Below are 115,343 nucleotides of genomic sequence, written 5' to 3' on the forward strand. Positions count from 1 at the left end.
CCTGCACACCGATCGGTTCGTTGCCGTTCCCGTGAATCAACACAATGCTTCCCGGTTCGGAACGTTGTCCTTTTGCAAGCCAGGCATCACTGCCGATCGGAATCAAACCGTAATTTGTGATTTTATCTACGATACTGTTGTCCGAAACCAATCCCGGGAACCGGAAAAAAACAGAAGGCATGAGTCCGTTTTGCAGCATGTCGATTTCCGTCTGAAGAATTTCGTAATTCAAATCCGTTCCCGGTTTCAGCAGAAAATTCTCCGGAAGCGGCGTTTTCGGATCGTAATAGTGCGTGTAGGTGTGATTGATCCAGGTAATGCGGATCTGCCCGTCGGATTCCAGTTTTTTGAGCCATTGGATATCGGCTGTATGCGTATTCAGAAATTTCCCGGAAATAGACAGCCCGATCGGAACCGGTTGTTCAATCTTTCTAAATTCCGTAATCAGTGAAGTAAAAATACTGCGATCAAGCGGTTTGGCAGAAGGACAGAGATCCACCGTCAGCGTAATTCCCTTCTCAGCCGGGTAGCCGTGTGTGATTCCCGCATCCTGTAAGCTTTGCGCCTGGGTAACAGCATAACTCAAGGCTTTGAAATACGGTAATTCAGCAAACGTTTTCTGCAAATCACCCCATTTCATAGCTTGAAAAACAACACTTTTAGCCGGAATAACCTGCGTTTCGAGCGTTTGGGCATCAACAGCGAAATACATCGGAGTTCCCTTGTTTTCAAAACTTCTCAGGACAATGAGTTGTTTGGATGCCTGTTTTCCAATCCCGGTTGTTACCTGGTAATGGGTAATGCTGGTTTGAGATACTGCCGTTTGGAGAAACAAACAAAGAATAAACAAGCTGAGAAAAAATAGTTTGTTCATAACCGAAATAATAGAATGGCACTTTTGAAATTAGTGAAAAGATGGAACAGATGAAAAAAAACGATGAGACTTTCTACTCAAACACCACTTCGCAGCCCTTCGGAACGAGTTTCAAAATACGTTCGCGTTCTTTTGCCGAAATGGGATTTCCCCTCAGGTCGAGAAACGATAAATTCTCCAGCATTGAAATGGAATCGGGAAGGGTAGTGAGTTGATTATCCATCAGGAAAAGCAATCCCAGGTTTTTGAGCCGACCGATTTCCGCCGGGATTTCCTTCAGTTTGTTCAGCTGCAAAGACAAACTCATGAGTTCCTCGATTCCTGTGATACAGATCGGAAATTCTTCAAACTGGTTTTGATCCAGTGCCAGTTGACTGATTTTCTTCAGCGAACAGAATGAAGCCGGTAAGCGGCTGATTTGATTGTTTGTGATGTCCAGCAAGCCGAGGTTTTGCAGGTTCCCGATATTTTCCGGCAGAGTCGTCAGTTCGTTACTGGTCAGCGACAGGATCATCAGGTTATTCAAGCTACAGAACGATGCAGGAAGCTCTTTCAGGTTGCAATCGCTGACTTCAAACCACGTCATGCCTGTAAAGCGGTCGATCGAATCCGGAAGGACAAGATGAGGATGGCTGTTAATGGAAATTTCCACGACATCCAGCGGATGTTTGAACGCGTTTTCCAAACTGTGTTCAACACCTTCTTCGGGATCGGTCTGAGCAGTAATTCCGGAAGTCAGGAAGCACAGAAGAAGTGCGAAGATATATGTGTGTTTCATAGGTCAAAAAATTGGTGATTCAGAATGGTAAATATAATCCGAAAACCTCGAAAAGGGATCGTTTATGAAGTAAAGTTGAAAGATTTGGTTTACCTTACCCGGAAATGAACACTAACCGAAAACATGATGAACCAACTCACTCAAATCCTATGTGCGGGAACGACTGTTCTCTTTCTTGCGGCGTTCAGTTCCTGTAGCAACTCCTCTCAAAAGAACGGGGGGAAGAAACAGCTTGAGAAGACAGTGAAAATTGCTGAGAAAAGCACAGTCCATTCCGGTTCTGGAGCACCTGCTCAGAATCAAACGGCATCAAAACCCTTCCCCCGGTCGCGTGCTTCTTCCGGAACAAGAGCGCTACGGGATAATAAAACGGCACTGGCGGAATTAAAATCAGCTTTCCGGCCGGCAAAACAGATTTTTATCGTGAAAACCTCATCCGATACGGTGATTGTAGGAAAAGCCGGGACACGTATTCATATTCCGGCGGCTTCGTTTGTGAATGAAACGGGCGGAACAGTCAACGGCGAAATGGTGTTTTCACTCATCGAATGCTACACGCCCCTGGAAATGTTTGCCTGTAATTTAAGTACCCAAACAGTGAACGGGAAACTCCTCGAAACGGGCGGATCGGTTTATATGGATGCCAAACAAGCAGATGAGCCATTGAAGCTAAAACGGGGGCGTTCTCTGAAAATTGATTTTCCGAAAGGAGAAGAAGACTTACCCGGAATGAAAGAATTTACAGGGGTGAAAAACGCGGATGATATCATAGAATGGAATGATTTTGCTGCGCAGAACAAGGCCGGGAGGAAGGAGGATGTTTTCGCTCAAACCAGGAATATGGTCGAATCAAGAGGCGCTCCACAGGTATACCTGATCGAGCTGAAAGCCCCGGACAAAGAAGGACAGCTGGATTTGTCTGCCGTTAAATTGAATAACGGGGAAGGAACCCTGGCAGCATGGTTTGAAAAGCAACCCTTGAAAGAAGGACTACTCAGAGAACGCTTTTCAAACGGCTATCAGGTCGAAGTACAGTTGAAAATGGATCAAAAAGGCAAAGTGTCCGAAGTCAAATCAACCCTTCTGGTAGAACGGGCTTTATTGGACGAACTGCGCCGCTTCCTGCTAAAAGCTCCTGCTGTGAATAGGACAAATATCCGGGCAGGAGAATCCTATCCGGCAATATTAAAGGCCAAAACGCTCACAAAGCAAAAAGACATCAAGGAATACTACACGAAAAATAACCTGGAATGGAGTCCGGATTATGATTTCAATTTTGAAAGCAAGGACGATTACTACACGCTGAGCGTTCCGGATCTGGGTTGGGTAAATTGCGACCGTTTTTCAAAAGATCCGCGTCCGAAAACAGATATGTTTGTTGCAGCATCCAAAGAAACAACAGTCTACATGGTTTTCACCGAAATCTCGTCACAAATCTTTGCCTTTCGCTTGGGGGGCAGTTATAAATTTTCGAACATTCCGGTGAATGCACCGATCCGCCTGATTGCTATCCGCCTGGACAATGGGGAGGTTTTCCTGGAAAGCAAAGACACCCAAGTGATGAATGGAAACCTGAGTTTGTACCCGAAAACCAAAGCCGTAAAAGAAGATATCCGCCGGGCATTTGAATTTTAGCCTGTCCGGAACGGAATTGAGCCGTCCAAGAATCCGTGTTTTTTGCACTTGTAGATCAGGTAAATGAATACTACTTTCGGCGAATGAAAAAACAGTTTTGGAGCTTGTTAGCCGGAATGATGATCAGCCTGTGCGGATTGGCGCAGCCTTATAAACCATTGCTGGACAACTTCGATGAATGGCATTTCACGACCTGTTATTTCGGGTGTAATACTTCGGTCTATTATACCGATGGCGATACGGTCGTGGATGGGATTACACACAAAATCCTGGACGGTTATCACTATATTTCACGCTCCTTCCTGCTTCATGAAGATACTGCGGAGAGAAAGGTATACATGACCAAGATCAATCCCACCAAGATTGATCATTTTCTGCTCTACGATTTTTCGGTAAACGAAGGAGATACGCTCGAATTGTTTAACCCGAACAGTCCTTTCATGGCAGAGCCGGGAACCTTTATCGTGGATTCCATTCGCTTGAGACCTTTGGAAGACGGAAATTCCTATCGGCATTTTTACTGGTCTCCCGCAGTGGGAAATACCACTTCTACTGCCCATCCTGTGTGGGTAGAGGGTGTGGGCTCCCTTTCGCTGATCAATGCTCCGGGCGGACAGCCGGATTTCAACGGAGCAGGACAATTGAGTTGTTTCTTTAAAAACAGTGCTTCCTTTTATCTGAACCTGGATTCGATCACTTCCTGCCAGCCGGTGCATGTGTTGGGGATCACAGAAATAACTGCTCCGGATTCTGACTGGAATATCTACCCGGTTCCGGTCTTCGATGCTTTGCAGTTGAGTACTTCCTTTCCCGGACAAAACTACGTGGTTCTGAATCTGAACGGATCGGAAGTCGGAAAAGGAATCGTAGATCACAGCGGAATGATCCGGGTAGAAACGCTGGCGCCCGGAAGCTACTTGCTGAAGATAGGAAATCAGCGGCTCCGGAAATTCACGAAAGAATAATTCAGCATCCGGCTTCCCAGGGACCTTCACGGGTAACGGGAGTAAATATTCCACCGTTCGACACGTATAAGCCGCTTCCGCCTCCGAACCAAAGTCTTCCTTCGCGATCCTGGTAAATAGCTTGAACGGCTTTCATGTTGAATCCCTGGTTTTTACTGAAATTGGTGAGTTTCCCGTTATGGTAGCAATACACTCCGAATCCTTCGGATGAAAACCAGATTGCACCATTTTTGTCTTCATAAATCGTCCAGACCTCGTTGTTTCCGATTTCCTTTTCAGCAGTGAGGTTGGTAAAAACCGACCCGTTGTATTGGCTCAATCCACCATCCATTGATCCGAACCAGAGAATTCCTTTCGTATCAGCCAAAATACAGGTAATGTCATCGGAACACAGGCCGTCTTTTTGGGAAAATTGCCGGAACGTTGTTCCATCGAACTTAAAAGCTCCCTTGTCAGCAGTTCCGAACCACAGATTTCCCTGCCGGTCTTCTGCAATGCAACGAATCCAGCTTCCTTTCGCACCTGGAATCGCAACGTGCTCGAAGCGGTTTCCGTTCAGGCGGCACAGGCCGGAAAAGGTTCCTGCCCAAATGGTACCCTTGCTATCTTCAAAAATACTCCAGGTGCTGGAATGGCTTAATCCTTCACTTTCTCCGAAATGCAGGTAGTTTTTCTCATCAGAATCCGTTTTTCCGGGCTGCGTGTAGCGGGTAATTCCGTCATTGGTTGCAAACCAGGTATTTCCTTTTCGGTCTTCGATGATCCCGGTAATCTGTGAACCCCTTAATCCGTTGGAACCCCCCATGTATGAAAGCTGTTTTCCATCGTAGAGGGCAACGCCGTCCGAATTGGTTCCAAACCACAGATTCCCCTTACTGTCCTGGAAAACACGTCTCACATATTCGCTGATGGAACGGTTGTAATAGCAGGGAAGTTGCGGCCCGATAAATACACTGTCGTCGGGAGTGTTTGCCAGTATAATAGGAACCGCTTGCTTGTTGATTGGCAGGTTTTCTGCCTGGTAGATAAAAAGACCGATAAAGGCCGCGATCAGAATTGTTTTCATTTTTCGTGTTTTTCCTAAAAGTAGAGCAGCTTGATTTTTAGTTGTTTAAAGAAGTGTAAATTAGTGTAAACGCGATTGAAAAAATACGCGCATGCGGCGTGAATCAAATACATTTGCAGGATGATGTGGAAAAGGATACTTGTCTTTGGATGCCTGATGGCAATGATTGCCGGGAATCATGCGTCTTTCGCACAGCAAGACACCGGCGAGCGGATGCTGAAAACAGTCTGGCGAAAAATCGGGCATGAACTCCTGCTTCGTTCGGGCGACAATACTTCCCGTGTTTTACCGATTGAACTGAAACAAGGCCGGCTGGCAGTAACTTTTGAATCCGGATTGCAAATTGATCCGCAGGATTTGACACATCTTGTGACGACTCATATGCGGGAATTACCCGGTATTCAAAGCTGTTTGGTCGAAGTGGAAACCTGTGATTCAAACCTGGTCGCCTACAGTTATCGTTTCGTTGCTTCAGACCATCCGGACGCGCCGGCCTGTATGGGAAGAGTGCTTCCCAAAGCGTGTTACGGAATTTTTGTGACCATTCTGAAGTCACAACCGGTTGAGGTGTATACTGATTTGGCTCCTGCCAGCTCCTGGAAGCTGTTTCTCGCCGTTTTAGTGCTTGTTGTTTCAGCAGGAATTGCCTGGTTTTTCCGGAGATGGAAAAAGAAGAAAAGAAGTGCTTCCGTGCTTCCCGGGGTCATAGCGATCGGTAGTTTTCAGTTCAACCCGCAACAGATGAAACTCACCCGTGCCGATGAAGTGCATGAATTGACAGGAAAGGAAACCGAATTATTGAGTCAATTGTATGTATTTGTCAACGAGGTAGTTGACCGCGAAGTGCTTTTGCAACACGTATGGGGCGATGAGGGGGATTACATCGGTCGTACACTGGATGTGTTCATTTCCAGGCTGCGCAAAAAGCTCGAAGCTGATCCTTCCGTAAGAATTCTGAATATCCGGGGAGTGGGTTACAAGTTGGTAATCGGGTAAATACGAACCGGCTGTTTCAAGTTACCAGGATTAGTTTACATTTGATTATTAAAGCATAAGACTATGAAAAAGCTGATAGCATGTTTCGTTTTTAGTTCACTCGGATGTGTTGCACAGGTCGAATCAGGTAGTTTTTCAAGTATAATCCCCATTCAAAAAAGCCCGGTCTTTGATTTGAAAACGATGCTTCTGCCCCGCAATGTTGTTATTGTAAATACGGATTACGGAGCTCTTCGCACGGAAGTTTCTATTTATGAGTATTATCTGTTCCTGTCTTTTCTGCACAGTGAGCCAGGTGTATTTCAGCAAAGAAGCAATTCACCGGAGGCTTATTTCCCGGATTTGAACCAGGTTGAACCGAAGGTTCTGGGGCTGTGGAAAAGTTTGATCGATGGTCTCTCAAAGCCGTTATCCGCCGATGGGCCAACCGAAGCACTATCCGATTTGGCGCTGAAAGTGAAAATAAAAGTGCCTGTTAAGCTGGATGCCAAACAACGTGTACTTGCAGCCTTTCCCCTTACCGGAATCAGTTACGAAGCTGCCGTGAACTATGCGGAATGGATGAGTTTCATCTATCAAAAGTATTTATCTGAGGGAGACGATTATTCCTGGAAATTTCAACTTCCAACAGAAGAACAATGGGAAGAAATGGCACTTGGAGGTTTAGGAGAAAAAATGAAACCGAACCAGGTATTGGATAGCGTAAATGCGGAAGGATGCTTTTTATTCAATTATGCAAATCTTCCGGATTGTAAAAGCCTGCCCGGGTATTTGAAAAGTTCTCTTGGAGGAGGAACTGCTCCGGTAAAAAGCTTTAATCCGGATTTTCTGGGGCTGCACAATGTGTTTGGAAATGTGGCAGAAATGACCCTCACGAAAGGAATTTGTAAAGGAGGAAGTTATTTCCACAAAACCGACGAGGCGAAAGTTCCGAATCAAATCCCGTATGCGGGCCCTCAACCCTGGTTGGGAATACGTCTGGTCATAATCCCTGTTCCAATTCCGTAAAACTTTTATTTGTTCGATTGAATGGAAGACATTGTAAGTGAAATATGCCTAAATTTGGGACACAATTAATGAAGCAATTTTTATGATTCAATTATCAAATCGCGTATTGGAAATGGAAGAGTCGGCAACGCTGGCTATGTCCCGAAAAAGCCGGGAATTACGTGCTCAGGGGAAAGACATCATTTCGTTAAGTTTGGGAGAACCGGATTTTCATACACCGGATTTTATCAAGCAGGCCGCAACGGAAGCTATGGAGCAAAATTTCACAACCTATACTCCTGTGCCCGGATACGATGATTTGAGAGATGCCATTGCGAACAAATTCAACCGCGATAACGGAATCCCATACAAGCGTGAAAATATCGTTGTTTCAACCGGTGCAAAGCAATCCATTGCAAACCTGGTGATGGCAACCATCAACCCGGGAGATGAGGTCATTATTCCTGCGCCGTACTGGGTTTCTTATGCAGAAATTGTGAAAGTAGCAGGTGGTGTGCCGGTCGTTGTTCCGACAACCATCGAAAGCGATTTTAAATTCACCCCGGAGCAGTTCAAACAGGCAATTACTCCAAAGACCAAAATGATGATGTTCTCATCACCGTGTAACCCTACAGGAACGGTTTATACCAAAGAAGAATTGCGTGCACTGGCAGATGTCGTGAAAGCAAATCCGAATCTTATTGTAATGTCGGATGAAATTTACGAACACATCAACTTTGTAGGACACAACTATTCCATGGCACAATTTGACGATGTCAGAGAGCAGATCGTGACCGTAAACGGAGTTTCCAAAGCCTGGGCAATGACCGGATGGCGTGTCGGATATATCGGTGCACCGAAAGACATTGCAGAAGCCTGTAACAAAATCCAGGGGCAATTTACCTCCGGAACCTGTTCCATTGCACAGCGTGCAACAATTGCAGCAGTGAATGCAGATCCTGCTGTGTTGAAAGACATGGTCAAAGCGTTTGAAAACAGACGTGCTTTGGTACTGGATGCATTGAACAACATGCCGGGAGTGAAATCCAACAAACCGGGAGGAGCGTTTTACGTGTTCCCGGATATTTCCAGTTTCTTCGGAAAAAAATACGGAGAAACGACCATTCATTCTGCAGAAGATTTGTGCATGTACCTGTTGGACAAAGGAGTGGCACTGGTTTCCGGCGAAGCTTTCGGAGATGCAAACTGCATGCGTATTTCTTATGCGGCATCTGAAGAAACACTGACTGAAGCGATGAAACGCGTTGCAAACGCATTAGCAGAATTGAACTAAATGACAATACACGAAATACTGGCATCCTTCAAAACCAAGCGCATTTTAGTGGTTGGAGACGTGATGATTGATGCATACATGCTGGGGAAAGTTCACCGGGTGAGTCCGGAAGCACCCGTTCCGATCGTGAGCCTGGAAAACCAGGAACAGCGTTTGGGAGGAGCTGCAAACGTGGCACTGAACCTGCAGTCTTTAGGAGCCGTTCCGGTTTTATGTGCCGTTGTTGGTGCAGACAAACAAGGAAAGATACTGCAGGAACTGTTGAGTGAACAATCGATGTCCTGTGCGGGAATTGTGGAAAGCAGCAACCGCGTAACGACCATTAAAACACGTGTAATCGGGAATAACCAGCAATTGCTGCGTATTGATGCCGAAGACACGCATCCGCTGAACCAGGAAGAAGAAAAACTGTTTCTGGATTCTGTGAAAAAAGTCCTGGAAACAGAACAAATCGATGCGGTTATTTTTGAAGATTATAACAAAGGATTACTGACGCCGCATGTGATTGAAGGAATCATCGCATTGTCGAAAGAATACGGGATTCCGACTACGGTTGATCCCAAAAAAGACAATTTCCTGGCATATAAAGGCGTGACCCTGTTCAAACCGAATTTGAAAGAACTGAGAGAAGGTGTCGGAATTCCGTGCACATTTCAGAAACGGGAACTATTCGACCAGGCCGTGAACCTGCTGGAAGAAAAGCTCGGAAATGCGATTACGTTTGTAACGCTCTCAGAACACGGCGTTTATATTCAGGATCAAAAAACGAAATACCATACGCCGGCGCATATCCGCAACATTGCAGATGTGAGTGGGGCAGGAGATACGGTGATTTCCGTTGCGACCTTGTGTCTGACAAGTGATTTGTCAATCGAGAGCATTGCCGAATTATCCAATCTTGCAGGAGGTTTGGTCTGCGAGAAAAGCGGAGTAGTGAGCATTGAGCCGGATCAGTTGATCCAGGAGTGTGAAGGAAAACAATTTGATTAATTCAAGATTGAAAATTCAAAATTGAAAAGTGAGATTCGGTTATTAGAAATTAGTTTTGGTAAACCTGTCAAAAACCTTTTGAATTCTGAATTTTCCAGTATCAATTATAAGGAAGGATGGAGAAAAAAGTAGTAAAACCATACGGCAACCAGGATAAATCGAAAAAAGAAGAAGTAGCAGAGATGTTTAACAAAATCTCCAAACGCTATGATTTTTTGAATCACTTTTTATCTGTTGGGATCGACCGGATCTGGAGACGGAAGGCGGTAAACATGCTGAAGGAAATCCAGCCGAAGCGCATCCTTGATCTGGCAACGGGAACCGGAGATTTTGCAATCGGTTTGCTGCGCCTGAATCCGACTGAAATTATCGGGATGGATATTTCGGAAGGAATGCTCGAAGTGGGGCGCGAAAAAATGAAGAAAAAAGGATTTGATCATGTTATCTCCATGAAATTGGGAGACTCCGAAAATCTTCCTTTTGAAGATAATTACTTCGATGCACTGACCGTAGGTTTCGGGGTGCGTAACTACGAAAACCTGGAAAAAGGACTTTCGGAAATGCTGCGCGTGGTGCGTCCGGGTGGAAAACTGATCATTCTGGAATTCTCCAAACCGAAGAAATTCCCGGTGAAACAGTACTATGCATTTCATTCCAAATATGTCATACCGTTTTTCGGGAAGCGTATTTCGAAAGACGATAAAGCGTATGCTTACCTGCCGGAGTCGGTAGCGGCTTTTCCGGAAGGGAAGGACTTTACGGATATTCTGTCAAAGTTGGGCTATCAGCGTGTCGCTGCACGTTTGGTTTCCGGTGGAATTGCGACCATTTATTCGGGAGTGAAATAACCGGGGAAGAGCAAAAGATGAACAAGTTCAATGGGTAAAAGTGTCAGCTTTTTAAACATTTAACCCCTTGAACTGATTTTTTTAAAATAAAAAAAATCAAACACCGTTTGAAAGGTATGAGTAAAATATGGGGCATTACAGTTGTAGGGATCTTATTCTCCACAACGCTTTTTGCGCAGCCGGAAAAAACGAAAAATTACCGTCGTTTCGATGACCGCTGGATTCACTTCGGGTTTATGCTCGGGGCGAATATGGCGAATTTTAAAGCCATTCCGGCTACGGATGCCTATTCCAGTTACGGAGTAAAATCACTGGAAACGAAACGCCAGCCGGGAGGCCAGGTAGGAATTGTTACCACGTTGAAACTGGGGCACCCGATTGTGCGTCTGCGTTTCATCCCGACCTTATCTTTCCAGGAACGCGCAATCCAGTATTACTATGCCAATCCCAATCCGGCACAAACCAACGACATCATGCAGGAAGAGCGCGTGAACTCCACAAACCTGGATTTCCCGCTGATGCTCCAGTTCCGTACGCTGAGAATCAATAATTTTGCAGCTTATGTTTTGGTCGGCGGGCAATACTCCTATGATTTACAGTCGCAGGAAGATGCTTCCCAAAACTTCATCGACCCGTTTGTGAAAATCAAAGCCCACGATTTCCAGGGACAAGTTGGGGGAGGTTTGGAGTGGTTTGCTCCGTACTTCAAATTTGGTTTTGAGGTCAAGTTTTCCCAAAGCTTCAGAAGCTCTTTTATCCAGGATAACACACCGGTATCATTACCAATCGATCGTTTATACAACAAAGTACTTTGGTTTTCGCTTATCTTTGAAGGCTAGGAATTGATGTTACAATAAAAATGAATAGTTACCTATTCGTTGGTTCCTTACGCTGTTAGCGTAGAAAATGAGCGGGATGAAGCGTTTTCCGCCCCCTGTCAGAGTTCAGCTCTCTGATTTTTAGTACAAAAATCAACTAAGAGCGTTTGCGAGTTGGGGTGCAGAAAGTGGAATGACACGTAATTTTCAAGTTAACAAGTACAGAACGAGACTTTTGGCTCCACCTTTTTGGCAATGAAAAAGGTGGGATAAGCGCTTGTAACTCCATGTGGGTATTCCGATGATGTAGAAAGACTGAGATAAGATTTTAAATGCAGGTACAATTCCAATTTTCTCCCGAAGAAGCCAGAGATGAAGTGTTCATCCGTGCGGCTATTTCCAACGAATTAAAGCTGAAAAAAGATGCTCCTTTTGCCTATAAATGGTATAAGCGTTCGATTGACGCACGTAAGCGGGAAATCAAAATCAACGCAACTTTTGACGTGTTTCCGGATGGAATTATTCCTGAATTTGACGCGGAATTTCACCCGCAGCAAGTAACTGCAGATTCGAAGATCGTTCACATTGTAGGAGCAGGTCCGGCCGGATTGTATGCCGGTTTGCGTGCTTTGGAACTGGGATTGAAACCAGTCATTTTTGAACGTGGAAAAGATGTGCGTTCCAGACGAAGAGATTTGGCCCGGCTGAATAAAGAACACATCGTTCATTCTGAATCGAATTACTGTTTCGGAGAAGGCGGTGCGGGAACCTATTCCGATGGAAAATTGTATACGCGCTCCAAAAAACGCGGAGACGTGATGAAAGCATTGAAATGGTTTGTTCATTTCGGGGCAGACGAAGACATTATCGTTGACGCACATCCGCATATCGGGACGAATAAACTTCCGAAGATCATCGTTGCCATGCGCAATTTCATCCTGGAATACGGAGGAGAAGTGCATTTCGATTCCAAACTGACCGATCTGGAAATCCGGAACGGTGCAGTGGCTGCTATTGAGATCAATCAAACGGAGAAAATTCCCTGTGAAGCATTGATCCTGGCAACGGGGCATTCGGCGCGGGATATTTTTTACCTCTTGCATGACAAACAAGTGACGATCCGGGCAAAAGCTTTTGCTCTGGGCGTTCGTGTCGAGCATACACAGGCGCTGATTGATGAAATTCAATATCACGGAAGATTGAACGATTCTTTCCTTCCTCCGGCATCGTATGCATTGGTGACGCAGGTAGAGGAGAAGGGAGTCTACTCGTTTTGTATGTGTCCGGGAGGAATTATTGCTCCCTGCGCTACAGAACCTGGAGAAGTAGTTACCAACGGCTGGTCTCCTTCCAAACGCAATAACGCCACGTCCAATTCCGGAATCGTGGTGAGTGTGGAACCAACAGAATTACCGAATTATTCACCCAATAACCCGTTTGTGAGCCTGGAATTTCAACAGCAGGTAGAACAAACATGCTGGAAAGCGGCAGGAAGCACACAAGCCGTACCGGCTCAGCGCCTCAAAGATTTTGTGGAAGGAAAGCAATCGAAAGACTTTCCGCGATCCTCTTACCAGCCGGGAGTTGTTTCCGTTGATTTGAATACCGTTTTACCCGATTTCGTTGCAAAAAGACTGCGAAAAGCATTTGTGGATTTCGACCGTAAGATGCGGGGGTTTCTGACCAATGATGCCGTATTGCACGCTCCGGAATCCAGGACTTCAAGCCCCGTTTCAGTTCCGAGAGATCCGGAAACTTGTATGAGTGTCAATACCAAAGGCTTGTTCCCATGTGGAGAAGGTGCAGGATATGCAGGAGGAATCATTTCAGCTGCGATAGATGGGATGAAATGCGCGGACGCTGTGAAAACGTACTACGATTTGAATTGAAAATGGATAATTGACAATTGAAAAGAGACTTCGACTCCGCTCAGCCTTCTTTTCAATTTGTAATTCGGCATTAGGAATTCGTAATTCGGCATTCGTAATTACAAATTATTTCCTCAGTTCCTCCGCAAATTTCAAATCTTCTTCCATGTGTTTAAAATCACCGAGTTCCTTGTAGATTTTGGCGCGCATTTCCAGAACGTCGGGAGTCGGTTCAACGAGTTGCAATAAGAGGTTGACGTCTCCCAGCGCATCATTGTACTTTTTTTGCTCGATGAAGACCATGGCACGGTTGTTCAGAGAAGTTGTTAAGAACGGGTTGTACATGAGTGCTTTGTTCAAATCTTCCAGGGCACTGGTATAGTCGGAGGTCGAAATTTTAATCTGAGCACGTTTGTCGTAAGCTTCCGGGTATCTCGGATCCAATTGAATCGCTTTGTTGATTGCCTGCAGCGCCTTCACATTGTCTCCCATGCGGTAGTAGCAGTAACCGATGTTGTTATAAGCTTCTTTGTAAAGCGAATCCTTGGAAAGAATGGTCCGGAAATGAGTAATGGCTTTCGGGAAATTTTCCTGTTTTGTTTCACAATAACCCAAATACAGGATCAGAGCCAGGTTGTCCGGAGTTTTCTTCAGAAGAAACAACAGGTCCGATTTACAGGCGTCGAAATCCCCGGATTTGTAATAAAGCGTGGAGCGTTCCTGGCGGGCTTCATCAAATTGCGGATCGAGTTCCAGAGCTTTTGAAATATCAATAACAGCCTGTTTGAGATCCCCCTTTTCATAATTGACTTTTGCCCGCGATTTATAAATCATCGCATTGGCAGGTCTTAGCGACAGGTATTTATCAATATCGCGCAGCGCCCCGTCAAAATCCTGCAACAGGTCGAGGTAATACCCGCGCTGGATGTATGCTTCTGCATTCGTACTGTCTGTTTGAATGCGGTTGTTTGCAATTCGCACGGAAAGCCGGTATGAAGCATATTTGCTGGTGTCAGCCGGCGGCCCGAATTGCGAAAATGCGGAAGAAGCAGAACAGATGAGGAAAATCAGGACAAACAGTTTCATGATGGATTGTATGAATGACCAAAAGTATCTTTTTTTGACTTAAAACGGAAAAACCGGAATGTAATCTCATTCCGGTTCCCTTTTTCCTTGGGTTGCTGATTGGTAATAGTAAGTTCGGATGATGGTGCAGATCAATCCGGGACAGTGTTCTGACGGATCAGTTATCTAATGGTTATATCGAAAAAAACCGCAGGCTGTTGTTTATCAGTTCTACTGGAAGGAGACCTGAACGTTTATTTGAGAGTTACAACGGAATCACAGCCTGCGGAATAAATGAGTTTTCGAATATGCTTTTGGTGTTATGCTAATTTCTGTGAACGCCTTTAGAATCTGGCCGATGCGTACGGTAATTCAGATAGCGAACGGTGAATGGACAATTATTCCTGCCCTTTCAATACAAAAATAAACTTGTTTTCAGTGCGGATTTTGCCCGATTGATATCTGCTTCCGCTGAATTGATAAGTGTGTCAGGTTACCGGATATGTGTATCTGCAGCCGGGGCTTGTTTTAGATGAAATGGTCTTTGAGAAGAGAATCAGCTTACGATTTCCGCCAGGAGAATAGCCGTTGCAGTAGCCACATTCAGGGACTCGGCCTCCCCGAAACGCGGAATAGTCACCGGAACGTCAAACAAGGCTTCAATCTCCGGTCTGACCCCCTTTCCTTCATTTCCCATGATCAGGATGGCATCTTTTGGATATGCCACTTCCTTGTAAGGCTTTCCATTCAGCATCGCGCCGAATTTCTGCCGGGATGCCTGTCGCAAATAAGCTGCCAGGTCCACATAGTGAACCGGAATGCGGTAAATAGCCCCCATGGAAGATTGGATAACCTTGGAATTGTAACAATCCACTGTGTCTTTGGAACAGACGATTTGTTTGGCTCCGAACCAATCGGCCAGGCGCAGAATCGTTCCCATATTTCCCGGATCCTGGATCCCGTCCAGGGCGATGGTTAAGCCGGTTTCATCCGCTACAACTTCCGGACGTCTGAATACAGCAATGCATTTGTTCGGGGTTTTCAGCTCGGAGATTTGTTCCAGTTCTTTGGTGGAAACGGTGAATGTACGCGTGTGAAACTGGCCCGGAATTTGCGAAGCAAACGCGTCAAGTGCAACAATGAATTCCAAATGCGAAGCAAAAGCCTGGATTCCCTCCAGGACGGATTTTTCGCCTTCTGCAACGAAAAGAGCTTCCAGATCCCGGTTCTTTTTCTGATGCAGAGACCTGATCCATTTTTGTTTTGCTTTAGAAAGAGGTTCCACTCATTTTTTTGTCAAACTTACCAAATTCACTTCGTTTAAAATGAATTTTTGTTTTGGTTTCTTATTTTTGTCCTATGGAGAGGCCTTTTGAGCAACTTAAATTCATGCGCGTATTCGTAATGCTTACGGTCGTTTTTGCTTTTGAAGGCTGTTCGTCAACCAGGCTCATTCCGGAGGATAAGCACCTGCTTGTCAAAAATCAAATCGTTGTTCAGGGAGATAAGATTAGTGTTTCAGAAGTGGAAGAGGTTTTGAAACAAAAGCCCAACCTGAAAGTGATCGGAATTCCGTTGCGCCTCTACATGTACAATTCAATCGACAGTGTAAAGACTGAGCGGGGGAGAATCCGGAAGCTGGACAGGCTGAACGCCAAAAATATCAAAAAAGCAGACCGTGAAATCCGGATCAATAAACGAAGAAGAGATCGTGCCATCCGGAAGGGTGAGCCGGATTACATCTACAAAAGAGTCCGCCTGCGCGATACGCTTGATCCGAACTTAACACTCCGTCAGCTGATCAAATACAAATTCGGGGAAGCGCCGGTCATTGCCGATACAGGGGCCAGGCTTCGCTCCCAGGAGCAGATTCAGGCATACATGCACTCCAAGGGATATTTTTATTCGGAAGTGAGCAGCCGTTTTGACACCATCCGCCGCAAGTTTAATACCAGTGTCAAGAAGCGGAAAGTAATCGCAACATACAACATCACAACCGGAGCGCGTTATTACATCGATACCGTAAAACTGATCTGCAACAACGCATCCGTTGCCCATGATTTTGAAGAATTTATCAAGAAACATGGCGACAAACAGGGATTAAACCCGGATTTCAAAGCGGCAATCATTGACAAAAAAGTCGTTAACCTTCCGTTTGATGCGGATAAATTCAGTGCTTACAGGGGAGAAGTGGCCAGTTATATGCGCGATCAAACCTATTTCGGGTTTGTGGAATCCAATGTTTCCTACAAGGCAGATACCAGTCGGGTTTCCAACGCTTCCGGAGCAGGACTGCGCATGACTTTCACCATTATTTTGGGAGACCGCGCTATCCAGGATAAGAATAACCCGAAAAACGTGACCTATATTCCCCATGTTTCCACACGGGTAAAAGGGGTGAGCTTCCATTTTGCTGATACCAGCTCATATAAAGGGAATTTTAAAGCAGATGTTGCTGCAAAAGGGCTGGATATGAAGCAAAACGGTTTTCTGATTACCCTGAAAGACACGGTATTCAAGAAAATCCGGAAGCCGGTCGAAGACTATATCGCATCAGACACCGTAGGACATAAAGTCATTATTAAAAGCCAGGTAAACCGAAATCTGCTGGGGAAATACAAAGACAGTATCGATTTTGATCCGCACCGGGTGGCAACCTTTTACTACAACGGAAAGCTCTTCGTGAGTCCTTCGTTGATTGAAGCCCAGAACTACCTGGAAAACAACAACTATTACAAAGAATACTACCTGGAGCGTTCCTTTGAACGTTTGGTGCAACTGAATTTATTTTCCGTGATCAAACCGGAAATCACGGAGACTTACCCGGGAAGCGGCATTGTAAAGGTGGATTATCAGCTGGTTCCGGCTACCAAACAGAGTTTCAGTTTCGAGCCGAAAGCCAAGAACTCCAACGGTTTCCTCGGATTGAGTGCGTCTCTAAACTACAATAACAAGAATATTTTCCGGACCGGAACCAACTTCGTTTTCTCCATTTCCGGAGGTTTTGAGTCCAACCCGAGTGTCTTCTCCAAGGATGCAAACGGAAATAAAATCAAAACACAGGATCGAAGCTTAAATACGAAAGAAATCGGGCCGTCCGCGAAACTCGATATCCCGGGACTCTTTCCGTTCGGAGTCACCATCCTGGGAAAAAGACAGCGTCCGCGAACGGAACTTTCCAGCGCATACAACTACCAGAAGCGAACAGACTTCTCCCGAAGTGTACTTCAGTTCAACTACATCTATAAATTTTTGGTCGGAGACGGGAAAACACAGTCAGTTTCTTTTGGTTTGCCGGGGGCCTCGGTCATCAAATACGTTTCTCTGAAACCACAACCGGAATTCACGGCGAAACTGAACGCGCTGAACGATTTATTCCTGAAAAATGCTTACCGGGATCAGTTTATCTGGGAAGATTTCAGAGTGACGTACGACTTTGATAACGACAAAAAAACAATCCGTAAAACACCGAAACTGCGTTTTACCTATTCAGGAAGTTTCTCCATTGCAGGGAATGTCCTGAATGCGATCACGTCCATTGATCCGAAGTATGATACCGCAGGTCACAAATTGTTCCTCGGAATTTCATACGCTCAATTTTCCGTTGTCGACAATAAGATCATTGCCTATTACAAGACAGGGAAACACAGCGTACTTGCTTTCAGAACGATGGCAGGAGTTGGTTTCCCGATGAAAAACTCCCCGATTTCCCTGCCGTATGATTATTCCTTCTTTGCGGGGGGATCGAATGACAACCGCGGATGGGTTGCGCGAACACTCGGGCCGGGTGCATACCAGGGATTGCTGGATCCAAACTTTGTGATTACCCAAATTGGGGATATTCGCTTCAATATGTCGTTGGAATACCGTTTCGGAATGGGAACAGGAATTCTGAACCATGCATTTTTTACCGATGCCGGGAATATCTGGACGCGGAAAGAAGATCCAAATCGCCCTGGCGGGCAGATTTCTGCCAATTTTTATAAGGAACTGGGAGTCTCGGTAGGGTATGGATTGCGATTCGATTTCACCTATTTCCTCTTCCGTCTGGATTTGGGATTCCCGATTCACATTCCGTCGCTTCCTGCCGGAGAACGCTGGATCTTCACCGACAAGTCTGAGTTTTATACAAAAGCAGAAGCGGTCTATGGTACAGAGTACCGGAAATTCATTCCGAAGAACCTGTACCGCCCGTACCTTCATTTCGGAATCGGTTTACCATTCTGATATTCCAAGCTGATTTTTATACTTTCTTGGTCATTGTTTGGTGCTTTTCATTACTTTTACACCCCAAATATTGACTAAAATGGCTTATTCTATTAAACCTGGAGTTGCTTCCGGAGATGAAGTTCAGGAAATTTTCCGCTTTGCAAAAGAAAAAGGGTTTGCGCTTCCTGCAGTGAATGTTACGAGTACTTCTACCGTGAATGCAGTGATGGAAACTGCTGCGAAATTGAATTCACCGGTGATTATCCAGTTCTCAAACGGAGGAGCACACTTCTTTGCCGGAAAAGGTCTTTCAAACAAAGATGAAAAAGCGGCTATTTTAGGAGGGATTTCCGGTGCGAAACACGTACATGCTTTGGCGGAAGCTTATGGTGTGACGGTGATTCTGCATACGGACCACTGTGCGAAAAACCTGCTTCCATGGGTAGACGGGTTATTGGATGCCGGCGAACAGTTCTTCAAAGAAACCGGGAAACCGTTGTATTCTTCCCACATGCTGGATTTATCCGAAGAACCGATTGAAGAGAATATTGAGATTTGCAAGGAATACCTGGCGCGCATGAGCAAGATCGGGATGACATTGGAAATCGAGCTTGGAATTACAGGTGGTGAAGAAGACGGAGTGGACAACAGCGACGTGGATTCATCCAAATTGTATACACAACCTGAAGAAGTAGCATACGCATACGAAGAATTGATGAAAGTGAGCCCACGTTTTACAATCGCAGCTGCTTTCGGAAACGTACACGGAGTATACAAGCCGGGTAATGTGAAGCTGACACCGAAAATTTTGTTGAATTCCCAGAATTTCGTTCAGGAAAAATTCAATACAGGCCACAATCCGGTTGATTTCGTATTCCACGGAGGTTCCGGTTCTACCGTAGAAGAAATCCGCGAAGCAATTGGTTACGGGGTGATCAAAATGAATATTGATACGGATCTTCAGTTCGCCTTCACAGAAGGTGTGCGCGATTACATCGATTCAAAAATCGACTACCTGAGAACCCAGATCGGTAACCCGGAAGGGGAAGATTCACCGAACAAGAAATACTACGACCCGAGAAAATGGCTTCGTGAAGGTGAATTGACATTCGTGAAGCGTTTGGAGCAATCCTTTTCGGATCTGAATAACGTAAATACATTGACTAAATAAAGAAGTGTGATATGAGTTGGTTTAAACGTTCCAAAGAAGGTATTACTACCTCTACAAAAGATAAAAAAGAAACTCCGGAAGGACTTTGGAGTAAGTGTTCCAGATGTAAAACCGTTTTCACGGCTCAGGACCTGGAGAAAAATGCATGGGTTTGTGACCGTTGTTCCAACCATGAGCGCATTGGTTCCGAGCAATATTTCCACTTGTTGTTTGACGACGGAAAATACACGGAACTGAACGAGAAAGTAACTTCAGGCGACCCGCTTGATTTCGTAGATACCAAGAAATACACCGACCGAATCAAGGCTACTCAGAAAGCTACCGGGTTAAAAGATGCAATCCGCACAGCATACGGAGACCTGGATGGGTTCCCGTTTGTAGTTGCAGCAATGGACTTCGCATTCGTAGGAGGTTCTATGGGATCGGTAATGGGAGAGAAAATTGCCCGTGCAATTGATAAAGCAATCGAATTGAAAGCCCCTTTCATGATCATTTCCAAATCCGGAGGTGCGCGGATGATGGAAGCAGGATTTTCCCTGATGCAGATGGCAAAAGTTTCCGGAAAACTGAGCTTGCTGTCGAAAAATAAACTGCCGTACATTTCTTACCTGACAGATCCGACAACCGGAGGTGTAACCGCTTCCTTTGCGATGCTGGGAGATATCAATATCGCCGAGCCGGAAGCATTGATCGGTTTTGCAGGACCTCGTGTTGTGAAAGAAACAATCGGTAGAGACCTGCCGGATGGTTTCCAGACTTCCGAGTTCGTTTTGGAACACGGATTCCTGGATTACATTGTAAACAGAACAGAATTGAAAGAAACACTGGGGCATTCACTGAAATTGTTCAGATCATAAATTCATTAAATACAGATTTCCCCTTGGCTCAGTCAAGGGGATTTTTTTGCCATGAAGATTGTAACAGCAAACCACTTCCTGATTTCCTCCTGGTCGGGAGGAACCACGACGCAATTGATTATTTTCCCGGAAGGAGCAAGTCTTTCCGAACGCAATTTTGATTGGAGGATCAGTTCTGCGGTCGTGGAGACCGAAGAATCCGATTTCACGGTATTCGACGGGTATGAACGTATCCTGATCCCGCTCGAAGGAAGCCTGGAAATGGAACACCAGACAGAAAAAGGAATTCTAAATCAATCGGTGAACACCTTTGAACTGGCTCGTTTCAAAGGAAGCTGGAAAACACACGGCAAAGGAAAACTGATGGATTTTAATCTCATATTCAAACCCGTTTACGCTCCTGTTGTTTCGGTTCAGATATGGGAAGCCGGAAAACAGGTTCAATGGGAACCGGATGTGACTGCGGTGTATCTTCACCAGGGAATTTTGGAGTCTGAAGGCCAGCGAATCGATGCCTCTGCCGTATTGCTTCCAAACGGACAGAGTGATTCCGTTTGTTTGACTTTGGAAAGGGCAAGGGTGATCATTATCAGGATGCTGCGGTCCGAATAGAACCTTTTCAGGTCATTTTTCACCTTGTTTACGGGGGATTTACTGCCATAAATTGTACTGAAACGGATTATTCGTTGAAATAGTATGAATATTCATTTGTTAGGAAAATATTTTCATCAGGCACGGGGGAGTATAGGCTAAAATATTATATTCGTTCAACTGAAAACTATTGCGAAACTAATACATACAGTACCTTGAATAAAATAATAAGCATACTTCCTTTCTTACTGTTATTATCCAATTCCGGATGGGGTGCAAAAGAGCATGATTCAGATACTTTGAATCGCTTGGATACACATGGAAAAAGAACCGGGTACTGGGTGGTTAATGAAGATAATGATGCTACTTCGCTGGATAGTCGTTCCAAAAGAAAAGAAGGGCGTTACATCAAAGGCCGCAAATATGGAGCGTGGATTTGCTATTATCCGGATGGAAAAACACCGCGTTTGATCGGGGAATACCTGGATAACAGACCCGGAGGAGCTTATTTCCGTTTCGATCAGAAAGGCGAATTGACACAGGCAAGTACGGTTCCAAGAAATATTGTTCCATCACAAATACTCGAAGCACACAATGCCTTGTTTGATTGCAGAATGTTCTTCCATAACCGCGAAATGGTTGCAGGACAGGTGTTTTTTGCAAAACGTGCGTTCAGCACACCGTTTGCTTACCAGTTTTGGGTGGAAGAATCGATGCATCAAAACCAGTCGCGGAATGCAGAAGTAAATTTTGCCTGGTTGTCTCAAAATTACCCGCAACTGTATTCAACTTATCTGAGTGTGAGAACGCCACGTAATGTGAGCACTGAAAACCCGGAAATCCAAAGCGTCGTCAATAAAATTGAACGTATCCAGGATTCAAGCCCGGTAAATCATCCCCGGAATGCTGCTATGAGCGCACCATATGTACATGCACCGCGTGTGGCAAAAGGAACCGTGTTCCAGCCGAATGGATTCAATAAACTTTACACGGAGTCTGACGAAATCTGGATCGACGGATTATTCCGGAACGGCCAGTTAAAAGACGGAAAAGTCTTTGTGTATGACCGGGACGGCGTTTTGCTCAAAGTGCGCATCTTCAAAGACAGCCAGTACGTTTCAGACGGAGGACTATAACTAATTGCGAATGAGTAATTCCCAATTCCGAATTATTCATTTCGTTCTTCCGTTCATTTTCCTTTGCAATTTTGTTTCACATTCTCAGGATCATTACTGGTATGGTCGGAAACGAGCCCTATATGTTGCTGCTGGGTATTCAGGTGGTAAACGTATTATTTCAGGAATTGAGATTTACCCGCAAGATTCTGCCAATCAGCAAATTCATGTGAAATTGGATATACTTGAAGATTGGGTGAAAGTGGATTCCGCGACATTCGATCTGTTTCTGGATACCACCAAACATGAACTCATCACCTTAGATGACAGGAAATACGAAGCCATTCAGTACCGCACCAAAGATTCTGGAGTATGGATCAATTTCGAAAAATCTCAAAAATACGAGCATACGGCATCAAATGGCATGGAGTTTATTTATTGGAGTTGTACTTTCGCAACAGTGAACTATTCTTTTAAAAATAGGTTTAAAAAATACCAAAAGATGCTGAAAGTGTATGATGAAAAGTAAACTTTTTAACGACCAATTCAGAATAATTCGGCATTTGTAATTCGCAATTCGGAATTATCTGTTATCTTTGCGCTGTAATTCCAAAAGTTGGGATTCTACATAATAATTATTCAAGTAATATTGGCATGTATTTAGATTCAGCTAAAAAGAAAGAAATCTTCGCAAAACACGGAGGTTCAGAAACAAACACAGGTTCTACAGAAGCACAAGTTGCTTTGTTCACATTTCGTATCGCTCACTTAACGGAGCATTTGAAAAAGAACCGTAAAGATTACGGAACACAAAGATCTTTGCAGTTGTTGGTTGGTAAACGTCGTAGTATGTTAGATTACCTTAAGAAAAAGGATATCGAGAAGTACCGTGCGTTGGTAAAAGAATTAGGATTACGTCGTTAAGATGTATTCTCAATGGGGTGATCCCATTGGCATAGTATTAAAGAGGGGGCTTGACGGATTATTCCGCTGTCCCCTTTTTTGTTGGTACGGGATGCATCGCGTACCAACAAAAAAATAAACATGTAAAAAACAGATATGAATATAGGAATCAAAAAATCCATTATGACCGGCGGGAAAGAAATTTCCATCGAGACCGGAAAACTGGCTAAACAAGCCGATGGATCAGTGGTGTTGCGCATGGGAGATACAATGCTCCTAGCGACAGTAGTTGCCGCACCAGAAGCAAAAGAAGGAGTAGATTTCCTTCCGTTAACAGTAGACTATAAAGAAAAATTCGCCGCAGCAGGCCGTATCCCGGGTGGATTCTTCCGTCGCGAGGCTCGTCCTTCCGAAGGTGAAATTTTGATCATGCGTTTGGTGGACCGTGCTTTGCGTCCATTGTTCCCGGATGACTACCATGCTGAAGTTCAGTTGATGATTCAGTTGTTGTCTTACGATGGAGTGAACAACCCGGATGCATTGTGTGGTTTGGCTGCATCTGCTGCAATTGCAGTGTCAGATATTCCGTTCAACGGACCGATGTCAGAAGTACGTGTAGGACGTGTAGATGGTCAATACATCATTAACCCGACAGTGGCTGAAATGAAAGTTTCAGATATCGATATCATGATTGCAGGTACTGTAAAAGACATCGTGATGCTGGAAGGTGAAATGAAAGAGATTTCAGAATTGGAAATGGTTGAAGTGATCAAATTGGCTCACGAATCCATCAAAGAACAATGTGCATTCCAGTTGGAGTTGGCAGCTGAAGTTCCAACTTCTTCACCGAAACGTGAGTATTCTCATGAGACTCACAACGAAGAAGTGAAAGCGAAAGTATACGAGTTCGCAATGGAGAAATGTAAGGATGTTGCGCGTCAGGGATTGGCAAACAAAGCGAAACGCTCTGAATTGTTCGATGCGATCAAAGCTGAATTGAAAGCAACCTATACAGAAGAAGAATTGGCAGAAGTAGGAGGGTTTATCTCTACTTATTTCTCCGAAGTGAAGAAAAAAGCAGTTCGTTGGGTGATGCTGCACGAACAAAAACGTTTGGACGGTCGTAAGTTCGACGAGATTCGTCCGATCTGGGCAGAGGTAGATTACTTACCGATGGTTCATGGTTCAGCAGTATTTACGCGCGGGGAAACTCAGTCGTTGACTACTCTGACTTTGGGTGGTAAACTGGATGAGCAGATGATTGACGGTGCAACATTCCGTGGAACTGAGCCTTTCATGTTGCATTACAACTTCCCTCCGTTCTCTACAGGTGAAGCGAAACCTATTCGTGGAACTTCCCGTCGTGAGATCGGTCACGGAAACCTGGCATTGCGCGCATTGAAACCGGTTCTTCCTGAGGACAACGCATACACGATCCGTTTGGTATCTGATATCCTTGAATCCAATGGTTCATCTTCTATGGCTACGGTTTGTGCCGGAACGCTTGCATTGATGGATGGTGGTGTTCAGATCAAAGCTCCGGTTTCCGGAATTGCGATGGGATTGGTTGCTGACGACGGTAAATTTGCCGTATTGTCTGATATCTTGGGTGACGAAGATCACCTGGGAGATATGGACTTCAAGGTAACCGGAACTTCCAAAGGAATCACTGCATGTCAGATGGATATCAAAGTAGACGGATTGCCATACGAAGTATTGATCCAGGCATTGGAGCAGGCGAAAGCAGGTCGTTTACACATCCTGAACAAGATTGTTGAGACGATTGCGAAACCAAATCCGGATTTCAAACCTCAAACTCCTCGTATCGAAGCGTTCAACGTTCCGAACGATATGATCGGTGCAATTATCGGACCTGGAGGGAAAATCATCCAGGGAATCCAGAAAGATACCAATACAACGATTACAATCGAAGAATTGGAGAACGGAGAAGGGCGTGTTCAGATCATGTCCAACAACGGAGATGATATGGCTGCAGCGAAGTCTCGCGTACGTATGATTGCTTTCCCTCCGACTGTGGAAGAAGGTGAAACATACGAAGGAAAAGTAAAAGCGATCAAAGATTTCGGATGTTTCGTGGAAATCCTTCCTGGAACTGACGGTTTGATCCATATTTCCGAGTTCTCCTGGGAGAAAGTAGCGAAAATGGAAGACGTGGTAAAAGAAGGCGACGTATTGAAGTTTAAAGTAGTCGGTAAAGATCCGAAAACGAAAAAATGGAAATTGTCACGTAAAGTGTTGTTGCCAAGACCAGAGAAGCCGGCTGCAGAAGCTGCTCCAAAAGCAGAATAAGTTGCAGATAGCATAAAATCAAAACCCCGGGCATTGAGCGAAGTCGAAATGCCCGGGGTTTTTGTTTGAATTCATTGACCTGAACCTCATTTTAGTTCTTCAAAGTCCGGATTAAACGTTCATTTTAAGGGTGTAATCAACCGAATGTTTCCCGGAACCAATAATTAGGAAGAATGTCGCGACAACCAATGCTATGATGGCTTGAGTCAGCGCCAGCGCGTCCATTGCTCCGGTAAAATTAATGATCACGGCCCCGATCAAAATCGGGTATTGAAATGCGAGAGAAAGCCGGGTGAGTAAACCCGCCGCGACCAGGATACCGCCAGCAAAATGAGACATGGCGATGTAGTGTGCTAAAATCAGCGTGGTTGCATCCGGATTATCCGGTGCAATTAAATGAGTCAGTTCTTTTGTTTGTCCGGCAAACAGAATTCCCTTCCAGAACAAAAAGATTCCTAAACCAATCCGAAGCACATCCAAACCAATTGACGTATGAGCGTTTGCCCATTTGTTCATTCTAACAATTGTTTTCATGACGCAACTATTTATAACTCTGGATAAGTTAATGAATATCAGCTTGAAAATCAAATTTTTGACACTTTTTAGATTTGCGGACTTAAAGGGACGGTGAGACAATTGTTTGAGTTGAATGACACGACTGATTTAAAATTTGCGCTCGCCAGGGCGAGTCTGCGTAATCGTTCGACTGAGCTCACGTCGAAGTCAGCGGGACAAAAAGGGAATCTGTCTGGAAACAAGGAAGATAAAACCGGAAAAGAAACGAATTAAAAGAGTTTTCATCGAATTGTTTTTGGTGTGAGTGTTTAAAACGTAATTTGGCAAACAGAAACAATGTAGAATATGCAAAAAGGAACAAGAATCACGTTTTTGCAGAGGGCCAGCCTGAAATTAACGATAGGAACAGTGATCATTTTTTCTTTTGGATTCACGAATTTCAGTAAGAAATCAATCCGAAAGGAAATCATTGGTTTTTGGCACATGGAAATGGAATCCGAAGCACGAGAAGACGAAACAATATATGGACACTTTGTTTTTGCAAAATGTAAAAAGGTAATAGAGAACGAAAATTATTATCATTTCGCGAAGAATGGCAAGTTTATACACAGAAAGCAAACTAGTTTTTGTGGAACCGGGTCAATTGAATTTACAACGATTCATGGAACCTGGAATCAGAGTAGTGATTCGACGGTAAGGATCAATTTTGATGATGAGGAAAAAAGTGAATCAAATTGTATTGTTTCCAGATCCGAATCAGGAAGAGTTTTACTGAAACATATCTAAAATAGCAATGACTAAATACTATGATCTAACGGATAGTCTTCCCAATCTCATCTGGTTTTTCATCTTCGGATTTGCGGCTCTGACCGGATGCGTGATTATCTGGGTTCGCTTCATGATTCAAAAAGCCCCTTTCTCAGATAAGAAAGTCATCGGGTTCTTTATCCTCGGAACGTTTATCTGGACGGCAATTATCGGTGGGCCGTTTGCGAATTACCTGGGAGCAAGAACTGCTTTGAAAAATGGAACATACCAGGTGGTGGAAGGAGCAGTGGAGCATTTTAGTCCGATGCCTATGGGGGGACACGGACACGAATCTTTTTCCGTCAAGGGCGTTTCGTTCAAATACGGTGAATCCAGCATTGATTTTGGGTTCGATAAGAGCCGGATCAACGGCGGACCGGTTTACCAGGGAAAACAAGTGAAAATCCATTATTACAAAGGCCGGATTCTGAGATTGTGGGTGTGCGATACGTGCGCATTCAACCCGGGAGGAGTAGAGTGGAAGGAATAAGATTTTCCTTTGGCTTCATCGCAAGAATAAAAATGAAAAACCATGACAATTTACATCTGCGAAATTCGCGTTATCAGCGGGAAATTTCAAAAACGTCAGGATGTTACAGTGATAAATACGAGTAAATGAAACCCTCCAAACGATTTTCCGTCAAAGACCGGATCAAAAGCTTTACATATGCCATTCAAGGGCTGAAAACGCTGTTCAGAGAAGAACACAATGCCCGGATTCACCTGTTGGCGGCTTTGCTGGTAGTTGCGTCGGGATTCCTGCTGAACATTTCCGGGAACGAATGGATCGCGCTTATAATCGTGATGGGGTTGGTCTTTATCTGCGAAGCGTTCAATACTGCTTTGGAAGCGTTGTGTGACTATGTACAGCCGGAAAAACATCCACAGATCAAAAAAGTGAAAGATTTAGCGGCTGCCGGTGTACTAATCAGTGCCATTTCAGCGTTAATAACCGGAATCATCATCTTCGGACCTAAATTCATGGTATTATGTACAAGCAATTAGTCAAAACCAACCAGCTTCAGATCTCCATTTTCATGGGAATTCTGTCTGTTTTCTGCTTCGCACTTTCGGTATTCAGAACAGAACTTTCCGGAACGCGTCATTTCCTGTTTTTGAACTGGAATTTGTTCCTGGCATTCGTGCCGTGGTTTTTAACACTCATCCTGAGCGTCAATCAAAACGGGCAAAAGAATCCGCTGGTTGTTTTTGGAATGTTGGGAATCTGGTTGTTGTTTTTCCCGAATGCTTCCTACATCTTAACGGATTTGTTTCATCTGAGCCACCATTCCTCCATGCCAATTTGGTTCGACCTGGTACTGATCCTGTCTTTCGCCTGGACGGGACTGCTCTACGGTTTTTTGAGTCTTTGGAACCTGGAAGAACTGATGAAACGCTTCCTGTCGCCAAAAACAATTACCGCTCTTTCCGTTTTCCTGCTGTTTGTGAGTAGTTTCGGAGTGTACATCGGAAGATACCTGCGTTGGAACAGTTGGGACATTCTGTCTCATCCGGGAAGACTCATGCAGGATGTCGGAGACCGGTTCATCAACCCGGCAGATCACCCGAGAACCTGGGGAGTGACCATTTTTATGGGTTTATTCCTCACCATGCTTTATTTCACATTCCGTTTCATGAGAAGGAAGCAAGTCTGACTCAGGCATTCTGAGCCTTAATCCGTTTCAAATCTTCGATTCCCCAGTTTTGGAGGATTTCAATCAGTGGAAGCAGTGATTTTCCGCGTGCTGTGAGTGCGTATTCCACTCTCGGCGGAATTTCTGCGTAGATGGTGCGCGTGATAAATCCGTCTTCTTCCAGTTCGCGCAGCTGATTCACCAGCATTTGTTTGCTGATGGTCGGGATGGCTTTTTGAAGGATGCTGAACCGGTTCACGCCCTTATCAATCCCGAAGAGGATGAGTACTTTCCATTTGCCGCCAACCTTGTTCAGAAAATGAGTAACCGGACAATTATTCGGATTAAAATCCCTGTTTTTTCGTGATTTTTCCATTGGTCTATAAAAATGTACTAGAGCTATAATAGTTGACTATTATGCACTGGTAGACAAAGGTATTACTTTTGATTTCAAAAAACAGGCAATGGATTTAGAAGCGATTAAACAACAAATGTCCGGACAATGGAAAAGTATTTCGGTAGAGGTACGTCCGAGCGGAACAAAAGATGCCGCGGGAAACATCAAGCCGTTCTTTCTGACACGTTTATTTTCCTATTCCCCGGATGATGTCTTTGAATTACAGGTAACGAGTTTTGCTGATTCGTTCGGAAAAATTCCGCTGGCAAAAATGGACATTCAGGGAACGATGGTCTGGACAGAAGAACACCCGGTAGCGCCAGGAGCCTGGAAAGTGAACTTTCTGGCAGACAAAGGATATTCGGTTACTCCTCTGAATCCTGGGTTTTCGGATCTTCTGAACCAGGTAGCAGTTGCAGGTTATGATCAATGGGAAGTGGGAAATGCACAGTCGATTTTTAAAAAGGCTTTTCTCCCGTTCGGGCTTTCTGAAGGACAGGTTTTTGCGGAATTTGATTTGGTGTATCTCCTCAACGATTGTTTGTTCTGGGGCGCACGGCATGTAGACGGAAGAGGTTTTGACACCGAAGAAAACCGTCCGACTAACTTGCAGATTCCCCTGGTTCGCGTGTAAAAAACAATCGGTAATCATCGTTCCTGCGAAGCGGATGTAAAAAACACGTAAATTCGCTTCAATGAGACATTTGCTAATGATCCTGTTGATCACCCCGTTCGGTGCTGTATTTGCACAGAATGAGGTTTACTACAATCACGTTTTTGATTCCGTATCGAAATCCGACAAGCAAAAGGAGGGCATCGCCTACTTTGAGTCGGAGCTGAAAAAGTACCCGAAAAATGAACTGCTTTTACGTTCGGTGGGAGCGTTAAACATGCAGTTAGGGAATTTGAAGGAAACCACAACGTATTACAACAAAGCACTTGCTGTAAATCCCGGATGTGCGACCTGTTATTTCTTTCTGGCGCAGGCTGCGGCCAACGGGAATGACTTTTCCGGAGCTTATGCTTTCCTGGAAAAAGGGATTGCCCTTGACCCGAAAGATGCTTCGTTCTACCTGATGCGCGGAAAAATAAAACTGTTCCAGGGGAATGAAATCAGTGGTTTGAATGACTTGTCGAAAGCCATCCTGCTGGAACCGGAAAATGCCGGATACTATTTGGAAAGAGCCGATTATTACCTCCGGAAACAAAATTACTTTTCGGCGAAAGCTGATTTGCTGAAAGCTCAGAAAGCCGATCCGAAGAGACTGATCACATATAACAAACTGGCTGAAGTCTATACCTACGAACACGACTTTGAAACAGCACTGGCTTTTATTAACAAAGCACTGACAATGGATTCTGTCAATGTGGAGTCATTGATGACAAGAGGTGCGGTGTATTCTTCCCGCGAAGACGAAAATAGCGCGTTGAAAGATTTTGAACGGGCAACGCGCCTGGAACCGCTCAACTACATGGCGCATTACTACCTGGCTCAATCATACTACGGACTGGAAAAGATGGATGATTTTTGCCGGGAAGTTTCGGAATCGATCCGGCTGATTGAAGAACAAAAGATCAATGATCCCGACTTTTACCGGTATGCGCTCGCGCATCGAAACGATGTCTGTAATGATACGGTATCGAGTTATTACTACCAGCGCGGAATTGCGGCTTTCAATACGCAAGATTACCAGAAAGCAATTGAGTGGTATGATCAGGCAATCGAAAAATTCCCGACAGAATACATGACCTATTCGTTCAAGGGAAATGCGGAGTTGTTTTTGGGAGAAAGTCGGAAAGCCATCACAGATTACCAAAAAAGTTTGAATAAACTGGAAGAAGTCGGGAGCGAAATGCTGAAGAATCCCAAGTATACGAACGGCGTGTCGAAAGATTCATTGGAAGTCTTGAAAAAGGCTTTTGGTTCTTCGACGAACATTTCATTGGCGTTTTGCTACTTCAACCTGGGGAATACCGATTCGGCGTTGACTTGTGTGGATCTCTCCATTCAGAATGATCCGGGAATAGCGGACTTTGCAGCCGGGGATTCCTATTTTATGAAAGGAATTTTGTTGCTGGATAAAGGCCGGTTTGCCGAAGCGGAAAAAGTATTCCGCATGGCGGCAGAACGTTCACCCGATTGGTCCGGATGCGAAGATTACATGGCTTTGTCTTTGATTGCCCAAACACAGAAAAATCCACTGACGAGAAATGAATTGCAGATTCGCGAATTGAAAGATTTGGGAGAACTGCACTGGAATCTTCCTTTGAAAACCGGCAAAGGGACTGTTTATTTAGAAGAAGCGCTGAAACACCTCGAAATCGCTTTGCGGGTGAATCCGCAGGATGCATTGGCGTTGTATTTACGTGCATATGTGAACCGGCAAACGGGGAAAGATGCCTGCGGTGATTTTGTAAAGGCGAATCAGCTGGGCTACCCGGTAGAGTTGATCTACCTCAAAGCATGCAGTAAATAATCCAGGTAAAAGACTGCTCAATAATGTGCCTTGAAAGCTGCGGCAGCTTTGGTTAATAGTGAATCGTCATTTCGCCGTCCGTTACTTCAGGATATTGGTCAATCTCGTCGTTGAAAAGCGTTATCTCGAAGGTACAGTGCAACACACCGGTTAGGGAATCGTTGGATAAAACCGTCAATGAACCGTGCGACCAGCCGAATACCGTATTGGAATCCTGGATATGGTAAATTGCGAACAAATCCGATTCGCCGTCTTCGAGCGCATACGTTCCCGGGGCAATTGATTTGCGGATTATGACAGCATACGTATTGTTGTCAACCTGCTGATAAACCTTGTAGGCTTCCACTCCCAACAGGTCTTCATCTATCAGTGACACAGAAACAACGGTAGCATGATAGGGAACTCCGTCTTTTTTGAGTTTAAAACTATTGGTCGAAGTGGAATTTGTGTTGGTCTTCGGTGTATTTTCCTTCTTCTTGCATGCGCTGAGAGGAAGCAGTAACAGGATTAAAATATAGAGGATGTTCGTTTTCATAAGATGGAAAAATGATCAATAGTGGATTTTAAAATGACCGTCTTTGATGTAAAACGGAGTCAAGTGATCAACCGCATCCATGTAGAATAGATCAAACTGGAAGCGGGCTTCTATCAGGTGGTTTACCGAATCATTTTGAATGACTTCGAATCTGGATTCCGCAACATAATAAACCAAATTCGGTTCGATATACATAAATGTGATGAGTTGGGGATCTGAAGAAGTCGTGTTGTAGGAATACACTCCCGGCTGCAGATTTTTGGGAATCTGTAAGAAACATTTCGCTTTTTTACTCTGAAATCCTGTTTCTGGTACTATCAGGTTCAAATGGGTACTATCAGGAAGTTGAGTCTGTACCAGGCTGCTGAAAAAAGGGTCTCCATTTCTCGTAAAGGAAAATAGAGCTGTAGAATTGGCAGTTCCCGATTCAGGGGAATGAACCTCCTTCTTGCATGAAAAAGCAAAAATACCGGCGAATAGTATGATTAAGATGTTGATTTTCATGGTCTAATTTTGAGAAAGATACGCAAATTTCAGCAACCGGACGGAAGATTTAACATTTATGTTTCGGACCTGCTGTTACCAGGGGCTGATCAGTACTTCTCCAAAATTGCCAACTATTTTTGTGGTTTTCCGTAATTCGGATTCCGTATTTTCCGTAATTGTCACCCGTTTGATAAAAAGTATATTCGTCTTGACAAATAAAGTTATTTTACAGTACGGCTTAAGCCATTAAGTATTGTTTATAACAGGGGACTTAATGCTTGAACACTCCTGAAATCAAAGTAGAGCGCTTAAACACTATTTACAAATGAAGAAAATGATCTGTCTTGGGATTTTGGTATTTACCACATCTCTTATTATTCAATCGTGTACTAAAAGTCAACAGGAAAGAACTCCTGAACCTGCTGAAAAATTCACTTCTACTATTACAGTGAAAGATGTGAAAAAAATAATTTCAGCATTGAATTCACAGGAGAAAATTCCTACATGGGTAGAAAAAGCGAAGAAATGGCTGAAAAATCACACAGGAACTCATCTGCAAAATAATTGCAATGGAAATAATCCTTGCGGGCCGTGTCCTGGTATTTGTATTTCGGTAGCCCTGATTGACAGCCCGGAAAATGGAACAGATGTGGCTAGTGCATCCGACTATGCAAGTGGATTAAGAGTTTATGGCTTAATGCTTGTTGAGCATGAATTGACGGGAGAAGAAGCGTTTTTATTTTTGTTTAAAAATGATGTTAATGATTATACGATAGATGGGTTCTTTTACCTGGAATCTGATGTAGAAACGAGTGCTGCAATCACTACGTCTTTCGGGAAGAACCAAATACAGTTTAAGGAAGGGAAATATCCGGTTGTTTATGATAGTACGACTGGGTATCATTATGCTTTAGTAGAGTCGACCATAAACTAAGAAATACAAATGCAATCGCATTGATGATAAATTGTCAATGTGATTGCATGCTGACAACCTGAATAGAATCATCGAACAGTTCCAAATTTCCGGAATTGAAGGAGCGGCAACCAATTTTAACTTTTCAAGTTCTCTTTTCTCAATTAACTCTTGTATCTTTACCAACAACTTTAGGGGTGGCGGTAACCTGTACTGTCTGAGAAATACCCTTTGAACCTGATGCGGTTAATACCGGCGTAGGGAAAAGTAAAATGAATACAGTCTTTGTAGTCATTCCTAAAGTGCGTATATTACAGATGGGATGACAATATCATTTAACAATCAGATCATTGAAGTGGAAGACCAAATGGTGCTTTCCGATTTTGTTTTTCACCAGCTTGGAGAAAAGCAAAACGGTGTTGCTGTTGCCATTAACGGTGAAGTAAAACCCAAAGCTAGCTGGGGAGAAACACAGCTGTGTGCAAATGATGAGGTGCTGCTTATCAAAGCGACTCAGGGAGGATAGGCTCCTTTTGTAAAGTCAGTGCTCCACGGTATGAACCGGGTACAAATGGATAAAATATAAATCGATGAGACACATGAAGATGATGGTTTTGACTACTTTTTTGACGTTTCAGTCAGTTGCGCAAACCAGCGACCCCTATCTTTGGTTAGAAGATGTAGAAGGCAAGCAGTCGATGGATTGGGTATTGGCTCAAAACAGGATCACTGCTGATAAGCTGACACGGGTGCAGGGATTTGACCAGCTCAAGCAGCGGTTCCTGGAAACCTTTAACGACAAGGATAAAATCATTTATCCGTCCATGGTCGGCAATTACATCTACCATTTGTTGCAGGATGAAGAACATGTACGGGGTGTTTGGCGTCGTTGCACCAAAGACGATTACCTGAAAAACACCCCGAAATGGGAAATCGTCCTGGATTTAGACGTATTGTCTGCAAAAGACGGGAAAAAATGGGTGTTTCACGGAGCACAGTTTTTAGAGCCTGCAAACACCATCTGCCTGGTGAGTTTATCAGATGGGGGAACAGATGAAGATGAAATCCGTGAGTTTGATGCAGTCAAAAAGGAATTCATAGCAAATGGTTTTTTCCTGCCTTCCAGTAAAGGAAGTGCTTCCTGGATCAATGAAAATGAATTGTTGATTTCCCGGAATTTCGGAGAAGGAACTACGACCACTTCAGGCTACCCGCGTTTTGTGAAACGTTTGAAGCGTGGGATGCCGCTTGAAAAAGCAACCACCCTGATGGAAGCCCCTGAAAATTTTATGGGCATTTGGGGTTCAACGGATTACGAAAAGGACAAATACGAAATCTATATCAACAAGTGGGAGAATTTCTACAACCACTCGATGTACTACGTCAACAACGATAAACCCGTATTGCTCAAATTCCCGGGTGATGCTCAGGTAAACGGTTTATATAAAGACCAGGATTTAGTGAGTTTGAACTCCGATTGGACGGTGGGGAAAGAAACTTTTAAAGCGGGTTCATTGGTGAGTATAAATCACAAGCAACTGTTGAACGGCGAATTGAATGTGAAATTGATCTACGCACCCGATGCAAAATCGAGTATTGACGGGGTTGCCATCACGAAAAACGGATTGATTATTACCCTGTTGCGAAACGTTCAGAATGAATTATTGACAGCGACTTTCGACAACTCAAAATGGACGATTAATCCGGTTAAAACAAATGCATTCGGTAGAATAGCGGTTGTGGACGCAGACAAAAATCAATCGGGGTATTTCTACTCCTTCAGCAGCTACGTCCAGGCACCGACGCTTTACTACGTAGATGGAAAGGATACGAAGGTGGTGCAGGCGCAGAAGCCTTTGTTTAAATCCGATAATTTAGTGGTAGAGCAATTCGAATCCACTTCCAAAGACGGAACCAAAATCCCGTATTACATTGTGCACCGGAAAGACATCCCATACGATGGCTCCAATCCCACATTGGTCTACGCATACGGAGGGTTCAATATTTCTCAAAAACCCAATTACAACGTAACAACCGGGATTGGATGGTTAGAGAAAGGCGGCGTGTATGTTGTTGCAAGCATTCGCGGAGGCGGAGAATTCGGGCCGGCATGGCACCAGGCGGCGATCAAAGAAAAACGCCAGAATGCATACGATGACTTTTATTCTGTTTGTGAAGACTTAATTGCCCGTAAAATCACTACACCGGCTCACATGGGAGCTTTCGGATGGAGCAACGGAGGATTGATGGCCGGAGTGGTTGCAACACAGCGCCCGGATTTGTTCAATGCGGTAATTATCGGAGCTCCTTTGCTGGATATGCAGCGCTACAATAAAATGCTTGCAGGAGCTAGTTGGATGGGAGAATACGGAAACCCGGATGTACCGGAAGAATGGGAATATATCAGCAAATATTCACCATACCACAACGTGGAAAAAGGGAAGAAATACCCGGAAGTGTTCTTTGTTACTTCAACCAAAGACGACCGTGTTCACCCGGCACATGCCCGTAAAATGGCAGCGAAGATGATGGAACAAGGTCACCCGATTTATTACTACGAAACAGTAGAGGGCGGCCACGGGGCTTCTTCTACGAATGATCAATCGGCATTTAATGCGGCGTTGATGTATAGTTATTTGGCAAAGCAATTGAAAACAACCGAATAAAGCCATTCGAATCCGAAAAAATAATTGAAACAACGATACACATGGGTATTCAGGCCATGAAAACAAGCGAAATATGAAAAAAGCAGATAAAACCCCCGAAGCGGGAAGTATTACAACCGGAGCCATTTCCGGATCGAAAAAGATTTATGTTCCGGGGAAAATCCACGATATCCGCGTAGCAATGCGCGAGATTACGCTGACGCCGACAAAATTGGCAAACGGTAAATTGGAAGAAAATGCTCCCGTAACTGTTTACGATACGGGAGGTGCCTACACCGATGAAAATGTTGTGATTGATGTCCGAAAAGGATTGCCACGCTTGCGTGAGCAGTGGATTTTGGATCGCGGAGATGTAGAAGAATTATCCGATGTAAGTTCCGAATACGGGAAAGAGCGCAAAAACGATGTGAAACTGGATGAACTGCGTTTCGAACACATCCGCAAACCGTTAAAAGCAAAGGCGGGAGCGAACGTGTCTCAATTGCACTACGCGAAACAGGGAATCATCACCCCGGAAATGGAATACATTGCTATTCGTGAAAACCAGCGTGTAGACGAGTTGAAAAACCAGCTGAACGGACAATACGAGACGCTGACAGCCCAGCACCAGGGAGAAAGCTTCGGGGCGAATACACCGAAAGGATACATTACCCCGGAATTTGTGCGCGATGAGATTGCTGCAGGACGTGCAATCATCCCGAACAACATCAACCACCCGGAGTCCGAACCGATGATTATCGGGCGTAACTTTTTGGTGAAGATCAACGCCAACATCGGGAACTCAGCTGTGACCTCTTCCATTGAAGAAGAAGTCGAAAAAGCAGTGTGGGCATGCCGTTGGGGAGCAGATACGATCATGGATCTTTCCACAGGTAAAAATATTCACGAAACCCGCGAATGGATCATCCGCAACTCACCGGTTCCGATCGGTACGGTTCCGATTTACCAGGCTTTGGAAAAAGTGAATGGTGTTGCGGAAGACCTGACCTGGGAAATTTTCCGCGATACGTTGATCGAGCAGGCGGAGCAAGGAGTTTCCTACTTCACGATTCACGCCGGAGTATTGCTGCGCTACATTCCATTGACCGCAAAACGCGTAACAGGAATTGTATCACGCGGTGGTTCGATTATGGCAAAATGGTGTTTGTCGCATCACAAAGAAAACTTCCTGTACACACATTTCGAAGAGATTTGTGAGATCATGAAAGCTTATGATGTGGCTTTCTCTTTGGGAGACGGACTGCGTCCGGGATCACTGGCAGACGCAAACGATGCCGCTCAATTCGGAGAATTGGAAACACTTGGAGAACTGACCAAAATTGCCTGGAAACACGATGTACAGGTCATGATTGAAGGTCCCGGACACGTTCCGATGCACATGATCAAAGAAAATATGGACAAGCAGTTGAAAGAATGCCACGAAGCACCTTTCTACACGCTCGGGCCTTTGACAACAGATATCGCACCGGGTTACGACCACATTACATCCGCAATCGGAGCAGCTATGATCGGTTGGTTCGGTACAGCCATGTTGTGCTATGTAACGCCAAAAGAACACTTGGGGCTTCCGAACCGCAAAGACGTAAAAGACGGTGTAATTACGTATAAACTGGCAGCTCATGCTGCGGATTTGGCAAAAGGTCACCCGGGAGCGCAATACCGCGACAATGCATTGAGCAAGGCGCGTTTTGAATTCCGTTGGGAAGATCAGTTCAACCTGTCTTTGGATCCGGATACGGCACGTGAGTTCCACGACGAAACATTACCGGCAGAAGGAGCAAAAATTGCCCATTTCTGTTCCATGTGCGGCCCGAAATTCTGTTCGATGAAAATCACACAGGATATCCGCGACGCTGCAGAATCTGGAATGTTTGAGAAATCAGAAGAATTTAAAACACAGGGAGGTCAGATTTATTCCTAATGATACTAGTCATTTCCGATAGTGAATTTCTACCCGGCGAAGCAGCCAGTATCAATGAGCTGTTTCGCGCAGGGCTGGATTTGTTCCACATCCGGAAATACCATGCATCGGAAGAAGAACTAAGCCATTTTATCCGTTCCATTGATGCCATGTTTCATCCGCAGTTAGTCCTGAATCATCATCACGATTTGGGGGTAAAACTCGGACTGAAGCGCTTTCATTTCTCTGAAAGAGACCGGGATCATTGGGAAGAATCCGGCTGGGCCGGGAAGAACCCGGAATGGAGTTATTCGACGTCGGTGCATACCATGGAAGAATACAATGCGTTGCCGGATCATTTTTCCTACGCCTTCCTGAGTCCGGTTTTTGACAGTATTTCAAAACCCGATTACCAGGCAGTCCGCTTTGATTTCGATCAAAAGAAGGAAAGTCCCGTAAAGCTGATCGGTTTGGGAGGAATCCAGGCAGAGAATGTGTCAGAAACCATTCAAATGGGATTTGACGGAGCCGCTCTTTTGGGCGCAATCTGGAATTCGGAACAACCGGTGGATTCATTTAAGGATATAGCATCAGAATTAAGAAAGAAAGTACTCAAACAATGAATTACAATCGTCCCATCGTATTAAGTATCGCTGGTTTCGATCCCACAGGCGGAGCAGGAGTGCTTGCCGATGTGAAAACATTTGAGCAACATAACTGCCTTGGTATGGCTGTCTTGACCGGTAATACCAACCAGACCGAAACGGATTTCATTTCGGTAGACTGGATGGAACGGGAGAAAATTATTTCTCAACTGACGCCGATACTGGAAAATTACCAGGTTTCGGCAGTAAAGATCGGAATAGTGGAAAATTTGGAGACCTTATCCGGAGTTCTCGATGTTGTAAGAGCTTCGGCTGTTTCCGTTCCGATTGTATGGGATCCTGTTCTGGCAGCTTCTTCCGGCTTCGAATTACACGAAGTATTTGACCGTACCCTGCAGGAAAAAATCCTGGGATCGGTAGACCTGGTTACTCCAAATGTGAACGAAGCCCGGAAACTGATCGGAGAAGAGGATGAAATTGAAGCTGCTTTTCAACTGGGAAATTATACTTCCGTTTTGCTGAAAGGTGGACACAGTACGGTCAGACAGGGAATCGACCTGCTGATCGAGAATCAAATTCCGAAGGAGATCGCAGGAGCAATCAGTAAAAAGCTGCGTCCGAAACATGGATCCGGCTGTATTCTTTCGGCTGCAATAGCATCCAATCTGGCATTGGGGGCCAATCTGCCTGATGCCTGCCGGAATGCAAAAAATTACATTGAGAGACGATTGGCAAGTAACACAAATTTGTTGGCATATCATGCTGGATAAAATACATTACATATCGCAGGGAACAACCTTTGACGAACAGGAAAAAGACATTCTGGAAGCATTGGAAGCCGGTTGCAGACTGATCCAGCTGCGTTTTAAGAAGGGAACGAAAGCAGAGATCACAGAACTGGCGAAAATCGCCAAAGTGCGCTGTGAGTTCCACGAAGCAAAACTGATCATCAATGACTGGGTTGAAATAGCCCATGAAATCGATGCAGACGGTGTGCATTTGGGTTTGACAGACACCACTATCCGGGAAGCACGTCAGTTGCTGGGGCCCGAAAAAATAATCGGAGGAACCGCGAATACGCTCGAAGATGTGTTGCAGCGGGTAAATGAACGGTGCGACTACGTGGGACTCGGCCCTTTCCGGTTTACAACCACGAAGGAGAAGCTGAGTCCGATCCTGGGATTGGAAGGATACCGCAAAACGCTGCAGGAATTGGCGGATAGAGGCCTGTCTATTCCCGTCTATGCAATCGGCGGAATCGAACTGGGAGATCTGGAAGCGTTGAAAGATACCGGTGTGTACGGAGTGGCGGTTTCCGGAATTATATCCAAATCGCCCGAAAAAGCACATACCGTGCAGGAAATGAGGCGAAAATTGAACTAGTTCTCGCAGAGTAGCGCTGAGAATTAAAATAAATGAGATGACAGAAAATGATATTTGGAATCTGTCTACGAAACAGCATTGACTTACGAACTCAGAAAAGAAGGTTTTGATGTCAAAGTTCAGTTTGGAGTACCTATGATGTATGAAGAAATTAAAATGGATGTTGGATTTGTTGGTGAATGAGAAAGTGATCGTAGAGATAAAATCGGTAGAGACGTTGTTGGATGTACGTCACAAACAATTACTGACATATCGCAAACTAACAGGACATAAACTGGGATTATTGATCAATTTCAATTCTTACCCGTTGAAAGATTCAATTGTAAGAATCGTAAATAAGTTATAAAACTATGCGTGGCTCTGCGTTTTACTCAGTGGTCTCTGCGAGAAATAAAAAATACTATGCTCAAAATAGCAGATAAAGAATTTAAATCACGTTTGTTTCTGGGAACCGGAAAATTTGGTTCTTCAAAGCAAATGGAAGAAGCGGTTTTAGCATCGGAAAGCGAGTTGGTGACCGTTGCTTTAAAACGCGTAGACCTGGAAACAGAAACAGATGACCTGCTGGCGCATTTGAATCATCCGCATATCGGATTGCTTCCGAATACTTCCGGTGCAAGAAATGCCAAAGAAGCCGTTTTTGCGGCCCAGCTTGCGCGGGATGCGATGGAAACAAACTGGCTGAAACTGGAGATTCACCCGGATCCGAAATACTTGCTGCCAGACCCGATTGAAACATTGAAGGCGGTAGAAGAGCTGGCAAAGATGGGATTTGTGATCTTGCCGTATATCCACGCAGATCCGGTATTGTGTAAACGCCTGGAAGATGCAGGAACTGCCGCAGTCATGCCTTTGGGAGCGCCGATTGGAACGAATAAAGGATTGAAAACACTGGATTTCCTGGAAATCATCATCGAACAGAGCAAAGTTCCGGTGATTGTAGACGCAGGAATCGGAGCACCGTCTCATGCCGCTCATGCCATGGAATTGGGAGCGGATGCTGTTTTGGTCAATACGGCTATTGCAGTAGCACGAAATCCGAAGGAAATGGCCCTGGCCTTTAAAATGGCCGTGGAATCCGGAAGAATGGCTTATGAATCCGGATTGGGAGCGGTGTCTAAATCAGCCAGTGCTTCAAGCCCGCTGACAGGATTTTTGAATTTATAACGGATTGTAAGAACTCTTGAAACAACTAGATATGGAGCCGGATAAATCGAATTATTCTGAATTGATTCATGAGATCGGTACTTTGCTTGTAAAAGGAAGGGAGCAGGCTGTACAATCGATCAATACCATTTTGGTAAAAACTTATTGGTTGATCGGCCGGCATATCGTAGAATTTGAACAGGGAGGAAAAGAAAAGTCAGTTTACGGAAGCAATCTGTTGGATCAGTTGTCGAGAGACCTAACGACTCTTTATGGTAAAGGATTTAGCAGGTCCAACTTGATATATATGCGAAAGTTGTATATGTTTTTTCCAAATGGTGAGACGCTGTCTCACAAATTAAGTTGGTCTCATTATTTTGAGGTTTTGAAATCCGAAAATGAGTTGGAAATAAGCTTTTAAGATCATGTTCTGGTAGAGTATGCAACAGAAAATATCGGTAATCAGTTATTTGTGAGTAAATATCAGCTTTATCTCCCTGAAAAAGAACAGCTCGAGCGGGAATTGGTGCGTTTACTGGACAAGGAAGATTAAACGTTAAAAACAAGACAAGTTCAAAGTGGTTTTGATCCGGGGATGAAGACCACTGATAGAAAAATAGATGAAAATGAATTTTACAGCACTTTTTCAAAACACCAGCTGGGACGAAGTAAAAGCTTCCATCTACGCGAAAACGGCGAAAGATGTAGAGCGGGCTTTGGCGAAGGAAAAACGGGATCTGGAGGATTTTAAAGCGCTGATCTCGCCGGCTGCCGAACCATACCTGGAGCAGATGGCACAGATCAGCCATCAGTTGACGCAAAAACGCTTTGGGAAAACCATCCAGCTTTACACGCCGATGTATCTGAGTAACGAATGCAACAACATTTGTACGTATTGCGGATTCAGCTTCGACAATAAAATCCGTCGGAAAACATTGAATGATGATGAAATTCGCCAGGAAGTTGACTTCTTGAAGGAACGTGGTTTTAATCATATTCTCCTGGTAACGGGAGAGGCCAATCATACCGTTCATATGCCGTATTTCAAACACGCATTGGAATTGATGCGCAATGATTTTGCCAATATTTCGATGGAAGTACAGCCTTTGGATTTGGAAGAGTACAAAGAATTGCATGAAGCGGGAGTGTATTCGGTGCTGGTGTACCAGGAAACGTATCACCAGGATGTATACAAAGCCTATCATCCGAAGGGGAAAAAATCGAATTTTACCTACCGGTTGGATACCCCGGATCGTTGTGGAGAAGCCGGAATTCATAAAATTGGTCTGGGAGTTCTCTTAGGGCTGGAAGACTGGCGCACGGATTCGTTCTTTTGCGCCATGCACCTGGATTACCTGCAAAAAACATACTGGAAGTCGAAATACTCGATCTCTTTTCCGCGCATGCGTCCGGCAGAAGGAATCATTGAGCCGAATGTGATTGTCGGAGACAAAGAATTGGTACAGCTGCTCTGTGCTTACCGCTTGTTGAACGAAGACGTGGAATTATCCATGTCTACACGTGAATCGGAGCATTTCAGAAACAACGTCATTCCTTTGGGGGTTACAACGATGAGTGCCGGTTCGAAAACCAATCCGGGAGGATATGTCGTGGAACCGGAATCACTGGAACAGTTTGAAATCTCAGACGAGCGATCTGTAGAAGAAATTGCGGCATTGATCCGGAATCACGGTTACGAAGCGGTCTGGAAAGACTGGGATCGTAGTTTCGTGAGGGGGAAGAATGACGAATCTCTGAGCGAAACCACTTCCTTCTAATTCATTAAAAAGCGATCATGTTTAGCGAAAACGAAGCAAAGCGTTATTCCAAACAAACCATCCTGGATGAGGTGGGCTTGCTGGGACAGGTGAAACTGAAAAATGCCCGTGTAGCAGTTATCGGAGCCGGAGGTTTGGGCTGTCCGCTGATTCAATACCTGGCAGCCAGTGGAGTTGGAACAATCGGAATTGTGGATTTTGATGTCATTGAACACTCCAATCTGCACCGGCAGATTTTGTACGGTCCGGCAGATGTAGGTCGAAAAAAAGCTGTTGTGGCAAAGGAAAAAGCATTGTTCCAGAATCCGGATGCGGGAATCGAACTGTTTGATTGTGCCTTGACGGATGAAAATGCAGAAGAAATCCTTTCACAGTTTGATTTGGTGATCGATGGCTGTGATAACTTCTTAACGCGTTATGCTGTAAACGATGCTTGCGTAAAACTTGGATTGCCGTTGGTGTACGGAAGTATTCTCGGTTTCCAGGGACAGCTTGCGGTTTTTAATTACGCAGGAAGCAAAAATCTGAGGGATATTTTCCCTGAACCGCCGAATGCAGAAGATGTGCCGAATTGTTCGGATAACGGCGTTTTGGGAGTTGTTCCGGGAATCATTGGTACGCTCATGGCAAATGAAGCGTTGAAATGCTTGCTGGACTTGACCGTTTTAACAAATACGTATCTGGTGATTGATCTGCTTTCCATGAAGCAGACGGCTTTGAAGTACTAAGCCAATCCCTCAATTCCTTCTCAAGGAAGAAGACGCATTCTCCAGCTGCAACCCTCTCAGAAAATTCCGGAGGAATTGATCCCCGCAAACACGGTAGTGCTGGTGTTTCGGATCGCGGAAAAAGGCATTTAATTCTGCTTTCCCGATCCGGATATCTGCTTTTTTCAGCGTTTCGATAATGTCATCGTCTTTAAATGACAGCGCGATTTTTAATTTGCGCAGGATTATGTTGTTGTTCAAGGTTGATTCCGGAACAGGAATGATTCCGTCTTTCAGCCCCCGTTTTTCAGCAATCAAACCGTTCAGCAGAGCTGCCAGGGCTTCATCCGGCATCACTTTAAATCCTTCATACTGCTCCTGTTTCATCCAGGCAAAAATATCAAGAGGCGATACAATGTATTCAACGGATTTGAAAAGCTGCCCGATTTTTTCTTCGTCCCATTGGAAGATTTTGCGGAGTTTATAAAAGACGTAATTGTTATCCATAAAGCAAAATTACCAATATTTGGCTTACTTTGTCGTTTGTCACTTGATTCACCACCACATGAAAGCAAAACTCATTCTGATCCTATGCCTCAATACACTTTGGGGATTGGCACAACCGCAACCTGATTCGATCCGTGTGCTCCCGGCATTGAACCGGCAGGTACTCGATACGGCAATTCGTTACGGGAGAATGATTTCCCCGACATATGAAGGCGCAGTTTGTACCGAATTTGTAATGGGAATATTGGGACATTTCATGTCGCTGACGACTGAAGATACAGTCAATATCCGGATCGACCAGCCGCGGGAAAGCATCAAAGAAGTGTACCGGCAGATCGAAAACGGTTCACCTTATCCGAAAGGAGTGGTTTATGCTTTGGAATTCAATGGAAAAGGAATTGAAATCACGAATAAAGCAGAAGTGTTACCCGGAGATTTTGTGCAATTCTGGTATCCGAATTCCTGGGGACATTGTGGAATTGTAGAGCGCATCGACCTGGAAAATAAAGTGCTGTGGCTGCATTCTTCTTACCCGAGTACTTCCGGATATGGTATTCAACCGTTTCACATGCCGGAATATTGTCACTTTGTACGTTTGAAACTGTGAAATAAATCCGTTTTTAATTTTGGTCCTCATCGTATTCATGGAATGTTGATGTCGAAGCGCAAAAATATTGGAATTGAAGTAGTAAGAATCATTTTTGCACCTATTTTTGCAGAAAATTAAGTCTCAGTGAAGAAACTTTTAAGAAATAAGTGGTTTAAAATACCTTATTACACGCTGTTGTACGCTTTTGCGATCGCAGGATTCTTTTTGATCGGAAGTTATGTTGCTATTCAACTCGGACTCACCAAAGAATCCGGGAGTGTGGATGCAAACAACCGCTATTTCCAGGAAATGCAGGACAAATACAACCAGGATTTCAAGGTCGACAGTGCTACGATGATTCAAAAACGTTACGAAGCCATGGAGCGAATCATTGTTTTGAATGAGTATTACCCGCAAAATGCACAGCATATTCTTTCTGTTCTTCAAACAGGTGCCGATGGCTATGAAGTATTGCGCATGCTGGATGCTGTGGATTTACAATTGAAAGAAAACAAACCCTATCAGAAGGCCCTGTCCAAAATTAAGTTCAATGCGAAACGGTCGAAAGAAGTGAGCATGCTGAGCGCTTTTGACTGGATGAATATTGCCGAATGGAAAACCTTTAAAGAAGCCGTTGCAAAAGACAAAAAACTGATTGATTCGGTTGCGAGTCAGACCGGGGTGGAAGGCCGTTTGATTGTTGCCTGCCTGGTCGGGGAGCAAATCCGCTTGTTTAATTCTTCCCGCGAAGCTTATAAAAAATGGATCGGGCCGTTGAAAGTACTTTCCGTCGAATCGCAATTTTCATTCGGTGTAACCGGAATCAAAGAACATACGGCAAAAAACATCGAACAGCACCTGAGAAATCCGAACAGCGTCTATTACCTGGGACCTCAATACGAGCAATTGTTGAGCTTCAAAGGTCAGGACACGGCTGCTGTAAACAAAGAACGCATCGACCGTTTGACGGATTTTCACAATCATTATTACTCCTACATGTATGCCGCGATTTTCCTGAAACAAGTGAAAATGCAGTGGGAGAGAGCCGGTTTCCCGATTGATAAACGCCCTGAAATCCTGGCAACGCTGTTCAATGTCGGATATCCGCAGTCGAAACCGAAATCGAACCCGCGCGTGGGAGGCTCCACCATTAAAATTGACGAAAAACCCTATTCTTTCGGAGCAATTGCTTACCAGTTCTACTATTCCGGCGAGCTGTTTGATCTGTTCCCGTTTGAAAAGAAGAAGTTTGACTGGAATGAGGAAGTCTAAAATAATCGTATGCGCACTGGTGTTTGCAGGAAATTTCACTGCATTTGGCCAGGACGGAACCGATACACTTTACAAACGACCGAAAGATACGATGGATCTGGTGGTCAGTTGGCAGCAGGTAGGGAAAGGAGTTTCCTTTTGCGAAACCGATGCTCCGCTGAGATCACCGATCGGAGATTCGAAACTCACGATGTTAAAGATCGACCCGAAACAGGCACAGTTTGATCTATTCACCGCTTCCGGAATGGACAGTATTTCCAGATCAGTCAAAACGTGGGCAGATACGATGAACCTGAATATCGTATTTAATGCCGGAATGTATGACCTGGCGAAGCCGCTCATCAGCAGAGGTTTGTTGAAAAACGGACCGCACGACAACCAATGGGCTTACAAAGAAGGCTGGAATGTGATGTTTGCCATGAATCCGGTTGATTCGCTGAACAACATGGATGCGGTGGTATACGATATGGAATGTACACCGTATGACCAGATCAAAGATAAATACACGAGTTTTGCTCAGGGACTTCGAATGCTCGATTGTTCCGGAAACCCGATGAACTGGAAAAAGCGCGTGCAGGCTTGCAGTATGTTGGTTTGCGCTCACGATAACGAAGACAACCTGATTATTCTTTTTTGCCGGTCGCCTTATACACATAATCAAATGATCGGTTTCATGCAGCAGTTCCCTGTTGCTCTCCACAATGCTATTTACATGGAAGGAGGCCCCGAAACGAGTCTGTATGTGCATATCGGGGATTTCTGCCTTCAGAAAGTCGGAAGCTACGTATCTGATACGTATGCGAAAGACACCAACGAATCTTATTGGAGACTTCCGAATGTGATTGGAATTCGGGTAAAAAAATAACACCTTTAGTGCGGTCTCAAAGCCTCTTATTCAGATGAAGGAAAAGATGTTTTTTGGATAATCCATTCTTTTTCAGTAGTTTTATGTAGCTATTCACGAATAAGTATATAAACATTGGACGATAAGCATAAAATTGATGAAGATTTTAAGTTTTTATTGGATCAGTTTATAAAGAGTGAAATTCATGAATAGAAAACGCTTCAAAAAAGGAGTGTGCTATTTTATCGTCGAAAGAATATATAATCGGGGAAAGAAAGGACATGGCCCTATATTTGGAGCAGTAAAAATTGATATTGACGAACGATTGATCGTAATCACCGGTATATAGCATATCAATTGGCAGGGTTTGACTTTGAAATTCAAGCCTATTGCAAGAACTTTTCCGATAAACCTCCGTATAGAAATATCCGGGATATTGTGATTGATGTAGACAGTGACTGGGATAGAAATAACCCTGAAAAAGTTAAATATTGTAATGATGGTTTCTTAGACCATTTATAGAAAAGATGAAGGTGTTTTTAGATATTGATGGAGTAATGGTTCATGCCAATCCGTATCGAAAGGTAGATATGGAGGATGACGGTTTCTACAGATTTAAATCTGAAGCAGTATCTGCTATTAATACCATCGAAAACGCTGAAATTATTTTGTCAACCTCGCATAGACGTCGTTATTCTCTCATGCAGTGGAAAAGATTGTTTAAACGGAGAGGAGTCAATTTTAGCAAAATTTCGATCATTGATTCGGATTTCTCCACGCATGTGTCCAGGAAAGAAGAAATCGAAGCCTGGATTGAGACCCATCATTTGGATTACAATGATTTGATCATTATTGATGATGATAAATCACTCTATAATCTCAAATCTCCGTTAAAGGAACGGGTTGTTCTAACAGAACCCTATGTAGGATTAAATGATGCCGCCGGGATTTATAAAGTTTTACAAACAACAAAATATGAGTGATTTTTATCTGACAACCGTCACAAATCCGTTGTATTTCGTTTTTGTACCTACTGAGTTACTGACAACAAGCACGTAGGTATAAACACCATCCGGAACCATGAATCCTTCTTTGGTTTTTCCATCCCAGGTTAGTTCATCGTGGTAGAATTCTTTGATGAGATTTCCCCAGCGGTTAACGATAAATCCTTCTTCGAGGAAACCACCTGTAATGCTGATCGCAAAGAAATCATTGATATTGTCGTTGTTTGGAGTGAAAATGTTCGGAATATATACTGCATAGTCTTCCACGCTGCAGTCTTCAAACACGATGTGAGTTGTATGAGTCGTCGGACATCCGTTTTGATCAACAATATTCACGACCACATTATCCGATACATAATACCATGTTCCCTGAACGTTTACAGAATCACCTTCACAGCGTGTAATGTCCTGAGAAGTCGGGGTAACGGGATAAAAAGACAGATTCAGGATATGTGTACTGTCACACCCGTTTTGTCCTGTGAACTGGAACGGATATGAACCAGCAGTTGTAAATGTCTGGCCATTGAACGTATAGCTTGATCCCGGGCAGATGGAGTGAGACTCATTGGTTGTTTGTGGAGTACATCCCGTTACAACGATTGTTTGACAGTCCTGTGAAGCACAAGCTCCCGCGCCAACAGAGTAACAAATCTGGTATGTTCCTGCTCCTGCAGTCTGCGGATTGAATACTCCCGCTGAAGTGATACAAGCTCCGCAATCAGCGGCCCATGTTCCGCCGTTACTTGCTGCAATAAATTGAACCGGAGCATCAGAAGTGGAGAATGGACCTGTTGTTTGGATCGTCGGGTCTTGCATGGTTGTTCCTGCTGAAACAGTTCCGGAAGCAGTCCCGGTACACCCGTTTTGATCTGTTACCGTTACGGAATATGTTCCCGGACATTGATTGGTAATCGTTGCTGTTGTTGCAGGAACCGACCAGGAATAGCTGTAAGGAGCAGAACCTCCGGAAACTGTTGAAGAAACAGATCCGTCACAAGCCCCCTGGCATGTTTCGTTTACCGCACTTGCTGTTACGGAAATCCCGGTGCCGCTTGAGATAGTAGCCTGAGCAGTTCCGGTACACCCGTTTTGATCTGTTACCGTTACGGAGTACGTTCCCGGGCATCGGTTGGTAATGTTTGCTGTTGTTGCAGGAACCGACCAGGAATAGCTGTAAGGAGCAGAACCTCCGGAAACCGTTGTTGAAACAGAACCGTCACAAACACCCTGGCATGTTTCATTTACCGCCGTAGCTGTTACGGAAACTCCCGGATTACTTCCAACTACAGCCTGTGCTGTTGCCGAACATCCGTTTTGATCCGTTACGGTTACCACATATGTGTTCGGGCACACGTTTGAAACAGTCGCTGTTGTTGCAGTTGTGTTTGTCCATGAATAAGTATAAGGAGTTGTCCCGCCGGTAGCCGTGGCAGTTACCGATCCGTTACAGGCATTCTGACACGTTTCATTGGTTGCCGATACTGTAACTGCGATAGTACTTGAGCTGTTTGTAACAGTTGTCTGTGCAGTGATCGAACATCCTCCGGCATCTGTAACGGTTACTGTGTAGGTTCCGGCACACAAACCTGTAAGTGTTGCTGTGGTTGCAGAACTTCCAGACCAGGAATACGTATACGGGGCAGTTCCTCCTGAAGCAGTTACAGTTGCCGTTCCGGTACAGGTAGAACCACATCCCGTAGGAGTTGAGGTAGCTGTTGCCTGAAGTACGTTAGCGATCCCACATTGCGGGTTCATTGAAGCGATCCACGCGCTGTTTGCAGAATTGTTTGCTGCTCCCGGAGTTTCATCCGTACCAACATTCCCCGATGTCCAGTTAGCCTGTAATGATGGGTTGTTATTCGTATTGTTCGTCATGGAGAAAACTTTTCCGCTTGCTCCACCTGAAAAATAAATGATCGTATTGTTTGAATTGTTTCCGTAGCTCACTGCATGAGAAGGTGTGCTGGCAGTAATGCTGGATAAAATCAGGAAAGAATCTCCTGAATTGGCCATTGCAACCTGGTTCCAGGATCCCGCACCGGCAAACCAGCTGGCATTTGCAGGGTAAGAACTGTTGCTGGAAGTAGGGCTGGTACTTTGTCCTTCGAATAGCGTGGAACTTACCGGAATAATCAGGCGGCAGTTTCCGTCAGTCATGCTTAAATCATCCGGTGGAATAGCTGAGTTTCGGTCTGATTCGTTGTAGATAACGATCATTGTTCCTTGTGGAATACAGCTCCAAAAAGTATTGTTGGCAAAGCGAATAGCTCCCTGTGCAATTCCGGTACCGCTTCCGGCCGCGAAATAACCATTGTTGTCATCCAAAACAATCCCTCTCAAATCCATACAAGGAGTCGGAGTTTGACAACTTGGGGTTCCGATCACCAATAATTCTACATATTCGGCAGAACCGGTTCCCTGGGAAACCTCATTGATGATGAGTTGTTGTGAATAGGATCGCGATGAAAAAACGATGAAAAAACTAACAAGTACGCCAAACAAACGCATTTTGTGAATGAAAAAAAACTCTAATTGAATCTGGTTTCAGCAACATCTTTGTGCATCAAGGAGGACAAATTCAATTTTCCGGCGCAAAGATAGGGCGAAATAGTCAAAATTTTAAATGTGCGATGTTATGAAATGGTTATTATGTTGTAATGAAATGACAAGATTTAGTGAACTCCTCTCTAAATGGTTAATTTTCAATAAATGAATGTGTTATAAAAAACATTCGGTTTAAATCTTTTCTTTGCAATTAAACTTTCCCGGAAACATCCGTTCTAAGAGTTACTTGAACTGAACGAATGACGCTGGAACGATTGTATGAAAAATATGCTCCGCAGGTATTTAACCTCGCTTTACAATACGTTCAGAACGTGCATGACGCGGAGGAAATTACACAGGATGTTTTCGTTGCGGTACATCATTCATTGGCATCTTTCCGGCAGGATTCCGGTCATGGAACCTGGATTTACCGGATCACCATCAACAAATCACTGGATTTTATCAAAGCAAAAAAACGCAAGAAACGGTTTTCGTGGTTTACATCACCCCTGAATGATTACGATTCCGTGGAATTTGCGCATCCCGGGGTGCTGATGGAGAACAGGGAAGAAACCGAATTCATTTTTACCTGCATTCATGCACTGCCTGACAATCAGAAAACCGCTTTGATCCTCAATAAAATCGAGCAGTTGTCTGTGCCTCAGATTGCCGAAATCATGAACCTGAATGCCAAGGCGGTTGAATCGTTGATTCACCGTGGAAAGGGAAATCTGGAAAAATTATTGAATGAACGAAGGAGTTGAATAGAAATGTCGTCTAATATGGAAAACGGAACAAATATGAACACCACGGATGAAATGCTTCGTCAGATAAAAAGGGTGGAACCGACGCCTTTTTTGTTTACGCGGATCCAGGCCAAACTGGAAGAGCAGTTCTCATTGCGTGTGTCCAAAAAAATGGCCTGGGGCTGCGCCATGGGAATGGTGGTGCTGATCGGGCTGAATATCTGGATCTTTAATCACCATCAGCACGAGCGGCAGGATGATTTGGTACAGCAGTTGAATTTGGTCGAATCACAACAAATTTACCAATGAGCAGAATCCGATTTTATCAGGTGATCTCGGGCGTTTTGCTGTTATTGAACGGTGTTCTGCTATTTACCTTGTTCCAGGGAGTTCGACCTGCACGACCACGTTTTGAAGGTCCGCGCAACGAGATCATTGAACGTCTGCATTTTACACCGGAGCAAGAAGTGAAATACGATGCCCTGATCCGGAAGCACCAGCAGGGAATCCGGGAGCAGGAAGCCTTATTGATTCAAAAGAAGAATGAATTGTATGCTGACCTGAACCGCAAAGACAATGATTCAATAATCGAAGATTTGGCTCAGATTCAGAGAAATATCGAACAGATTCACTTGCAGCATTTTCGAGAGATCGAACAGGTGTGTACGCCGGAACAGAAAGTTTATTTCAAAGCGCTTCAAAAAGAGATTGCTCAATTATTCACCCGCCGGATGAAACCGAAACGACCATGAGAAACGGACTGTTTTTGGTGCTGTTGTTCCTGGCTATTAGATTGAATGCACAGGTCGGGGTTAAGTTTCAAGTGACGTATCAGGACCGGGCATTGGCATTGAACGATACCCTTACAGACTCTGTGACACAGGAAAAAATAGTCTTTAAAACCGTGAAATTCTATATTTCAAACCCGGAACTGGTCAATGGAAACCAAGTGATCTGCTCCGATCCGAAGCCTTTTCACTTGCTTGACCTGGAGTTTCCGGAGAGCCTGAGTTGGAATCTGCCTTGTGCCAAAACCGGTTTTTCGGCTTTCCGCTTTGGTTTTGGAATTGATAGTTTAACCAACGTTTCCGGTGCATTCGGAGATGATCTGGATCCGGTGAACGGCATGTACTGGGCCTGGCAAAGCGGTTATATCAATTGCAAGCTGGAAGGCTATGCATCTTTTTCAACTGCCCGGGATCATGCGTTTGAATACCATTTAGGAGGCTATTCCGGGATACAGAAAGCGTATCAAACCGTGGTTTTTCCGGTTGGTAAAACAAATCAGTTGACTGTTCTGCTGGATTTGGAAGCATTTATCCGCCAGGTTGATATGCAGCATCTGAGTCATTTGATGTCACCGTCAGAAACCGCGGCCAAACTGGCTTTGGTATTAAGTCAAAGTTTTGAGTAAAGAAGATGAAGCGGATCGATACATATTGCTTTTTGCTACTCCTGTTTTGCGCCTGCTCTTTTTTGCTGCATAGAGAAGAAGCACTGTTTCCGCAGTCGTGGCCCGAACCGGTATACAATTTCCGTAAAAATCCACTGGATTCAGCAACGATCCAACTGGGAAGAACCTTGTTTTATGACCCGGTTTTATCTGTAGACAGCATGATTTCCTGTGCTTCCTGTCATTCGCCGTATAATGCATTTACACACATTGATCATGCACTGAGTCATGGGGTCAAAGACCGGATCGGGACGCGTAACTCTCCGGTACTGATTAATCTGGCCTGGGGCAAAAGTTTTATGTGGGACGGGGCGGTTAATCACCTGGATATGCAGGCGCTTGCCCCTTTGGAAAATCATCTGGAAATGGATGAGAAATTGCCGCATGTCATCCAAAAGATTTCCCGTCAGGAGAAATACCGGCGTTTGTTCCGCGCTGCTTTTCACAGCGAAGACATTACCGGAGAACGTTTTCTGAAAGCCATTTCCCAGTTTATGCTCACACTGGTTAGTTCCGATTCGAAATACGACCGGGTGATGCGGGGAGACAACATGGCAGCCTTCACCGAACGGGAACAAAAGGGATATGAACTCTTCAAACAGCATTGTGCTTCCTGTCATTCGGAACCCTTGTTTACCAATCAGACTTTCCAGAATAACGGCCTGGCTCCGGATTCTGTTCTCATGGACATCGGCAGGATGAAAGTGACCCGGAAAAAAGCAGATTCCCTGAAGTTCAAAGTTCCCACACTGCGGAATATCGAACGCTCAGCACCGTATATGCACGACGGAAGGTATCGTAGTTTGCAGATGGTTTTGTTCCATTATTCCTCGGATATACATTCTTCTCCCACACTGGCACCGCAGCTCCGGAACGGGATTCGGCTATCGGAAGAAGAGAAAACTCAGGTGATTGCCTTTTTGAAAACATTGACTGACAACACCTTTTTGACCAATAAACAATTTCAATATCCGAGAGTTTTATAGACTTTGTCCTGAATGGATAGCATATAATTAGCCTATCAATTTTGCGTAAGATGGGTTCGATCCGTTTGTCAGTAATGATGAGCGGATCGTTTTTTTTCATCTGTACGAAGGAATGAACCAAAAACGTCGTCTAACTTTCTAAACTGTACTTGTTATGAAAAATATCTCAGCGATCCTGTTGGCTTTTTCGACCGGGATCTCCTTTTCCCAGGGGCCGGCAGTCACGTCCTGGCTTCAGAATACTTCGCTTACAGGGAGTCATTATGTGAGCGGAAATTCAACACCGATTCAGGATAATATTCCTGTCAACACACAATTGGTTCAATACTCCGCTTCGTGGGTGTATGTCACGACGCACGGAATTCCTTCTTATCCAACAGGACCTTTCCCCGGAAATCCCAGTCAGGCGAGTGACCAGAATGCTATTTTTAAAATTCCACTGAATCCTTCTCAGAATATGGGAACTCCTACTTCAACAAATATGGGAAACATTGGGATTTTTATCAATGGAGTCGCCCTGTTTGATTACGCTGATGGCGTTTCCTGGAAAAACTCCACGAATTCACCGGCAGGCGGCCCTTTGGGAGGAAGTGGAGACGGAGTGTGGAACAGAGATGCGGTAGTCGCAGAGCTTGGAGGTTTCGATTGTGCGAAAGGTCACCCGGCAATGGGAAATTACCATCACCACCAGAATCCGAGTGCTTTTGATCTGGATCTGCAGGTGATTTCGACTGTCTGCAACCTCTATGATTCCGATGGTTTATATGCGATTGACAGCACGGTACATTCTCCGTTGATCGGTTTTGCTTATGATGGTTTCCCGATTTACGGTGCATACGGTTACAAAAATGCGGACGGTACGGGAGGAATTGTACGGATTAAATCCTCTTTTTCATTACGAAATATCACGGTTCGAAATACCTATTATGACGGAAGTTCGGTAACTGCAGGTCCGAATGTCAGCTCGACTTATCCGTTGGGATATTTCCGTGAAGATTATGAATTCACAGCACCGGTAAGTGCAGATTACCTCGATATTCACAACGGACGTTTTTGTGTTACGCCGGAGTATCCTGCCGGAACTTACTGTTATTTCGCTACGGTAGATGAAAACTGGAATTCGGCTTATCCGTATGTGGTGGGCCCGACATTTTATGGAAACAAAACGGCTTCGAGAGTTACTTCAGTAGGAGAGACCACCACGACTTACACTCCTGCAACCAGTGGTTTGTCGCAGTCGGAGCTGGAAAATCTGAATATCGAACTCTTCCCGAATCCGGCAACTGATTTGGTCACCATCCAGGTAAATGGTTTGGTGAAAGAAAACCTGACGGTTGAATTGACAGATTTTTCGGGGCGAAAAGTAATGGACAAACTCATTCCTGCCGGAAGTACGATTACCTTTTTTAATACTGAAACGCTGTACGCCGGGGATTACATTGTTCGCATAAAAACTTCAGGTAGTTCCATTACCCGGAAGTTGCTCATTGTAAAATGAGTGATTGAAGATTATATCAAAACGCAGGCTCGCGTAGTCTGCGTTTTTTTGTCTGTAATTGATTGATTTCCAATTCACTTTTGTGAAGGGTGGTTTCCCGAAATTGGGAAAACCCGAATTCCCAATATTGGGACGGATCTGAAAATCAGTAAATTACCCCAGATTCACCTGAATCTTGACCAAATCGGAATAAACACCGCTGGTAGCCATCAAATCAGAGTGATTTCCGCTTTCCACGATTTTCCCTTGCTGCAATACCAGAATTTTATCTGCGTTTCGGATGGTGCTCAAACGGTGGGCAATCACGATACACGTGCGTCCCTGCATCAGTTTTTCCAATGCATCCTGAACCACTCTTTCGGATTCCGAATCCAAAGCAGAAGTTGCTTCATCGAGGATGAGGATGGTGGGGTTTTTCAGAATGGCTCTTGCAATGGCAATACGTTGTTTTTGTCCGCCTGAAAGCTGGATTCCACGGTCTCCGACCTGTGTTTTAAATCCGTCAGGGAAGCTGGTGATGAAATCGTATGCATTGGCTTGTTTTGCGGCACTGATAATCGCTTCTTCGCTGGCGTCCGGATTTCCGAATGCAATGTTTTCGAAGATCGTTCCTGCAAAAAGGAGTACATCCTGCGGTACAATCGCAATGTGTTTTCTCAGGTACTTGATGTCAATCGTATCGGCATTGGTATCTCCGAAGTAAATAGCACCCTTGTTTACTTTGTAATAATTCAGAACCAGGGAGGAAATAGTCGTTTTACCACCACCGGAAGTTCCGACCAAAGCCAGGGTTTCATTCCTGTTCAGCTCAAAGGAGATGCCTTTCAATACTTCTACCTCGGCACGCTGCGGATAAGAGAAATGAACATTCTCGAAACGGATTGAACCGTCGATTTCAGGTTTGTCTGTCCCATGGAACAATTCACCTTCGCTGATTTCGTTGATGATATCCATCAGTTTTTCCGTTCCACCGATTGTTTTTTGAATTCCGGTGTAGAATTCAGGAAGCGAACCGATACTTGCTGCCATTAATAAGGTTACCATCAGGAATGAGTACAAATCTCCCTGTGACAGTTCCGGGTGTCTTCCCTGAGTCATCAATAATCCCTGCCATACGATGAATACAATGGAACCGAACATGCAGAAGACCATGAAAGAAATAAATAATCCTCTCCAGATTCCACTTTTAATATTCAAACGTCTGATTTCTTCAATAGAAGACTTGAAACGCTTGATGAGGTAATTTTCGTTTGTAAACGCCTTGATGTTCCCGATTCCGGTCAACGATTCTTCTGCAATGGCATTGGCAGCCGCTGTTTGGTCCTGCGCATCTTTAGATAAACGTTTGATGAACCTTCCGAATAAAACAGCTACGATCATAATGACCGGAACCGTAGAAAGCATGATCAACGAAAGTTTCCAGGAAACAAAAGTCAGGTAGGCAATTCCTCCTACAACCATTACAATTTGTCTGAAAAATTCCGCTACAGTTGTCCGCAGGGTTTCCTGGATTTGAGTAATATCGGACGAAATACGGCTGGTTAGTTCCCCGACTGTATTGCGGTTGAAGAAATCCATTGGTAGGTGCAACATGCGCTGGAACACGTCATAACGCAAATCACGCAGGGCTTTTTCAGTAACATTTGTAAATAATACGACACGGAAATAGCTGAAAATAGCTTGTCCGCCAAACAAAGTGAAAAGAGTCACTGCAACCGTTGAAATGTTCGATAAATCGATCGCTTTGATGGCTTCAGCCATACTGGTCTGAGAACCACTGCTTAATCCGAGGAGCTGTCCGAGCAAAATAGGGAAGACCAGACCTGCCGAAGTAGATAAGACCAGGAAGATCCAGCCGATCGCATATTCAAAACGATAAGGCTTTAAATAGTGAAAGAGTTTGCGCGCTTTTTTATAGCTGTCACGAGTGAGATGAATCCGTTCTTTCTTAGCTTGTTTTGGTCGCAACATCTTTATTCCTATTTTTGTGCTACAAAAGTAATAGGAGAGAACCTTTAACAAACTTTTTTTTCGAATATTTTCGATTAAAACTTGAAAAATTGGAAAATCTACCTATCTTTGCACCCCATTCTGACAAATGCCTGACATTTCCAGGATTTGGGAATAGCAATAAAGAACATTCGAATAAAGAGATAGATCATGAAAAGAACGTTTCAACCGTCTGTAAGAAAGAGAAGAAACAAGCACGGATTCCGTAGCCGTATGGCGACTAAGAACGGACGTAAAGTATTGGCAGCACGTCGCCGTAAAGGACGTAAGAAACTGACAGTTTCTGACGAGCCTTTCCACAAGCGTTAATCGCCGGGAAACGTTTCTTGCAAAAGATATTACACCATCTTTCAGTAGTTACTGGAAGATGGTTTTTTTATGCCCGGTGGTTTGCCGTATACAATCATTTTTCCTGAAAGGGATGATTTTCGGTATTTTTTTATTTTTGCAGACCAATTCAAATCAATCAAATAAATAACCGATGAAAAGTCTATTACTCCTGTTAACACTCAGTATTTCTTCCCTGGTGTTTTCCCAGAAACAAAAAGTGACAATTGATAAAGATACGATTCGTGTAGACGAAGCACCATATGCAATCATTGAAAAGAAAGGTGGCGGTGCTCCGGTTTATACGATCAAATCCATGAACGGAACCGTGTTGATGAACTGGCAGTTTCTCGATTTCAACAATCCGAATAGAGTGAATAAGTCCAACCCGAACGGGCGTGTGACTTACTATCAGGTGACTTTTTTCAACGACAAACAACAGTGCGAGATTAGTCCGAGAATGCCGACCGAAAAAGGAGTGGCCAAATGCATCGTGGAAAACCAGTTGATTAAAGACGGAGCGATCGACCAGGAAGCAGAAAACAACTTTGTACTGATCTACGGGATGAAATTTTCGGAGGAGAAAAAAACAACCGGAGGATACCGCAGGTAGTAAGCGGTTCATCCTACTGCGTTTAAATCATTCTTTTCAACCATTCATATGGGGGAAATGGAAAAAAAGCACAATTGCGATCAATTATAGAAGTAATTGACATAAGTTTGCTTCAAAAAAAAGAATGAATCCTGATTTTGTCGATTTTCGCTCCGATACGGTTACCAAACCTTCCAAAGCAATGCTTGAAGCTATGTTTGGAGCTTCTGTAGGAGATGATGTGTATGGAGAAGACCCGGCAGTGAATGAATTACAAGACTTTGCCGCACAGCTTTTCGGAAAAGAGGCGGCCTTGTTTTGTGCAAGCGGGACTCAGACGAATCAAATTGCAATCAACATTCATGTGAAACCCGGAGGAGAAGTGATCTGTCACGAAGACAGCCACGTCTACAAATACGAAGGAGGAGGAATTGCTAAAAATTCCGGTGCATCCGTTCGTTTGCTCCAGGGAAACAGAGGAAGGCTGACTGCCAGCGAGATCGAAAAATGGATTATGCCGGACGACGTGCATTTTCCGGTGACACAACTGATTTCATTAGAAGATACAGCTAATCGCGGAGGTGGTGCTGTTTACGACTTTGCCGAAATTCAAAAGATCTCCCGACTGGCAAAAGAAAAACATATTCCGCTGCATCTCGACGGAGCACGCTTGTTCAATGCGCTTGCATTGAATGGAGTGGACCTGAAAACATACGCTGCCCAGTTTGATTCGATTTCTATCTGTCTTTCCAAAGGATTGGGAGCTCCGGTTGGGTCCTTGCTGCTCGGAACCACGGAATTTATCCATCAGGCCAGAAGAGTACGAAAAGTGATGGGAGGCGGAATGCGCCAGGCTGGATTTTTAGCCGCTGCAGGACTCTTTGCCTTAAAGAATAATGTCGTACGCCTGGAAGAAGATCACAAACATGCCCGCTTGCTGGAAGAAGCCTTTTTGACTTGCGATTGGGTTGAGAACAGTTTGCCGGTCGAAACCAATATTGTGGTACTGATTCTGAAAGAAGAATCTAAGCGCGATTTCTATATCGGAAAATTGGCTGATTCAGGGATCAAAGTCTCCTCATTTGGCCCGGGAATGATCCGTTTGGTGACACACCTGGATATTTCTGCAGATCAGGTTGCACGTACCATTGAGAAATTGAAAGAGCTATGACATCACTTGCCCCGATTGTTTGTTTTGTCCTGGTCTTGTCGTTCGTATCGTGCACGGATTCTAAAAAAGAGACGCTCACGCTGGATGAAATTTCCCATACGACCGATAAGTTCAAGGATGTAGACAAACCGCAAGAAATCTCAAAAATACAGGACGAAAAACCGCAGAGTGCGTATTTCCTCACAGCTTTTGATTCCTTATACAAAGATGCTTCCTGGTTCAAGCTGGATAGCTTGCTTTTCCCGGATCGCTTTGGTCCTTCCAAACTGGAGAAATGGTATCTCTTGAACCAAAAAGACAGCCTGGTGGCACTTCATTATGCGTTCAAAGACAGTTTGCGGACAAAAAATGCCTTTTTCAACTGGATTGACTGTTATGGGCCGAAATGTATTTCCTACCGTGTGGGGTCACAGTTTAAAAAACAAAGCAGAAACTCGCTTTTCCTGGTTGGGGTGAACGATTTGGTGTACATGGAATCAAAATCGGTTATTCCGGCAGATCGGGTGATTGAATTACTGAATGAGAAGAAAAAAGATCAGAATTGGCTCTACGTGGTCGAAATTCCGGCGCGAAGCAAAACACGCTGGTCGGTGATGAAAGAAGGAGAATTAGAAGAATTAAAAAAGAGTCAGGACTAAACGAGTTAGGAGTCAAGAGACCAGATTTTCAGAGTCACGATAAGGTCTTGCCTCCTGCCTCCCGAAGTCCTGAAATCTAAAAAGAAGAATATGAGAGTAGTAAACAGAGGGTACATTTACGTAGAACCGAAACAGGCTTTTTGCGATTGGGCGAAACAACACGATCCGGAATTTGATTTTGACGAATCAGATGAACTGGAAGGGAACCTGTATTTGATTGAAGAAGATTTTTTTGAATACGAACCGTTGATCGAAGCACATTTCAAGAAGATCATGAAAAATGAATGTCTGGCAGTGGTTGATTCCGAAGAAGAATACCCGAAACCAACACTGGAACTGTTCCTGGAGTGGTTCACGATTCGGATCGGGTCGAGTGTTTTTGATACACAGAAAACCGATTTGGAAAGCGATAAGTTGTAGGCCTTTCGGAATGCATCTTTGACCGATTGAGAGGGGCAATTCACCGATTTGCGTACCGGAGTAACTGCTTTTTGACCTAATTTCGCCACTGTATTGAATGATTATGAAGTATTTACTATTACTTATCGGGCTGATGCCACTATTCCTGAATGCTCAAACTACGGTTGAGGGAACGGTGCTGAACCAAAGTGGAAAGCCGGTTTTTATGGCGACTGTCTTCGTGAAAGGAACAACAGATGGCGCCCAAACAGACGAAAAAGGGTATTACAAGCTGACGACCAAGGCCAGCGGTGCACAAACCTTGTTGATTCGCGGTGATGAAATCGAAGAACAACAGGTTGCCATCACATTGAACGGAACTCCTGTGATTCAGCATGTCAAAGTGCGCCAGGCGAGGGCCATCGAGGAAGTGGTGATCTCAGCCGGAACGATGTCGGCTTCAAACGACCGGGCAGTTGCAATCCTCGACCCGCTTGATATTGTGACAACAGCCGGAGGACAGGGAGATATTGCCGGAGCCATCCAAACACTGCCCGGTGTACAGCGAAACGGTGGTGATCAAACCGGTTTGATGGTGCGTGGGGGAGATGTCAGCGAAACCTCATTTATCATCGACGGACTGGTTGCTCAAAACGCCTTCGGAAGTTCTGTTCCTGGCGTGGCACAGCGAACCCGTTTCAATCCGTTTCAATTCAAAGGAACAGCCTTTAGTACAGGAGGTTACACGGCGCGTTACGGACAAGCACTTTCTTCGGTGCTGGATTTGAGTACGCTGGATCTTCCGGAACAAACCAATATCAATATCGGAGGGAATTTCGCCGGACTTTTTCTCGGAGGTTCGAAATTAATGGAAAACAGCGCGGTGGAATTTACCGGATTTTACCAAAACCTGTCTCCGTTTTTAGCTCTGGCAAAAGCCAATGTGAAATTTTACGAAGCTCCCCAGGGATTTGGTTTTTCGGGGCGTTATGTGGCGAAAACGTCTACGCGTGGTATGTTCAAAACGACATTTAACCAAAGCTATAACAGTTCCGGACTGGAAATCCCGAATCCGGGAGCAGCAGGACAAACCATGCGTTTCGGGTTGAAGAACCAGAATACCTATGTCAATACGACCTTTAAGAACGCAATCAACGACAAGTGGACTTATTACACGGGGTTTTCCCTGAGTAATAACGACGACAATATTACCTGGGACACCTTGGTTTCTACCCGCGACGACAAGCGCGTTCAGGGACGGGCAGAATTGGTTTACACTCCCGGAAATCGCTTCAAATTGTTGATCGGGTCGGAATTACAGCATTTTGAGTACCAGCAGACTTTTGATACCTTGCGCGGACAGTTTGAAGAAATGCTGAGCGCCGGATATGTGGAAGCAGACATTATCCCGTTCCGGAATTTTGCAATCAAACCGGGCGTTCGCGTGGAATACTCCAAATTGTTGGCAAAAGGAAATGTGTCTCCGCGTCTGGCAATGGCACTGAAAACGGGTAAAACAAGCCAGATTTCATTTGCTTCGGGATATTTTTACCAGCTGGCGTCTCAAAATTACCTGATGCAGGGCTACCGCCCGGATTTCCAGGAAGCACTTCACCTGATGGCAAATTATCAGATCATTGCCAAAAACCGGATTTTCCGCCTTGAAGGATATTACAAATCGTATGATCAGCTGGTGCGCGAACAGGGAGTTCCTTACACGCCGAATGCCTTCCGCTTCAATTATGGAATGGTCGACAACAGCGGTTCTGGTTATGCCCAGGGAATCGATGTGTTCTGGAGGGATAAAAAATCGATCAAGAACTTTGACTACTGGATTTCATACAGTTATATCGACACCAAACGCCTGTACCAGAATTACATCGCAAAAGTGACCCCGGATTATGTTTCGGATCACAACCTGAATGTGGTGATGAAGTATTTCTCGATGAAATTGCAGACGAGTTTCTCCCTGACATACAGCTATGCAAGCGGTCGTCCGTATTACAACCCGGCAAACCCACGTTTTTTGGGAGATCGTTCGCCTGACTACCACAACCTGGCATTTACGGCAGCATATTTGACAACGATTAAGAAGATGTTTACCGTCTTTTACATTAGTTTAGATAACATTACAAACCAGCACAATGTATTGGGGTACAGATACAGTTATGACGGAAGCCAGCGGTATGAAGTAAAACCTCCGTTCTATTTCAACCTGTTCTTCGGATTCAACATGTCGCTGAAGGAATTTAACAAAGATGAACTTTAATTTGAGCTTATGAAGCAGATACTTTTATCAGTGGTTTTGGCATTTACACTGCAAGCAAATGCCCAGGATGATGCAGTAATCAAAGATTTGGCTCCCGTTTGTGCCGATTTTGATTCATTACACACGGCGGAAGCGTGGAAAGCAAAAACAGACCAGTTGGCGGTTTTGAAAGAGAAATACCCGGAAAGCTGGATGACAGTCTATTATTACGCCTATTCGTGTATCCAGATGTCCTATTTTGAGCCGTCACTGGCGATCAAAGATGCTTTTGTTGACCAGGCGGAAGAACAATTGGCAAAACTGGAAGAGAAATGCCCGCTGAAAGACGAGGTATTCATCATGAAAGCGATGGTTGCAAATGCCCGCATCGGGGCAGATCCGGAAAACCGCTGGCAGAAATACGGGAAGATTTTCGAGGATAACCTGAAAGCTGCGAAAGCCGTGAATGAAAACGATCCGCATATCTACCTGCTGAAAGGAATAGCAACATTTTACACACCTAAAATGTTTGGCGGAGGAGCAAAGAATGCCAAAACGTATTTCGAAAAAGCGCAGGCCAAGTATGACCTGATTACCAACACCGATGTGGACAAGCCGTATTGGTGGGGAAGAAGCACGTGCAACTACTTCTTCGGGGAAATTGCAAAAGAATTGGGCAAATAAGCAAAGGCCTGTCAGTATTGAGCGGGGGCACCGAGCGGAGTCGAAGTGCCCTTTTTACGCTTTCTGAATCAGGTTGGAATTGTAATACTGTGGATCGTTGCTGACTTCTTCCTGAATCCAGGAGGGAAGGTCGAATGCTTCATCTTCTGATTCCAGCTCCAGTTCGGCAATGATCAAACCTTCCAGTTTTCCGTGAAACAGGTCGATTTCCCACTTTTTTTCGCCTATAATCAATTCAAAACGCTCTTTTTCGAGAAATTTCGGACAAAAATCAGTGAGTAATTGACTGGCATCTTCAAACGGGATTTCGTATTCGAATTCATCCCTCGAAATTCCGCTACTTTTTCCCTTAATGGTCAAATATCCCTTTTCTCCCTTCGTACGCACACGAACCGTTTTTCCATCCGAATCGGAGATATATCCCTGCTTGATCTTTTTGGATTGAAGGTATTTAACGACGTCAAGCAATTCGTCTTTGACCAGGAATTTGCGTTCGATTTCTTTCATTTTTTGGATATTAGGATCTCGTTTTTTAGACTTTAAGAGTCCGGATAAACAGAGAAAAGACGTTGATCCAACGAAATCTGATCGGTCTTGACTTGTGACTCTTCAATGTGCTAAAATTCGGCGTCCGGGTTTTGCTAATGTACGATAGATTTTGAAAATGGCGTGAGAAAATACGGATCCCGCACGTGCGGGATTTGACCAGTGGTAGCAGGTATCTACAGATTTTTTAATGCTCTTCCAGACTTATACGGAAGTAGTCGGACAAAGGAATACTGGGTGACTCGGGGTTTTGGAATATTATCTGGAAAATACGGATAGACATGCATCTATTAGCCCAGTGACAGCAAGGGCTGGACGCAATATTGCGAACATGAAACCACCAAGCCAATTTTTCAATTCACAGAACCCCTTGTCTATTGTCAATTTGGACTATCTTCGCATCATGCAGGTAATTCTGACATTCGACTATGAATTGTTCTTCGGAACAGCAACCGGAAGCGTTCAAAAATGTATGATTGAGCCGACCAACCGTCTGTTGGAACTATCCCGCAAATTTCAGATTCCAATGGTCTTCTTTGTAGACGTCGGATTCCTGATCAAACTCTATGAATTCAAAGATCAGTTTCCGTCACTGGAGACCGATTTCAATCAAATTGCAGCACAGCTCCTGGAAATGAAAGCACTTGATTGCGAAGTGCAGCTCCACATTCACCCGCATTGGGAAAAATCCAGCTACGACGGTGAAAAATGGGTAGTGGTGACAGACGGAGCCTACAAACTGGCCGATTTTCCGGATTTGGAAGCAGAACGCATCGTACGGAAATACCACGGTTTTCTGACCGGACTGACCGGAACTAAAATAACGACTTACCGTGCGGGAGGTTGGTGCATCCAGCCATTTTCGCAGATTGAAGAAGTATTCCGGGAATTGGAGATCGTGTGCGATTCGACAGTCTTTCCGGGAGGAAAATTCGAATCGGAGCATTACCAGTTCGATTTCACGAAGATCCGGCCATTTACGAATCCCTACCGCTTTCAGTCAGATGTAGTGAAAGAAGACCCGGCCGGTTATTTTCTGGAGGTTCCGATTGCTTCCTGGGAATTTCATCCGCTTTTTTACTGGCGTTTGTACATACTGGGAAGGCTGAATCCGAAAGCACATAAAATGATCGGAGACGGATCGTTCCTGGCCCAGCCGGGAAGAAAAAAAACCGTCCTTCTGAATAAAACCTGGAATCACGTCAGTTCGGATGGTTATTATGCCTCCATGCTGCACAAACAGGCAACATATTACCGTTCACTCAATGCGAAAACCTTTGTGGTGATCGGCCATCCGAAAGGAATGACACAGTATTCGCTCCGAAGACTGGAATCATTCATCGCAGATACGAAACGACAGGTTGAATTCGTTAATTACTCCGCATGCATTTCGTAACAGCAGATTCGAAGGAAATAAAAGAACAGTGGGATTTACTGGTTCTGCAAAACAATGCATCGGTGTTTTCAGAATCTGTTTACCTGGATGCAACATCCGAAAATTGGCTGATTTTGTATGCAGACGGTGAAATGTCCGGAATGGCTTGCCCGTACGTAGTAAAAGCCGGTGTAACGATCCTGGTGACTCCTTTTTTCAATCGTTTCATGGAATGGATCGGTGAGCCGGTGCCGGAAGCAGATATAATAAAGACATTAAAAACGCGTTTCCAGGTAGCCGATCTGCAGGTCGGAAAAGGATTCAAACCGGGACAGCGCGTGTATCAGCGGCTCAATCCCGGAATGTTGAAACTGAACCAGCAGGCAAAACGTTCCGTCAGCAAAGCAAAAGAATTCCAGGTGGTGCAGGAAATTACTATTCCGGCAATGATGAACCTGTTGCAAACGGAACTTGCCGACCGCATTCATGGAATCAATGCACAGACGCTTGGAATTTTGGAGAAACTCGTAAAGCGTTACGAAGATTTGCGCCTGGAACAATTCTCGTTGTATCATGAATCAACCTGGCTGGGAGGAATTTGGATGCTCGAAACCGATTCCACGGTGCTTTATCTGAAAGGAACAACAACGGAAGAAGCAAAAAAGCAGGGCGGGATGTATAAATTGATGATTACAGCAATCGATTATACGCATGCGAACGGGAAAACCTTCGATTTCGGAGGGTCGAATGCAGAATCGGTCAGACGGTTCAATTTGAATTTCGGGGCGGAAGATGTCGTATATTCGCATTTGAGCTGGAACCATGCGCCTTTTTGGTGGCGCACTTTAAAAATGCTGAGAGATAAATGGACAAAAAAGTAATATTCATCACCGGGGCAACCGGAGGACTGGGATCTGCAATGGTCAAACATTTTGAAAAGCAGGATGTCAGACTGGCATTGCATACGTTTCAGCAGGAACCCTTTGATGTGGAATGTGAACATGCCTGGTTCAAAGCCGACTTGAGAGACGAAAACCAGGTAGCTGGCTTGATTTCGACTGTTCTTGCGAATTTCGGACGGGTAGATGTGCTGATCAATAACGCCGGGATTTCCCGTAATGGAATGAGTTGGAAACTGTCTCCTTTAGCCTTCAATGAAGTGATCGCCGTGAACCTGACAGCGCCTTTTCTCCTTTCCCACGGATTGATTCCTTCCATGCGCACCCACAATTATGGCCGGATCATCAATATTTCGTCAGTAGTAGCACAAACGGGAGTGCCCGGAACGGTTGCATACGCAGCAAGCAAAGCCGGTGTTTTGGGAATGACCAAAACCATTGCAAAAGAGCTGGCAAGTCAGCCAATCACCTGTAATGCGCTGGCTCTTGGCTATTTCGACCAGGGAATGATTTCAGAAGTGTCCGAAGAACTGCAACAACAAATTATTGCACAAATCCCGAAGAGTAAACTGGGAGGTGTAGAAACCATCTTATCAACGATCGACTGGCTGCTGCAGGATTCCTGTGACTATGTTACCGGTCAGACCATTTCATTGAACGGCGGCTTGTTTACCTGATATTTTCGGTTAAATTTGTAATGCTCAAAAATGAATTCTGAATCGTGATATTTCCAAAGAAAAATATGCCCAGATGGGTAATCGTGTGCATTGATTTGGTGATTTCTGCAGTTTCGTTATTGATTGCGTACCTGATTCGTTTCGATATCAAAGCAGACGCCGAAATGTGGTATAGCGAGTTGACCATTGTGCGCTATTCGGTCATCGTTTTCTTTCTCGTTCGATTGATTGTATTCCTTTCATTCGGAATTCAGAAGGGAATTGTACGACATACGTCAACCTCCGATTTTAAACGCCTGTTCCTGGCAATTACGACCACATCGGTCATTTTTGTCTTGATCGGTGCTGTGCGTTATTACTGGATCGATAATTATTACCTCTTTCCGATTTCAATTATCATCATCGAATACGTTTTCTGCTTCTTCCTGATGGCAGTTTCGCGCTTTGTGGTCAAATTGCTGTACCTGGAATCAGTGAAATCCGATCGTGAGCAGAAGAACGTATTGATTTACGGAGCTGGAGTTTCCGGACTGATTGCCAAGCGGATTATTGAGAAAGATGCACGAATCCACTTCAAAGTATTTGGTTTCCTGGACGACAATACACGGATTTCCGGAACACGGATTGAAGGCGCGGAAGTGTTTCATACTTCGCGTTTGGAAGATATTCTGTCAAAAAACACCATTTCTCAGGTGATCATTGCCATTCAGAACCTGGCTCCGGAGAAACGCACATTTATCGTTGAAAAATGTATCGGTGCGGGCGTGGAAGTGAAGAAAGTACCGAGCCCGAAAAGCTGGATCAACGGAGCATTTACTTCCCAGCAGATTGCACAGGTGAATATCGAGGATTTATTGAGTCGTACCCCGATCGTATTGAACCAGGAACAGCTATCAATCTCACTGAAAGATCAGGTAGTACTCATTACCGGTGCGGCAGGATCGATCGGTTCTGGAATTGTACGCCAGGTACTCGAATACCATCCGAAGCTTGTGGTATTATTGGATCAGGCAGAATCTGCACTTTACGACCTCGAATTTGAGCTGAAGCAGCTGAAAGATATTCCGGAATTTGAAATTGTGATCGGAGATATTTGTGATCAGGAACGCATGCGCCTGTTATTTGAACGCTTCAAACCGTCCTGGGTATTCCATGCGGCAGCATACAAACACGTGCCGATGATGGAATTGAACCCTTCGGAAGCTGTGCGGAACAATGTATTGGGAACGAAAATCCTCGTAGACCTTTCCAATGAAACGGGAGTTTACAAATTTGTTATGATTTCCACCGATAAAGCAGTCAACCCGACCAATGTGATGGGGGCCAGCAAACGGATTGCGGAGATCATTGCACAGGAAGCAAACAAAGGAAAGACACAGTTCATTACCACGCGTTTCGGGAACGTACTCGGTTCAAACGGATCTGTTATCCCGTTGTTCAGACGACAAATTGAGCAGGGTGGACCTGTGACGGTAACTGACGAGCGCATTACGCGTTATTTCATGACCATTCCGGAAGCGTGCCAGTTGGTAATGGAAGCCGGAGTGATGGGGAACGGAGGTGAAATCTACGTCTTTGACATGGGAGAATCGGTGAAAATCGTTGATCTTGCTAAAAAAATGATTCAGCTTTCGGGACTGGAACTGGGGAAAGACATTGAAATTACTTTTTCAGGACTGAGACCCGGTGAGAAGTTGTACGAAGAGCTGCTTAATGATGCGGAGAACGTGCAGGAAACCCATCACCCGAAAATCCTCATCGCTGCGAAGAGGGATTTGGAAGAAGAAGTCATGCAGACGATCGAAGCGCTGGTGGGTGCTGTCGGAAAAATAGATAACTTGTCTTTGGTAAAGCAAATGAAGGAGATCGTGCCGGAATTTCTTTCCAATAATTCGGAATATAGTGTACTGGATAAAAAACAGGAATGAGGCTTTGGTCTGCTCAAAAGTTGAAAAGTTCAAACATGATGATGAACGGACGGAACCGTTGAATCTTTTTCTTCCCCTTGAACGAATTCAATTCATAAATGGATCAAAACACATGACTTGAAACGACAACGACTAAAATAAATAAAAGATGTTGGATTCATACAAACTACAAGTTCGCTTTTCAGACTGCGACATGATGCAGCACGTAAACAATGCCGTTTATCTGAATTATTTTGAAGAAGCGAGAATCCATTACTTCCGCCAGGTGCTGGGAGTAGATTGGGATTGGAACAAAACCGGAGTCATTCTTCGCAAGAACGAGCTGGAATACCTGAAGCCTGTTTTTCTGCATGAGCCGGTCGAAATCTATGTGTATCTGAAACATATCGGGGAAAAAAGCTTTACCTTGTCTTACGATGTGAAAGTATTGCAGGAAGTGAGAACAACCGGAACATCGGTGCTGGTTTGCTACGATAGTGTGAACAAAAGCTCCATTCTGATTCCGCACCGGATGAAAGAAGCACTCGGAAAGCTTTCACTGAAGTTGGAACAATAATTGATTATTTAAGAGACGGTAAAGAGTCAAGAATCAAGAGTCAAGACTGAAAGATAAGTCCTGACTCTTGACTCTAAAAATTGTCTTTAAGTCTAAAAAGTCTATACGATATGAGGATCCTCGTTGCTATTTTTTGTTTGTTTTCGCTGGCAGTTTCTGCCCAGCCGAAATTCGGTGTTGCAAGACGCGATTCAGTACCTTGCTACCAGAAAGCTGCCGACCGTTCAAAACAGCGCTATACCGAATGGGAATGCGGTAAAATTGCCGGTGTGGTAGACTGTAACGAAAAACTGGAAATGTCGCAGGATGGAAAACGTGTTGTGACCAGTTCTCAGAAAATGCCTTTTTCAGGAATGTGCGAAACCTGTCACATGAACGGAATCCTCGAACGCAGGGTAACGTTTGTGGATGGCTACGCGAACGGAATTGATACGACCTACTATAAATCGGGATGTATTATGGTGATCCGTTCCCATATCCAGGGAGTAGAATCCGGGCGCTGGACCTATTTCAACGACTCTACCCAAATTCCTGCCTGGGAGAAGAATTATGCCATGGGACAATTGCAGGGGCCTCAGGTCACTTATAACGCAAAAGGAGATACCGTCAAACTGGAGAACTATGTTCAGGGAGTCTTGAACGGGCGCAAAATCACATACGATTCGAAAGGAAAGCGGACAAAATCTGTAAACTACGTTAAAGGCTTACTGGAAGGCCCGTTTTTGGTCTATAACCGTGACGGGAAGGTTATCGAAGAACTGAATTTCAAGCAAGGAAAGAAAAACGGTGTTTTCCGCTATTATTACGACGATGGTGTGCTCCTGAGAACCGAAAACTGGGACATGGACGTACGTAACGGCGAATTCAAAACCTTGTATTACAATCAGAAATTACAGACCCTGGAAGTGTACAAAAAAGGCTTGAAAGAAGGCTGGTTTGAAGAGCGCTTCCCGGATGAAAAAGTAAAGAGTCGTGCCTTGTACAAGAAAGATGTTTTAGTGGAAGAACACGTTTTCGACGAGCAGGGAAGAGAAATCCGCACGTTTGGAGGAACTGCAGCTTCCGGAAAAGAAGACGATGCGATGCCGACTGCTAAAGGCAAAAAGGACAAGAAGAAAAAAACGAAAGAAGAACCGAAGCCGAAAGAGTAATTATTAATTGAAAATTGAAAAGGTAAAAGTTTAGAGACAAGACATTTTTCAGAGTCCGGAGTTCGGAAAAAGACCTTACTTAACGGAATATAATTTATCATGACTCATGAAGTCTTGACTCGAGGTCTTGCCTCTTAGTATCCCGACTGCTTTTCAATTCTCCATTTTACCTTTTAAAGGTTCCACTCCAGGAGTTTCGTTTCAACGCCATCAAAAACGGCGTAGGTATTGTAATGGATCCACTCGCCGAGATTGATGTAGGTGGCATGGTCATTGATCCGGATGGTCATCGGGAGGTGGCGGTGTCCGAAAATGTAGTAATCCTGCGGATGAATCTGTTCTTGTTCCTTACAGTACTGCACCAGCCATTCCTGGTCTTCACCTAAGAATTTACTGTCGGTATCTCCGGTTGCGATGCGGCTTTTACGTGAAAAGTAGTTAGCCAATCCGATTCCGAAATTGGGATGCATGCGTGCAAACAGCCATTGCGACCAGTTGGCAGCGAATACTTTCTTGATAAACTTATAACCGCGGTCTCCCGGGCCTAAACCGTCACCGTGACCGATGAGAAATTTTTGGTTGTTGAAAACCCGGAAAACAGGTTCACGGAAGATTTTCACGCCAAGTTCTTGCTCGAAGTAATCAAACATCCACATATCGTGGTTTCCGGTAAAGAAATAAACGGGAATGCCCTGATCTGTCAATTCCGCTATTTTTCCCTGCAAACGCACAAATCCTTTGGGGATAGCGTGCCGGTATTCGAACCAGAAGTCAAAGATATCTCCAACGAGGTAAATTTCGCAGGCATCCTCCTGGATGTGGTTCAACCAGCTGATAATGTGTTTTTCACGTTTCAGGCTTTCTTCCGCAGTGGGAACACCTAAATGGAAGTCTGAAGCAAAATAGATTTTTTTACCCGTTGGAATCTCCATAATTAGAATCCGAAGATGGTTTTAAGTGCCTGTTCGAGTTCAACACCACGCAGTTTCGTATCCACGATGGTTCCGTTTTTGTCAACCAAAACCGTAAAGGGAATGGAAGAAACCTGGTACAGTTTCGCCACTTCGTTCGACCAGTATTTTAAGTCCGAGACGTGGTTCGGCCAGATCAATTTGTCTTTTTCAATTGCGGCAAGCCACGGAGCTTTTTCCTTGTCCAGAGAAACGCTCATGACCGTGAATCCTGCATCTTTATACTTGTTGTAGAGGGCAACCACATTCGGGTTTTCTTTGCGGCAAGGTCCGCACCAGGAAGCCCAGAAATCGATCAGGACTACTTTTCCTTTCAAGTCCGAAAGCGAGATTGGTTTTCCGTTCACATCGTTCTGCGTGAAATCAGGAGCTTGTTTTCCTGAAGCCAGGAAATTCTGCTTGTCTTTCTGAGCTTTCAGCTGGTCGTAATTCGTTTTGGCATTTTGAACACTCGGGGAAGATGGAAAACAGCTCAGCAGCTGGTTGACAACCGCTTCGTAAATGCTCAGTTCCTTGTCAGTGTCGAGTGTACTCAATACCGGAAGAAGTGCCGGGGAATTGTTGTTTTCAGCGATAAACTTCTGACGGTAAGCCGAAAACTTGAAATATTCATTCTGGTAATACTGATTAATCGCATTCTGGTTCTCAGGAGTATTTTTCATAGCTGTGATCGCAGAATCTTTCTTTTGATTGAAATACTGCATCTGGCCCACGAATTCATTCAGAGCAACACTTTCATCGGAACCTGAAATGGTATGAAATGCATTGATGTTGTTTCCATCCGCATTCACCCGAATAGCGGATTTGTCTTTCAGAATGAGGTTGAGGTGCTGATTCCCGACGCGGATCACGTAGTAATCAGCAACCGGAACTTGTCCTTTCAAGGTATAATTTCCTTTCTTATCCAGCTTTCCCTTGATGAAATCAACGTAGTGTGAACCATAATACTGGGAAATTTTCACGCTGTCTCCATGGGTGTTGAAGATGTTTCCGCTGATCTCTACCTGTGCAGGTGTTTGACCAAATGCAAGACCGGATAAAAGCGTGATACCTAGAATGAACTGTTTCATGTGTTTAGTTTTTTGCGAGTTGTTCTATCAATTTCTGTTCCAATTGTGCACCGCGCAATCCGACTCCGACAATATTTCCTTCCCGGTTCAGCAGAACGGTATGCGGAATACTTTGGAATCCGTATGTCTGTGTAAGCGGAGTTTGCCAGCCCATCAGATCGGAAACGTGGTTCGGCCAAACCAATCCATCTTTCGCAATGGCAGCTTTCCAGGCACTTTCATCCTGGTCCAGTGACACGGAAAAGACTTCAAATCCCTGGCCTTTGTATTTTTGATACATGCGCACCACATTCGGGTTTTCTTTGCGGCACGGCATACACCAGGAAGCCCAGAAATCAATCAAAACCACTTTTCCTTTGAGACTTGATAAACGCAATTCTTTTCCTGCCGGACTTTTCAGCGCAATTTCAGGAGCTGCCATGGTTCCCGAAGCAAATTGCTGATAGCTTTGGTATTGTATAGAAATAGCAGAAATTTGCTGAGACAGAAGTCCTGTAATCGGTGAGCCCAGGTATTTACGCTGGTAAGCCGATTCCACTTTTTTCAAATCTTCCAGATTCTTGGGATCCCAATCGGCAAAACCGGTTTCTTGTGAAGGCATAATCAGGTTCACCAAAATCATGTTTACAGGATTTTCCGGATCTTTCCGGATCTGTTTCTGCGCAAACGTTACCATCGGTTGTTTCAATTTCACAAACAAAGCCAGCTGCTGATCCGAGTCTTCGATTTTTGGCAGTTTTTCCATTTGCTGCTGGGTGAAATCACTGAACAACACCATGTATTTGGTGAGTGGTTCTGCCCATTTGGTTCCTGAAAAAACAGGAGTTACGGCAAAGTTTTCCTTCGTAGCGTTCACCACAAGCTGGTCGTTGATATCCATCGGGATCACTACCGCATTTTTACCGTTGTCTCCGACAGTAAGCGAGTAGATTCCCATTCCCGGGATGTTTCCGTCCAACTGAAATTTTCCTTCCGCATCTGTAACGGTTTCTGCGACTTTGATCACTCCCTGTTCGGATTGTGCTTCAATCTTGAATTTTTGATTGGCAGCGCCTTTGATTTGTCCTTCGATGTGGAAGTTATTCTCCAGTCCGTTTTCTTCGCTGGCAGAGTTACCGCCACAAGAAGTCAAAATAAGTGATCCCAGTAGGAATGCAATGAAAAAGTTGAAACGGGTCATGAAACAGTTTGTATTAGTTCGCGCAATAATGCATTGGTTGTTTTCGGATCGGCCTTTCCTCCGGAAGCTTTCATGATTTGTCCCATGAAGAATCCGGTAAGCTGGTTTTCCCCGGCTTTAAAACGTGAAACTTCATCCGGGTGTTGCCCGAAAACGGCCAAAATAACTTCTTTTAACGAGTCAGCATTGGATTCCTGAATGATATTCAGGGAAACTGCCAGTTCTTCGATGTTTGACTCGGGTTTTTCAACCAGGGCAGGGAAGAGTTTCTGAGCTGCAGCTGAGTTTGATACCTTTCCGTTTTCGATCAGGTTAATGACCGCCGCAATTTGTTTTGCGGAAACCGGGAATTCGTCCATCTCCAATCCGTTCTGGTTCAGGTAGGATTTTACTTCTCCCATTGTCCAGTTGGCAGCTGCCTTATAGTTTTTGGTATTGGCAATGACTTCTTCGAAGAACAGGGCGATGGATTTGGAATCGGTCAGAATTCCGGCATCGTAGTCCGACAATTTCAGATCCTGCGTGTATTTTGCATACAACTCACGCGGAAGAGCAGGCATTTTTGCTTTCACCTGGTTCACGTAGGTTGCATCTACTACAATCGGCTGTAAATCCGGCTCCGGGAAATAACGGTAATCGTTTGCGGCTTCTTTGCTTCGCATGGAAATGGTAATTCCTTTCAAGGCATCGAAGCTGCGGGTTTCCTGGGAAATCTTTTCCCCGTTTTCAACCGCGGCAATCTGGCGTTCGATTTCGAATTCGATGGCACGCTGTACGTTTCGGATGGAGTTCATGTTTTTGACCTCTACCTTGGTTCCGAATTCGGAAGCACCTTTCAGGCGCACTGAAATGTTGGCATCACAACGCAGTGATCCTTCTTCCATGTTTCCGTCACAGATGTCGAGGTAGCGTACCAAACGGCGCACTTCCGTCAGGTAGTTATAAGCTTCCTGGCTGGAGCGGATTTCCGGTTCCGAAACGATTTCCAGTAAAGGAGTTCCAGCGCGGTTCAAATCGACCAGCGTATCGTATAAATCTACGTCGTGAATCGATTTTCCGGCATCTTCTTCCATGTGGATGCGTGTGAGTCCGATGGTTTTGTCGGCACCTTCTTCGTTTTTGATCACGATTGATCCGCCGGTACAAATCGGAGTGGTATCCTGAGTAATCTGGTATCCTTTCGGAAGATCCGGGTAGAAATAGTTCTTGCGCGCAAAATGCTGGTGTTCTGCAATGGTACAACCACAAGCCAATCCCAGTTTCACCGCAAACTCAATGGTCTTTTTGTTCATCACAGGCAAAGTTCCCGGATGCCCCAAAGTCACCACGCTCACGTTGGTATTCGGATGTGCTCCATACTCGTTGATGTCGGAAGAATAGGCTTTTGTTTTCGTCAACAACTGCGCGTGTACTTCCAACCCGATAACCGCTTCGTATTTGTCTTTTGTATTCATTTTCTTTTAGACGTAAGACTGAGGACCAAAGACCGCTACGCTGAAAGACATGGAAAAGGTTCCTGCCTTTTGTCTTCGGTCTTTTCGTCTGCTGTCTTTTTTAAATTTTGGAAATCAATTCACGCATAATCAATGTCATTTTTGGCTCCTGACGGCTTGCCACATCGATTACATCCTGTAAACTCACTTTCTGGATTTTTCCCGGTACTCCCAAATCTGTAATGATGGAGATGGCAAAGCACGGAATTTCCATGTGGCGCGCCACGATGACTTCCGGAATAGTTGACATACCAACTGCATCCGCTCCGATTGCACGTACGTAACCGTATTCAGCAGGAGTTTCCAATGTTGGACCTGTTAAAGCTGCGTAAGTTCCTACAGAAACTTTGATGTTGTTTTCAGCCGCGATGTTTTTCGCCAAAGCAATCATCTCATGGTCATAAGGCTCGCTCATATCCGGGAAACGCGGTCCTAATTCGTCGATGTTTTTCCCGATCAGCGGGTGTGCAGGGAAGAGGTTGATATGATCATCCAAAATCATGATTTCACCTACTTCAAAATCCGGGTTCACACCACCGGATGCATTGCTCACGAACAAACGCTCGATTCCCAGTAATTTCATCACGCGAACCGGGAATGTAACTTGCTGCATGTTGTAACCTTCGTAGAAGTGAAAACGGCCTTGCATAGCAACCACTTTTTTCCCGCCAAGGTTTCCGAAAATCAATTTTCCGGAGTGGCTTTCTACTGTAGAAACCGGGAAGTGAGGAATTTGTTCGTAGGGAATCTCATCGATTACTTCGATTTCCTTTACCAATCCGCCCAATCCTGTTCCAAGAATGATACCGATTCCCGGCTTAACCTGCGTTCTGCTGCTGATGTACTCAGCTGCCTCTTTCATTTGCTCTAACAACATAATTTTTAAGTAAGTCTTTAAAATCGTTTTCTCTATCTATCTGAAGCGATATACATTGCACAAAAAAGGGAATTCCGGACTGAATAATCTCGTCTTTCCATTCTGCGAAACGTACCGCATCTTTTTCGGTTGTAACTACTACACAACGTTGGTTTGCAAAAGTAGCAACTTTTTGCAGAATTTGCTGAATATCTGAAGCAGTAAAACGATGGTGATCCGGAAACTGAATCGCTTCTACCGGATGCTTCTCAGCTAAAAAACGATATAGCGGTTCCGGCTGTGCAATTCCGGTTACTAAAATCACCCGGTCTGCAGGTTCCCAAACTGCTCCGAACAGGCCTTTCAATTCACCGTAAATGATTTCGCTGAAAAATAAATGTGTTTTGGGAACCGGAATTTTTCTCGCAAAATGTGCTTTTCCTGCTTCGTCTAGGTTCTTTGGACATTTGGTAATGACCACGACGTCTGCACGTTTCATCCCTGCCCGCGTTTCCCGCAGATTTCCGGCCGGAAACACGAAGTCTTTGAAGACCGGTCGTTGATAAGTCATTAATAAGAGATTCAACCCGGCTTGTACGGCGCGGTGCTGGTAGGCATCGTCCAGCAAGATCAGTGAATCCGGTTTGTTTGCACGAATCCAGTCTACGCCGATTTGTCTTTTTTCAGAAACGACCACCGGAATTTCCTGTTGGAAAGTTGTCCAGTACATCATCGGCTCGTCTCCGATTTCGGCTGCCGTGCTCGTGTTGTTCGCAATGTGAAGTCCCTGTGTTTTTCGGCCATATCCCCGGGAAAGAATAACCGGATTGTTTGGGCGGAATAGTTCTGCCAGGTATGCGGTGAGTGGTGATTTTCCCGTTCCGCCGACTGTAATATTGCCGATGCAGATGGATGCTCCCGGGATTTTAGTTGATTTGAAAATTCCAGCTGAATAAAACCAGTTTCGGAAACCGACAATGAAGCCGTAAAGCCAGGAAAAAGGAAGTAAAACAATCCGCCATGAATACATGCCGGTAAAGATAACAGAAATCCTGCTACCTGATGGGATGGAAAATTAGAGAAAGGGAAGCCGTCCTGGAGGATGATTCCCTTTCTTCAAAAGTAGTGTAAGCAGGCGGGACTTGTTAAAGCCATTTGGATACAAACCGGTTAAACTCTTCGCGGAATTCACGGAATACACGCTCAAAGATGAGGATTTCTTCTTTTTCGTTTTGGTGGTATGGTACTTTTCTGTGATCACTTGCAACCGGATTTTTCTTGATTTCACGCTGTAACTCATCCTCTGCAAGGTGGATTTTATGCTGTATTTCATCCACGGTGTTCCGGTAAATGATCAGCTGATTTTGGAAATGCTCTACCAGGATGAGTACTTCTTTTTGGGTGTTTTTACGCGCAATTTCTTCCAGCCTTCCCTGGAGGATGGTTATTTCGTCTTTGAAGAAATCCAACTTGCCTGACCATTCAATGTTTTCTTCATGTTGTTTGAAAATATATTCGTTCTGACTCATGATTTTTAATGTCTAAGTGATGAAATTCATTTATCCTCAAAGCTAATGACTTGTAAATCTCTAAAAGATGATCTAAGTCAATAGAATTTATGATTTTTGTCGCAGCAAAGCCTAATTTAGCTTCATGGCACTGATTTCCATTCTTACACCTTACCGCAATGCGGAAAAATACATCCGGGAAACGGCTTTGTCAATTTTTGGGCAAACGCATACGAATTGGGAGTGGATTTTGGTGAATGATCACAGCGAGGAGAATGAACTGGCTGAAATCGCTGATTTATTGAATGATCCGAGAATTAAATGGCTTGAAAATAAGGGGAGAGGAATCGTGGATGCGCTTTGTATGGCATTTGAACATGCAAGCGGAGAATACATTACGCGCATGGATGCGGATGATGTGATGCCGGCGTTCAAGTTAATGGAATTCCTGCGCGTTCTTGAAAATGAGAAAGCGCAGATTGTTACGGGAAAAGTGAAATACTTCTCGCAAACCGGATTGATTTCTTCGGGGTATTTAGCGTATGAAAACTGGCTGAACGAGCGGGTAGAGCAGCAGGATTTTTACGGTCAGATTTACAGGGAGTGCACCCTTGCTTCCGGAAACTGGCTGATGCGGCGGTCGGATTTGGAAACATGCGGCGGTTTTACGCGACTAAACTATCCGGAAGACTATGATTTACTGTTTCGTTGGTATCAGTCGGGATATGTCATAACAGGTTTGGACCGGGTAACGCATTGGTGGCGGGATCACGATACGAGAACGTCGAAAACCAGTGCGGATTATGCTCAAAAAGCATTTTTCTCATTAAAGATTGATCGTTTTGTGAGTTTGGATTGGGATGAGAAACAGCAGTTGATTGTAAACGGGACAGGACAAAAAGGGCGGTTGGTTGCCAAACAATTGATTCAAAAACATGTTTCGTTTACCTGGATTTCCCACGAACCGGAAAAATTTCCGAAAGGTATTTATGGTCATGCAGTTTTGGGGATCGACACAATACCTGTGTGTGAGTGTGCTCAAATCTTAAATACCACGTTGATTGATGAATGCGAGTTGAAGGAATATTATCAATCGGTTATTTCTGAAGTTCGGTTTTTCAATTTGTAAGTGATGAAATGAAGACGAATCTGGGAAGAGGAAATGAATATGGAATTGATTCTGAATCTTCCTATCTTTGTGATACTAATTCGTTACAAAATGCTGGTCAAGGAACTCGTATCTTATTTAAATCAATTGGCACCGTTTACCTACCAGGAATCGTATGATAATTCGGGATTGCTGGTCGGAAATCCTGCCGCGGAGATCACCGGAGTGGTGGTTGCATTGGATTGCATTGAATCGGTGGTGGATGAAGCGATTTTGCACGGTGCGAATGTGGTGTTGACCCATCATCCGATTGTGTTCAAAGGGTTGAAACGCATTACAGGTGCAAATTATGTGGAACGTACGGTTTTAAAAGCAATCAAAAACGATATCAATCTCATTGCGATCCATACAAACCTGGACAATGTCCATTTCGGAGTGAACTACATCATCGCCGAAAAGCTGGGACTGACGGATCTGAAAATTCTAAGCCCGAAGGCTGCAACCATGTATAAGTTAGCCGTTTTTGTGCCTCAAACCCACGCGGATCTGATCCGGGAGGCTATGGCAAAAGCAGGAGCCGGGCACATCGGGGCATATAATTCCTGTAGCTTCAGTTCGAAAGGAGAAGGCAGATTCCGTCCGGATGAAGATGCAACGCCGTTTATCGGGAAAGCGGGCGAACTGGAAGTGGTGAAAGAAACGAAAGTAGAGGTTGTGGTAACTGAACATGCTGTTTCGGCAGTACTTCACGCGATGAAGGCAACCCATCCGTATGAAGAAGTTGCGTATGACCTGATTGCACTGACCAATACCAACGAATACATTGGTAGCGGGATGATCGGAACGCTGGCAGAAGGGATGGAAGCAATGGAATTTCTGCAGTATGTGAAACGGACATTCCACTGCGGAGCAATCCGGTATACCAATCCGACCAAATCGACCGTGAAACGGATCGCAGTTTGCGGAGGTTCAGGAAGTTTTTTACTGAAAGATGCCATTCGCGCCCATGCAGATGTTTTCATCACGGGAGACTTTAAATACCACGAATTTTTTGATGCGGAAGACCACCTGATGATTGCGGATATCGGTCATTTTGAATCTGAACAATATACTTCTGAATGGTTGGTAGCACAACTGAAGAAAAAAATTACTAAATTTGCGGTTCGTTTAACGAACGTAAATACGAATCCGATAAATTATCTCTAAAGTATGGCTGCAAAAGCAAGTACAAAAGAAACAACAGTTGCTGAAAAGTTGGACGCATTGTATGCGTTGCAAAAGATTGATTCTCAAATCGATAAAATTAGAACCGTTCGTGGCGAGTTGCCATTGGAGGTACAGGATCTGGAGGATGAGATCGAAGGGTTGGAGACCAGAATCAAAAACCTGCAGGATGAAGTGAAGGAATTGGACACAGAGATAGCGGATCGCAAACAGGCAACAAAAGATGCTGAAGCGGCTATCGTGAAGTTCAAGGAACAGCAAAATAATGTACGTAACAACCGTGAATTCGAGTCTTTGTCAAAAGAGATCGAATACCAGGAGTTGGAGATTAAATTGCACGACAAGCGTTCAAAAGAAGCAAAAGCAAAAATTGCTTCCAAGAAAGAAGTGCTTGAAGAAGCAAAGGAGCGTTTGGATTTGCGTAAAGGAGATCTGAAAGTAAAACAGGATGAGTTGAACGAAATCGTTGGTGAAACTCAGAAAGAAGAAGAAGAATTGATCGCGCAATCTGAAAAAGCGAAATCTTTGATCGATGCTCGTCTGATTGCTGCTTATGACCGTTTGCGTATGAATGCGAAAAATGGTTTGGCTGTAGTAGGAGTAGACCGTGATTCTTGTGGTGGATGTTTCAACAAAATCCCGCCTCAGCGTCAATTGGATATCGACACACGTAGAAAAGTAATCGTTTGTGAACACTGCGGAAGAATTTTGGTTCCGGCAGATGTCGTTGCAGAATAAACGAAACAAGAGATAGGAAAAGGGATTCGAAGTAACGCGAATCCCTTTTCTGGTTTTATACCGGATTAGTGCATGCAATGATTACTCCACAATCAGTTTTTCTACACGCGCGTTTCCGCCATTGATGACACGAACGAAATACAGTCCTTTCGGAAATGTTGAAACATCAAACTCTTCCGTTGCAGAGGCATTTTCTTTGACGTGCATGATTTGTCCCTGGGAATTGATCAGGTAAATTGAAAGTTGTTCCGCATTTTCCGTGATAACGGTTACCTGCCGGGATGCCGGATTCGGGTAAAGAGAAAAGACCGTTTCTTTTTCCGGTTGTTCATTTGCCGGCATGATTCTCGGAAGTGCCGCAGGGCGGTAACACACTTTCAGCGCAGGGTGAAGGGCACTGTTGGTATTGTCGCTGGAACCAAAAATCATCCGCCGGTAATAACTCTCGTTGGATAAGCGAAGCATGAAGCCGTAATTTCCGTAGGTTATCATATCCTGTACCATCCCCGTTACATTGATATTGGGATAATCGGTCAGAACAGAAGCTGGCCCGATTGAAACCTGGTTAATGGAAGAGGTAGAAGGCTGTGTTGCCCAGGTAACGGTATTTTCAGCCCAGGAAGTGGTTACCCGCTGGATGAGGGATTCGTTGGATCCGCTGAGGGTAGAATGAGAACCGTTCCCGGGAGAGTTATAAGCATAGAGGGAAAGTCTTGCTGAATCAATAATGGATCCGGAAGGAATACCTGACAGGTTAAATTCCAGTAAGCTGCGAACCGTAACAGGTGTGCCGTTGACTGTCCAGGCAATAGAAGATACTTCCGCAGCGTTTCCATAATTGGTTGTGTTATTGATACTATGCAGGTATGCATCTTTTCCGTCGTTGCTTCCAGGACGCTGGGTGATGCAGGTGACGTAACTGATCACCAATTTCGGATGCAGTGCACTGTTGCTATTATCACTGGAACCGAAAATCATGCGCCGGTAATAACTTTCAGTGGCCAGTCGGATCATAAACCCGTTGTTTCCTGAAACCAGCATGTCTGATACCATGGCTGTTACATCAATGTCAGTAAAATCAGTAATGCTGCTTGCAGGCCCGATGGTTACCTGGTTCGATGTGGTTGTGCTGGGTTGTGTAGCCCAGGTAACCATGTTTTCCGCCCAGGATGAGGTAACCCGTTGTATAAGCGAAGCATTGGACCCGCTGAGGGTAGAATGAGAGCCGTTTCCGGGAGAATTGAAACCGTAGAGGGACAGCTTGGCCGAAGTAATTGTGGCTCCCGCAGGAATAACAGAAAGGTCGAATTCAACAAGGCTTCTTACCGTTACCGGAGTTCCATTTACAGTCCATGCAATGGCTGAAACCTCCGTTGCACTTCCATAATTGGTGGTGCTGTTAATGCTGTGCAAATACGCATCTTTTCCATTTGTAGCCGAAGGTTGTAAAGTGATCGTTTGAGCAACGGATGTTGCACTGAATGCTGTTGCCAATAAAGCAAGTGTAACCATTCTTTTCATATTGATTGGATTTAAAATGACAATAGAAGGAGAGGAAACACCAGCAGACGGATGAGCATACTTTTTCCGGGAGATTGGTGAATAGTTGAGCTTTCATTTCAGTGAAGTGTGTTAGTATTTTCTGAACATAATATACTGTCTTCAAGAGTAAGAACCAAATAAAATGAAGTTTTTTAGTGTGTCATTGGATGTTTTATGCCATCCGATGGTGTTTTCTGTAAACGGATTCTTCTTGTTTTTCCTTTCGGATTTCTGATTGAAAACCCAAACGAATCCTTATTTTTGCACTTGAAATTTATCAATCCGTTTTTACATGGAAAAAATAGCAAAAGCGCTTTTCTCTATGCGCGCGATGGCAATGGGATTATTCATCTTCCTGTCAGCAATTGCCATAGCTACGTTCATCGAATCGTCAGAAGATACCCAGGCTGCCAAATTGTGGATCTACAACGCCAAATGGTTTGAATTGCTTCTGGCATTTCTTTCCGTGAACCTGGTCGCAAATATTTTCCGCTATCAAATGTGGAAACGGGAGAAAATTGCGTTGTTGCTTTTCCACGTATCGTTTATCGTGGTGATTATCGGTGCATGGGTGACACGCTATGTGAGTTATGAAGGAATTATGCCGATCCGTGAAGGACAGGCTTCCAATACCGTTTATACGTCTGATCCGTATCTATGGGTGAATGTGAACGACGGAAAAATGCAGTACACCAACGATGTGAAGGCATTTATGGCAGAATCTTACCCGTTCAACAGTGCTTCGATGGATATTGATTTTCCGAACCACAAAACACCGGTTTCGATCGAATACGTGGATTTCAAATCCAAACAAATCGATACCATTGAAATCAACCCGAAATACAAAACCAGCGCGCTGGATATTGTAACGGACGGAATGAAATCCAACTATGTAATCGATAACGAGATTTTCTCACTCAACGGTGTAAACATCGCTTTCACGGAGAAATTGGTGAGTGGTGTGAACATTTACCGGAAGCATGATACCCTGCGTTTGAAACCGACGATGCCTTTGCAGTACATCCCGATGAAGGAAATGCAGAAAGCACGTCAGAGCGGGATTGCTCCGCCGGATTCGGTGTTTGTGAAAGTGGCTCCGGGACAGGAAGTAGTGTTTGCTACCACGACGCTTTACCAAATCGGAGGACAGCAGTTTGTATTCAAGCAGGAAATTCCGAATGTAGGTAAAAAGCTGATTTCATCCGGTCGAAAAGATACCGGGTCTGATTACCTGACAATTAAATTGACGGACGGAAATGAGAGCAAGATCGTGCGTTTGAAAGGCGGATTGAAAACAGTTGGTGATCCGGCATTTTTCGAGTTCAATGGTTTGAATTACCATATCGAGTACGGAATGAAGCGTATCAAAATTCCATTCTATATGAAATGTAATGATTTCATTCTGGATCGTTACCCTGGATCAGATATGCCTTCTTCTTATGCGAGTGATCTGCAGGTATTGGATACGGCACATGGCGAATTCGGAACCAAGCGGGTATTTATGAACCACGTATTGGATTACGGTGGCTACCGTTTCTTCCAGTCTTCCTATGACCCGGATGAAATGGGAACCATTTTGAGTGTGAACCACGATTTTTGGGGAACCAATATCACCTATTTCGGATATTTAATGATGTTTATCGGTATGATTTTTAGTTCGTTTGCGCCATCTTCGAGATTCAGAGAGTTATTGAAAAGTCTGAAGAATTCGAATGCGAAAAAAGCAATGAGTGTCTTGTTTGCGTTGAGTTCTTTATCTGCATTTGCACAGGATTCGGCGGAACATGTACACGATCACGACCATGAACATACTCACACGCATCAGCAAATGCCTGCTGCTCCGGCAAACCCGGTCGTATATTTCATTTCGGAAGATCAAAGTGAAGAATTGTCTACCTTACTGGTTCAGAGCGGGGGGCGTATCATCCCGATACAAACCATGTGTGACCAGGTTCTGCGTAAGTTATACCGTTCGAACAAATACGAAGGAAGAAACGCTGTTCAAACGGTCATCAGCATGCACATGTACCCGGATTACTGGCTAAATCAGCCGATCATTTGGGTTCCCAGCGCACTGCTTGAAAAATACAACCTGCCTCAATACATTTCTTTCCGTGAATTGACGGATGAAACGGGGAATTTTAAATTCATCAATGATTACAATACTGCTTTGCAAAAATCGGAAGCCCAGCAGTCTGAAGCTCAAAAGAAACTGATTAAGCTGGGGGAGAAATACCAGGTTTTCCTGGAGGTTGTGAACTGGGATTTCATGAAAATCATCCCATTGAAGGGAGATAAAACAAACCGTTGGTTCATGCCGTTCAACCAGGAGCTGATGGCAAAAGACAGTGTGACAAGCAGGTTGGCGTTGAGCTATATCAGTTCCCTGAACGATGCGGCGAAATCCAATGGAAATTATACCAAGTCAACTCAGTTGCTGAATGACTTGAAAAAACAACAGCGTGCTTTGGCTCCTGCTTCGATTCTCCCTTCCGAAACACACGTGAAAGCAGAAGTCTCCTACAACAAGATGGGAATTTTCAAGAATTCAATGAATGGCTACCTGCTGGGAGGCGTTTTACTGCTTATTATTTTCCTGATCAAGTTGTTTTTTAATCCTTCTGTACGTTCCGAAAAAAGATATTCGGTACTATCCAAAGTGATCGTGGTACTACTGGCGGTTGTTTTCGTTTATCACGGAGTAGGCCTGGGGATGAGAAGTTACGTTTCTGGTCGCGCTCCCTGGAGTGACGGATATGAGGCGATGGTTTTCATTGCATGGGTTGTGGCTCTTTTAGGTTTGGTTTTATCGCGCGTGAGTGTGGTGATTTTAGGTGCAGCTTGTTTGCTGGCAGCATTCTTTATCATTGTTTCCGAAATGAACCTGCTTGATCCGGAGATTACCCCTTTGCAGCCGGTACTGAAAAGTTATTGGTTAATGATCCACGTAGCGATTATTACCAGCAGTTATGCCTTTTTAGGACTGGCATTCATCCTGGGGATGATTAACATTGTTTTGTATGCTGCCCGCAATAAGAGAAATGGAGCAGATGTAACGAAGATTATTCATATCCTGACTGCAGTCTCCGAAATGACGATGATCGTCGGGTTGTTCATGCTGACGATCGGGACATTCCTTGGCGGAATCTGGGCCAATGAGTCGTGGGGAAGATACTGGGGGTGGGATCCGAAAGAGACCTGGGCTTTGGTTTCGGTGCTCGTTTATGCCATCATTCTGCATTTTAGATATATTCCGGGATTGAAGGGCAAATTTGCGTTCAATGTGGCAAGTATGTGGGGATATGCATCTATTTTGTTTACGTTCTTCGGAGTGAACTTCATCCTGGTAGGATTACACTCTTATGCAAACGGTGACGGATCGGTGAACTTGCCCGGATATGTTTGGGCTACCATTGCAGCTTTCCTGGGACTGACGATTTTTGCAGGAATCCGGAATAAGAAGTACATTCAATCTCAAAGAGAATTGTTATGACATTGTATGATTTTTCATTGAATTACCTGAACGGAAAACCGATCGACTGGAAAGATTTTCAGGGTAAAAAAGTGCTTTTGGTGAATGTGGCTTCGCAATGCGGGCTGACTCCTCAGTATACACAGCTCCAGGAACTGATGGACACCTTTGGTGGAGATCGGTTCACTGTTTTGGGCGTTCCATGTAATGATTTTGCAGGACAAGAACCGGGAACGGCAGAAGAGATCGCTACTTTTTGTTCCACAACCTACGGAGTGAGTTTTCCGTTGTCTGAGAAGATTCATACTGTTGGTGCTGAGATTCACCCGCTGTATCAGTGGTTGTTTGAGCAAACAGGATCGGAAGTGTCCTGGAACTTTCAAAAGTATTTGATGAACGAAAAAGGAGAAGTGTCGGGAGTATATACTCCGCAGACAGAACCTGCCGATGAGCAGATTTTAGATTGGATTAAGCAATAAATCATGAGTCAGATTGACATATTAGCGATCGGTGCGCACCCGGACGATGTGGAACTTTCCGCAGCCGGAACCTTACTGAAACACCGTGCCCTTGGGTTTTCTACCGGAATCATTGATTTGACACAGGGAGAACTGGGGTCTCGAGGAACGAAGGAAACACGAAAGGAAGAGGCTGCAGATGCTGCTGAAATCCTGGGGCTTTCGGCACGTGTCAATCTGAAAATGGCGGATGGCTTTTTCACGCATTCGGAAGAAAACCTGTTGCTGCTTGTTGAGCAGATTCGCCGCTTCAAACCATCCATTGTGTTGGTCAATGCGGTTTCAGACCGTCACCCGGATCACGGAAAGGGGAGTAAACTGGCTTCTGAGGCTTGTTTTCTGGCCGGATTGCGCCGCATTGAAACGAACTGGGACGGAAAAGCTCAGGAAGCTCACCGGCCGAAAGCGGTGTATCATTACATCCAGGATCGCTACCTGAAACCCGATTTCGCAATTGATGTAACCGATTTCGTGGAACAAAAATTCGATTCCATCAAAGCATACAAAACCCAGTTTTGGGATCCGGATTCCACAGAGCCGAAAACGCCCATTTCAGGCGAAGAATTTTTCGAGTTTCTACGCGGAAGAATGGCCGAGTTCGGACGAAGTATCGGCGTACGGTATGCGGAAGGATATACTGTTGAAAGACTTCCAGGAGTGGATTCCTTATTTGATCTTCGCTAAGGTTTCCTTTACGTTTTCAATCAAATCGTCAAACTCTTTTTTCAACTCTTCGTTGATGATTCCGTCTTTGAAGTTTTCTCCGAAGCTCGGAAGGCTGAAATGTCCTAAAATATTTGCCGTATGACGCGGGAAACGGCTCAGAGCGGCTTCGAGTACAAACTTTGCCCCGAGTTTACCCGGCGAGGTAGAAATGAGCAGCATCGGCTTTTCGTGGAAGACACTGTTGTTGAGTCGTGAACACCAATCCAGTGTATTTTTAAAAGCTGCGGAATAACTTCCGTTGTGTTCAGTCATGGAAACAACCAGGAAATCCGCGTTCTCGATGATTTCATGAAATTCATAGGCTTCATCCGGGTAACCATCTTCTTTTTCTTTGTCTACAGAGAATACCGGCATTTCAAAGTCGTTCAAATCAATCATGTTGATTTCCCCCTCGAACTGGTGCGCGGCATAATGCGCGAATTGCTGGTTGATGGAAGATTTGCTGGTGCTGGCTCCGAATGCTAATATTTTCATCTGACGTTTGTTTTTGCGAAGGTAATGATATTCCCAATTTAAAGGAATTCTTTTAGTTACTGATTTTACAGAAGAGTTGCTATTGAATGCCTCGATGGAATTTTCGTTATGCGCTCATCCTTTGGGGTAAAAAAGGAATCATGGACTGAACCTTTCGGTTGATTTTTCGTGCAAACTCTAGGTTAAATAACTGGAAATTTGTTATATTTCATATCATATTGTTTGTTTCAGCTACAAGGACAAACAAGCCACTATTTATTAACCCTTTCATTGAAAAACCATGAAAAAAACATGTTTATCAATTGGCCTTTTGGCCTTTGCTGTATGTTGTACACAGCTCGCATACACGCAGGTAGTTATTGTCCCGACAGACGAAATTACCCCACCTAACGACCCGTATTACCCGCTTCAATGGTCGCACAATAACACCGGTACCGTTCCCACATTCCCGGGAACAGGAGTTTGTGGTCTCCCGGGATTCGATATGAATATTCCCGAAGCCTGGGCATACTTGAATAACAGAAAAGTCATCTACCCGGTACGTGTTGGAATTCTTGATTCGGGGCTGGATCCGGTGCATCCAGACCTTAATACTGCGCGCCTTTTGCCGGGCAAGAACTTTTCGGTAACTCCATACAATTTCAATACAATGGATACATACGGGCATGGTACTCACGTATTGGGAGCTATTGCGGCAACGGTAAACAATGGTATTGGAATAGCCGGTGTTGACAGAAATTGCCTGGTGATGCCTCTAAAAATAGATCCATCTGTAACAATAAGTCAGAGAGTACATATTGCCGATGCCATTCGCTATGCTGTAAATAATAATATCAAAGTGATCAACATGAGCTTTGGATGGAATGAACGAACAATCAATAATGATATCCGTGAAGCAATTTCGTACGGGATAGCCAATGGGTGTACGTTTGTAGGAGCAGCCGGTAATTTTAATACCAATGAAGTTCATTTTCCGGCAAAAGTCGGAATTGCAGTCGGAGCAGCCAATCCGTGCGGGGCCATAAAAAGTCCTGCCACATCGCTGACTTGTGAGCAAGACTTTCGAACCATTATGGATGAAACGGGTACGTACATTACCTGGGGTTCAAATTACGGACCCGGACTGGATGTGATGGGGCCGGGAACGATGCTTCCTGCCATTGACATTCCCGGTTCACAGGGGTTATCCGGCTACACGGATTGTAATGCAGGAACCTGTTATCATCCCGGAATCAATGGGGATTACGTTACGGATGCTTTTGGGACGTCCATTGCAGCACCTTACGTGACAGGAATTGTTTCTCAGATGCTTTCCGTAAAAACGCAATTAAAAATGCATGAAGTAGAGAATTTGTTGTTGCAGGCCTCTATCACGCCGATGGTCGGAGGGTATCATTTTCCGGATGCTTATGAAGCAATTATTTTGGCTTCGAATTATACTCCAGGTAGTTACCAGTTGGCTGATTTGGCTGTAGATCAGGTTGTTTATGAAAGAATAAATCCAACCACCGTTCAGGCAACCATTACTGTTTCTAACAAATCGACCACGGTTCCTTCTGATCCGACTCAGCTTCAGGCATACCTGTCATTTACCAGGGAATACAACGGTTACTTCAGTGACAATGCATTTTCTCCTGCACAAATCAGTATACCGGCGATTGCACCGGGGGTCACGAATACATACGTAATACAGCTTCCGTATATTGATTATAACCCCGTAGATTACAAAATGTGGCTGAATGCCCTTGTAGACCCAGGGATGGTACAGTATGAAACGGATGATGCGAATAATGGACGTTCTATTTTCGTAAGTCCGAATAACAGTATTCTTCCAATAGACCAGACGACTGGCCTGGAGGAAATAAAAAATCCGCAGACACTGATCAATAAGCCGGATCTTATTCCTGCGCAGGTTGCCTATTCTGTAAATGTTAGCTGGCTTGGAAAAGCGGTCAATATGACGTATAGCGTAAAAAATGCAGGAACGGCAAACGGAACTCTATACCTGTTCCGTGATGCTGTCAGATACTGGGACTCTTATGATGCAACACTTAGCAGTGATGACTTGCTTCTTGGTGCTGAAAACATGAATGGTGTCATCACACTGACTCCCGGACAAGAAATGATTTTTCCGAACAAGAGCAAACTGGCTTCCCGTTCCTACCTCTTAATCCAGGTTGATGCAGAATACCTGAACGATGAATCGGATGAGACAAATAATGTGTATGCTATTCCGCTTATTCATACTTCCGGAATGTCTGAGAGAGAAGAAAACCCGGTGGATTCCCTTGTTGAACTGAATATGGAACTGTTTCCAAATCCGGCAAAAGAACAAGTTGTCCTGACGATTGAGACGAATGGCGCTGGTAAGATAATACTGACGGATCTGTTGGGACACACCTTGCAGGAGCAGCAATTGACAGAAGGCGGAAAGCAAAAGCGGGTATTGGATACTCGTCAGTTATCTCCGGGAACATACTTCGTAGAATGGAGACCCGGATCCGGTAGAAGTGTTTTGAAAAAGCTGGTTATTCAGTAATGGATTGATCATAAAAAAGGTCTGGGCGAAAAATTTTTCGCCCAGACCTTTTTGCTATAAAACTAAACTAACAGAGAAAACATTTTTTCCTCTCAGCTTTCGCTGATCAGTCTTATTTTACGACGCTCAATTTTACTGTTTTAACCGCATTCGCTGATTTTACAACCGCGTAATACAATCCCTGAGCGAAAGTAGAAGAGTTGATTGTGAACTCGTGTGTTCCAACTTCTGCATATTTAGAAGCTACAGTTTGGATCACTTGTCCGTTTGAGTTCATTACGATTACTTCGATTTCGTTATCCTGAGCAACATCAACAAACAAGGTAGCGTTTGCGTTCGTTGGGTTCGGGTACAAAGAAACTCCTGCGATAGCTGAATTCTCGATCAATCCTACCAATCCTGTGAAATCAGAACCGGTCAAAAGCGGAGAGTTTGCAGCCGGACGGTAGTCAGGAGAAGTGTAGTTGTAAGGAGTAACAAGGATGTTCGCAGTAGAAACGATAGAATCGTTCATTCCTGCAGCAAACCAAGCCTGGATAGGGAATGTGCTTCCAGTGTTTACTTCTGTTACTTTACCCGGAGAGTTACCAGCAACGATGTTGTTTTTGTAGATGATCAATCCGCTGGTAGCGTTTCCTTCACATGCAGAACCATCGATGTGAACTCCACGTACGAAATCCATGAAGATAGAGTTACGGATGTTCAAAGCAGAGTTACGACGGATACGAGCTCCACGACGGTAACCAGCAGCTACTGTGCTTGAAGGGTTTCCACGGTATGGCCCGATTGCGGTAATGTTAGAGAAGATTGCGTGTGTTTGTGGTGTACTTGTAGAACCAGAAGCATCGTTATCAGATTCGAAACCTTCAGAAGTAGAAACAGATGGGTTATCAGCGATATCCGGGTCACGAACGATCAATCCGAACTGAACTTTTCCTGAGAATCCATTGTCTGTGTCGAAATCGTCATCCAATCCTCTGTAAGCTACCAGGTGTTTACAGTTTACTGTTCCTCCGAACCACTCATAAGAGTCATCATTACTGAAAGATACCTGAACGTAGTCGATTACGGTAGCATCTCCAACTGAACCGAAAGTGATTCCGTTGATTTCTTTATCCTGCTGGTAAGCATATCCAGGAAACTCAACACGTACGTATTTCAACGTTCCTGAGTTATCGTGTGCATCCGGTGTAGTACCACCACCGAATTCTGTATCTGTAGTAGGAGCCAGACCTTCGATGTTTGCTACTCCGCTTGGCTGGTTGTTAGCTGCTTTTCCTAAAAGAATCAAACCTCCCCAGTCACCTGCTGCACGGGAACCTGCTGCCTGGTTGGAAGTAAATACGATTGGACTGTTTGCCGTACCTTCAGCCATCAGTTTTGCGCCTTTGGTGATGAACAAACCTGAACCCAATACTGCTTTGTCACCCATGATGATTGTTCCTGGCTCGATAGTCAAAGTAGCGTTGTTTTTAACGTAAATCTGACCTTGAAGCAAGTAAATGTTTCCTGCAGTCCAGGTAGTGTTTGATGTAATGTTTGTTGTAATGGTTACGGTTGGAGATCCGTAGTTGGTGTTTTGAGGATCCCAGTTAGACCATCCGTCTGTCCACATAGCTGTTGGAGCCGGAGCAAATGCACCACGGTAAGTAGTCGCTTCAAACGACTGTCCGAATGCTGCCAGAGCACCCAAACCTGCAAACATTGCACTTAAGTAAATTTTTTTCATTTTTCCTTTTTTTTCTTGGTACAAAATTGATTTACTAACCTTGTTCAATCCTTTCTTTTAAGTTACGATTCGAGTAAATAAATGTTAAGTGCGTTTTAAGCGAATTAGTATTAATTTAATATTGATAAAAGGGTTTAGTTTTTCGATTTAGCGAGAAAGAGCCGTATGTCTGAAAGGTCGGGGGGATTGAACAGAATGGAGGGTAGTGAGCCGGTTGTTTAAACTTTCGGTAACAAAAAGTACCGCTGGAAAATCCGGATTTCTTTTAAAAAAACGCTCCGTAGATTTTAGCGGAGGAGACAATATTCATGTGCGATTTTACCTCATAAAAAAGCCACCCGCTAAGAAACGGATGGCCTTTCAGGCGTCTTTGTGAATCTTATAATCGGATGCTTACAGAAGCTGTAAATGTTGTTCCGAAATTCGATTTCCAAACCTGCTGGTCGATATTTTTGTCGTAGTTATTGTTGTTATTCTTGTCACCTACAAAGATGGTGTTGAAAAATGCATTCATTCCTTTTACGGAAGAGCGCTGTGTAGAACTGTTCTGGTAGAAGATCTGATCTTGTGCCAGGATGTTCTGAATGTTCAATTTGAACTGTGCACGACCTTTCCAGAATCCTTTGGTGATCTGCAAATCCAGGAATGTACGCGCTTTCTCCCACAAATCCGGTTCGTTTACGTTTCCTACGATGTAGATACGCTGCCCCACACGGTTGATGTTCAATGCGATTCCCCACAAGTTGCGCGGGTTGTCGTAACGAAGTCCTGCGTTGAAAACGTAAGGAGATTGTCCCTGAAGCGGTCTGGAATCAGCTGCACTTCCCACCACATTGGAAACATCCACTTTTGAACGGATGATTGACAAGTTAGAATAAATAGTCAATTTATCAAAGAACGAAGAAGTGTCCATTTTAAAGATGGTAGAGACCAATGATCGAGCTTCCAGCTCCAATCCGTAGTTTGTTGCGGAAGGTACATTCTGGAAGGAGATCTCATTCACAACGTCCGCACGTGATTTCTGTTCGATCGGGTTGATGAAGTTTTTGTAGAAGATGGTTGCTGAAACCAATTGTCCTCTTCCTGCAAATGTTTCGTATCTCAAATCCAGGTTGTGGATCAAAGCACGCTTCAGCGTATCGTTTCCTGAAACAACGAAGTTCGTGGTGAAATCGTAGAATGCAAACGGAGCAAGCTCTCTGTACTCAGGTCTGTTCAATGTTTGAGAGTAGCTCAAACGCACGTTTGTTTTCTTGTTTGCTTCGAAAATCGCGTTAACAGATGGAAGGAAATCCAATTTCTGTGTGTTGATTTTCAATTCAGATTTGTTATCGCGCTGTGAGTTCAATTGTTGCTGGAAGTATTCAGCACGCACACCGTAGATGAAACGCAAACGCTTCGCAAAACGATTATCCAACATGATGTATGCTGCATTCAAAACAGATTGCGCATCGTATTTGTCGGAAGGCTTGGTAGCGTCTGTTAATTTGAATCCACCAACACCCGGGTTTCCGTTTTGTCCTGCAGCAATCAATCCCATGTTTTCCGGAGCGAAAATCTGGTCTTCCGGCAAGTAAAGCAGGTTGTCGTCAAACTTCACACTTCCTCCTGTAACACCGTAGCGGGTATAACCCAACTGACGTGCTTCGAATTTTCTGGAACGAATCTGGTTGTACACTCCCACTTTGAATTCGCTTTTGATTTTTCCGAACAGGTTCGTTTCGTATGTCAGATCCAAACGCTCGTTGAAAGAGCTTTCTTTCGTTTCTGAGAAGAACATTCCTCCACCGTAGCTTGGACCAACGTTTGTGTATGAAATATTCGCAACATACATGGTGTCTTTCGGATTCGGGTTGCTCGGGTCAATGACATACTTGTTTCTCGTATAGATTGAACGGCTCAGGTTCGGAACAGAACGCTGAACGTTGCTGTATCCCGCCAACCAGTTTACTTTAAACCCTTTTGCTCTCAAACCATGCTGCCCTTCCAGCTGACCGGAATAAACGCGGTCTGATGTAAACCAGCGTGCATTGGAACGGATCAGGTTCGGGTTTGTTTCCATCGGATTGATTTCACCTGTACGGTTGATCAGTTTATCCGATGAGTTGATGCTGTAGATATTTTTGAAGTTAATGGTGTTGCGCTCATTCAGTTTCAGGGCAAAGTTTGCCAAAGCACCAGCCAGTAGGTTCGTAGCGTTGTTTTTGTCCAGGTATTCGTAATCGATCTGAGTTGCTTGTGCTGAATTCGGATCGGTACTGTTGGAGTAACCGCGGCGAACTGTTTCGTTGTAGCTGTAGCTTCTGCTGTAAGTCAAAGCGGCAATCATACCGAATTCGCGCTTTCCGAATTTCTTGTTGAATCCTCCGGATCCCTGAACGCTCAGGTTCGGTAAAAATTTACTGTCAGTTGTTCCCCAGCTCGTTGAAAATTGCTGCGCCAGTTTTGCCTGGTCGTGAATGTTTGTCGGGAAATTTGACTGTGAAGGAATGGCAGACGGCATCTTTCTGGTTCCGTCGTCGATTCCCAGCCAATCCATTTTTCCGCCTTTGTAAGAAGTACGGTCCTGGAATGTGGTAATGGTATTGATCCCTGTTCCCAACTGGAACGAAAGGAAACTTTTCTCCGGAATGCTTTTTGTGTTGATCTGGATCAAACCACCGGCAAATTCGGCAGGCTGATCCGGAGTTGCAGATTTGGTGATTGTCAGGTTATCGAGCATATTCGAAGGGAACATGTCGAATGAAAATGCTTTTCGGTCACTTTCGGAACTCGGAAGGGGAGAGCCATTTAAGAAAGCCGCATTGTACCGGTCATTCAATCCGCGGATTACCGCAAATTTGTTATCCTGGATACTTGCTCCGCTGACCATTTTCAATACGTCACTCGTATTACTTGCCGTTGATTTGGCAATGGACTGGCTCGACATGACGTCTCCAACGCTTACTGCATTTTTCTGTGCCAAAACAACTCCCTGATCCGTATCTGTAATTCTTCTTGCTGTGATGACTACTTCTACAAGCGAATCTTCCGCCGGAGGAGACATGACCACATCTATGGTGGTTACTTCTCCGTTTTTTACAGGAATGTCATTGACAACCTGAGTAGGAATTCCCGGGTAAACCACACGAATGGAGTAGGTTCCTTTTTCCAGTTTGTCAAAGTTGTAAATCCCCTCGATATCCGACAGGATTCGTTTGCTTTGCTGGATCAATTCAACCTGTGCGGACGGAAGCCCTTCTCCGGTTTCAGCATCAATAATTTTCCCCTGAATAACCCCGGTGTTTTTGTCCTGTGCAAATCCAATGCTTACAAGTAAAAGTGAAACAACGGATAGAAATATCTTCATAGCTTTAATTTTGGTGCAAAGGAACAGCTATAACGTTATTCTAACTAAAGATGAAAATGATGGAATTATGAGTTTTGTGTAAACGAATTGTGAATTGAATTAATATTTGCTTAACACAGGCTAAAAGGATGTAGTAAACACTGCAAATTAGCTGATTTTTTCGATCTGAAAGTTTTGTCCGTTGAAAGTGAAACGGTCATTTTCAGACTTGTTCAGAAGTAACTGTCCCAAGGGTGCACCAACCCCGATACCGATCACTACGGTGTTTTGAAACAGAAACTTTCCGATCGGAATTCCGACCAGGAAAACACCCGAATTGGTCTGAACGAGCGTTCCTACTTTAATTGTAGATGAAGTCTCAGCGCTTTGACTTTCGACCAGGTTCTTCAGGCGTTGCTGTTCAGCAAGCTGTGTCCCGAGTTTGAGCAATTCCTGCTGTGCCATCTCCCGCGATGTTTCAAATTTATCGCCCGCTGAGCTTTTGCTGTCTTCTGCGATATCTTTCTGTAAATCGGAAATGTCATGTTGTAACCGGGAGATTTTCTCAGTGATCATACCCGATACGTGCTCTAAAAGATCGGTTTTAATCATAAACGATGAAATGCTTATTGAACAATTCAATGAGTTGTTGCTGGACACTTTCTTTCGAAAACTGCATCCCGAAGGATCGGAGAACTTCTTTGTCGAACGTAACTTTTCCATTGACCATACTCAAGATGGCATGTTTCAAATCGGCTATGTTGTTCTGTTCAATCTTGATTCCAAGTGCTTCGGTCATGTTTGCTGCAATTCCGACTGCGGTAGAAATAACCGGAGTTCCCGTTAACCATGCCTCTGCAATCACAATACTGAATGTTTCGTATTCGGAAGTGAGAATCAATGCATCGTGTTCTTTCAGAAGCTGACTGACCTCTTCCCACTCACACGGTCCTGTAAACGTAATGGCATCGGCACAGCTGTTGAGCCTGGCCCATTTCTGCCATTCATCCGTATTTTGATCGGAAACGACCGTTAAACTGATCTGCTTCCCGGATTCCAGGTATGCGTTCAGGAAACCGTCAAATAGAAAGGCCGGGTTCTTGGTGTTCTTATCGAGGGTTGAAATATGAATGAATTTTTTTCGTCCCACCGGGTTGGTTTCCCGCAGCGTAAAAATCTGTTCATCCACAAAGTTAGGAATGACCTGGATTTTAGTTGTCGGGAAAAGTGGCTGCATATCGCTTCGGAGCACATTGGAAACGGCTACGATTTCGCTCGTGTGACGGCTTCCACGTTTGATCACCTGTTGGTGCAGCGACAAGAAATTCTTACGTAGTTTTTTGCGGTAATACGAACCGTGTTCCATCACGATCAACGGTACGCGGAAATAACGCTGTACACGTGCAAACTGCATGGCGCGTGGCAAAAAGACATGAGCAAAAATCAGATCAATGTGATCCAGCATTAAAAGTCCTTTGTGCAATGCTTTGCGTTGAAGCCACCAATGCATAAAACGGTTGCTGGCAATGCGGTGGTAAATCCGGATAATTCTCAGGTTGTCGATTTCCTCTTCGTCCACCTCAATAGATGAACAATTCTTATCGCCCATGGTGTGTAAGACCGTTACTTCGTACTTTTCCGAAAGCAAATGGGCGAAACGCTCTACAAAATTCCCTGCGTAAGGGTCTATACGCGTAGGGAACCATGAACTCATGATGAGAATATGTCTCTTTGTAATGGGCATAGGCTAAATTTAGTGGATTTTTTCACTAATCGCGTATGACTTTCAAAGTTTTTGTGTCGTTTTCTCGCCTGATTGTGAGGAAATAAACTCCTTTCGAATTTTCTGAAAAATGAATTTCATTTCCAATCTGTTGAAAGGGAACGGATTGACCGAGTTGGTTTTTTAGTTCAAAAACTTCGCCGCCCAACAGGTTCGAAAGTGTGAGTAAACCATCATCGGATGGGTTCGGAGCCAGTTGAATCACATCGAGCCGGTTGGTTTGCAGCCCGGCGGTACAGGTCAACCGGTTCATGTATTGCCAGATCGTATCGTTATACGTTGTTGCAACCAGGTTGGTTCCCAGGTTCGCTCCCATTCGCACCAAAACGAGGCCGTCGGAAGGAGATACGTTGATGATTTGCCCGTTTTTACCTTCAGCAGCGTATACATCTGCCGGAGCATTGGGCATCAAACTGCCAGGAAAAACAAATTGAGTCTGCGGAAGCATGTAAGACGATTTTCCATTGAGCCAGGTCAGATACCCGTAGGATTTGTTGAGACTCTGGCTGGTATTTCGCATTTCATTGAGGTAAGTCAGGTCTGGGAGAACCGCCGTTCCGTTCCAGTAACCGTTTTGAGAAAGCAAGAGTCCGAAACGCGCCATGCTTCTTGGTTTGGAAACAAAGATGTGGTTGTACCCGGAAGTTACAAATAAACCGGTCATCCCGATTTTTGCTCCGATTTTCTGATTGACCCAGCTTGAAAGTGTTGTGCCGGTTGCTACCCGGATCACGGAGTCGAGCAGGGTGTAAGGGCCGTTGTGATAAGCCCAGCGGGTTCCCGGTGGAGCTTTGTAGACCAAACATGCCGGATCGGTACAGTAAATATCCGAAACTCCGTCGTCCAGTCCGGTGGTCATCGTCAGCTGATGTTTAATCGTAATGGCATCTTCCTGGGCCGTAGTCATGCTGGTCCACCCGTTTCCGAGGTAATCGCTGGTGGGATCGTTGATATTCAGAAAACCTTCGTATTGTGCAATCCCCACAGCATAGGCCGTCAAGGTTTTACCGGCTGAGTTCCAAACGTAAAAACTGTCGGCGGTGAATGTTCCGAAATACTTTTCCAGCACAATTTTTCCGTCTTTCAATACAATGAATGCTTTGGAATCGCTTTGTTCCAGCCAATTGTACATGTTATCGATGGAATCCTGACACCAGCCCAGTGTCGCCGGGTCTGTTGTGCTCCAGGTTGTTCCCACAAGCGGGGGGAAGTATGTTTGTGCTTTCAGGTTTGAAAAACCCAAAGAACCAATCAGTAGCAGCAGGATGTATTTCATAACAGTATCAAAATTAAGCATGCAAAATTCAAAAAGTTCTATCGTAGAATTCGTGGTTCATTTTGACTTTTACAGGTCGAATTAAACCAATTCTTTCTCGTAAATGGCTTCCAATTGTTCTATTGCGAAATCAATTTCTTCTTTGGTTGTGTATCTCGAAAATGAGAAACGGGCATTCGGACGTGTCGGATCGGCTTTGATTCCTTCCAATACGTGTGATCCTTTCGCTGCACCGGATGAACAAGCTGATCCGCCGGAACAGGCAACTCCTTTCAAATCCAGTGTAAACAACAACATTCCCGATTTCTCCGTTGCCGGCAGGCAGACGTTCAGCACGGTGTACAAGCTTTTCTCCGGGCTGGTTTCACCGTGAAATGCCACATCCGGGAATGCAGCCTGCAAACGCCCGATCATGTAGGATTTCAATTCCTGAACGTGTTGCTGGTGTTCTTCCAGGTGGCTGTATGCCAGTTCAATGGCTTTTGCAAGTCCCACGATTCCGTATACGTTTTCGGTTCCACCACGCAGACCACGTTCCTGTGCACCTCCGTGAATCAGGATATCTGTTTTGATGCGTTTGTTGGCATATAAAAAACCGATTCCTTTCGGACCGTGAAATTTATGTGCCGCGCAGGTAATGAAATCAATGCCCAGTTTTTCCAAATCGAAGGCGTAGTGTCCCATTGTTTGAACGGTATCCGTATGAAAGTATGCGTTGTATTTTTTGCACAGTTCGCTTACTTTTCCGATCGGAGTCAGTGTTCCGATTTCGTTGTTGGCGTGCATCAGTGAAACCAATGTCGGTTTTTCATCCTTCAGGTAGGATTCCAGTTCGTTCAGATCGATATTTCCTTTCTGATCTACGGTAAGCCAAACTGCTTCGATTCCCTCTCTTTCCGCCAAGTGTTCAATAGTATGACACACCGCGTGATGCTCAATGGTCGTAGAGATGATGCGTTTCACTCCCAATTGATAAACGGCTGTGTTCAATGCGATATTGTCGGCTTCCGTTCCGCCTGAAGTGAAAATCAATTCATTCGGAGAGCAGTTTAATTGCTTTGCAATTGCACGACGTGATGTTTCGATCAATGCTTTTGTCTGTCGGCCATAGAAATGAGTCGAAGACGGGTTTCCGAATTCGTTTTGCAAAACTGGAATCATGGCTTCCGCAACTTCTTTGGCAAGTGGGGTCGTTGCCGCATTGTCTAAATATACTCGCATGGACTTTTTTTTAGTACAAATTTAATAGATTCGAAAGAAGAAATGTGTTAATGCTTACCAAGTAAAAAACGAAATGTTTCTTTCCCTTGAGGTGCTAACAAGAGGTTCGACATCAATAAATGCGTTCTTTCGACTCGTTTGTCTTTAGATTTCGCTGAGTCGACATGGTTTAATATGTAGCGTTTCATTCCCGGAGTCAGTGCGTCAAAACGGTCTTTTGATTCGGGAACCTGGTACCAGTATTCTTCCATTTCTTCCGGAACGGGTACTCCGAATTCGGAGCTGTCTTTTTCCAAACAAACATGTACTGAATCTCCGAGCGTTTTCCCGATTTTCTTTAACCGGTTTTGCTGTACGGTAATTAATCCGCTTCCTTCGCCCAGCGCCAGAACTCCTGCCTGCCACTGAATTTTAGAATCGAGGTGAATAATCAGCCGCTGGTTGAAATCTCCTTTTTCTTGTCGTCCCGGGAGTTGCGCCAGGATTTCCGGAGTGAGTTCTATGAACCAGTAATTCAGCCAGTCGAGGGCTTGAACGTGCGTTTCGAATTCGACCATATTCCTTCTCTTTTTTCGTAAAGATAGGAAAGAGTGTGGTGAAAAGTAGTTACTTACCCGGGTAGGTGGTGGATAAGTGTACACTTATCCACTTATCGGTCAAACGCCCGGTTTTGCTGGTTGGTTTTGAAAAAATCCCGGTTCTGAGAAAAACCGGGATTTCCACTATTCAACGGTGAATCCATTCTTTTGTGCGGTAGTAACTAAGGATTCAATAATTGCAGACCCAAAATCTTTCTGAGCATTCGTTTCGCTCATTTTTTTCAGTTCTTCTTTGATATAATCTTCCCGTTTTTGGGAAAGTTCATGGATCTGATTTTGATATTTAATGCGCTCAGCGTTCTTGTTCTCAATATACTTGAGTTGTTCTTCCTTCGGTTTGTTTTTCAACTCTGCAGGCAACAAGTTCTGTGTGCGGATGCTGTCCAGGCTTATTTTCCCGAATTTCACCCCGTCTACCAAATCCCAGGAGGAGTTTTCGTAGTTGGCGTTTGATTTTGCCCCGGCTCTTTCGGATATTACCCCGAAGCCCATAGATTTGGCGTTATTGTCTTCTTCTGCCTGTTTATTGGCGCGGTACAATCCGTCAACACCATAACCTACATAGGTTTTGTTCAGCGAATCGTTTACGGTAATAATTTGCTGATCGTAGGGAGTATTGATTTGGGGAACCTTCTGATCGGAATTGATATTGAAATACATTCCCTGGGAATAAAGCGAACCGTCATACCACAATTCTTTTACGCCCTGGTCGTAAGGACCGCAGTAAATCGTGTTGACAACAATGTTTTTGGTTGCTGCCAGTTTCAGAATCTTCTTGTAGTCGATCGGTCCCTGGTTGAAAGGCTCGTTGCCGGCAATATAAATGATCCGCATATCGGAAGGTTTGGTCGACCACTTCAAATCATTCACCGACGATTCGATCACGGCTGCACAGTATTCGGAGCCACCATTGGTGCGGAGCGAGAATAATTGCCCGGAAATAGAATCCAGGTCGCCGATCAGGTCGGTTCTCTTGCGAATCCAGTTCGGAGTTTTGATTCCGTCGTTTCCATAATCGTAAAGCGCAATTTCCAGTTGGGGAGCTTTTCCCTTTTCGGTCATTTTGGAAGCCGTGTTGACAATTTTCCAGATGGTAGACTTCGCCTGTTCAATCAAGCCGTCCATACTTCCGGAAGTGTCGAACAGAATAGCAATTTGAATTTTACGCGCCTCATCACTCGGATGGAGTGTTTGCGAAAAAGAAAACGAGCAGAAACCCGCCGTCAGGATAAAGAGGAATGTTTTCATGGTTGTTGTTTGTGGCTACTACAACCATCAGCACAATTGGTTCAACGACTTATTCTTCTGGCACTTTGACTTCGCTGATTTTACGAAGAGCACTTAGAATTTTACCTAATTCCGGTTGATCTGCGCGGTATTCGATTGTTACGCGTTTCGTTCCTTTGGAAGTCGAGATTTCGATAAATTCCGCACCGCCGTCGGCACAATCCGGACAACCATAGGTTTCATTCAATTTGAAGAACTCATCGATATTGACCTCACGAACCAATTTTTCCCATTCCGTTTTTGAGAAGGCGATGTTTTTCTTTTCTGTAGGAAACTGAGCCTCATCCCGCGATGTTTTGGCAAAAACAGCATCTCCGTTTCTCAAAACCAGTTCACGGATGCAATATCCCCGGCAATGCCCGAAACTGGTTCCGTGGACGATTGAAATGATCTGCGTATCAGACGCGGAAGGAGTGGTGTTTTTTGACGTTCCGCAGGCAACAAGCAGGGAAGCAGTGAGTGTGATAAGAACAAACAGTTTCATGAATTCCAAAATTTAAGATGAAGGTAGCAAGAATTTTGCCAGACTTCGGAAAGAATGTGGGGAACGGCTAGTTGATAAACCTCCGGTAGCGTTCTATTTTTTCCAGCAGCCGTTCGGACAGGTAACTGCTTCCTTCTTTCAGATGGGAGTGGATCAATTTCGCTTCGATGAGGTAACTTTCCTTCTTTTCATTGCTCCAGTAGAACGGAGGGGCATACAAATTGCAAATCCGGTCGGCCATTTTCACCGCCCAAACTTCCTTCGGTTGCAGTTTGATTCGTTCCAGGCTGTCGAGCATTTGCTGTTCCTTGCTTTCAATGGTGGTGTTTTTGGTGAGAGCAAGTACTCCGTCAGCCACCGGTTTTCCGAACAGGTGTTCCAGCGTTTCAAAAGTTGCTTCCGTATCTTCCAGCGTATCGTGGAGAATGGCGCACAAAACACCTAATTCCTGGTTCAACCCGGTTTCGTGTCTGAACGCATTCGAGATTTCGAAAACCACACTCCCGATGTGGTTGATGTATTCCACCCGTTCACCTTCCTGGTGTCCGCCGTAGGATTGTCCGGCGTGTAGAATCGTTGCCCACTGCCAGGCATCTTGTTGTTTGTCGATAAGGATTGTTTGATTCATTGTATGTTGATTGGTTTTTATGTTTTTTGAAATTTCCCGCGGATTACGCAGAGGCTCGCAGATGCCAATTGTACGTTTCATAATCTGCGAAATCCGCGAGATTTGCGGGAAACATCATGTGTTATCTGATTTACGCACAGCCCGAAGTTAGGAATAATTCGTTTTAACCGTTATCCTGTTTGTTCGATCTGCGTTTTCAGCAAATGAACCGTTCCGTTCCAGTAAAATTCCCAATGCTTGTAAATGGCTTCGGTAGGGAAGTTCTCTGCTTCAACAGTCAATTGCGTTTGATCAGAACCGGATTCCTGCAGTCTGAAAGTAATGACCGTATAGTTTTCCGGTTCGTTTGGAAGTTCTGAAACCGAACTTACATGACTGTATTGAAAGATTTTTCCGGGTTCAAACTGCAGAATCTCACCACGGTTCTCAAAACGAACATGGTGAAACCCGTTTACCAGGAACGGTGATCCGGTTTTCCAGTCCGAAATGATTTCAAGCTCCATTTCCGGATCACCCATCCATTGTTTCATTCGTTCAGGAACAGTCAGGAATTTCCAAACCGTTGAAACCGGAGCAGCAATTAAAATTGATTTTTGAATCAGTTGAACCATCGTTAAAAAATGTCTTGTCGAGTTTCCTCCGTGTGTTTTCGATGTTCCTAGGGGCGACGCACAAACTGAGAAGGCGGAAGTATCGAGACTGGCATTCGTAATTCGTAATTATTCCGCCTGGTGATCATAACTCAAGCCCTTGTTCAGTTTCCAGATGCCGTTTTCCAGGATCCACACGTGTGTGAATTTGGCTGTACTCGCAAAGCGTTCGGGGTTTCCTTCAATGGTTTCGTAAAAACGGTGCTCGCCGTATTGAATCGCTCCGTAAAGTTTCCCGTTTTCGTAAAGTGGAAAAACCTGTGCACTTCCCGGAATCAGTTCCCTGCGTGATTGGTACGTCCCCGGAGATTTGCACAGACCGTTTCTGAGGTCGTATAAAAACTTCGTTTTGTCCGAAATTCCTCCCTTGTCATGGAAAAACTCGAATTGTTCACTCAGCAAACGTTCAAACTGCCCGATGTCGCAGGTATTGAAACCGACCTGGAACAACAGGCTGTCCTGTGAAAGAATGGTTTTGTACAAATCGGATTGAGAATAAAGCAGGTTACTTAAACCAATAAAAAAGATCAGGAAGAGTGTTTTCATATGTTTTCGATTGCTTGTTTAAAATTACAATTAACTTCTTCAATTCCTAAAAATCGCTTTGGGGAATTCGGCATTCCTAATTCGTAATTGACTACCTTTGCGCTATGTTCGTCGAATCCCTCTCATTGGTCAATTTCAGGAATCACAGCGAAGCCGAATTTCAGTTTGAAAGCGGGGTAAACTGTATTGTCGGGAAAAATGGCTCCGGGAAGACAAACGTACTGGACGCGGTGCACTACCTGAGTATGTGCCGTTCGTATCTCAACCCGATGGACCGGCAGAATATCCGGTTCAACGAGCAGTTTTTCGTGATCCAGGGATGCTGGATGAAAGACGAGCAGCCCTTCAATTTGTATTGCGGCGTCAAATCCGGCTCGAAGAAAGTATTCAAGAAAAACAAGAAAGAATACGACCGGCTGGCGGATCACATCGGGCATTTCCCGGTAGTGATGATTTCGCCGTACGATACTGACCTGATTTCTGAAGGAAGCGAAGTCCGCAGAAAGTGGATGGATGGGATTATCTCCCAGTTCGACCACGAATACCTGAATGATTTGCAGCGCTACAACAAAGTGCTGGATCAACGGAATGCGCTGCTGAAACAGCAATACGAGCATGGTTTCTTCGACCGGGAATCCATTGAAATCTGGGACGAACAGCTGATTCGCTACGGAACGGCCATTCATCGCAAGCGTGTTTCCTTTATCGAAGCATTTATTCCCTTGTTCCAACATTATTACAAGTGGATTTCGCAGGAACAGGAAGCGGTTTCCCTCAGTTATGAATCAAAACTGACCGAAACAGATTTCAGAACCCTGCTGGCACAGGTGTACCCGAAAGACACCCGCGTTCAGTATACTTCCGTAGGAATTCACAAAGACGATATCGTCTTTTTACTGGAAGGGTTGCCGATTAAGCGCTTCGGATCACAGGGACAGCAGAAAAGTTTCCTGATCGCACTGCGCCTGGCTCAGTTCGACTGGTTGAAAGAACACCTGAAGCAAACCCCGATTTTGCTGCTGGATGATATTTTTGATAAACTGGACAACCTGCGGGTGGCACAGCTGATGGCGTTGGTGTCAAAAAATACCTTTGGACAGGTATTGGTTACCGATACCGACGAGCAGCGGGTTTCCGCCATCTTTGAAAGCATACAGGTCAAACCGAAAATGATTTTATTTAATTCCGAATTGGTATGAGTGAGTGGGATGAACGCAAACGATCAGGCAACGCACAGCCGATGAAGGATTTGGTAGATAAGCTGATGAGCGCTTACCAGCTGAAAGGAAAACTGACCGAAATCGATGTGCTGAACCGCTGGGAAGAAATGATGGGAAAAGCAGTCGCTGTCCGGACAACCAATCTCCAGATTCGTTCCGGGGTGTTGATTGTGGCACTGAATTCTTCCGTGATGCGCGACGAACTGCTGCACGGAAAGCAAATTATTATTGAACGGGTAAACCAAACAGCAGGTAAGCAATTGATCCACGATGTGTGGTTCGAATAAATGGAAAAATTAAAATGGAAAATTGAAAAGCAGACTGAGCGGAGTCGAAGTAGCTTTTCGATTCTCTATGCTTCTGCCTTGTCAGTTTGAGTATTCCTGACAGAAACGAAGTGAATCGTCGGGATGTATCGGAAACACATGGCGGAAGTCTCAAGACAGATTCTCCCTGCATACTCAAAGAAGAGCAAGCGCTTTTCAATTCTCACTTTTCAATTCCGTAATTCGGTATTCTTAATTCGTAAATTAACTAACTTTGTTAGATAAAACGATAGCTCATGTCTGTGCATAAAAATGTAAAGCGCGTCACAACGAACGTTTTACAAGAAATGAAAAACTCGGGAGCGAAGATTTCAATGCTTACCGGTTACGATTTTTCAATGGCGAGAATCATTGATTCTGCCGGAATTGACATTATTTTGGTTGGAGATTCCGCGTCGAATGTGATGGCGGGGCACGAAACAACCCTTCCCATTACGCTGGATCAGATGATTTATCACGCTGCTTCCGTCGTGAGGGCCGTTGAACGCGCATTGGTGGTCGTAGATATGCCATTTGGGTCTTACCAGGGAAATTCCAAGGAAGCATTGTCCAACGCGATCCGCATTATGAAGGAATCGGGCGGGCATGCTGTAAAACTGGAAGGAGGAATTGAGATCATCGAGTCGATCAAACGCATCCTCACAGCCGGAATTCCGGTAATGGGACACCTGGGCTTGACGCCGCAATCCATCTATAAATTTGGTACGTACGTCGTAAGAGCGAAAGAAGAAGCGGAAGCACAACGTTTGATTGAAGATGCAAAAGCATTGGAAGAAGCGGGATGTTTTGCAATCGTTCTGGAGAAAATTCCGGCGGCATTGGCTGAAAAAGTAGCAAAATCGGTTTCCATTCCGATCATTGGAATCGGGGCGGGGAACGGAGTAGACGGACAGGTTCTGGTGGTGCACGACATGCTGGGAATCAACAACGAATTCTCTCCGCGTTTCCTGAGAAAATATGCCAATCTTTATGACATTATGCTGGATGCGGTGAAAAACTACATCCAGGATGTGCGTAGCGGCGATTTCCCGAATCAAAACGAACAATACTGATCCATGAAGCAAATCCGTCCGGAAGACGTGCTTTATGAGGATAATCACCTGGTTGTGGTCAACAAGCACGCAGGTGAAAACGTACAGGGAGACATCTCGGGAGATTTTCCGCTGGTGGAGAAAGTACGTGAATATATCCGGCATAAATTCGATAAACCCGGAAATGTCTTTTGTGGTTTGATTCATCGGTTGGATCGTCCTGTTTCCGGAGCGATCGTTTTTGCACGTACCGGTAAAGCACTTACCCGGATGAACAAGTTGTTTGCAGAGAAACACCCGCGAAAAGTGTACTGGGCAGTGGTTGAAAAAGCTCCGAAAGAGAAGTCCGCATACCTGGTTCACCACCTGGAGCGCAATGAAAAGCAGAACAAGACCTATGTTTTCAATGAGGCTCGTAAGAATTCCAAGGAAGCACGACTGAAATACCGCCAGCTGATACATTCAGACAATTATACTTTGCTGGAAGTAGAGCTGGAAACGGGAAGGCATCACCAAATCCGGGCGCAGTTGTCAGCTATCGGCTGCATCATTAAAGGCGATTTGAAATACGGAGCCAAGCGTTCCAATCCGGATGGTTCGATTTACCTGCATTCCCGGGAACTGGAATTCGAACATCCGACCAGTAAGGAAATCATCAAAATAACCGCGCCGGTTCCCGACGATAACTTGTGGCGCTGGTTTGAAAAAGAAGAAACCTCCAGGCAGAACAGCGGTAAACGCTGACAAGTACGAAAAGAAATCACTCACTAAAAATAAAAAACCGATCTTCATCTTATGAAATTACTCCCGATCTTCCTGCTGTTCACATCCTTCGTTTTTGCTCAGACAAAATCGTACTATTACCCGGTGGAGACTTCTTTGGGAGATCACCACATCACGGCGATAGAACAGGATGCATTCGGGAGATTGATTATCGGGACGGACAAGGGACTTTATTCATTTAACGGATTTCAATCCAAAGCTATTCCGTGCCCGAAATTGTATTCGAAAGATATTGTGCAGTTGCTGCGCGTAAAAGACCGTTTTTTTGGAATCAATAAAACCGGGCAGCTTTTCGAGATCAAACAGAATACAGTGTTTTCCAAGCCGCTTTCGGGGATCAAAACTACCATTTTGCGCCTGGAAAAAGGGCCGGCTGATATGTTGCGCATCATATGTTCCGATGCGGTCTACGATTTCAAACTGAATCCGTTTAAGCAGTTTTCCAGGCAAAGTATTCCGTTCTACCAGAAAGGATCGGCAGAATTGATCGATTACTGTGAGAATGACAAAGGTCGTTTTGCACTCCTGTCGAGCAATGAACTGGTCGATATCACTGATGAAACCGCACGCACACTGCCGGGAATGACCGGGAAATGGCTGGTTGCACAAAAGAACAGCATCACGATTTTTCCGGTAAGACCCAATTCAAGCATTTCACTGAAATACGCAGATAAGCGCTTCAAAAACCTCAACAAGCTGATCGGGGCTTTTAACCACTCGGTACAGAAAGCGGTTCAGTTCGGTGACAAAGTTTACCTGCTTTCCGAAACGGGAATGGTGATTTTGAAAGAAGGTGAAATGCGGGTGAATTCTGTCATCGTGGGGCTGAACGTAACAGCCGTTTTTCGCGATAAAGATCAGAACACCTGGTTCGGAACCCGCTCCAAAGGTCTGTACTGCATGCCGGCGGGAACCTATAAACTGGTGAATTCGACCGAATTCAGTTTCCTCGAAGTATTTAAAAACGAGGTCCTGGCGCGAAGCAGTTCCGGTGAAATGATGGTGCTGAATAAATTCGGAAAGAAACTGCGGAATACCCTGTTCCCGAATGACCTGAAACAACAGCAATCGAACCAACCGAAGCTGGAAATGCCGGTTTTGCTGGAAGACGAGTTTGTGAAAGAAGCGTTTTTGTTGTCTTCCGGAAAATACCTGGTTGTTTCATCCAAAGGACTGTATACGCTCGATGCAAAATCTCCGAAGGAATTGCGCGATAAACTGAAAAAGCAAGCTGTCCGCACAGTGATACTGGAAAGTCCGGTGAAAGAATTCACGCAATCCGATACGAATGAAGTGTTGTTTTCAAACCTCGACGGACTGTTTTCCCTCAACCTGGATAACCTGGAATACAAATCGATCCGCTATTTTGACGAAGCCATCGACCCGTCGCAGATTTTGTACCACCAAGGTGCCTGGTATGTGTTAAGTTCGGCAAACCGGATCTTTACCATCAAGAACAGCAAGGTTGTTCATGAGATCAATTTCCGCGAAAACGGAAGCAATATGCAGGTATCCAAGTTTAAGTTATACAACAACAATTTCTACCTGCTGACGGATAAAACGCTTTACAAAACGGCCGATCTGAACGGAAACCTGGAGCGTTTGGAAGAATTGTCCGGTATGAATGACCTGTTCCTGAAAGATTTTGTGGTGTTGGGAGATAAAGTACTCATTGCAACTCAGTTCGGGTTGTTTGAATTCAAGTGGGAGAAGATCAAAGTGCCTTTTCCGAACTTTATCTTAGGGAATGCTGTTGGAAATTACCAGAAGAAAAATTCCACTACATTCGGGTCTGACAATACGGAAGTCACAATTTCATACGAGTTGGTGGAATTGATGGGAAATCACCCGTACCAGCTGCAATACCGCCTGATCCGGAACGGAGACGAGGATCAGATTCACTGGTCGAACACTTCTCTGGGCTTGACAAAACTGACGTTTGAGCACCTGAGTTCCGGAAGCTACCAGCTGGAATTGCGTTTGTTTGATCCGGGAACGGGGCGTTTTTCCAAATTAAGTACAACGGAATTCAGCATCCAGGCCTCCTGGTATGAAGAAACACTCGTTTGGTTCATCGCTGGAATCCTGGTCGGATTCTTTGGGTTGCTTTACCTGAAACGCAGAAAACGCCTGAAGAAACTCAAACTCCAATAAAGCTTACATCCCGCTGAATTCTTTCGGACACTGATAGCGTCTGCGCATGTTTTTGCTGTTGACATTCTTTGAAAACAATACCCGGTTCGGAATTTCGAACAAAAGAGATAATTCATGGCTTCCGTAGCTGCTCGTTTTCAGGCGTGAAATCGTCATGTCGAAATTATACGTCACGCGCCAGGTTGTTTCATACTTGCTTCGCATATTCAATCCGAGCGTAAAGATGAATGAATCGTATTGTTTCACGCTCATTGCCGCGGTTCTGTTCCGGAACCAAATCCCGATAATAAACGGCTGGCTCACGAAATTACTCCCGATACTAAACGTCTTGAATTCATTCTGCATTTCAAAAACAGCTCCTGGAGAGACAATGAATTCATTGAACAACAAATTGGCTTGCGTATGAAAAACGAGTTTGAGCGGCAGTTTTTCCCGATCACCGAGAAAAGCATCTTTGGGTTGTGATAAATGGTGAATGCCGGCTCCCAGCGTTGCGTTGAAGCGCTTGAATGATCCGCGCTGTTTCCGGGTTGTCCCGTTGAAGCGCATCACTAAACCCGTACTGAAATCAGCGTAGGAAACGCTGTTGTAACCTGGCCGCACAAAACTGCTTTCCTTGTATTTTCCCATGGTTTCATCCAGCTGATCGGAAAAAGTCAGTTTGGACCAATCGATGTTTTTGGTCACGAAGCCGCCGCTTACTCCGGCCTGGAGAATGAAATTCTTTGTATCAACTGGGCGGTAGGAATAGTTGACATACCCTCCGGCTGTGCGTAAAAGTGCTTCTCCGCCCACATCGGAATACGCCATGATACCCAATCCCATTTTGTACATCGTTTGCGCTTCCGCAGAAAAAGAAAAGGTATTGAATCGTCCCGGAATGGGGCCCCAGAGTGAACGCGCATTCAACCGGATAGCCATTCCGTTGTTAATCGCCGTCATGGATGGATTGTAATACACCGGGTTGTTGTAGAATTGCGAAAAATTCGGATCCTGAGCTAATCCGGATGCTGCCAGTAAGAGTGCTGTGATCAATAATCGTGTTCTCATATGCTTATCGGATTACGGTTACGGTTCCGGATCGCTTGATCCGTCCTTTCGGATATTCTTTTCCTTCCCAGATTTGTTCGTTCCGGAAAGTGGCGGTTGCCTTCCAGACATAGGCATCCTGTTGAACAGGCTCTCCGCGGTACGTGCCATCCCAGTATTCTGTAGGTCGGCCGTTCTCATCCAGGGCGGTTGTAGACCAGATCAGGTTCCCCCAATCGTCATAAAGGAGCAATTCAAAGGTTTTCAGTCCAACGCCTTTCGGGATGAAATTCGCGACCTCGAAATCACTGTGTCCCGGGTTCATCGCATTCGGAATATGCAGTCCGAAGAAGAAATCCACGGTAATCGGTTTCACAACAGTATCGGAACAGCCGTAAAGGGTATTGGCAATCAGTGTAACGGTATATTCTCCGTCGCCCTCATACGTTTCAACCGGATTTTCTTCCGTAGAGTGGTTTCCGTTTCCGAAATCCCACTGATAGGAATCGGCAAGACTGCTCAGGTTGGTGAAAACAACGGTTCCATCCAGCGGTTCCGGATTTTCATAGTCGAAATTGGCAGTGGGCTGAGGCAGAATAGTGATCGACGAATTTGCTGCAACGGTATCGTTACAACCGCCATCACCATAAGCAATCAGCACGATGTGGTAGGTTCCGTCCGCCGGGTAATTGTACGTTAGGGGATTCCCTGTCAAAATGACTCCGTTACCCAGATACCAGGAAAGCGAGTCGGCAAATTGCGAAACGGCCTGCAGATCGATTGGATTTCCCTGGCAAAGAGAATCGGTCGGTAAGCCGAAAGAAGCAGTCGGCATTTGGTAGGAAGAAACGGTTTTATGAATACTGTCCACACATCCGTGAATGGAAGTGGCAACCAGCGAAACAACATAATCTCCAACCTGCTGATACGTGGAGCTTGGATTGGTGAGCGTTGAAGTGAGTCCGTTGCCGAAGTTCCAGTTATAACCAAGCGCGTTGGTACTGTTGTTCGTGAAATTGACCACGGTCGGCTGCACACATGGATCAACCGGTGTGAAACTGAAATCAACCACCGGAAGCGGATGAACCGTTACAACCTGGGCTAAAGTGTCCGTACATCCGATATTATCAACCACAATCAACTGGGCGGCATACGCTCCGGGAGAAGTGTAGGTATGCGAAGGATTGTTTTGAACAGATGTGTTTCCGTCTCCGAAATTCCAGGCATAACTCACAATATTCGTACTGGTATTGGTGAATTGCACGCTCAGTTCCACACAGCCGGCATTCGGGCCGAGTGTGAATTGCGATGCGGGCCCGGAGTTGACCTTGATCGTTTTGGTGATTTGTGTGCTGCAGCCATAAGTCTGGCTGATTCCGGATAAGGTTACCTGGTAATATCCCGGTGTCGTGTAATGATGTGTCGGATTGGTCAGCGTAGAACCGGTTCCGTCGCCGAAATCCCAGTTTACCGAAGCAATATTGGTACTCAGATTCGTAAAAGCAAATACCTGGTTCACACAAACCGAATCCGGTGCGCTGAAATCGATGGAAGGCATCGGGTGCACGGTGACAAGGGTGGTGGTCGTGTCGAACCCGCAACCCGCTGCAAAAAGTGAAACGACATACGTTCCCGGAGCGGTAAACGTGTGCGTAGGATTGTAAACACTGGAAATATTCCCGTCACCGAAATCCCAGGAAGAGAAACTGGCTCCCTGCGAAAACTGGGTCAGTTGAATCGTATGAGGAACGCAGCCATCCGGAGCGTCAATATTGAAAAAGGCATTCACCTGAGGCGGAAGAACGGTGATCTGGTGCTGGATTGTGTCCGAACCACATGCATTACTCACGATGAGTTGAATGGTGTAGGTAGTGTCTTCCGTACCCGTGTAAAATGTATGTTGAAGCGTCGTAGCAGACGTCGTGTCAGTTGATCCGTCGCCGAAATTCCACTCATACGTGTCCGGTAATCCGTAACTGTTGTTCACCATGTCGAGCACAAGCGGAGTACACCCGATGTTTGTCAGTGTTCCGAAAATCGCCGTTGGAGAAGGCATCACGGTAATTTGCTCCGAGTGGCTGTCGCTTCCGCAGAAATTGGTCAGACTTAAGGTAATGGTGTAACTGGTGTCGGCTAAAATGCCTGCCTGGTAGGTTTGAGAAACCGGCGTCGAATCCGTGCTGCTTTGTCCGTTTCCGTAATTCCAGTTGTAGCTCAGGTTTTGCCCGGTCGAAAGATCAGAAAAAGATACGATCATTGGCCCGCATGCAGAATCCGGAGCCAGGCTGAAGAGCGCGTGCGGTGGTTCCCGGACTTCGATGGATTGAGCCATGGTATCACGACATCCGAATGCCGTAATGACGATCAATTCTACATCGTAGAATCCAACGGCGCTGTAAGCATGCGCCGGAGAACTGATGTTGGCAGTGATTCCATCGTCGAAATCCCACTCGAATTGACTCCCCAGTAAGCTGGTATTGGTGAAAGTCTCCGAAGTTCCGATACAGGTAATGGGATTGAACGAAAATCCGGCTGTTGGCATCGGGTGGATGGTTACCTGCAGACTGTCACGGTTAACACATCCGGTAACCGGATCGGTGTAGGTGTACAAAATGGTATGTGTGCCCACTGCAGCCGTGCCCGGATCGAATGTTCCCAGGTTGGCATCCGTGATACCGTTTCCGCTCCAAACGCCGTTGGCTGGTGTAGCAGTGAAATTCACCGGATCGTCACTCGGACAGAACGACGTATCGGCTCCAACACTGACAACCGGCAGCGGATGAACGGTAAATACTAGCGTATCGCGCGTCAGGCAGTTTCCGGCTCCGTTCGAAAGAACAAGCGTAAATGTTCCCGCTGTGGCTATCGTAAACAAACCTCCCGAACTAACGTGTGGTCCTGTCCACGTGGCGCTGGCAGGTGTTCCGTTCAGTTGCACAGTCGGAATGTCGATACAGATTTCCTGGTCCGGCCCGGCATTCGCCAAAGCAGGATTCACAACAGTTACAACCCGGGAATCGGAATTGGTACAGCCGTTTGCATTGGTGAAAGTATAAGTAAGCGTAAACGTTCCCACCGAATTGGGAGTAAATTGTCCGCCGGCAGTTATTCCGGTTCCCGACCAGGTTCCGCCATTCGGAGTTCCGGAGAACTGAACGGCAAATGGCTGATTACACAGAGTCGTGTCTGCACCTGCATTGACAAGCGGAAGCGGATTCACCGTGATCAATAACACATCTGAACTGCTACAGCCGTTTGCGTCTGTGAACGAGTAGGTCAGGTTGTGAACTCCAGCTCCTGCAACGGATGGAGTAAATTCCCCGGAAGAATTGGTAATTCCCGTTCCTGTCCAGGTTCCGCCGGCAGGAGTTCCTGTTACGGTTTGTAATCCGGCGTCAATACAAACGCTGAAATCCGTTCCTGCATTCACAACCGGAAGCGGATTCACCAATGCCCTAACAGTGTCTCGTAACAAACAGGCTCCCGATCCCAGGGTGTAAACCAAATTGAATGTTCCGGCAATGGTCGGATTGAAAATTCCACTGGTACTGACATACGAACCCGTCCAGGTTCCGCCACTTGGTGTCGGGCTTAAAGTCACATTCGGAGCATCGATACAGACTGCGAAATCAGGCCCTGCATCCGGTTGGGTCGGGCTGATGATCGTTACAACACGGGTGTCGCTCGCAGTACATCCGTTTGCGTTCGTAAAGGTGTATGTCAGCGTGAAAGTTCCCGTTCCATTTGGGGTAAACACTCCGGAAGGGCTCACATTGGGGCCAGACCACATTCCTCCGGCCGGTGAACGGCTCAGTGTAAACGGATTGGGTTGATTACAGGCCGTTGTATCCGGCCCAGCGTTGACAATCGGTAAAGGATTGACCGTAATTACCAGGTTGTCTGAGGCCGAGCAGCCGTTGGCATTGGTAAACGAATAGGTCAGTGTCCTGGTTCCTGTTCCTGCGGTTGCCGGGTCGAATGTTCCTGTTGAGTTCGTAATTCCGGTTCCTGTCCAGGTTCCACCTGCCGGGGTTCCGGAAAGTGTTTGAACTCCCGCATCGATACAGAGCGGGAAATCGGGTCCGGCATTAACCGTTGGTAAGGGGTTGACGATCATCCGCATGGTGTCGCGCGATAAGCAGGTTCCCGTTCCGAAGGTATAAACAAGCTGATGGGTTCCAACGGTATTTGGAGTGAAGACCCCACCGGCAGTAATCCCGGTTCCGCTCCAGGTTCCCCCGGCGGGAGTTCCGGTGAGTGTGATGGCCGGCGAGCCGAAACACCTGCTCGAATCGGGCCCAGCGGAAGCCGGAGTAGGATCAACGACTGTTACAAGAACAGTGTCACGGTTGGTGCATCCGTTGGCATTGGTAAACGAATACACCAGGTTGAAAGTTCCTGTTCCGTTCGGAGTGAAAACACCTCCGGAAGTGACATTTGTTCCCGTCCATGTTCCTCCCGTTGGAGTTGGAGCTAAGGAATAGGGAATGGGTTGGTTGCAAAGCGTTACGTTCGGCCCGGCGTTGACAACAGGTAATGGATTCACCGTGACAACCACCGTTCTGGTGCCGGAACACGTTCCGTTTGATCCCGTTACAGTATACGTTTGTGTAGCTGTCGGACTGGCATTTACGCTGGCTGTATTGCTTGCAGAAAGCCCGGTTGCCGGACTCCAGGTATAGGTACTTGCCCCGGAAGCAGTGAATGAGACCGAATCTCCCCGGCAGATAGTTGCACTCGGAGGAGTGACCGTAATCACCGGAATCGGGTTGACAACCAATGTGACGGACGAACTGGGGCCGGGACAGCCGTTCATTGTTCCGAAAACGGTATAGGTTCCGGCCTGTGAAGCAGTCACATTCGTTAAATTGAAATTTTGCTGGTTGCTTGTGAAAGCATTGGGGCCAGACCAGGTATAAGTAGTGGATGCGGATGAACTGGAAGTGAAATTGGCGGTACTTCCGGCACAAATCGGGCTATTCACCTGTGGATTGAGCGACGGCGGAATGGGTTTGATTACCACAGAAGCATTGGCAGTTGTTGTTCCGCAAGCATTGGTAACGGCTAATGAAACCGGGAATGTTCCGGAAGCAGGGAAGTTCACAGAACCGGGAATCAAGGTATTGGCAGTGGACGGTGTTCCGCCTGTAAAAGTCCAGGAATATGCATCGGAAGGTTCCAGACAATCGTTTACTACTGCTGTGGGGCTAACGCTGGCTCCTGCACACACACTCGGAATGGCATTTATCGTGACTTGTGGCGGAGCTTGTGCCACAACTGCCTGATTGGCTGTAAAAGAACCGCAGGAATTACTCAGGGTCAGCCGCACGGTGTAATTTCCGGGTTGTGTGAATTGAATTTGAGGATTTGCAGAAGTGGCGTTGGTTCCACCCGTAAACGAAAATGCTCCGGATGACGGCAGACAGGGACTTCCGTTGAAAAGCACCGTCCAGGTTCTGGTCACATTGCAGGTATTTAACGTACTGGAAGTATTGGTAATCTGAGTCGTAAATGGAATGCATGCCGATGAGGGACTTAAGGTAAAGGAAGGAGCCGGAGGACTTTCGATACAAACAGTTCGGGTGATGGTATTGACGCTGCAGCTGTTTGTGGTTGTCAGCGTAACAGTATACGTTCCGGGACTGGTGTATACATGCGTCGGATTGGTAGGTGTCGTTGTTGTGAGTGTTTGTCCATCGCCGAAGTTCCATTGAAACAACGTGCTGGAGCTACAAGCACTGTTGTAACCCGCCTGTGTGGAGTTGATAAAACTCACATTGGCCCCGACACAATTATTCACCGCTGCTACCGTAAAGTTGGATTGAGGCCCGGTATAGACACGAATCGGGGAGATGGAAGCCTCACTACTGTCGCAGAGATTGATTGCCTTGATCCGGAACACAAATTGGTTACCGC

Annotated in this window: 105 protein-coding genes, 1 pseudogene and 1 riboswitch (2 of these 107 running past the window's edge); of the genes and pseudogenes, 70 read left to right on the forward strand and 36 right to left on the reverse strand. The window is 44.9% G+C overall.

Annotated elements, in window-relative coordinates; all coding sequences use genetic code 11:
• Positions 1–874, reverse strand: partial view of a polysaccharide deacetylase gene (locus ABDV94_RS00450; protein WP_343603833.1) — the 5' portion only. The gene continues 101 nt to the left of window position 1, outside the view; the window shows 874 of its 975 coding nt (coding positions 1–874); it begins with the start codon at positions 872–874; the stop codon falls past the left edge of the window.
• A gap of 73 nt (positions 875–947) precedes the next feature.
• Positions 948–1,652, reverse strand: coding sequence for a leucine-rich repeat domain-containing protein (locus ABDV94_RS00455; protein ID WP_343603834.1), 705 nt, complete (start codon positions 1,650–1,652; stop codon positions 948–950).
• A 123-nt stretch (positions 1,653–1,775) separates the two neighbouring features.
• Between ABDV94_RS00455 and ABDV94_RS00460 the strand changes: the two genes are divergently transcribed.
• Positions 1,776–3,287: a hypothetical protein gene (locus ABDV94_RS00460; RefSeq protein ID WP_343603836.1), complete on the forward strand. Its 1,512-nt coding sequence runs from the start codon at positions 1,776–1,778 to the stop codon at positions 3,285–3,287.
• 83 nt (positions 3,288–3,370) lie between these two features.
• On the forward strand, positions 3,371–4,252 hold the full coding sequence (locus ABDV94_RS00465; RefSeq protein WP_343603838.1) for a T9SS type A sorting domain-containing protein: 882 nt from the start codon (positions 3,371–3,373) through the stop codon (positions 4,250–4,252).
• 1 nt (position 4,253) lies between these two features.
• On the opposite strand, the gene ABDV94_RS00470 is transcribed toward ABDV94_RS00465, so the two are convergent.
• Positions 4,254–5,318: a two-component regulator propeller domain-containing protein gene (locus tag ABDV94_RS00470; protein WP_343603840.1), complete on the reverse strand. Its 1,065-nt coding sequence runs from the start codon at positions 5,316–5,318 to the stop codon at positions 4,254–4,256.
• A 120-nt stretch (positions 5,319–5,438) separates the two neighbouring features.
• Here ABDV94_RS00470 and ABDV94_RS00475 point away from each other — a divergent pair, with 120 nt between their 5' ends.
• The 7 genes from ABDV94_RS00475 to ABDV94_RS00505 all read left to right on the forward strand — a co-directional run bounded on the left by ABDV94_RS00475 (position 5,439) and on the right by ABDV94_RS00505 (position 13,140).
• Complete coding sequence (locus ABDV94_RS00475) at positions 5,439–6,314, forward strand: response regulator transcription factor (protein WP_343603841.1); 876 nt, start codon at positions 5,439–5,441, stop codon at positions 6,312–6,314.
• 63 nt (positions 6,315–6,377) lie between these two features.
• Positions 6,378–7,322: an SUMF1/EgtB/PvdO family nonheme iron enzyme gene (locus tag ABDV94_RS00480; RefSeq protein ID WP_343603842.1), complete on the forward strand. Its 945-nt coding sequence runs from the start codon at positions 6,378–6,380 to the stop codon at positions 7,320–7,322.
• An 82-nt stretch (positions 7,323–7,404) separates the two neighbouring features.
• Positions 7,405–8,595 carry a pyridoxal phosphate-dependent aminotransferase gene (locus ABDV94_RS00485; protein ID WP_343603844.1) on the forward strand — a complete coding sequence of 397 codons (1,191 nt, stop codon included), beginning with the start codon at positions 7,405–7,407 and terminating at the stop codon, positions 8,593–8,595.
• Positions 8,596–9,585, forward strand: a complete 990-nt coding sequence (locus ABDV94_RS00490; RefSeq protein ID WP_343603845.1) for a bifunctional ADP-heptose synthase — start codon at positions 8,596–8,598, stop codon at positions 9,583–9,585. It begins immediately after the preceding gene.
• 116 nt (positions 9,586–9,701) lie between these two features.
• The gene (ubiE, locus tag ABDV94_RS00495) at positions 9,702–10,433 is read left to right on the forward strand and encodes a bifunctional demethylmenaquinone methyltransferase/2-methoxy-6-polyprenyl-1,4-benzoquinol methylase UbiE (protein WP_343603846.1); all 732 of its coding nucleotides are present in this window, start codon (positions 9,702–9,704) and stop codon (positions 10,431–10,433) included.
• Between the two features lie 116 nt (positions 10,434–10,549).
• Complete coding sequence (locus ABDV94_RS00500; RefSeq protein WP_343603847.1) at positions 10,550–11,272, forward strand: porin family protein; 723 nt, start codon at positions 10,550–10,552, stop codon at positions 11,270–11,272.
• 311 nt (positions 11,273–11,583) lie between these two features.
• Entirely contained in the window at positions 11,584–13,140 is a 1,557-nt protein-coding gene (locus ABDV94_RS00505; RefSeq protein ID WP_343603849.1) for an FAD-dependent protein, read from the forward strand.
• 105 nt (positions 13,141–13,245) lie between these two features.
• Here the strand turns inward: ABDV94_RS00505 and ABDV94_RS00510 are convergent, their stop codons facing one another.
• Both ABDV94_RS00510 and ABDV94_RS00515 read right to left on the reverse strand, forming a co-directional pair.
• Positions 13,246–14,205: a tetratricopeptide repeat protein gene (locus ABDV94_RS00510; protein ID WP_343603851.1), complete on the reverse strand. Its 960-nt coding sequence runs from the start codon at positions 14,203–14,205 to the stop codon at positions 13,246–13,248.
• 535 nt (positions 14,206–14,740) lie between these two features.
• Complete coding sequence (locus ABDV94_RS00515; protein WP_343603853.1) at positions 14,741–15,469, reverse strand: RNA methyltransferase; 729 nt, start codon at positions 15,467–15,469, stop codon at positions 14,741–14,743.
• A gap of 104 nt (positions 15,470–15,573) precedes the next feature.
• Between ABDV94_RS00515 and ABDV94_RS00520 the strand changes: the two genes are divergently transcribed.
• The 8 genes from ABDV94_RS00520 (at position 15,574) to ABDV94_RS00555 (ending at position 25,340) form a co-directional block, all read left to right on the forward strand.
• A complete protein-coding gene (locus tag ABDV94_RS00520; protein WP_343603855.1) occupies positions 15,574–18,411 on the forward strand; it encodes a BamA/TamA family outer membrane protein in 2,838 nt (945 codons plus the stop codon).
• A gap of 79 nt (positions 18,412–18,490) precedes the next feature.
• On the forward strand, positions 18,491–19,564 hold the full coding sequence (gene fbaA / locus ABDV94_RS00525; RefSeq protein WP_343603857.1) for a class II fructose-bisphosphate aldolase: 1,074 nt from the start codon (positions 18,491–18,493) through the stop codon (positions 19,562–19,564).
• A gap of 11 nt (positions 19,565–19,575) precedes the next feature.
• Positions 19,576–20,421: an acetyl-CoA carboxylase, carboxyltransferase subunit beta gene (gene accD, locus ABDV94_RS00530; protein WP_343603858.1), complete on the forward strand. Its 846-nt coding sequence runs from the start codon at positions 19,576–19,578 to the stop codon at positions 20,419–20,421.
• 51 nt (positions 20,422–20,472) lie between these two features.
• Complete coding sequence (locus ABDV94_RS00535) at positions 20,473–21,033, forward strand: HutD family protein (RefSeq protein ID WP_343603859.1); 561 nt, start codon at positions 20,473–20,475, stop codon at positions 21,031–21,033.
• A gap of 194 nt (positions 21,034–21,227) precedes the next feature.
• Positions 21,228–22,148 carry a hypothetical protein gene (locus tag ABDV94_RS00540; RefSeq protein WP_343603860.1) on the forward strand — a complete coding sequence of 307 codons (921 nt, stop codon included), beginning with the start codon at positions 21,228–21,230 and terminating at the stop codon, positions 22,146–22,148.
• 10 nt (positions 22,149–22,158) lie between these two features.
• Entirely contained in the window at positions 22,159–22,656 is a 498-nt protein-coding gene (locus ABDV94_RS00545; protein WP_343603861.1) for a hypothetical protein, read from the forward strand.
• 125 nt (positions 22,657–22,781) lie between these two features.
• Entirely contained in the window at positions 22,782–23,051 is a 270-nt protein-coding gene (gene rpsO / locus ABDV94_RS00550) for a 30S ribosomal protein S15 (protein WP_343603863.1), read from the forward strand.
• A 135-nt stretch (positions 23,052–23,186) separates the two neighbouring features.
• The gene (locus ABDV94_RS00555) at positions 23,187–25,340 is read left to right on the forward strand and encodes a polyribonucleotide nucleotidyltransferase (protein ID WP_343603865.1); all 2,154 of its coding nucleotides are present in this window, start codon (positions 23,187–23,189) and stop codon (positions 25,338–25,340) included.
• A 111-nt stretch (positions 25,341–25,451) separates the two neighbouring features.
• Here the strand turns inward: ABDV94_RS00555 and ABDV94_RS00560 are convergent, their stop codons facing one another.
• A complete protein-coding gene (locus tag ABDV94_RS00560; RefSeq protein WP_343603867.1) occupies positions 25,452–25,874 on the reverse strand; it encodes a DoxX family membrane protein in 423 nt (140 codons plus the stop codon).
• A gap of 327 nt (positions 25,875–26,201) precedes the next feature.
• On the opposite strand from ABDV94_RS00560, the gene ABDV94_RS00565 reads away from it, so the two are divergent.
• The 4 genes from ABDV94_RS00565 to ABDV94_RS00580 all read left to right on the forward strand — a co-directional run bounded on the left by ABDV94_RS00565 (position 26,202) and on the right by ABDV94_RS00580 (position 28,318).
• Entirely contained in the window at positions 26,202–26,642 is a 441-nt protein-coding gene (locus tag ABDV94_RS00565) for a hypothetical protein (RefSeq protein WP_343603869.1), read from the forward strand.
• 7 nt (positions 26,643–26,649) lie between these two features.
• A complete protein-coding gene (locus ABDV94_RS00570; protein ID WP_343603871.1) occupies positions 26,650–27,153 on the forward strand; it encodes a hypothetical protein in 504 nt (167 codons plus the stop codon).
• A 125-nt stretch (positions 27,154–27,278) separates the two neighbouring features.
• Positions 27,279–27,668 carry a diacylglycerol kinase family protein gene (locus ABDV94_RS00575; protein ID WP_343603873.1) on the forward strand — a complete coding sequence of 130 codons (390 nt, stop codon included), beginning with the start codon at positions 27,279–27,281 and terminating at the stop codon, positions 27,666–27,668.
• On the forward strand, positions 27,653–28,318 hold the full coding sequence (locus ABDV94_RS00580; protein ID WP_343603874.1) for a DUF1361 domain-containing protein: 666 nt from the start codon (positions 27,653–27,655) through the stop codon (positions 28,316–28,318). Before ABDV94_RS00575 ends, ABDV94_RS00580 begins: the two co-directional genes overlap by 16 nt.
• A gap of 1 nt (position 28,319) precedes the next feature.
• Here ABDV94_RS00580 and ABDV94_RS00585 read toward each other — a convergent pair whose 3' ends face one another.
• A complete protein-coding gene (locus ABDV94_RS00585; RefSeq protein ID WP_343603875.1) occupies positions 28,320–28,673 on the reverse strand; it encodes a helix-turn-helix domain-containing protein in 354 nt (117 codons plus the stop codon).
• A gap of 88 nt (positions 28,674–28,761) precedes the next feature.
• Between ABDV94_RS00585 and ABDV94_RS00590 the strand changes: the two genes are divergently transcribed.
• Together ABDV94_RS00590 and ABDV94_RS00595 are read left to right on the forward strand one after the other, a co-directional pair.
• Positions 28,762–29,328: a hypothetical protein gene (locus ABDV94_RS00590; protein WP_343603877.1), complete on the forward strand. Its 567-nt coding sequence runs from the start codon at positions 28,762–28,764 to the stop codon at positions 29,326–29,328.
• Between the two features lie 61 nt (positions 29,329–29,389).
• On the forward strand, positions 29,390–31,171 hold the full coding sequence (locus ABDV94_RS00595) for a tetratricopeptide repeat protein (RefSeq protein WP_343603879.1): 1,782 nt from the start codon (positions 29,390–29,392) through the stop codon (positions 31,169–31,171).
• Positions 31,172–31,223: 52 nt separating this feature from the next.
• Here the strand turns inward: ABDV94_RS00595 and ABDV94_RS00600 are convergent, their stop codons facing one another.
• Together ABDV94_RS00600 and ABDV94_RS00605 are read right to left on the reverse strand one after the other, a co-directional pair.
• The gene (locus ABDV94_RS00600) at positions 31,224–31,706 is read right to left on the reverse strand and encodes a hypothetical protein (RefSeq protein WP_343603880.1); all 483 of its coding nucleotides are present in this window, start codon (positions 31,704–31,706) and stop codon (positions 31,224–31,226) included.
• A gap of 15 nt (positions 31,707–31,721) precedes the next feature.
• The gene (locus ABDV94_RS00605; RefSeq protein ID WP_343603881.1) at positions 31,722–32,210 is read right to left on the reverse strand and encodes a hypothetical protein; all 489 of its coding nucleotides are present in this window, start codon (positions 32,208–32,210) and stop codon (positions 31,722–31,724) included.
• A 307-nt stretch (positions 32,211–32,517) separates the two neighbouring features.
• Here ABDV94_RS00605 and ABDV94_RS00610 point away from each other — a divergent pair, with 307 nt between their 5' ends.
• From ABDV94_RS00610 to ABDV94_RS00665, 12 genes and pseudogenes are all read left to right on the forward strand, one after another.
• A complete protein-coding gene (locus ABDV94_RS00610; protein ID WP_343603883.1) occupies positions 32,518–33,126 on the forward strand; it encodes a hypothetical protein in 609 nt (202 codons plus the stop codon).
• A gap of 162 nt (positions 33,127–33,288) precedes the next feature.
• A riboswitch (TPP riboswitch) is annotated at positions 33,289–33,386 on the forward strand.
• A 41-nt stretch (positions 33,387–33,427) separates the two neighbouring features.
• Positions 33,428–33,631: a sulfur carrier protein ThiS gene (gene thiS, locus ABDV94_RS00615; protein ID WP_343603885.1), complete on the forward strand. Its 204-nt coding sequence runs from the start codon at positions 33,428–33,430 to the stop codon at positions 33,629–33,631.
• A gap of 64 nt (positions 33,632–33,695) precedes the next feature.
• A complete protein-coding gene (locus ABDV94_RS00620) occupies positions 33,696–35,771 on the forward strand; it encodes a prolyl oligopeptidase family serine peptidase (protein ID WP_343603887.1) in 2,076 nt (691 codons plus the stop codon).
• A gap of 73 nt (positions 35,772–35,844) precedes the next feature.
• Positions 35,845–37,692 (forward strand): phosphomethylpyrimidine synthase ThiC, encoded by a 1,848-nt coding sequence (gene thiC, locus ABDV94_RS00625; RefSeq protein ID WP_343603889.1) that lies wholly within the window; start codon positions 35,845–35,847, stop codon positions 37,690–37,692.
• Positions 37,692–38,294: a thiamine phosphate synthase gene (locus ABDV94_RS00630; RefSeq protein ID WP_343603891.1), complete on the forward strand. Its 603-nt coding sequence runs from the start codon at positions 37,692–37,694 to the stop codon at positions 38,292–38,294. The genes thiC and ABDV94_RS00630 overlap by 1 nt, the downstream gene beginning before the upstream one ends.
• Positions 38,291–39,046 carry a hydroxymethylpyrimidine/phosphomethylpyrimidine kinase gene (locus tag ABDV94_RS00635; RefSeq protein WP_343603893.1) on the forward strand — a complete coding sequence of 252 codons (756 nt, stop codon included), beginning with the start codon at positions 38,291–38,293 and terminating at the stop codon, positions 39,044–39,046. The genes ABDV94_RS00630 and ABDV94_RS00635 overlap by 4 nt, the downstream gene beginning before the upstream one ends.
• Positions 39,036–39,659: a thiamine phosphate synthase gene (locus ABDV94_RS00640; RefSeq protein ID WP_343603894.1), complete on the forward strand. Its 624-nt coding sequence runs from the start codon at positions 39,036–39,038 to the stop codon at positions 39,657–39,659. Before ABDV94_RS00635 ends, ABDV94_RS00640 begins: the two co-directional genes overlap by 11 nt.
• Positions 39,660–39,737: 78 nt before the next feature.
• Positions 39,738–40,005, forward strand: a pseudogene (locus ABDV94_RS00645) (GxxExxY protein).
• A 56-nt stretch (positions 40,006–40,061) separates the two neighbouring features.
• The gene (locus ABDV94_RS00650; protein ID WP_343603895.1) at positions 40,062–40,826 is read left to right on the forward strand and encodes a thiazole synthase; all 765 of its coding nucleotides are present in this window, start codon (positions 40,062–40,064) and stop codon (positions 40,824–40,826) included.
• Positions 40,827–40,857: 31 nt separating this feature from the next.
• Entirely contained in the window at positions 40,858–41,226 is a 369-nt protein-coding gene (locus ABDV94_RS00655) for a DUF1016 N-terminal domain-containing protein (RefSeq protein WP_343603897.1), read from the forward strand.
• A 205-nt stretch (positions 41,227–41,431) separates the two neighbouring features.
• The gene (gene thiH, locus ABDV94_RS00660; protein ID WP_343603898.1) at positions 41,432–42,583 is read left to right on the forward strand and encodes a 2-iminoacetate synthase ThiH; all 1,152 of its coding nucleotides are present in this window, start codon (positions 41,432–41,434) and stop codon (positions 42,581–42,583) included.
• Between the two features lie 17 nt (positions 42,584–42,600).
• Positions 42,601–43,311, forward strand: a complete 711-nt coding sequence (locus ABDV94_RS00665; RefSeq protein ID WP_343603900.1) for a HesA/MoeB/ThiF family protein — start codon at positions 42,601–42,603, stop codon at positions 43,309–43,311.
• A gap of 9 nt (positions 43,312–43,320) precedes the next feature.
• On the opposite strand, the gene ABDV94_RS00670 is transcribed toward ABDV94_RS00665, so the two are convergent.
• Positions 43,321–43,797: a DUF1456 family protein gene (locus tag ABDV94_RS00670; protein WP_343603901.1), complete on the reverse strand. Its 477-nt coding sequence runs from the start codon at positions 43,795–43,797 to the stop codon at positions 43,321–43,323.
• A gap of 58 nt (positions 43,798–43,855) precedes the next feature.
• Here ABDV94_RS00670 and ABDV94_RS00675 point away from each other — a divergent pair, with 58 nt between their 5' ends.
• From ABDV94_RS00675 to ABDV94_RS00690, 4 genes are all read left to right on the forward strand, one after another.
• A complete protein-coding gene (locus ABDV94_RS00675; protein WP_343603903.1) occupies positions 43,856–44,404 on the forward strand; it encodes a hypothetical protein in 549 nt (182 codons plus the stop codon).
• 126 nt (positions 44,405–44,530) lie between these two features.
• Positions 44,531–45,658, forward strand: coding sequence for a hypothetical protein (locus tag ABDV94_RS00680; protein ID WP_343603904.1), 1,128 nt, complete (start codon positions 44,531–44,533; stop codon positions 45,656–45,658).
• Positions 45,645–46,523: a hypothetical protein gene (locus ABDV94_RS00685; protein WP_343603906.1), complete on the forward strand. Its 879-nt coding sequence runs from the start codon at positions 45,645–45,647 to the stop codon at positions 46,521–46,523. Before ABDV94_RS00680 ends, ABDV94_RS00685 begins: the two co-directional genes overlap by 14 nt.
• 506 nt (positions 46,524–47,029) lie before the next feature.
• Entirely contained in the window at positions 47,030–47,485 is a 456-nt protein-coding gene (locus tag ABDV94_RS00690) for an HAD domain-containing protein (RefSeq protein ID WP_343603908.1), read from the forward strand.
• A gap of 3 nt (positions 47,486–47,488) precedes the next feature.
• Here ABDV94_RS00690 and ABDV94_RS00695 read toward each other — a convergent pair whose 3' ends face one another.
• Entirely contained in the window at positions 47,489–50,014 is a 2,526-nt protein-coding gene (locus tag ABDV94_RS00695) for a gliding motility-associated C-terminal domain-containing protein (protein ID WP_343603909.1), read from the reverse strand.
• 296 nt (positions 50,015–50,310) lie between these two features.
• On the opposite strand from ABDV94_RS00695, the gene ABDV94_RS00700 reads away from it, so the two are divergent.
• From ABDV94_RS00700 to ABDV94_RS00725, 6 genes are all read left to right on the forward strand, one after another.
• Positions 50,311–50,814, forward strand: a complete 504-nt coding sequence (locus ABDV94_RS00700; protein ID WP_343603911.1) for an RNA polymerase sigma factor — start codon at positions 50,311–50,313, stop codon at positions 50,812–50,814.
• 18 nt (positions 50,815–50,832) lie between these two features.
• Positions 50,833–51,105 (forward strand): hypothetical protein, encoded by a 273-nt coding sequence (locus tag ABDV94_RS00705; protein WP_343603912.1) that lies wholly within the window; start codon positions 50,833–50,835, stop codon positions 51,103–51,105.
• Positions 51,102–51,548 carry a hypothetical protein gene (locus tag ABDV94_RS00710; protein ID WP_343603914.1) on the forward strand — a complete coding sequence of 149 codons (447 nt, stop codon included), beginning with the start codon at positions 51,102–51,104 and terminating at the stop codon, positions 51,546–51,548. Before ABDV94_RS00705 ends, ABDV94_RS00710 begins: the two co-directional genes overlap by 4 nt.
• On the forward strand, positions 51,545–52,210 hold the full coding sequence (locus ABDV94_RS00715; protein ID WP_343603915.1) for an MbnP family protein: 666 nt from the start codon (positions 51,545–51,547) through the stop codon (positions 52,208–52,210). The genes ABDV94_RS00710 and ABDV94_RS00715 overlap by 4 nt, the downstream gene beginning before the upstream one ends.
• Positions 52,211–52,215: 5 nt before the next feature.
• Positions 52,216–53,235: a cytochrome c peroxidase gene (locus tag ABDV94_RS00720; protein WP_343603916.1), complete on the forward strand. Its 1,020-nt coding sequence runs from the start codon at positions 52,216–52,218 to the stop codon at positions 53,233–53,235.
• A 154-nt stretch (positions 53,236–53,389) separates the two neighbouring features.
• On the forward strand, positions 53,390–54,733 hold the full coding sequence (locus ABDV94_RS00725) for a YHYH protein (RefSeq protein WP_343603917.1): 1,344 nt from the start codon (positions 53,390–53,392) through the stop codon (positions 54,731–54,733).
• A gap of 153 nt (positions 54,734–54,886) precedes the next feature.
• On the opposite strand, the gene ABDV94_RS00730 is transcribed toward ABDV94_RS00725, so the two are convergent.
• Positions 54,887–56,704, reverse strand: coding sequence for an ABC transporter transmembrane domain-containing protein (locus tag ABDV94_RS00730; RefSeq protein WP_343603918.1), 1,818 nt, complete (start codon positions 56,702–56,704; stop codon positions 54,887–54,889).
• A 189-nt stretch (positions 56,705–56,893) separates the two neighbouring features.
• On the opposite strand from ABDV94_RS00730, the gene rpmH reads away from it, so the two are divergent.
• The 7 genes from rpmH to ABDV94_RS00765 all read left to right on the forward strand — a co-directional run bounded on the left by rpmH (position 56,894) and on the right by ABDV94_RS00765 (position 62,802).
• Positions 56,894–57,052, forward strand: a complete 159-nt coding sequence (gene rpmH, locus ABDV94_RS00735; RefSeq protein ID WP_309281852.1) for a 50S ribosomal protein L34 — start codon at positions 56,894–56,896, stop codon at positions 57,050–57,052.
• A gap of 172 nt (positions 57,053–57,224) precedes the next feature.
• Entirely contained in the window at positions 57,225–57,683 is a 459-nt protein-coding gene (locus tag ABDV94_RS00740; RefSeq protein WP_343603920.1) for a hypothetical protein, read from the forward strand.
• A gap of 124 nt (positions 57,684–57,807) precedes the next feature.
• A complete protein-coding gene (gene ltaE, locus ABDV94_RS00745; protein WP_343603922.1) occupies positions 57,808–58,833 on the forward strand; it encodes a low-specificity L-threonine aldolase in 1,026 nt (341 codons plus the stop codon).
• Positions 58,830–59,471 carry a hypothetical protein gene (locus ABDV94_RS00750; protein ID WP_343603924.1) on the forward strand — a complete coding sequence of 214 codons (642 nt, stop codon included), beginning with the start codon at positions 58,830–58,832 and terminating at the stop codon, positions 59,469–59,471. Before ltaE ends, ABDV94_RS00750 begins: the two co-directional genes overlap by 4 nt.
• A gap of 90 nt (positions 59,472–59,561) precedes the next feature.
• On the forward strand, positions 59,562–59,891 hold the full coding sequence (locus ABDV94_RS00755) for a hypothetical protein (RefSeq protein ID WP_343603925.1): 330 nt from the start codon (positions 59,562–59,564) through the stop codon (positions 59,889–59,891).
• A gap of 103 nt (positions 59,892–59,994) precedes the next feature.
• Positions 59,995–62,139: a TonB-dependent receptor gene (locus ABDV94_RS00760; RefSeq protein ID WP_343603927.1), complete on the forward strand. Its 2,145-nt coding sequence runs from the start codon at positions 59,995–59,997 to the stop codon at positions 62,137–62,139.
• A gap of 9 nt (positions 62,140–62,148) precedes the next feature.
• Positions 62,149–62,802, forward strand: a complete 654-nt coding sequence (locus ABDV94_RS00765; RefSeq protein ID WP_343603929.1) for a hypothetical protein — start codon at positions 62,149–62,151, stop codon at positions 62,800–62,802.
• A 54-nt stretch (positions 62,803–62,856) separates the two neighbouring features.
• Here ABDV94_RS00765 and ABDV94_RS00770 read toward each other — a convergent pair whose 3' ends face one another.
• Entirely contained in the window at positions 62,857–63,309 is a 453-nt protein-coding gene (locus ABDV94_RS00770) for a CYTH domain-containing protein (RefSeq protein WP_343603930.1), read from the reverse strand.
• A 370-nt stretch (positions 63,310–63,679) separates the two neighbouring features.
• On the opposite strand from ABDV94_RS00770, the gene ABDV94_RS00775 reads away from it, so the two are divergent.
• From ABDV94_RS00775 to ABDV94_RS00800, 6 genes are all read left to right on the forward strand, one after another.
• The gene (locus ABDV94_RS00775; protein WP_343603931.1) at positions 63,680–64,744 is read left to right on the forward strand and encodes a hypothetical protein; all 1,065 of its coding nucleotides are present in this window, start codon (positions 63,680–63,682) and stop codon (positions 64,742–64,744) included.
• Positions 64,732–65,604, forward strand: coding sequence for a GNAT family N-acetyltransferase (locus ABDV94_RS00780; protein WP_343603933.1), 873 nt, complete (start codon positions 64,732–64,734; stop codon positions 65,602–65,604). The genes ABDV94_RS00775 and ABDV94_RS00780 overlap by 13 nt, the downstream gene beginning before the upstream one ends.
• Entirely contained in the window at positions 65,589–66,299 is a 711-nt protein-coding gene (locus tag ABDV94_RS00785; RefSeq protein ID WP_343603935.1) for an SDR family NAD(P)-dependent oxidoreductase, read from the forward strand. Before ABDV94_RS00780 ends, ABDV94_RS00785 begins: the two co-directional genes overlap by 16 nt.
• A gap of 65 nt (positions 66,300–66,364) precedes the next feature.
• A complete protein-coding gene (locus tag ABDV94_RS00790; protein WP_343603936.1) occupies positions 66,365–68,227 on the forward strand; it encodes a nucleoside-diphosphate sugar epimerase/dehydratase in 1,863 nt (620 codons plus the stop codon).
• Between the two features lie 148 nt (positions 68,228–68,375).
• Positions 68,376–68,783: a thioesterase family protein gene (locus ABDV94_RS00795; RefSeq protein WP_343603938.1), complete on the forward strand. Its 408-nt coding sequence runs from the start codon at positions 68,376–68,378 to the stop codon at positions 68,781–68,783.
• Positions 68,784–68,893: 110 nt separating this feature from the next.
• The gene (locus tag ABDV94_RS00800; RefSeq protein WP_343603940.1) at positions 68,894–69,934 is read left to right on the forward strand and encodes a toxin-antitoxin system YwqK family antitoxin; all 1,041 of its coding nucleotides are present in this window, start codon (positions 68,894–68,896) and stop codon (positions 69,932–69,934) included.
• Positions 69,935–70,107: 173 nt separating this feature from the next.
• On the opposite strand, the gene ABDV94_RS00805 is transcribed toward ABDV94_RS00800, so the two are convergent.
• From ABDV94_RS00805 to ABDV94_RS00835, 7 genes are all read right to left on the reverse strand, one after another.
• Positions 70,108–70,866 (reverse strand): UDP-2,3-diacylglucosamine diphosphatase, encoded by a 759-nt coding sequence (locus ABDV94_RS00805; protein ID WP_343603942.1) that lies wholly within the window; start codon positions 70,864–70,866, stop codon positions 70,108–70,110.
• A gap of 2 nt (positions 70,867–70,868) precedes the next feature.
• Positions 70,869–71,975, reverse strand: coding sequence for a redoxin domain-containing protein (locus tag ABDV94_RS00810; protein WP_343603944.1), 1,107 nt, complete (start codon positions 71,973–71,975; stop codon positions 70,869–70,871).
• Positions 71,976–71,979: 4 nt separating this feature from the next.
• Positions 71,980–73,155 (reverse strand): TlpA disulfide reductase family protein, encoded by a 1,176-nt coding sequence (locus ABDV94_RS00815; RefSeq protein WP_343603946.1) that lies wholly within the window; start codon positions 73,153–73,155, stop codon positions 71,980–71,982.
• Positions 73,152–74,609 carry an Asp-tRNA(Asn)/Glu-tRNA(Gln) amidotransferase subunit GatB gene (gene gatB / locus ABDV94_RS00820; RefSeq protein WP_343603948.1) on the reverse strand — a complete coding sequence of 486 codons (1,458 nt, stop codon included), beginning with the start codon at positions 74,607–74,609 and terminating at the stop codon, positions 73,152–73,154. Before gatB ends, ABDV94_RS00815 begins: the two co-directional genes overlap by 4 nt.
• A 100-nt stretch (positions 74,610–74,709) precedes the next feature.
• Complete coding sequence (locus ABDV94_RS00825) at positions 74,710–75,525, reverse strand: purine-nucleoside phosphorylase (protein ID WP_343603949.1); 816 nt, start codon at positions 75,523–75,525, stop codon at positions 74,710–74,712.
• Entirely contained in the window at positions 75,494–76,534 is a 1,041-nt protein-coding gene (gene lpxK / locus ABDV94_RS00830) for a tetraacyldisaccharide 4'-kinase (RefSeq protein ID WP_343603950.1), read from the reverse strand. The genes ABDV94_RS00825 and lpxK overlap by 32 nt, the downstream gene beginning before the upstream one ends.
• Before the next feature lie 115 nt (positions 76,535–76,649).
• On the reverse strand, positions 76,650–77,033 hold the full coding sequence (locus ABDV94_RS00835; RefSeq protein WP_343603952.1) for a hypothetical protein: 384 nt from the start codon (positions 77,031–77,033) through the stop codon (positions 76,650–76,652).
• Between the two features lie 124 nt (positions 77,034–77,157).
• On the opposite strand from ABDV94_RS00835, the gene ABDV94_RS00840 reads away from it, so the two are divergent.
• The 3 genes from ABDV94_RS00840 to ABDV94_RS00850 all read left to right on the forward strand — a co-directional run bounded on the left by ABDV94_RS00840 (position 77,158) and on the right by ABDV94_RS00850 (position 80,082).
• Entirely contained in the window at positions 77,158–78,141 is a 984-nt protein-coding gene (locus ABDV94_RS00840; RefSeq protein ID WP_343603954.1) for a glycosyltransferase, read from the forward strand.
• Positions 78,142–78,231: 90 nt separating this feature from the next.
• A complete protein-coding gene (locus ABDV94_RS00845) occupies positions 78,232–79,326 on the forward strand; it encodes a Nif3-like dinuclear metal center hexameric protein (protein WP_343603955.1) in 1,095 nt (364 codons plus the stop codon).
• Between the two features lie 3 nt (positions 79,327–79,329).
• A complete protein-coding gene (locus ABDV94_RS00850) occupies positions 79,330–80,082 on the forward strand; it encodes a C4-type zinc ribbon domain-containing protein (protein ID WP_343603957.1) in 753 nt (250 codons plus the stop codon).
• An 81-nt stretch (positions 80,083–80,163) separates the two neighbouring features.
• Here ABDV94_RS00850 and ABDV94_RS00855 read toward each other — a convergent pair whose 3' ends face one another.
• Positions 80,164–81,603 carry a DNRLRE domain-containing protein gene (locus ABDV94_RS00855; protein WP_343603958.1) on the reverse strand — a complete coding sequence of 480 codons (1,440 nt, stop codon included), beginning with the start codon at positions 81,601–81,603 and terminating at the stop codon, positions 80,164–80,166.
• 313 nt (positions 81,604–81,916) lie between these two features.
• Between ABDV94_RS00855 and ccsA the strand changes: the two genes are divergently transcribed.
• The 3 genes from ccsA to bshB1 are packed head-to-tail and all read left to right on the forward strand — an operon-like array spanning position 81,917 to position 86,298.
• Positions 81,917–85,117: a cytochrome c biogenesis protein CcsA gene (gene ccsA, locus ABDV94_RS00860; RefSeq protein WP_343603959.1), complete on the forward strand. Its 3,201-nt coding sequence runs from the start codon at positions 81,917–81,919 to the stop codon at positions 85,115–85,117.
• Positions 85,114–85,575 (forward strand): glutathione peroxidase, encoded by a 462-nt coding sequence (locus ABDV94_RS00865; protein WP_343603960.1) that lies wholly within the window; start codon positions 85,114–85,116, stop codon positions 85,573–85,575. The genes ccsA and ABDV94_RS00865 overlap by 4 nt, the downstream gene beginning before the upstream one ends.
• 3 nt (positions 85,576–85,578) lie before the next feature.
• Positions 85,579–86,298 (forward strand): bacillithiol biosynthesis deacetylase BshB1, encoded by a 720-nt coding sequence (gene bshB1 / locus ABDV94_RS00870; RefSeq protein ID WP_343603961.1) that lies wholly within the window; start codon positions 85,579–85,581, stop codon positions 86,296–86,298.
• Here the strand turns inward: bshB1 and ABDV94_RS00875 are convergent.
• A complete protein-coding gene (locus ABDV94_RS00875) occupies positions 86,281–86,814 on the reverse strand; it encodes an NADPH-dependent FMN reductase (RefSeq protein WP_343603962.1) in 534 nt (177 codons plus the stop codon). The genes bshB1 and ABDV94_RS00875 overlap by 18 nt on opposite strands.
• 280 nt (positions 86,815–87,094) lie before the next feature.
• Here ABDV94_RS00875 and ABDV94_RS00880 point away from each other — a divergent pair, with 280 nt between their 5' ends.
• A complete protein-coding gene (locus ABDV94_RS00880) occupies positions 87,095–89,353 on the forward strand; it encodes a S8 family serine peptidase (RefSeq protein ID WP_343603964.1) in 2,259 nt (752 codons plus the stop codon).
• Positions 89,354–89,465: 112 nt separating this feature from the next.
• Here the strand turns inward: ABDV94_RS00880 and ABDV94_RS00885 are convergent, their stop codons facing one another.
• From ABDV94_RS00885 to ABDV94_RS00940, 12 genes are all read right to left on the reverse strand, one after another.
• Entirely contained in the window at positions 89,466–91,082 is a 1,617-nt protein-coding gene (locus ABDV94_RS00885; protein WP_343603965.1) for a T9SS type A sorting domain-containing protein, read from the reverse strand.
• A 379-nt stretch (positions 91,083–91,461) separates the two neighbouring features.
• Positions 91,462–94,431, reverse strand: a complete 2,970-nt coding sequence (locus ABDV94_RS00890) for a TonB-dependent receptor (RefSeq protein WP_343603967.1) — start codon at positions 94,429–94,431, stop codon at positions 91,462–91,464.
• Positions 94,432–94,578: 147 nt separating this feature from the next.
• Positions 94,579–95,022: a hypothetical protein gene (locus ABDV94_RS00895; protein WP_343603969.1), complete on the reverse strand. Its 444-nt coding sequence runs from the start codon at positions 95,020–95,022 to the stop codon at positions 94,579–94,581.
• Positions 95,015–96,124, reverse strand: coding sequence for a glycosyltransferase family 4 protein (locus ABDV94_RS00900; protein ID WP_343603970.1), 1,110 nt, complete (start codon positions 96,122–96,124; stop codon positions 95,015–95,017). Before ABDV94_RS00900 ends, ABDV94_RS00895 begins: the two co-directional genes overlap by 8 nt.
• A gap of 55 nt (positions 96,125–96,179) precedes the next feature.
• The gene (locus ABDV94_RS00905) at positions 96,180–97,469 is read right to left on the reverse strand and encodes a serine hydrolase (RefSeq protein ID WP_343603971.1); all 1,290 of its coding nucleotides are present in this window, start codon (positions 97,467–97,469) and stop codon (positions 96,180–96,182) included.
• 81 nt (positions 97,470–97,550) lie between these two features.
• Positions 97,551–98,690, reverse strand: coding sequence for a cysteine desulfurase family protein (locus tag ABDV94_RS00910; protein ID WP_343603972.1), 1,140 nt, complete (start codon positions 98,688–98,690; stop codon positions 97,551–97,553).
• Positions 98,691–98,737: 47 nt separating this feature from the next.
• The gene (locus tag ABDV94_RS00915; RefSeq protein ID WP_343603973.1) at positions 98,738–99,247 is read right to left on the reverse strand and encodes a YdeI/OmpD-associated family protein; all 510 of its coding nucleotides are present in this window, start codon (positions 99,245–99,247) and stop codon (positions 98,738–98,740) included.
• A gap of 165 nt (positions 99,248–99,412) precedes the next feature.
• Positions 99,413–100,537, reverse strand: coding sequence for a vWA domain-containing protein (locus tag ABDV94_RS00920; RefSeq protein WP_343603974.1), 1,125 nt, complete (start codon positions 100,535–100,537; stop codon positions 99,413–99,415).
• 49 nt (positions 100,538–100,586) lie between these two features.
• Entirely contained in the window at positions 100,587–101,060 is a 474-nt protein-coding gene (locus tag ABDV94_RS00925) for a hypothetical protein (RefSeq protein WP_343603975.1), read from the reverse strand.
• 67 nt (positions 101,061–101,127) lie between these two features.
• Entirely contained in the window at positions 101,128–101,688 is a 561-nt protein-coding gene (locus ABDV94_RS00930) for an HD domain-containing protein (protein WP_343603977.1), read from the reverse strand.
• A gap of 170 nt (positions 101,689–101,858) precedes the next feature.
• Complete coding sequence (locus ABDV94_RS00935; protein WP_343603978.1) at positions 101,859–102,299, reverse strand: SRPBCC domain-containing protein; 441 nt, start codon at positions 102,297–102,299, stop codon at positions 101,859–101,861.
• 108 nt (positions 102,300–102,407) lie between these two features.
• Positions 102,408–102,884 carry a nuclear transport factor 2 family protein gene (locus ABDV94_RS00940; protein ID WP_343603980.1) on the reverse strand — a complete coding sequence of 159 codons (477 nt, stop codon included), beginning with the start codon at positions 102,882–102,884 and terminating at the stop codon, positions 102,408–102,410.
• Positions 102,885–102,988: 104 nt separating this feature from the next.
• On the opposite strand from ABDV94_RS00940, the gene ABDV94_RS00945 reads away from it, so the two are divergent.
• From ABDV94_RS00945 to ABDV94_RS00965, 5 genes are all read left to right on the forward strand, one after another.
• Entirely contained in the window at positions 102,989–104,083 is a 1,095-nt protein-coding gene (locus tag ABDV94_RS00945) for a DNA replication/repair protein RecF (protein WP_343603982.1), read from the forward strand.
• Positions 104,080–104,391 carry a DUF721 domain-containing protein gene (locus ABDV94_RS00950; protein WP_343603984.1) on the forward strand — a complete coding sequence of 104 codons (312 nt, stop codon included), beginning with the start codon at positions 104,080–104,082 and terminating at the stop codon, positions 104,389–104,391. Before ABDV94_RS00945 ends, ABDV94_RS00950 begins: the two co-directional genes overlap by 4 nt.
• A gap of 275 nt (positions 104,392–104,666) precedes the next feature.
• Positions 104,667–105,482 (forward strand): 3-methyl-2-oxobutanoate hydroxymethyltransferase, encoded by an 816-nt coding sequence (gene panB, locus ABDV94_RS00955; RefSeq protein ID WP_343603986.1) that lies wholly within the window; start codon positions 104,667–104,669, stop codon positions 105,480–105,482.
• Positions 105,483–105,485: 3 nt separating this feature from the next.
• Complete coding sequence (locus ABDV94_RS00960) at positions 105,486–106,205, forward strand: RNA pseudouridine synthase (RefSeq protein WP_343603988.1); 720 nt, start codon at positions 105,486–105,488, stop codon at positions 106,203–106,205.
• A 51-nt stretch (positions 106,206–106,256) separates the two neighbouring features.
• Positions 106,257–108,398 (forward strand): hypothetical protein, encoded by a 2,142-nt coding sequence (locus ABDV94_RS00965; RefSeq protein WP_343603989.1) that lies wholly within the window; start codon positions 106,257–106,259, stop codon positions 108,396–108,398.
• Positions 108,399–108,401: 3 nt separating this feature from the next.
• Here ABDV94_RS00965 and ABDV94_RS00970 read toward each other — a convergent pair whose 3' ends face one another.
• Together ABDV94_RS00970 and ABDV94_RS00975 are read right to left on the reverse strand one after the other, a co-directional pair.
• Positions 108,402–109,448 carry a PorP/SprF family type IX secretion system membrane protein gene (locus ABDV94_RS00970; RefSeq protein WP_343603991.1) on the reverse strand — a complete coding sequence of 349 codons (1,047 nt, stop codon included), beginning with the start codon at positions 109,446–109,448 and terminating at the stop codon, positions 108,402–108,404.
• Between the two features lie 4 nt (positions 109,449–109,452).
• Positions 109,453–115,343 carry the 3' portion of a PKD domain-containing protein gene (locus ABDV94_RS00975; RefSeq protein ID WP_343603992.1) on the reverse strand. It continues 1,057 nt past the right edge of the window, so 5,891 of the gene's 6,948 nt are visible here — the last part of the coding sequence; its start codon lies off the right edge, out of view; it ends in the stop codon at positions 109,453–109,455.

Source organism: Fluviicola sp., from assembly GCF_039596355.1.
GTDB lineage: Bacteria > Bacteroidota > Bacteroidia > Flavobacteriales_D > Crocinitomicaceae > Fluviicola.

Bases quoted from the DNA above. Each gene is read 5' to 3' on its own strand.
- ABDV94_RS00840 (WP_343603954.1), top strand. From the start codon at position 77,158: ATGGCACTGATTTCCATTCTTACACCTTACCGCAATGCGGAAAAATAC.
- ABDV94_RS00655 (WP_343603897.1), top strand. From the start codon at position 40,858: ATGGAGCCGGATAAATCGAATTATTCTGAATTGATTCATGAGATCGGT.
- ABDV94_RS00960 (WP_343603988.1), top strand. From the start codon at position 105,486: ATGAAGCAAATCCGTCCGGAAGACGTGCTTTATGAGGATAATCACCTG.
- ABDV94_RS00705 (WP_343603912.1), top strand. From the start codon at position 50,833: ATGGAAAACGGAACAAATATGAACACCACGGATGAAATGCTTCGTCAG.
- ABDV94_RS00935 (WP_343603978.1), bottom strand. From the start codon at position 102,299: ATGGTTCAACTGATTCAAAAATCAATTTTAATTGCTGCTCCGGTTTCA.
- ABDV94_RS00700 (WP_343603911.1), top strand. From the start codon at position 50,311: ATGACGCTGGAACGATTGTATGAAAAATATGCTCCGCAGGTATTTAAC.
- ABDV94_RS00665 (WP_343603900.1), top strand. From the start codon at position 42,601: ATGTTTAGCGAAAACGAAGCAAAGCGTTATTCCAAACAAACCATCCTG.
- ABDV94_RS00670 (WP_343603901.1), bottom strand. From the start codon at position 43,797: ATGGATAACAATTACGTCTTTTATAAACTCCGCAAAATCTTCCAATGG.
- ABDV94_RS00505 (WP_343603849.1), top strand. From the start codon at position 11,584: ATGCAGGTACAATTCCAATTTTCTCCCGAAGAAGCCAGAGATGAAGTG.
- ABDV94_RS00910 (WP_343603972.1), bottom strand. From the start codon at position 98,690: ATGCGAGTATATTTAGACAATGCGGCAACGACCCCACTTGCCAAAGAA.
- ABDV94_RS00720 (WP_343603916.1), top strand. From the start codon at position 52,216: ATGAAGCGGATCGATACATATTGCTTTTTGCTACTCCTGTTTTGCGCC.
- ABDV94_RS00810 (WP_343603944.1), bottom strand. From the start codon at position 71,975: ATGAAACAGTTCATTCTAGGTATCACGCTTTTATCCGGTCTTGCATTT.
- ABDV94_RS00605 (WP_343603881.1), bottom strand. From the start codon at position 32,210: ATGAAAATCAACATCTTAATCATACTATTCGCCGGTATTTTTGCTTTT.
- ABDV94_RS00470 (WP_343603840.1), bottom strand. From the start codon at position 5,318: ATGAAAACAATTCTGATCGCGGCCTTTATCGGTCTTTTTATCTACCAG.
- ABDV94_RS00945 (WP_343603982.1), top strand. From the start codon at position 102,989: ATGTTCGTCGAATCCCTCTCATTGGTCAATTTCAGGAATCACAGCGAA.
- ABDV94_RS00900 (WP_343603970.1), bottom strand. From the start codon at position 96,124: ATGAGTTCATGGTTCCCTACGCGTATAGACCCTTACGCAGGGAATTTT.
- ABDV94_RS00885 (WP_343603965.1), bottom strand. From the start codon at position 91,082: ATGAAAAAAATTTACTTAAGTGCAATGTTTGCAGGTTTGGGTGCTCTG.
- ABDV94_RS00620 (WP_343603887.1), top strand. From the start codon at position 33,696: ATGAGACACATGAAGATGATGGTTTTGACTACTTTTTTGACGTTTCAG.
- ABDV94_RS00465 (WP_343603838.1), top strand. From the start codon at position 3,371: ATGAAAAAACAGTTTTGGAGCTTGTTAGCCGGAATGATGATCAGCCTG.
- ABDV94_RS00610 (WP_343603883.1), top strand. From the start codon at position 32,518: ATGAAGAAAATGATCTGTCTTGGGATTTTGGTATTTACCACATCTCTT.
- ABDV94_RS00710 (WP_343603914.1), top strand. From the start codon at position 51,102: ATGAGCAGAATCCGATTTTATCAGGTGATCTCGGGCGTTTTGCTGTTA.
- gatB (WP_343603948.1), bottom strand. From the start codon at position 74,609: ATGAATACAAAAGACAAATACGAAGCGGTTATCGGGTTGGAAGTACAC.
- ABDV94_RS00805 (WP_343603942.1), bottom strand. From the start codon at position 70,866: ATGGAGATTCCAACGGGTAAAAAAATCTATTTTGCTTCAGACTTCCAT.
- ABDV94_RS00765 (WP_343603929.1), top strand. From the start codon at position 62,149: ATGAAGCAGATACTTTTATCAGTGGTTTTGGCATTTACACTGCAAGCA.
- fbaA (WP_343603857.1), top strand. From the start codon at position 18,491: ATGGCTTATTCTATTAAACCTGGAGTTGCTTCCGGAGATGAAGTTCAG.
- ABDV94_RS00460 (WP_343603836.1), top strand. From the start codon at position 1,776: ATGATGAACCAACTCACTCAAATCCTATGTGCGGGAACGACTGTTCTC.
- ABDV94_RS00685 (WP_343603906.1), top strand. From the start codon at position 45,645: ATGAGGAAGTCTAAAATAATCGTATGCGCACTGGTGTTTGCAGGAAAT.
- thiC (WP_343603889.1), top strand. From the start codon at position 35,845: ATGAAAAAAGCAGATAAAACCCCCGAAGCGGGAAGTATTACAACCGGA.
- ABDV94_RS00925 (WP_343603975.1), bottom strand. From the start codon at position 101,060: ATGAAACTGTTTGTTCTTATCACACTCACTGCTTCCCTGCTTGTTGCC.
- ABDV94_RS00500 (WP_343603847.1), top strand. From the start codon at position 10,550: ATGAGTAAAATATGGGGCATTACAGTTGTAGGGATCTTATTCTCCACA.
- ABDV94_RS00775 (WP_343603931.1), top strand. From the start codon at position 63,680: ATGAAACCACCAAGCCAATTTTTCAATTCACAGAACCCCTTGTCTATT.
- ABDV94_RS00715 (WP_343603915.1), top strand. From the start codon at position 51,545: ATGAGAAACGGACTGTTTTTGGTGCTGTTGTTCCTGGCTATTAGATTG.
- ccsA (WP_343603959.1), top strand. From the start codon at position 81,917: ATGGAAAAAATAGCAAAAGCGCTTTTCTCTATGCGCGCGATGGCAATG.
- ABDV94_RS00640 (WP_343603894.1), top strand. From the start codon at position 39,036: ATGCTGGATAAAATACATTACATATCGCAGGGAACAACCTTTGACGAA.
- ABDV94_RS00920 (WP_343603974.1), bottom strand. From the start codon at position 100,537: ATGAAAACATTCCTCTTTATCCTGACGGCGGGTTTCTGCTCGTTTTCT.
- ABDV94_RS00570 (WP_343603871.1), top strand. From the start codon at position 26,650: ATGACTAAATACTATGATCTAACGGATAGTCTTCCCAATCTCATCTGG.
- ABDV94_RS00590 (WP_343603877.1), top strand. From the start codon at position 28,762: ATGGATTTAGAAGCGATTAAACAACAAATGTCCGGACAATGGAAAAGT.
- ABDV94_RS00905 (WP_343603971.1), bottom strand. From the start codon at position 97,469: ATGAAATACATCCTGCTGCTACTGATTGGTTCTTTGGGTTTTTCAAAC.
- ABDV94_RS00690 (WP_343603908.1), top strand. From the start codon at position 47,030: ATGAAGGTGTTTTTAGATATTGATGGAGTAATGGTTCATGCCAATCCG.
- ABDV94_RS00675 (WP_343603903.1), top strand. From the start codon at position 43,856: ATGAAAGCAAAACTCATTCTGATCCTATGCCTCAATACACTTTGGGGA.
- ABDV94_RS00815 (WP_343603946.1), bottom strand. From the start codon at position 73,155: ATGACCCGTTTCAACTTTTTCATTGCATTCCTACTGGGATCACTTATT.
- ABDV94_RS00725 (WP_343603917.1), top strand. From the start codon at position 53,390: ATGAAAAATATCTCAGCGATCCTGTTGGCTTTTTCGACCGGGATCTCC.
- ABDV94_RS00575 (WP_343603873.1), top strand. From the start codon at position 27,279: ATGAAACCCTCCAAACGATTTTCCGTCAAAGACCGGATCAAAAGCTTT.
- ABDV94_RS00650 (WP_343603895.1), top strand. From the start codon at position 40,062: ATGCTCAAAATAGCAGATAAAGAATTTAAATCACGTTTGTTTCTGGGA.
- ABDV94_RS00865 (WP_343603960.1), top strand. From the start codon at position 85,114: ATGACATTGTATGATTTTTCATTGAATTACCTGAACGGAAAACCGATC.
- ubiE (WP_343603846.1), top strand. From the start codon at position 9,702: ATGGAGAAAAAAGTAGTAAAACCATACGGCAACCAGGATAAATCGAAA.
- ABDV94_RS00475 (WP_343603841.1), top strand. From the start codon at position 5,439: ATGATGTGGAAAAGGATACTTGTCTTTGGATGCCTGATGGCAATGATT.
- ltaE (WP_343603922.1), top strand. From the start codon at position 57,808: ATGAATCCTGATTTTGTCGATTTTCGCTCCGATACGGTTACCAAACCT.
- ABDV94_RS00490 (WP_343603845.1), top strand. From the start codon at position 8,596: ATGACAATACACGAAATACTGGCATCCTTCAAAACCAAGCGCATTTTA.
- ABDV94_RS00740 (WP_343603920.1), top strand. From the start codon at position 57,225: ATGAAAAGTCTATTACTCCTGTTAACACTCAGTATTTCTTCCCTGGTG.
- accD (WP_343603858.1), top strand. From the start codon at position 19,576: ATGAGTTGGTTTAAACGTTCCAAAGAAGGTATTACTACCTCTACAAAA.
- ABDV94_RS00770 (WP_343603930.1), bottom strand. From the start codon at position 63,309: ATGAAAGAAATCGAACGCAAATTCCTGGTCAAAGACGAATTGCTTGAC.
- ABDV94_RS00630 (WP_343603891.1), top strand. From the start codon at position 37,692: ATGATACTAGTCATTTCCGATAGTGAATTTCTACCCGGCGAAGCAGCC.
- ABDV94_RS00750 (WP_343603924.1), top strand. From the start codon at position 58,830: ATGACATCACTTGCCCCGATTGTTTGTTTTGTCCTGGTCTTGTCGTTC.
- ABDV94_RS00890 (WP_343603967.1), bottom strand. From the start codon at position 94,431: ATGAAGATATTTCTATCCGTTGTTTCACTTTTACTTGTAAGCATTGGA.
- ABDV94_RS00940 (WP_343603980.1), bottom strand. From the start codon at position 102,884: ATGAAAACACTCTTCCTGATCTTTTTTATTGGTTTAAGTAACCTGCTT.
- ABDV94_RS00520 (WP_343603855.1), top strand. From the start codon at position 15,574: ATGCGCGTATTCGTAATGCTTACGGTCGTTTTTGCTTTTGAAGGCTGT.
- ABDV94_RS00560 (WP_343603867.1), bottom strand. From the start codon at position 25,874: ATGAAAACAATTGTTAGAATGAACAAATGGGCAAACGCTCATACGTCA.
- ABDV94_RS00535 (WP_343603859.1), top strand. From the start codon at position 20,473: ATGAAGATTGTAACAGCAAACCACTTCCTGATTTCCTCCTGGTCGGGA.
- ABDV94_RS00755 (WP_343603925.1), top strand. From the start codon at position 59,562: ATGAGAGTAGTAAACAGAGGGTACATTTACGTAGAACCGAAACAGGCT.
- ABDV94_RS00485 (WP_343603844.1), top strand. From the start codon at position 7,405: ATGATTCAATTATCAAATCGCGTATTGGAAATGGAAGAGTCGGCAACG.
- ABDV94_RS00915 (WP_343603973.1), bottom strand. From the start codon at position 99,247: ATGGTCGAATTCGAAACGCACGTTCAAGCCCTCGACTGGCTGAATTAC.
- thiS (WP_343603885.1), top strand. From the start codon at position 33,428: ATGACAATATCATTTAACAATCAGATCATTGAAGTGGAAGACCAAATG.
- ABDV94_RS00455 (WP_343603834.1), bottom strand. From the start codon at position 1,652: ATGAAACACACATATATCTTCGCACTTCTTCTGTGCTTCCTGACTTCC.
- ABDV94_RS00730 (WP_343603918.1), bottom strand. From the start codon at position 56,704: ATGTTGCGACCAAAACAAGCTAAGAAAGAACGGATTCATCTCACTCGT.
- lpxK (WP_343603950.1), bottom strand. From the start codon at position 76,534: ATGTATTCATGGCGGATTGTTTTACTTCCTTTTTCCTGGCTTTACGGC.
- ABDV94_RS00780 (WP_343603933.1), top strand. From the start codon at position 64,732: ATGCATTTCGTAACAGCAGATTCGAAGGAAATAAAAGAACAGTGGGAT.
- ABDV94_RS00555 (WP_343603865.1), top strand. From the start codon at position 23,187: ATGAATATAGGAATCAAAAAATCCATTATGACCGGCGGGAAAGAAATT.
- ABDV94_RS00970 (WP_343603991.1), bottom strand. From the start codon at position 109,448: ATGAGAACACGATTATTGATCACAGCACTCTTACTGGCAGCATCCGGA.
- ABDV94_RS00895 (WP_343603969.1), bottom strand. From the start codon at position 95,022: ATGATTAAAACCGATCTTTTAGAGCACGTATCGGGTATGATCACTGAG.
- ABDV94_RS00930 (WP_343603977.1), bottom strand. From the start codon at position 101,688: ATGAATCAAACAATCCTTATCGACAAACAACAAGATGCCTGGCAGTGG.
- panB (WP_343603986.1), top strand. From the start codon at position 104,667: ATGTCTGTGCATAAAAATGTAAAGCGCGTCACAACGAACGTTTTACAA.
- ABDV94_RS00510 (WP_343603851.1), bottom strand. From the start codon at position 14,205: ATGAAACTGTTTGTCCTGATTTTCCTCATCTGTTCTGCTTCTTCCGCA.
- ABDV94_RS00580 (WP_343603874.1), top strand. From the start codon at position 27,653: ATGTACAAGCAATTAGTCAAAACCAACCAGCTTCAGATCTCCATTTTC.
- ABDV94_RS00480 (WP_343603842.1), top strand. From the start codon at position 6,378: ATGAAAAAGCTGATAGCATGTTTCGTTTTTAGTTCACTCGGATGTGTT.
- rpsO (WP_343603863.1), top strand. From the start codon at position 22,782: ATGTATTTAGATTCAGCTAAAAAGAAAGAAATCTTCGCAAAACACGGA.
- ABDV94_RS00965 (WP_343603989.1), top strand. From the start codon at position 106,257: ATGAAATTACTCCCGATCTTCCTGCTGTTCACATCCTTCGTTTTTGCT.
- ABDV94_RS00595 (WP_343603879.1), top strand. From the start codon at position 29,390: ATGAGACATTTGCTAATGATCCTGTTGATCACCCCGTTCGGTGCTGTA.
- ABDV94_RS00760 (WP_343603927.1), top strand. From the start codon at position 59,995: ATGAAGTATTTACTATTACTTATCGGGCTGATGCCACTATTCCTGAAT.
- ABDV94_RS00585 (WP_343603875.1), bottom strand. From the start codon at position 28,673: ATGGAAAAATCACGAAAAAACAGGGATTTTAATCCGAATAATTGTCCG.
- ABDV94_RS00855 (WP_343603958.1), bottom strand. From the start codon at position 81,603: ATGAAAAGAATGGTTACACTTGCTTTATTGGCAACAGCATTCAGTGCA.
- ABDV94_RS00635 (WP_343603893.1), top strand. From the start codon at position 38,291: ATGAATTACAATCGTCCCATCGTATTAAGTATCGCTGGTTTCGATCCC.
- ABDV94_RS00950 (WP_343603984.1), top strand. From the start codon at position 104,080: ATGAGTGAGTGGGATGAACGCAAACGATCAGGCAACGCACAGCCGATG.
- ABDV94_RS00835 (WP_343603952.1), bottom strand. From the start codon at position 77,033: ATGAGTCAGAACGAATATATTTTCAAACAACATGAAGAAAACATTGAA.
- ABDV94_RS00845 (WP_343603955.1), top strand. From the start codon at position 78,232: ATGCTGGTCAAGGAACTCGTATCTTATTTAAATCAATTGGCACCGTTT.
- bshB1 (WP_343603961.1), top strand. From the start codon at position 85,579: ATGAGTCAGATTGACATATTAGCGATCGGTGCGCACCCGGACGATGTG.
- ABDV94_RS00600 (WP_343603880.1), bottom strand. From the start codon at position 31,706: ATGAAAACGAACATCCTCTATATTTTAATCCTGTTACTGCTTCCTCTC.
- ABDV94_RS00875 (WP_343603962.1), bottom strand. From the start codon at position 86,814: ATGAAAATATTAGCATTCGGAGCCAGCACCAGCAAATCTTCCATCAAC.
- ABDV94_RS00795 (WP_343603938.1), top strand. From the start codon at position 68,376: ATGTTGGATTCATACAAACTACAAGTTCGCTTTTCAGACTGCGACATG.
- ABDV94_RS00880 (WP_343603964.1), top strand. From the start codon at position 87,095: ATGAAAAAAACATGTTTATCAATTGGCCTTTTGGCCTTTGCTGTATGT.
- rpmH (WP_309281852.1), top strand. From the start codon at position 56,894: ATGAAAAGAACGTTTCAACCGTCTGTAAGAAAGAGAAGAAACAAGCAC.
- ABDV94_RS00545 (WP_343603861.1), top strand. From the start codon at position 22,159: ATGAGTAATTCCCAATTCCGAATTATTCATTTCGTTCTTCCGTTCATT.
- ABDV94_RS00790 (WP_343603936.1), top strand. From the start codon at position 66,365: ATGCCCAGATGGGTAATCGTGTGCATTGATTTGGTGATTTCTGCAGTT.
- ABDV94_RS00785 (WP_343603935.1), top strand. From the start codon at position 65,589: ATGGACAAAAAAGTAATATTCATCACCGGGGCAACCGGAGGACTGGGA.
- ABDV94_RS00695 (WP_343603909.1), bottom strand. From the start codon at position 50,014: ATGCGTTTGTTTGGCGTACTTGTTAGTTTTTTCATCGTTTTTTCATCG.
- ABDV94_RS00850 (WP_343603957.1), top strand. From the start codon at position 79,330: ATGGCTGCAAAAGCAAGTACAAAAGAAACAACAGTTGCTGAAAAGTTG.
- ABDV94_RS00825 (WP_343603949.1), bottom strand. From the start codon at position 75,525: ATGTTGTTAGAGCAAATGAAAGAGGCAGCTGAGTACATCAGCAGCAGA.
- ABDV94_RS00565 (WP_343603869.1), top strand. From the start codon at position 26,202: ATGCAAAAAGGAACAAGAATCACGTTTTTGCAGAGGGCCAGCCTGAAA.
- thiH (WP_343603898.1), top strand. From the start codon at position 41,432: ATGAATTTTACAGCACTTTTTCAAAACACCAGCTGGGACGAAGTAAAA.
- ABDV94_RS00800 (WP_343603940.1), top strand. From the start codon at position 68,894: ATGAGGATCCTCGTTGCTATTTTTTGTTTGTTTTCGCTGGCAGTTTCT.